This window comes from Brevibacillus brevis, assembly GCF_031583145.1.
GTDB lineage: Bacteria > Bacillota > Bacilli > Brevibacillales > Brevibacillaceae > Brevibacillus > Brevibacillus brevis_E.
In genome coordinates, this window is record NZ_CP134050.1 from 2,821,982 (window position 1) to 2,937,324 (window position 115,343).

Genomic DNA, 115,343 nt, shown 5'->3' on the forward strand with positions numbered 1-115,343 from the left:
AGTCGATTCGCGACCGAATCCGTGAAACGGCAAAAAAGATGCTGTCGCGATATGAAAGCTGAAGAATGTTGACAGATAGCTGTCAAGGTAGGGGCGTTATACTGTTCCTTGCAACCAACTTTTTGGAGGAGCGTGGAACGTATGAAGCCTGTGTTTGTCACAAAGGATGAAATGCACATCGCGGGTATTGGCATCCGCACGAGCAATCGAAAGGGAACAGAAGCCATCGGAGAGCTGTGGCAGCGATTCTACCGCGAAGGGATCCTGGACCGAATCATCGGGCGACTTCATGAAAATATCGTCTACGGGGTGTACTCTCGGTACGAGAGCGACGAGAACGGAGAGTACGACCTTTTGATCGGCTCGGAAATCCAGAACGGCTCCGATGTCCCACAAGGGATCACCCTATTGACGATTCCGGCGGCTACTTACGCTGTTTTCACGAGCAGGCGCGGGCCTGTCGCAGAAGTCGTTCCGGAAGTGTGGGGACAAATTTGGGAGTGGTCGCGAAATAGCGGGTACAAACGTACGTTTGTCGCAGACTTTGAACGGTACGATATGCGCAGCTCCGGTCCAGATGACGTACAGGTCGAATTGTACATCGCCTGCCAGCCGGATTGACAGGACACGGGGCTTAGCTCCATCATTTCTTCACAAGTTTCCGGTACGATTGAAAGAATTGCGATGAGAGGTGGCCAAAAAAACGATGGAGTGGATAACAAACGTAGAGAGTCTGGCAGAATGGATTCGCTCTTGGGGCGTCCTCGGCATCGCCGGAAGCATCCTCCTGAATGTCGTCATCAGCGTGGCGGGAGTGCTTCCGTCCATTTTTTTGTCGGGAGCAAATGCGGTAGTCTATGGGCTCTTGGGAGGCTTCTTCGTCTCGCTGACGGGGGAAGTCCTGGGAGCGGCTGTCGCTTTTCTTTTGTACCGGTATGGATTGCGCAAGTCGAAGGGGCTGCAGAGGCTGGAAAAGTGGCCGTGGATTCACTCCATCAATGGCTCCTCCCGTTTTCGCAAGGGGTTGGCCATCGTCTTGCTGCGAATGAATCCGTTGATCCCGTCCGGTGTGATTAACCTCGGAGCGGCAGTGACGACGATCTCCTTCTCCGATTTTCTCTTGGCCACCCTGCTTGGGAAAGTCCCGGCGATGGTTTTCGAGACATTCGTCGGACACGATCTGGTCTATTTGTCGGAAAACAAATTCCGGCTGATCATTTCCTTGCTGGCAGGCAGTCTGGTCTTCCTGCTGTTTTGGAGAAGGGATAAAAGCCGTTCGCAGAATTGAAAGCAAAGAAGGAGGCACCGGTCATGTCCACGATTCTGCTGGTGGAGGACGAGCCGCAGACGCGGGAAATCTTATCTTCGTATTTGCAAAAGGACGGATACCACGTATGCGAGGCCAAAACCGGCAATGAGGCATTGGAGCTGGCGACAGCCGTGAAGCCAGCGTGCATCATCCTGGATCTGATGCTTCCGGATTTGGGCGGCGAAGAGGTGTGCAGGGAAATTCGCCGCCATTCCCGCGTGCCGATCTTGATGTTGACCGCCAAGAGCGGCGAGTCGGACCGGGTCCATGGCCTCGAGATCGGGGCGGACGACTACCTGGTCAAGCCGTTTAGCCCGCGGGAGCTGGTGGCACGCGTCCGAGCCGTCATGCGACGGGCTGGGGACTATTTGTCGCTCGCGGACGAAGTGCAGATCGGACAGTTGTCCGTGTCCATGAGCGAGAAGCGTATCCGCAAGCAAGGAGTCCTGCTCGATGTGACGCCGAATGAGTTCCGGCTGCTCACGACGCTCATCCGCCATCCGGGAAGGACGTGGAGCAGGGAAGAGCTGGTGACCGAAGTGCTCGGATACGACTTCGACGGGTACGACAGGACGATCGATACCCATGTAAAAAATTTGCGCCAAAAAATCGAGGATGACCCCAAGCACCCGGTGTACATCAAGACCGTGTACGGGTTCGGCTATCGATTGGAAAGTCCGGAGCTGGGCTGACGCATCATGAAGAAAATATGGATGAAGCTCGCATTGGTGTTGATGGCGGTCGGTGGCATGGCGGTTCTGCTCTCGACCGTGCTTTCCATTTCGGAGATGGACTATCATTTTGGCATGTACCAGGAGGAGGTCCGCGGTCAGCACAACCAGGAGCTGTCACAGCTGGCGATTCGAACGTACGGAGAGCGGGACGGTTGGGACGAGCAGGCCCTGCAAAAATTGGAGGCGGTCTCGTCCGTACTGGGGTTGCAGGTAGCCCTGTACGATAACCGGCACGAACTGATTCGCGCATGGGGAGCTGGGGCGAGTGAAAGCAGCACGGTCGACGAAATACCCCTGTCTCGGGAAGGAACGAGCATCGGCTATCTGGCAGTTGCGCATCATGACCGCAGCCAGTACCAATCCATGGAAGCTCATTTCCAGCTGGCACATACGACCGCGATGCAGTGGACCATGTTTGCCCTGATGCTGCTGGTAGTCGTCATCAGCGTTTTTTTGGCGAGGACGTTGGTGCGGCCGATCGTACAGATCAGCGCTGCCGCCGAAAAAGTGGCAAAAGGACGGCTCGATGTCCAGGTGGAGCTTCCTGTGGGACGGGACGAAATTTCTTCACTGGTTGACACGTTCAACAACCTTGTCCACAGCCTCAGATGCCAGGAAGAACTGCGCAAACGTCTGACCTCCGACATCGCTCACGAGCTGCGCACGCCGCTGAATACGCTGCTGGCTCAAGTAGAGGCGATGATCGACGGGGTATGGGCGGCGAGCCCCGAGCATTTGGAGTCTACACGCCGCGAAGTGCTTCGTTTGAGCACGCTGGTACAAGATTTGGATCAAGTGATTCAGGTGGAGGCAGGAGCCCTGCCAATGAACCGCTCGCAGGTACATCTCAGCCGGCTCGCCGGGGAAGTGATCGAGGGGATGAGTGCAGCCTTTTCCCGCACTGGCATCCAGGTGGATCCGCAGCTCGGGGCTGACGTATGGGTGTCGGGAGATCGACAAAGGCTGGCCCAGGTGATGACCAATCTGCTGCACAACGCCTGCAAGCATACGGATGAGGGAGGGCGGGTCATCGTCAAGGTTTGGCGGGCGGGAAAGACGGCAGCCCTGCAAATCGCGGATAATGGCGCAGGAATCCCGGGAGAAGACCTTCCGTTCGTCTTTGAGCGCTTTTACCGTGGAGACCGGGCACGAACCCGGGAAAAGGGCGGGACAGGCCTTGGACTCACCATCGCGAAAGGAATCGTGGAAGCGCATGAGGGTGAGATCACACTGGAAAGTGAAGTGGGGAGAGGGACAACCGTCACCATCACCTTTCCCGCGGCCGAACCGCCTGACCGTGCCTAAGGGAGCCGTCGCCACTTTTTTCGAAATGCAAGCGGGGTCATTTCCACTCGCTGCTTGAACAGGTTGATGAAGTGGCTCACATTGTCCATTCCCGTCTGGGCTGCGATGGCGGCGATCGTCATGTCCGAGTACATGAGCAGCTCTTTGGCGTACGTAATCCGCTGCAAAATGACGTACTCGTTTGGCGTGTAGCCCGTGTACTTTTTCATTTCGCGAAGCAGGTGGTACTTGCTGATGGAGTGCTGGGAAGCGAGTTGGTCCAGGGAGATTTTTTCCCGAAACCGGCGGTCCAGGTCCCCCATGATCTGCTGGATATGGGCGGGTAAAAAGGCCCCCGCATTCTCCGGCGGATGAGTCGCCATGAGCAGCTCGGTCAGCAAATCCACGAGATATTTCGAGGAAAGCGGCTCCGTGCGAACGTCTTTGCGGCGATTGATCTCCAGAAGCTGGCGGATGATTCCGGGAATGGGGCTTCCCTCGTCCAACGTGAGGACGGGCGTGCCGCTTCGAGCGAACTGTTCGTAGTAGCCGCGGCTGCCGCTTCCGTGGAAATGCACCCACACCATTTCCCACAGCTCGCGCTTATCGGTTGTGTAGTGCTGGTATTCTTGGCAATCGATGAAGAACAGTTGGCCCGGACGAAGCTCGTATGCGCGGTCTCGATAGCGCAGGTAGCCTTTTCCCGAGAGCGTAAAGACGATGAGAAACGAATGCAAGTGCTGCCGTTCGGTGAAATACCCGGGCCGCGTGCGAAAATGCCCGATTTCCTGAACGTAGTAATAGGTCGATTTGGCCGTCCAGCTCGGGGTCGCGATGATCCGGACAGAATCGTCTGTCCAGTCATGTGCGGCCTTTTCCACGTAGTTTCCCATGATCTCCCACCTTTGAGCAAGATTCTGTGATAAATGAACAACATGCTTGGATGTATCTACCATTGTAAGCGAATACAATGACTGCATAAAGCTTGTATGTTATACGATGGGGGGATACAAAATGAACATGCAGCAACCTATCAAGCCGGTAAAAAAAGCGAGGATCGGCCTTTATACGATCGGCCTTGCCGCCTATTGGCAGCAGTTTCCCGGGCTGCGGGAAAGGCTTTTGGAATACGGTCGTTTTTTGAAAAGCAAAATGTCCGAATTCGGTGAGATTCATGATTACGGATTGGTGGATTCAGAGGGGGAGGGGAGAAAAGCGGGCGAATGGTTTCAGGAGAGAAACGTCGATCTGATCTTTTGCCACTCCGGGACGTACAGCACGAGCTCGGCCGTTTTGCCCGTCCATCAAATTTGCAAGGCGCCGGTCGTGGTTCTGAATGTGCAGCCTACTGCAAGGATGAACTACGCAGAGACGACGACAGGCGAATGGCTGGCGCACTGCGGAGCGTGTCCCGTGCCGGAAATCTCCAACGCATTTGCCCGGGCAGGCATAGCGTTTCGCGTCGTCAATGGGCTGCTGGGTCTGGATTACACGCCAGCCATTTCGCTTGCCGATGAAAAGACCCACGACCATCCTGCCGCCAAGCGGTCATGGGCGGCCATCCAGGAGTGGATCCGGGCTGCCTCTGTCCCCCGTACCTTGCGACATAGCCGCTTCGGCTTTCTCGGGAACACGTACAGCGGGATGCTCGACATGTACAGCGACTTTACCATGATCCAGGCGCAGACGGGGCTTCATGTAGAGATTCTGGAAATGTGCGATCTGGACCGCCTGTTGCGGGAAGTGACCGACAGCGAGGTGAAGGCAAAGCTTGCGGAAGTGCAGGAGATGTTCACGATCAGCGAAGACGTGCCAGCCGATCCGATCGCCCGGCGCCCGACCGATGAACAGATGGAGTGGTCCTGCCGGGTCGCAGCGGCACAGGAACGCCTGGTGAGGGAATACGACCTGGATGCGTTGACCTATTATTACCACGGAGCGCCGGGAAGTACATACGAAAAGCTGCAAAGCGGATTCATCGTGGGCCACTCGCTGCTGACGGCCCGCGGGATACCTTGCGCTGGCGAGGGGGATCTCAAGACGGCGGTCGCCATGAAAATCTGCGACATATTGGGGACAGGAGGGAGCTTTTCGGAGATCGTCGTGGTCGATTACGAAGACGAAACGATCCTGCTCGGACACGACGGGCCGTTTCATATCGCCATTTCGGAAGGAAAACCCGTCCTGCGTGGCATGGGGCTCTACCACGGCAAACAGGGTACCGGTGTATCTGTGGAGGCGAAAGTAAAAACGGGTCCGGTCACGACGCTAAACGTCACCCAGACGGGCGAGGGCCGATTGAAACTGATCATCAGCGAGGGAGAATCGACGAACGGTACTATCATGAAAATCGGAAATACCCAGACGCCGGTCAAATTCAGGCGGCACCCGGACGAGTACATGGAGCAATGGTTCCACGAAGCGCCAACGCACCACTGCGCCATGGCCATCGGGCATCAGGCGAAGCTCTTCCAGAAAGTAGCCGAGCTCATGGGACTCGCTCAAGTGACATTGTGAACCGAGCTCGACCAAAGAAAACCGCTCCTTATTCAGGGCGGTTTTCTTGTGTTTGGCCGGTTACGGGAACGTCCACATGCTTCGCTTGGACGTAATAGATCCGTCCTGACTCAGAATCATAAAATCCTGCCCGGTAATTGTCCGTGTCAATCAGGTCCCGAAGCAGAGGAGGAAGACTGCATCCCCATTGGACAAAATCGAAAGGCAATGGAAATCTGGTGGCATTCGGATTTGGGGTATGCACGTACACCGCGTCCTGGCCTGTATCTTCTTCGCACAAGCAAATCCACGTTTGATAAGGCTTCGGATAATGTCTCAGCGAATCCAACACGTTGTGATAAAGGCGGAGATGTGCCCGGAAGTGCTCTCTCCGTATTTTTGGGCTGTGGTTCCCTAAAGCCCAAATATCCAGATGCTTATGCCAGAAGTCGTACCAGGCGTCTTCTTGGACATTCAGCTGAAAGTGATCTGCAAAACTCCTGATGTTTTTGAAATAACGCTTCTTGCCCCGAAACTTTTTCATGTTTGCCTCGCCTTCGCAGTTTTTTTAGCGTCAAAAAAGGATGAAACCATGAACTTACTTATTCGGTTGCACGTAACTGTTTCCTTCTGATCTGGTGTTCCCGCTGTTTGAAAAGGGGCGTTCTCTCGTGGGAAACACGATTCGGCAATCAATGGTTCCCCCATAAAACAAACAAAAACAAAAAATAATTCTGCGTACTTGCGGAAAACTGTTATAATCAAAACTATACAAACACTCGCGGTAGTTCACGAAATGTCTGCGATCATTATACAAGGGAAAGAGGATGACCATGCTTGTAGCGGAAAGACATGAAAAGATTGTACGTCTGGTCAACGATAGAGGCAGTATCCGTGTATCGGAGCTCAGCGAAATTTGCCAGGTGACGGAGGAAACCATCCGGCGCGATCTGGACCGGCTGGAAGAGGCGGGACGCTTGCTTCGCAGCCATGGCGGAGCGGTCAGCATCGCGGATCATCAGCCGGAGATTCCGTACATCGAACGGGAAATCACCCAAATGGAGGAGAAGAAGCGCATCGCGAGAAAGGCGGTTTCCTATATTGAGCCAAACGACCGCATTATTCTGGATGCGAGCACGACGGCATGGTACATGGCATCGATCATTCCGGATCTTCCCCTGACCGTGCTGACCAATTCCATCAAGGTGGCGATGGAGCTGAGCAACAAGGAAAAAGTCGAGGTCATTTCGACCGGCGGCAAGCTTGCACCGCGTTCCCTTTCGTTTTTGGGACCTAGCGCGGAAAGGTCGCTGGACCAGTATCACGTCGACAAAGTGTTTCTCTCCTGTAAAGGCATTCACCTGGAGCGCGGCATCAGCGAGTCCAATGAGATGCAAGCGCTGGTCAAGAAAAAGATGATCGGGATTTCCGACAAAGTCTATCTGCTCGCGGATACCAGCAAGTTTGGCGTGCAGGCCTTTACGTATTTCGCTCAGCTCGGGCAGATGGACGAAATCATTACCGATAGCGAGATTGAGGCTGTTCAGATGCGGCAGCTGGAGGAAAAAGGTGTCGTCGTGACGATTGCCCCATAGAACAGAAGCAAAAGGTGTACGGTTCAGGTACACCTTGTTTTTCTATTCTTTTCCGCAACATTCGCATTTTTTGTGTGCGAAAAGAAAATCAGAAATAGTCAACGAGTGAATTCTGTGATAACATAAATAATAAAATAAAAACAAAAACAAAACAAAGTTTGAATTCCTTTATGGTTAGTCCGAGCCATCCTTATCAGGAGTGTCGTAAATCACCGCCAGCTCATCCGACGAGGACATCCTTCCCATAAGAAACAAAACGTGCGGGCACGACAGCGGACGAAATCAAAAATGCTGCTGTATGGATATGAGAGCGCTTACTTTCCGGCTCTCACAGCTGCATGCAAGATCCGATACTCGGCAGTCCTCGAGACTGTTTAGTATACATAAAAGCGAGATAAGGGGAGGAGCACAAAATGAAGAAATTTTTCGCGTCGTGTCTGTCACTGCTGCTCGTAGGCACCTTGCTGGTCGGTTGCAGCACGCAACCACCGAAGCCGGCTGGCAATGCTGGCGGTGATACCGGAGGGAAAAAGCGGTTTGCCATCATTTTTAAAAACACAGGAAACCCGTACGGGGAGAAACAGATGGAAGGATTCAAGACCGCCATTGAGGAGCTTGGCGGAGAGGCGATCTTGAAAGCTCCCGACCAGCCTACGGCAGAAGCGCAAATCCAGATGATCGAGGAGCTCATCTCGCAAAAAGTGGATGCGATCGCAATTGTGGGCAATGATCCGGATGCGCTGCAGCCAGCTCTGAAGAAAGCGATGGATGCGGGCATCAAGGTGCTTTCTTTGGACTCGGCCGTCAATGCGCAAAGCCGGATGGTCCACGTCAACCAGGCGGACCCGGAACGCATCGGTCGCGTACAGATCCAGGCGGTCAGCGAAATGATTGGCGGCAAGGGTGAGATCGCTGTACTGAGCGCCACTTCGCAAGCAACCAACCAAAATACGTGGATCGAATGGATGAAAAAAGAGCTGGAGGATCCGAAATATAAGGACATCAAGCTGGTAAAAGTGGCCTATGGGGATGACCTTCGCGACAAGAGCGTGTCCGAGACTGAAGCGCTCTTGAAATCGTATCCGGATTTGAAGGGGATCATTGCACCGACGACTGTGGGGATTGCAGCTGCAGGCAAGGTGCTGACGGATAAAGGCCTGAAAGGAAAAGTGGCGTTGACAGGTCTGGGTCTGCCTAGCGAGATGGCGGAGTACATCGAAAGCGGCGTGTGCCCGTGGATGTACCTGTGGAATCCGGTCGACGTCGGCTACTTGTCCGGCTATGCCGCAGACGCTCTCGTAAAAGGAACGATCACCGGGAAAGCGGGAGAGAAATTCAGCGCGGGCCGTCTGGGCGAGAAAGAGATCATCCAGGACGGGGACGGCACCCAAATCATGCTGGGCGATCCGTTCAAGTTCGATCCGAGCAACATCGGGGAATGGAAAACCGTTTACTAAAAATGACGACGGCAGTGCGCAGCAGACAAGACTTGCGATGGTCTTGTCTGCTGTTTTTCTATGGAAAAAATCCGTAGCGAAGCGATGCCATTAGGGGAGGGTCGAGCTGCTGCGCAAATTTGATGAAACAGGAGGGGGATGTTCGAACGAAGCCGACCACCATCCTGCCCAAGACGACGAGCAGAAAATGGCGGAGCTTATGTCTTGGATTGGGAGAAGAAGGCTCGCAAAGGATGCGGCGAGCCAAACCATGCCTATCGGCTCATCCAGTCTTCAATTTCATCCACTTGCTTGGGGATCTGGGAAGAAAGAACTTCGTACCCGTTTTCCGTTACCAACACATCATCTTCAATGCGAATACCGATCGCTTCTTCCTCTATGTACAGACCGGGTTCTATCGTAATCACCATACCGGGCTGCAAGGCAGCACTGGAATCCGAGATATCGTGCGTATCCAGTCCGAGGTGATGGGATACGGGATGAAAGTAGTATTTGGACAGCTCACTGCTTTCCTGAATCAGTCCGAGACGCAGCAGGCCGTCTGTAAAGACTTGTTTCGTGACATCATTTAGTTGTTGAAGCGTGACACCAGGCTTGACTGCTTCGATGGTCTTGATTTGTGCTTCAAGCACGAGTTGATAGATTTCTTTCTGACGTTCTGTAAAGCGACCATTCACGGGGAACGTTCGCGAAATATCAGCTGCATAGTAGTTGGAAGCTGCACCGAGGTCGAGGAGGACCAAGTCGCCATCTTCCGCGCGCTGATTATTCGCTTCATAGTGCAAGATTGTGGCATTGATTCCGCTCGCAATAATGGGTGAATAAGGCAGTTCGCGAACGCCATTCGACTTCAACGTGAAATCATAATGCGCCTCCAGCTCATATTCCATGATCCCAGGTCGTGCATGCGACCACATGCGGCGGATTGCTTCATCCGTGATCGCAATCGCACGTCTGATTTCCTCGATCTCCGCCGGACTCTTCACCATTCGCAGTTCTTTCAGCCATGGGCTCGCATCGTGAATCGGCAGGGTCCGGTATTTTTTCTGCGCGACTTCGGCAAAAGTCTCTGCAGGGGTCAGTTCATCGCTCCATTGGTAGCGATACAAGTCAAGATAGAGCGAGCCCTTGCCTTCGCAGCGCCTGATAAAGGTTCCAAATGACTGAGGCCACTCATCGAGATATTCGAACTGTTCGACTCCAGACTGCACCTTCGCCTCTTGGTCAGATAAGACGGCTCCTGTCCATCTCGCTTCCAGTTCATTCGGGCGCTGAAGAAACAGCGTTTCGGTCACAATGCCAGCGCGTTTCGTGATCATGAGAATGAGGTTGCGTCGGGCAATGCCGGTTAGATAATAGAAGTTGCGGTTCGGTGTAAACGGATAGGAATCGTCATGGCTGCGTGTCTTGGCAACTCCTGAAAAAAGCACAAGCGCGCTGTGATCCGGCATGTTTTCCGCGATTTTTTGACGACGAAGAACAAACTCTTTCGCATCGATCCTCATTACGATTTGCCTCCCCATCACATGTCGTTTTCGTTTTCACTCGTCTGTTCAGTTAGCCCAGTCTTCCTGTTTGGTTGAACTTTCTGTTACTTTTTCATAGTAAATCTATCGTATTCTTTTGCTGCATGGGTGTAAAGATCCCCGGGAGGAATTTGACTGCATTTCATACCTGATTTTCCGATTGCAAGAAAAAACGGTACCTGTTCTCCATGGAGAATAGGTACCAAACCGTTTGTTTCGTCAGCCGTTTGACTTCGTGACAAGCTTAGCCTGAGAGGTATTTTGCTTCGCTGCTTGTACGGCTCCATCCGGATTCTTTACACGAATGAGGAGCGCAGTAGCCAAGAGAGCGAGCCCGTTGATGATAAAGACGATGCGGATGGGGATGAGTCCACCCAAGACGCCCCCGATGACAGGGCCCAGCATGGTCGCAATCTGCGTGGACGACTGGTTGAGGCTGAACGCCCTGCCGCGGAACTCCGGTTCGGTGACTTTGACGATCATCGCGTTGATCGATGGGTAGACCGCTGCGAAAAACAGACCGTAGACGAACCGCAGGATACCGAAGCCATACAGGTTCGTGAAGAAAAATTGCAGCAGGTTTCCAATCGCTCCACCCATGAGGCCGATGAACAAAATTTTGGAGTACCCTGCCTTTGTTCCGAGTTTGCCCCAACGGGGAGCGGCGAGGACTGTCGCAATCCCGACTGCGGCGAAAATGATGCCGGCACTGAGCGAGGCGTCCTTTTGGGAGGCGCCCAGCTGCAGCACGTAGACGGTGAGCAGCGGTTCCAGCAGCATGACGGAGAGGGTCACGATCAGGCTGAGGCCCAGGACGGACATAAGCGACTTGTTCGCGATAGCCGCCCGTAAATCTTCACGAACATTGGAACGATTGCCGGAACGGTTCATGTTTGTCTCTCTGACCCAGAAGGTGGCGATGAGAGCAGCTACCAGCACGACCGCTCCGGAAAATAAAAAGGCTTCCCTGTTTCCCCACATATGGCTGACGACACCGCCAACGAGGGGACCGATAATGCCTCCAGTTGCACCGGCTGTCGACATGACGCCCAGTGCGTATCCAACATGTTTTTCAGGTGTATTCGTGGCGACCAGTGCGATCGAGGCGGGCACGAAGCCTGCCAGGAGACCTTGGAATACACGCAAGACGAGAAACAGATACGGGTCGTTGATGAAATACGTGACGAGGTACAGCACAGACAGACTGAAACCAGAGCGGATCAGCATCGGTTTTCGGCCGTATTTGTCTGCCAGCGACCCCCAATACGGAGAAATCAATGCGCTGGCCAGAAAAGTAATGCCGAAAGAAATACCGGACCAAGCTTCCAGATGATCATTGACGCCGAGTGAAGTGTGAAGGAAGATGGGCAAGAACGGTATCGAGATCGAATAGGCTGTGCTGCAAAACAAAACGCCAACCCACAGTACAAACAGGTTTCGCTTCCATGAAAAATCCATCTTTCTGTCACAACCTTTGCAGTGAAAAAGCAGGATACTCGCATTGATTATTCTAGCACTGCATTTTCCCCCTGACCAATAAAGAAATGCGATCATTCTTATGCCAAAGTGAAATAAGCAAATGGCTGCTGTGACTGCGAATGGATGGCAATCTTGTGCGAGAGAGGAGTTGCAAGCGTGCCTGAATGTTTCATTCTAGGCTCTTCCAGGGTATTCTAAAGCGCAGAGACTCTTTTCATCCTTGGCGGCGGAATTTGGTACAGGAAACTGGTACGAATATGGACAAGAGAAGAAGCAAGAAAGACCAAACAGGAGGGATCGTTGATGAAAGCAATCGTTGTGGAACAGCCGGGAGGTCCTGAGGTACTGCAGCTCGCAGACATTCCCGTTCCTACTCCGAGTGAGGGCGAGCTGCTGGTACGGGTGAAGGCGGGCGCGATCAACCGTACCGACATTTTGGCGCGGAAGGGTGCAGTGGCTTATAAAAAAGCGACGTCCCGACTTGGCGTGGAGATGGCGGGATTTGTAGATTCCGTGGGGCCGGGTGTCACCGGCTGGCAAGCAGGGGACCGTGTCATGGGCTTGGTGACGGGCGGGTACGCGGAATATGCCGTCATCCCTGCCAACCGAGCGATGCGGATTCCGGACAACCTCGGCTTCGTCGAGGCAGCCGCGATCCCGGAAGTATTCCTCACCGCTTACCAGACGCTGTACTGGATTGGCAGACTGCAGGAGGGGGAGTCCGTCCTGATCCATGCGGGGGCGAGCGGAGTGGGCACAGCCGCGATCCAGCTAGCCAAACGAGTAAGCAAGGCGACCGTGATCGTGACGGCGGGATCGGAAGAGAAGCTGGCCTTTTGCAAGGAATTGGGGGCGGATCACGGCATCAACTACAAAAAGGCGCCCTTTGAAGAAGAGGTAGCTCGAATCACAGATGGCAGGGGAGTCAATCTGATCCTTGATTTTATCGGGGCGTCCTACTGGAAGCAGAACATCCAAAGCGCATGTGTCGATGGTCGTCTGGTCTTGATAGGTATACTCGGTGGCAGCGAGATCGCGGGTGTCGACTTGTTCGATTTGATGGCGAAAAGGCTGCAGGTCACAGGCACCCTTTTGACACCCCGCAGCGACGAGTACAAGGCGGCGCTTAGTCAAGAGCTGGCGGCCCGCATTCTGCCGCTGTTCGCTGCAGGTGAGATTCGACCCATCGTGGACAAGGCGTATCCCTTGGAGAATATCCGCGAGGCCCATGAACGGATGGAGGCAAACCAAAATATCGGGAAAATCGTCTTTTATGTAGGGGAACAGGAGTGATAGGTAAAAAATCCCACGTTCGGATCAATTTGACGCATGGACCGGTCGCCAATACTCGAATGCCGAATGGGTGGAACCAATATCGTCAATGATGGATCTTGCATGTAGGAAATGGAGCGGAGAGCATGATCCCATGGCGCCCGTGAAGAAGGGGGATGAAACCTTTTCAAATATCGGTTGATTGAGTTTACACAAAAATCTTGACGGACCCGGATAGCTTCATTCTGACGTATAGTCTAGAACTAGTTTTAAATACCTGGTGACTAAGTAGACCGGTACTCCTTGTGCCATAAGGGGTTCCGGTCTAAAGCTTTATTATCTCTGAACAAATAAAGTTGTTTAAAAAAACACACGTTATCGATTGGAATATTCTCGATTATCAAGTTCTTGACAGTAATCACAATAATCAATAAAATACAATGTAGATACATATTATCTGTATTAGGAGGGTTTTCTTTTTGCAATTCAGTATAGGAGTAGAATATGCTCTTCATTGCCTAGTTTATTTTGTTGATCTTCCATCCGGTACAACGATCGGAATAAAAGAACTAGCTGCCTTTCAAGGAGTTTCTGAAACGTATTTATCGAAGATTTTTACTAAATTAAAGAAGAATGGGATTGTACGTTCCATGCCTGGAGTTAAAGGTGGATATGTATTAGCGAAACATCCGGGCGAGATTAATTTTTGGGAAGTAATAGCAGCGATTGAAGGAGCAAAACCATTGTTTCAATGTACAGAAGTAAGACAAAATTGTATCCTCCTTGAGGGTAAACAAATGCCTGATTCTATAAGGTGTGCTCCTTGTACCATCAACACGGTAATGTTAGAAGCGGAAGAAAAAATGAGAGAGCATCTTAAGGACAAAACAATCGCATGGTTAAATGAAACCTTAAAATCCAAATTGAAGGAAAGGCATTCAGAGGGGATTCAATGGTTTAGAGAGGCTTTAGCACGTAGATAATCATATTTTTTTCGATTAAATTACAGATAATGAATATCTGTAATATATACATTTAAAACACAAGGGAGGAATTCAAGTGAAACGGATTATTATTGTTGGTGGTGGTTTTGCTGGTATTTGGAGTGCAGTGGGTGCAGCACGACAGCTACACGAATTGCAAATCAAAGAAAATGAAGTTGAAGCTATTTTAATTAACCGAGATTCATATTTAGGCTTGCGTCCACGTTTTTATGAAAAAGATCCAAAGAATTTTAGGGTCCCTCTCAGTCAAGTTTTGGATCCGATTGGAGTTCGCTTTATCGAAGGAGAAGTAAGACAAATAGACACTCATTTACAAAAAGTGATTGTCCAACAAAAAGATAAGCAGATTGATTTAGCCTATGATCGATTAGTCTTAGCTGCAGGCAGCCGATTGGTTCGCCCTAAAATTACTGGATTACATGAACACGCCTTTTCTACGGATACCTATCAGGATGCGCTAGATCTCGATCAGCATATCAACCGATTATCCGATTTACCTTATATAGATGGTAAGTATACTTCGGTAGTTGTTGGTGGTGGCTTTACCGGGATTGAAACAGCCGCCGAAATGACTTCCCGTTTACAGGAGGTTGCTAAGAAGGAAAATAAAGAATCTGAAGTAAGGGTAATCATAATTGAAAGAGAATCTATCGTAGGTCCTGACTTAGGGCCGAATGCACGACCAATTATAGAACAAGCTTTGGGTGAAATGCATGTAGAGATTCATACAAACGAAACAGTTACATCCATTGATTCAAATGAAGTAACTTTAAGATCCGGGAAACGGATCCCTACTTTGACAACCATTTGGTCAGCAGGAGTAAAGGCTAGTCCTTTAGTGGAAAATTTCCCAGTGGAGAAGGATCAATGGGGACGTTTACCAGTAGATTCATATTTGCGAGTAAAGGGTGTGCGTTCGGTATTTGCTGCTGGAGATACCGCCCGAGCATATACTGATGATAATCATATATCGTTGATGTCTTGTCAGCATGCTATGCCTCAAGGGAAATTTGCTGGACATAACGTTGTTTGTGATTTACTTGATTTGGCTGGAATTCCATACAAACAAGAACGTTATGTTACCTGTCTTGATTTAGGCCCTTGGGGAGCTTTGGTAACTAGTGGTTGGGATCGCATTCCGCAGTATCGAGGCGAAGAAGCAAAAAAAATAAAAATGAACATTAACCAATCAGTTATTTATCCACCCCTGTCAGGGAATCGTGAAGAACTATTTGAAGCAGCTCAACTGATTATAAGAAAACATTATGTGTAGAAATATAAGCGTCCGTCTTCCCACGGATTTCCGAACGTATTTAATACGAACAGTGTAATGAATAAGTAAAAGTCGCCTTTGTGCGGCTTTTTCTTACGATTCCCCCATTATCTTTCAAATTCCATGATTGGACACAATTGTTGAATAAAACTCTCAGTTTTAAACGACGTTATTGTTGTTTATTTGAAGAGTTATTCGATAATTCATCCAAAAATTAAACAACTTTATTGTAATCCAACAAACAATTCAGTTGTATACCGGCAGCAGCGTTAAGCTATCGGGCTGTTAATGGAAAGAGATGGTATAATGCCCGTAAAGAAGTTATTTTGTATGGATTTCAAAATGGGGGGGTTCCGTTTATGCAAAGCAGATTAGAACAAGACATTATATCAACAGCAGAAAGTTTCGCAATAAACTTTTCTGATAAAGGGAATTTTGATTTTACAGTGGAAAGTTTACGTAAAGTAGACGATATTCTTGAAGAGATGGGTGATTTTGTATTTGATGATCAAGAAAAATTGGATTCTGTCGCATCTATGGTTGGATGCTATGTTTTCGAAGTAGCAAGAAGAAATTATGGCGGAGAGTACTTTTGGGTACAAGATAGAGCACAACCAATTTTAGTTACTGGCGAGCCAGAATTTTCGGTTTCAATTTTAGCATTCGATAAGGTTAGAGACAGAATCCAAAATGGAAAAGAAGATGAGATACTGTTTTACATGAAAGGATATATCGAGGCAGTTGAAAAAGGTAAAAAAACGGGATACCGCGCAACTATTGTTTAAGATAAGAGGATGAATGCATTCGAAGAAGTTTGGCAAAGGATAGCTGCCCTTGTGAGCTGCAAGGCTCAGCAGGTACGTAGAGTAGACGTTCGCATACGACACAGCTGATGAGTACATTATCCCAAGCAAGACTAGGAATACGCATTACAAAACGATATTTGAAAAGCATAAGAACGAATCAGCTGGCTGCCCAGTAGAAGCTAATGATCTCATTACACCGTCATGCCACCATTTTGGTTGCGAGGAGCATTTCGTATTCGTTATGGACCAAAACGACGCGATCAAAGTAATTCTTGTGCCCTTAACTTGCGTTGAGAGACATAATGTGATTTCGGAGAAGAGCTCGAAGGAATGGAATACGCGCAAATTTGAATCGGATCCCACGGCACAAGTCTTTGAACTAGCATGGAAGAGGTAGGCAACCGCAGAAATAACAAAAATCGATCAGCGATTTCATGTACAGTACATTCAGAATAAAGGAGGATTTCTGTAAATGAATAAGCGCCAGGAGATCTGCCTGCATACCGGGATTGGGTCAAAGCCAAGTGATGCGGCAAATCCCCTGGGGGCTCGGGTCGCGATGTCGCGTATGAGCTCATTCGGATGGTGTTCCCGGATACCATACGCCAAGCCACTGTTCGGCACCGTAGTCCTCGAACCGCTCCACCTCGGTGAATCCCAGCTTCGCCGCGACGCGCATCGAGGCCTCGTTGGCGGTCTGGGTGGAGAGCACCACCGGCACGCCAGGATGCACGTCGGCGAACCAGTCGAGGGCCGCTGCGCACGCCTCGGTGGCGTATCCGCGTCCCCACGCCTGCGGCAGGAACATGTAGCCGAGCTCGTGCTCACCGCCCTCTGGACGGATGTGACCCTTACGCTCCGGGTCGCGCCGATCGAGCGTAATCATGCCGATCGCTGTTCCGTTGAGCTCGACCACGAAGAAGCCGAAGCGCTGCCCGGGCACCTCGGGCAACGCGCGTTCGAGCTCGTCACGCGGTCGGGACCCGCCGATGTAGGTGCCCACCTCTGGTGAGGCGAACAGGTCGATCAGCGCCGCACGGTCCCGGGCCTCGGACTGGCGGAGTACGAGCCGCTCGGTCATGATCGGGGCAGGTGGCCAGGCGACGGGGTGTACTGTGTTCTCATTCGACATGGACTAATCTCCTTTCACTATTTCTTTCTGTTTGTCTATGTCTAACAACATATATCATTCATGTATTCCTCCTTGAGACCACCGAAGATCACTTCTTTCATAATTGAGGTACCGCCGACAAACCCCGGAAAACGCATGATTAAGCATTCGATATCCTTCGTTTTTTTCCTTTTCTTTCATCCGCCTGTCGCCATGTTAGCATCTCTTGACAAATCCTGTCGCAAGGAGAGGGGAAAACCGACGCCGTACATTTGCAACGCTATTCCTCGCTGAAAGAAAAGGCCGGACGGTTTCGGCCTTTTTCTCGTGGAAAACGGTGTCCAAAACGGCCAGCCTGGTTCAGGACGACCCAGATCATTGCTCGGTCCATCTCTTCGAACCATCGAACACTACGGCTGCATCGAATGCCCAGATTGATTACGATGCAAAAAAATTCCATAAAATCATCGAAATCTCGAACGCTTGCTTATATAATGAAAATGGTTATCAAGGAGGCAGATGATTGCCGGAAAGAGGGGAGTTGCCCGCATGCTTCGCCGGTTTTTTTCCTATTATCGCCCTTATATGGGACTGTTTTTTCTGGACTTCTCATGCGCCATTCTGGCAGCCCTGCTTGAATTGGGGTTTCCGCTCGCCGTCAACCAGGTCGTGGACAAACTGCTGCCAAGCAAGGATTGGCCGCTCATCCTGTGGGCGTGCCTGGGACTGCTCGTGATGTACACATTGAACGCAGGGATGAACTACGTCGTCACCTACTGGGGCCACATGCTCGGGATCAACATCGAGACCGACATGCGCAAAAAGCTGTACGACCACATCCAAAAGCTCTCCTTTCGCTTCTTTGACAATACAAAGACGGGACATCTCCTGTCCAGGCTGACCAATGACCTGATGGAAATCGGGGAAGTCGCACACCACGGCCCGGAGGACTTGTTCATTGCCGTCATGACACTGGTGGGCGCTTTTGTCCTGATGTTTACCATTAATGTAGAGATGGCGATCCTGACGTTTTTGGTCATTCCCGTCATGATCTGGCTCGTCATTCACTTCAATCGAAAGATGACGGCAGCCTTCCATCGGCTGTATGGCGATATGGCTGATTTTAACGCGCGCGTCGAGGACAACGTCGGCGGAATGCGCGTCGTACAGGCTTTCGCCAACGAGGAATTTGAGAACAGCCGCTTTGCCGAGAACAACCTGCGCTTTCGCTTGACCAAGCTTTTGTCCTACAAGATCATGGCGCAAAACGCGTCGGTCAGCTATATAATGATGCGCCTCGTCAACCTGTTTGTCTTGATCTGCGGGAGCTGGTTTGTCCTGCGGAACCAGTTGACCTACGGCGAATTCGTGGCCTTTCTGCTCTTGACCAACGTGTTTTTCCGTCCGATGGAAAAAATCAACGCGATCATTGAAAGCTATCCGAAAGGAATCGCAGGCTTTCGACGGTACATCGAAATCATGGATACCCAGCCGGATATTGCGGATGCCCCCGATGCGATCGAGGTAAAGGAACTCAGAGGAGACATACGATACCAGGGAGTTACGTTTAGCTACGACCGGGAAGCGAATCTCCTGAAGAACATCGATTTGGATATTCGTGCCGGTGAGACGGTTGCTTTCGTCGGTCCTTCCGGGGCGGGAAAAACGACCCTGTGCAGCCTTTTGCCGCGGTTTTACGAAATCGACGGCGGAAGCATTACAATCGATGGCTACGATATCCGCCAGATCCAATTGAAGTCGCTGCGCAGTCAAATCGGGATTGTCCAGCAGGATGTTTTTCTGTTCTCCGGCACGATCCGGGAAAATATCTCGTACGGAAACCGGACAGCCACGGAAGAGCAAATTTGGGAAGCAGCGCGTCGGGCTCGACTGGAAGAATTCATTATGGCTCAGCCGGATGGGCTGGAGACCATCATCGGCGAACGCGGGGTCAAGCTGTCCGGGGGTCAGAAGCAGCGGCTGGCGATTGCTCGCATGTTCCTAAAGAACCCTCCGATCCTCATCCTCGACGAAGCAACGTCCGCGCTGGATACGGAGACGGAGGCAGCCATCCAGCAGTCGCTGACGGAATTGTCCAAAGGCCGCACGACCCTGGTGATCGCCCATCGATTGGCAACCATCAAAAATGCGGACCGCATCGTGGTCGTGACCGAAAACGGCATTACCGAAGAGGGCAGCCATGATCAGCTGCTCGCAAGAAAAGGCATATACAGCAGACTGTACCAGGCGCAGTTTGGATCCTATGGGGAGAGGCATACGGCCTTTTCCAGTTAGACTCCGGCAGAGAATGGCGGCGGCTCGATTTCGATCGAGCCGTTTTTGTGTGGACGAGTCCCAGGTCCGCGCCATCATTGGAAAACTGGACACAGTGCGTATATATCCTTTAAAGTAAAAGAAGAATGTGATTTAAAAAAATTACGAATTTTTAATTGACGATAATTCTCCATGCCTGGACTTTTTTAAAATCAAAAGGAGGGAAGTGGTGTCCATTGCCAATTTGCTACCAAAGAGAGGAAGCCGGAGATTCGGAGGAGGGCGATAGCGATCTCCTCCGTGCGCTTGTCCGCGAAGAGCTCGTGCTCCATTACCAGCCAGTAGTCGATCTGAAATCTGGAAAAATGGTCGGAGCGGAGGCGCTTCTGCGGTGGAATCATCCAACGAGAGGCTTGCTGCGGCCGAAGGAGTTTCTCGCCATCGCCGAAAAAGAGGGGGCTATCTTCGCCATCGAAGAGTGGATCCTGCATGCCGTCTGCAAACAAAACAAGCAGTGGCAGAAAGCGGGTGTTCCGCCGTTCGTGGTATCCGTGAATCTCTCGTCGTTTCCCGTCATCCAGGAAGATTTGCTTCGTTCGGTGGAGAGCGCGTTGCAGGAAAGCGGACTTGATCCGAGGTATCTCGAGCTGGAAATTACGGAAGAGCTGGCGATGGATGCGGAGCGGACCATCGAGATGTTGTTTCAGCTGAAAAGAATCGGTGTAGGGATCAGTATCGACGACTTTGGTCGAGGATACAGCTCGCTTAACTCCCTCAAGCGGTTTCCGATCGACAAGCTGAAAATCGACCACACGTTCATCAAACATTGCATGGAGGACGCGACTGAAAAATCGGTGGTCCAGACCATTATCGGGATGGCGAAAAATTTGCGCCTGGCGGTTGTGGCGGAGGGCGTCGAGGCACCCGAACAGCTCGTCTTTCTCCAGCAAAACCTGTGTGATGCGGCTCAAGGCCATCTGATCAGCATCCCGCTGGATCCGGACGTATTGACGCAGCAGTTTGCATCGGTTCAGCGAGTTGTGCCCCAGCTCGGCTTGCCCAAGGAGCAGATCGAACAGCTGTGGAAACAAGAAGGGCTTTTCGAAGCTCGCGTCGAGCTTGGCGAAGCGATCCGAAACCAGCAAGGAATGACGTTCAAGTTCGCAAAGCAAGAGGAACGGTATGTTCATACCCTGTGTGACGGAGAGCTCCTCTATCGTATGGGCCTTACGCCTGATCAGGTCATCGGCAGTGAATTGTCGCAGTTTATGCCGGAAGAGGCCGCCAAAATCAAGACGACGTATTATGAGCGGGCGTGGGATGGGGAGGAAAACGTCTGCTACGAAGGCTTTGTGAACGGCATCCATTATCTCGCGGCGCTGCGACCCATTTATCAAGCAGGCAAGGTGAAAGAGGTAATCGCCTCCTGTGTGGACATCACCGAGCTGAAAAAAACGGAGGAAGCCCTGCGCAACAGCGAGGCCAAATACCGCTTGATCACGGAAAACATGTCGGACATCATTGTCGTGGTGAACCACAAAGGCATCATTACGTACACCTCGCCTGCCATTTTCCCCGTCTTGGGTGTCAAACCCGAGGAATTGCAGGATCAGCCCTTGATGAGTTTCATCGATTCTCAGGAGAAAGAGAAAGTGGAGCAGGCACTCCGTGAGTTGATGGAAACAAAGCGGCCTCAGCAAGTCTCGTTTACCGATGTGCTGCGGAACGGCACCAAGGTCATTCTGGAGGCGAAGGGGACGCCTGTCCTCGACAGTCAGGGGGAGGTCGAGCAGGTGATCTTTATTCTTCGGAATATTACAGCACAGGTCCAGGCGGAAGAGTTCTTGCGCAAGATGGACAAGCTAGCGGCCATCGGCCATCTCGCTGCGGGCGTAGCCCATGAGATTCGCAATCCGGTCACATCGATCAAAGGATTCGTCCAGCTGTTGAAGCAAGACCAGGGCAAACAGGAATACTTCGACATCATGCTGGCTGAGTTCAAGCAGCTGGAAAACATTTTGCGCGAATTCGTGTCGCTCACGCAGCAGCGGCCAGGCTACTTCGAGTTTGTGGATATTCGGTCCATTATCCATGAAGTTCTCGATAGCATGCAGGAAAAAGTCGTCCGCCACATTCTGAGGCTGAACGTCGCCGCATCCAGCGAGCTGAAATTGTGGTGCGATCCCGGCCAGATCCGACAGCTTTTCATCCATCTGCTCTCCAATGCGGTCGAAGCGATGCCTGACGGGGGCACGGTGTGGATCGAAGTACTTCAAGAGGGGGAGGATGAGGTCAAGATCCGTATCGTGGACGAAGGGTGCGGCATGAGTGAGCAGCGGTTGAAACGTCTGGGCGAACCTTTTTACAGCACCAAGGAAAAAGGGACGGGGCTCGGACTGATGATCAGTTATAAAATCATTCAGTACCACCACGGGTATGTTCACTTTTCCAGCGAGCCGCATAAAGGAACGACGGTCGAAGTCGTTTTTCCCATAAACAACAAGGTCCGATCCTCTACGTGATCGGACCTTGTTTCCTTTCGTCGGTCTGGCCGCCCGATTGATTCCCATAGTGTCGCCGGACAGCATCCAAAAATCGCTGCCACGCTTCCGGGAGCTTTTGCGATGCCTCGGGAACGGGAGAGGCACTCTCGTGTTTATCGTGATTCCCATCCATATCGGTTCATCGGTCCTTTCATCATCCGGCTCCTGTATCGAGCCAATCGTGCCGCAGCGCAAACAGCTCCCGCAGCTCCGAGGTGGACAGCTCGGTGATCCAGCTCTCCCCACTCCCTACGATCTGTTGGCTCAGGGTCTGTTTTCTTTCCATCATTTCGTCTATCCGCTCCTCGATGGTTCCGAGCGAAATAAATTTGTACACCTGCACATTTCGCTGCTGTCCGATGCGATGGGCGCGGTCAGTCGCCTGATTTTCCACGGCAGGATTCCACCAACGGTCAAAATGAATCACGTGGTTGGCTTGTGTCAGATTCAGGCCGGTCCCTCCGGCACGCAGGGAAAGGATGAAGATCGTGCCACGCTGTGAATCCGGCAGGCTCTCGTCTTGGAAACGCGCGATCATTTCGTCCCGCGCCTCCTTCTTCGTGGAGCCGTTCAAAAAGAACACGGGACCGAATCCTTCCCGGTTGAGTATGCGCTGCAGCATGTTGCCCATTTCGATGTACTGGGTAAAGATCAGGCAGCGTTCCCCTTTTTGGCGTATATCTTCCACCAACTCCAGCAGGCGCTCAAGCTTGTGCGAACGGCTGGGTTCATCCCTTCCTGCAGGCTCACCCAGAAACAAGGCCGGATGATCGCAGAGCTGCTTGAGCCGTGACAATGTCGTGAGGATAAGTCCTCGGCGCTCCATCGGACTCGTATTCTCCATGCGGGCAAACATGTCCTGGATCGCTGTTTCATACAGAGCGCCTTGCTCGGCCGTCAAGGGAACGTATTCCTTGCCTTCGTTTTTCTCGGGCAGATCGAGCTGGATGTGAGGGTCGGTCTTCACGCGGCGGAGCAAGAATGGCTGGATCAAGCGCTGAACCTGCCCGATCAGGACCGGATCCTGGTCGCGCTCAATCGGCTGGACGTACCGTCTGGCGAAATCGCCGAGACTGCCCAAATAGCCAGGGTTCAGGAAGTCGAATATCGACCAGAGCTCGCTCAGCCGGTTCTCGATCGGCGTGCCTGTCAGGGCGATGCGGTGCCGTGCCTGAAGGTCCCGTACGGCCGACGCCTGCTTGGTATACGCGTTCTTGATATTCTGGGCCTCGTCGAGACAGATCGCATTCCAGGTGAGCGAAGAAAGCTCGCTCTCATCCAGATGCGACAAGGCATAGGAAGTGATGACCAGATCGGCTCCTTCGATCGCGGCCAAAAAGGCATCTTTTTTGGGGCGATGGTTCCCGTAATGGATAAAGACCTTGAGCGAGGGAGCAAACCGTTCGAGCTCTTTTTGCCAGTTCCCGATGACGGAGGTGGGGCAGATCAGCAGGGACGGGATATCCGCCTGGCCATATTCGCGCAGGTACAGCAAATAGGTGATGAACTGTACGGTCTTGCCCAGTCCCATGTCATCCGCGAGACAGGCACCAAGTCCAAAACGTCGCAAGAACAGCAGCCATGAGCTGCCTTCGAGCTGGTACTTGCGCAGGGTTCCGCAAAAGGAGGCAGGCTGATCCAGGATGGGAATGTGCTTCGTCTCCTGCAGCTGATGCAGCAATTGCAGCAGGTGCTGGTTCAGCTCCACTTCCAAGGACAACGGGTACGATTCCCGCTCATCTTCTTCCTCGATCGCTTCTTCCGCCACAGCAGGCGCTGTCAGGTGCATCTTCATGACATCGCGGAATGTCAGGGCGCTTTTACCTTTCGATTTTTTCAGCGTCTCCTGCAGCTGCTGAAACAAATCAGGTGTCAACTGAACCCAATGCCCCCGTATTTTCAGCAGCCGCTGCTTTTGCCGAATCAGCTGTTCAAACTCTTCCTCGCTCAGTTCCACGGGCCCCAGGGCGAGCTTCCACTCGAAATCCATCACTTGCGAAAGACCTAAATACGAGTGGCGGCCGTATCCGACCGAAGAGGTGACCTTGGCTTTCAGTTTCGGGCGGACACGCCTGACCTGTTCCCACCACGCAGGCAAAAAGACGTGGATGCCAGCTTGCACAAGCAGCAGGCTGCTCGTGGTCAAAAAAGTCCAGGCCTGTTCATTGGAAAGGCGCGATACGAGTCCGGGCCCGGTTGATTCCGGTGTTTCCCACGGCAAAATCTCTCGGCATTTGCGGATGTCGTGCGCGAGTCGTTCCCCGTGCTCCAGCCAATCTGCCGGCAGGCCGACGGGGGAAAAACCATGTGGCGAGGAGGCATCCGGCTCCAGCAGAAACAGGCGATCGGGCACATCCCGGTCTTGCAGATAGACGGTCAAAAGCCAATCCCCGAAGCTGTCCTCGGCTTCGACAAGCCGCAGGCATGTCCGGAACGGAGTGAGGTCCGGGAGCCAGCCGATCGTTTGCAGCCATTCTCGTTCCTCCAAATGCGGGGACAGGTCGCTGCCGGTGACCAGCAGCGCGGGGTACTGCGTCAAGAGCTGGTCCCAGGCCATCCCGAGCTCGTCTTTGGATGAGAGCGCTTCTTCCAGCACGAGCGACAGCCAGCGATTGCCATACGGCGGAAAACCATCGGGCGATTGCGCCAGCTTCCAGCCGTAGCGGCCTTCCTTCCACTGGGAAAAGTCGGGAGCGATTTTGCCTGACGCGAGAGCTTCCCGGATCGCCAACGCAGTATCCCGGTAGCCGGAAAAAACGGAATCCGGCTGATAAGTCACATGCTCCAGCCAGAGGGGAGCGGCAAATAGGGAGAGGGCTTCGGACGGACTCAGGAGCAAACCGGTTTCGGTCTTCTCGAGAAATGTACCGTAAAACGTTCGTTCGTCCCAAGCGAATAGGATGGACGCCAGCCGCTCGGGATCGATGGCTTCCTCGTGGGGACCGGCTCCGGTGATCAAAAAACGCCCGTCTGCCAGAAGTTTTGCTGCGAGACTTAGCGTAGTGACTGTGCTCATCGATTCAGATTTCCTCTCCTTAGCTCCTCCTGGAAAGCGCGCAATCGGTTGTACTTCGCAGCCAATTGATCTACGTAACGTTCCCAATGAGCGTCTTGGTTGGCCTTGCTATACAGCGTCCGGACTTTTTTCAGCAGCTTGATCGCCTCTTTGTACGCAGGGCGGTTGCGTTCTCCAATCAGGCGGTTCACCTCGCGTACGTAAAGCGGAAAGAGAAGACTGGGGGTGCTGTCCTCGATTTCCTTGAACGCGACCCCGTGAATTTCCGACAGAGACACCTGATAGGCCATCTGCAGGTCGATCCATTGCCGATACTGTTTTTGTTCGTACAAATAGCCAGCGTATTCGTGAAAGCTGCTGGGCAAAAATTGTTTCAGCATGGCCCCGCATTCGCCACCTCTGCCGACTCTTTCCATCGCTTCCTGCCAAATGGCGACGACCAGCTGATACGGTTGGGGGTCTGCGCTCCCGATCAGCGATTGCAGTCGCTCTGCCCATGTAAGAAAGCGTGTCCACTCTTCGTTTCGCGCGAACATCTTGAGATAAGGCAAATAAAAAGCGAGGGTCAAACGGGGATTGGGCCGCCATATTTCCATCGCGGCCTCGTCATTCCCTTCCATGACAAAGAAGTGGGCGCGAAGCAGCCTGTACGTATCTTTTGCAGCGTCAGCGGCCTGTCTGTCCCGAATCAGACGGTCCAGCTCCTCGACCTCGCTGTGGATCCAGTCGGGCTCCTGCAGGAGATTCCACCAAAGAGTCTGGTAGGCGAACGTCCAATAAAGATCGGTGAATGGACTATGCTTCATGTTTCGGGCCACCAGCATCGTCTGCTTGAGCAGGTGTGGATGATGCTCCCGGAGTTGGTCTGCATTCGAGTAGTACAGGATCCCTTCCAGTTGTTCAAGCAGCCGTTCCGCCGTCTGCGACAAATCCTGGAACCAGTAAGACTGCCGATGGTCCCGGACGAACTGTTGCAGCTTTCGCAAGTGAAACAGGTTGGCGTGTGCGGAAAAAAGCAGCGCTTGAGCCGGCGGCCAGGCAGAAGCGACCCCCAGCACATTTTGGTAGCTGGACATCAGCTCGGTCGAAGCGCGGTACGATTCCATTGCAGAGGAAAGATTCCGCGTCCAGCTTTCCAGAAAGGTCCACCAATCGCTGACGGAGCTGGTTGGTTTTAGTGGAGATTCGACGGATGCGGCTTCCGAAGAAGAGAGCGGCAATCCGGGTTTGTACGCCGGTACGAGCATGGCGTAAGAAAACCTCGCCCGACGCGGCTGCTTGGTGCGGGTGAGATACGTGCGCGGATTCTCAAACACGCTGTACATTTGAAAGAAGGCCGCGGCTATGTGCTTGCACAGGCGGGTGTACGGACAGGTGCATGTGCTGCTTTGGACGTCTTCCAGGTCCAAAACGACTTGGTACACCTGCGATCCCTGTACGTCACAGGTAAGCAGCCTTTGTTTCTCTACGCGGGTGTTGAAGACAAGGCCATCCGAAAAATAGGTGTATCCCCGTTCGATGATCGGTCCCTCGGCAAACGCGAGAAGCTGTTCTCCCGCTTGGATGGCTTGCTGTCGTGTCAGCTCTCTTTGCAACATCTGGTCAGATCCTCCGCACGAAGTGTCATCCCTCCATTATAACGCAAAGAATGGGGAATGGAAAAAGAAGCGCGCCTATCATTCAGGGATTCCGTTCAAAAAGCGGAAAATCTGGTCGTAGAGAGGGTCGTTAGACTGGTACAGGCTTAGCAGCGCCTGCTTTCTGCCGTTTTTTCCAAAAAACCAGCCGCCGGTGTACCAGGCAAGCGGGGACTCGAACTGATAAGGGGGAAACACTCTGCCTTTGTCGTCTGTGCCACCCGTGGAGCCTGTGTGCAAATAAGCGAGCAGCCTCTCGCGCTTTTCCTGATCGTAGGTGACGCCCAAATCGAACTCGATTTCCAGTCCCATACCGCTGTGGGCGGCGGAGGCTGCCGCTTCGGTGAGGCTCCTAGAAGGGTTGAAATACGTATTCGGCTGCAAAAACGCCAGATCAAAGCCGAGCGTTTGCCATTCATCCCATCCACGGGCTCCCTGATACGGGATCCATATCGATTGCAGACGGCGTCCATCTGTATGGCACGCGTGGATTTGCATGTTTACGTCCCTGATGACAAAGCGATCGTCAAATGCACCGCCGTAATCGTACAGGCTCTCCTGGAGCCAGTAAAAACCTTGCAAGCGAAGACAGCAGCGCAGAGGGCTGGTCGACCATCTTTTCAGGAACAGGCAGATCCAATCGACGACAGCTTGTATCCGAAGCAGGTCATCCGGAAAGACGGCAGGGTTGGGGTAGGGGAGAGCGATCCATACATTTGCATGGGGGAGTGGGGAACGCTGGACTGCCTGGCAAAGAGCATCCAGGTTTCGCTCGCGCAAAAACAGCTCATCGAGATACCTGACCCATTCGTTCCAAGTGGCCGGTGCTTTTTCATTGCGGGTCAGGTACCGTCCTTCGCCGGTTACCGTGAGAATGCCGAGAGCGAGGAAAAGGAAGTCGCTGAACATGGCACCGTCGATGAAGCCCGTGGATGGATTCGTATGTGTCAAAAGCGGGGCAAAATCCGCAGGCTCCCAAAATTGATAGTGTGGCGTGCCATCCGATCCGATGCTGTAGCCGGCATACGCGAGAAACAGCTGATCTACCTGTCCTTTTTCCAAAGCGGGATAAGAAGACAAGTTGCACCACCGCTTTCCCAGAAGTCTGTGTCTGTATCGCCCAAGATCTTGTATGTATATGAAGAAACAGCTTGGGCTATCCCGTGCGAACAAAATCACGAAGACCGCTTCTATGGATCGACCGCTCTTGAAAAACCAAGCAAGCAAGCTCAGCAAGCTGTTCGACAAACGGCGGTCATCCTGAGATCATTTCTTTTCCTACGGAAGGAAGGGGGAGCGATGCAGTCAAGTTGGAAAAATAAGATCCGGATTCGGCATGATCGGGGAAACCTGAATAGAGAGCTTGGCGGCGAATGTGGAGTGGGGGGGGACTTCGCTTAGAAAGGAATCAGATAAAGGTTATTCGTGGAAGGTTTTGAATTGATTTGGCGTATTATGAATGAATTTGACAGAAAATGATTGTTCGTGAAAGGTTTCTGCGTTATAATCGGTTACGACAAGCTGGATTTTTCAATCAAGGAGGCAATCATGCTTACTCCTGAGCGTCATCAGCTTATATTATCCATGCTGAAAGAAAAAGATACGGTTCGCATCACGGAATTGGTCGAAATGACAGGTGCCTCTGAGTCCACGATTCGCCGTGATTTGAGCGAGCTGGAAGAACAGTCGCTGCTCAAACGCGTGCACGGTGGGGCGTCATCGCTGCAAAACAAGATCGAAGAGGCGACCATGCAGGAAAAATCGGTCAAATACGAGCAGGAGAAGACGGCAATCGCCCGGTTTGCGGCGAGCCTGGTCAACGAGCGGGACTCCATCTTCATCGACGCTGGTTCGACTACGTCACGCATGGTACCATTCCTTCTTCACGACAATATCGTCGTGGTGACGAACAGCCCGGATATTGCGATCCAATTGATCAGGCGTAGCATTCGAACGTTTCTGATCGGCGGAGAATTGAAAGCGGCAACATGGTCGCTGGTCGGGCGGGAAGCGGTCCGCTCCATTTCCCAGTACCGATTTGACAAATGCTTTATCGGGACGAACGGGATCGATATCACCAATGGACTGACGACACCCGATCCGGACGAGGCTTATGTAAAACAGCTGGCTTTGCAGTTTTCCGACCGGCGCTTCGTTTTGGCAGATTCTCACAAATTCAACAGGGTCACCTTTGCCAAATTCGGCGATCTCTCCGATGTGACGATTGTTACAGATGAGCGATTGGGTGAAGAAGAGCAAAGCATCTACGGCAAGTGGACCCATTTAAAAGTGGTGAAAGCATGATTTACACAGTTACCCTGAATCCTTCGATCGACTATCACGTATGGGTCGAGGCCATGACAGCGGGCACGATCCATCAAGTGCAAAAAGAGTGGAAGGTCGCCGGAGGAAAAGGAATCAATGTATCCAAGGTGTTGCAGCGGCTCGGCTGTCCGAGTGTCGCTCTGGGATTTGTCGGCGGATTCACGGGCGCCTTTATAAAGCAGCAGCTCGAACAGGATGGGGTCGAACACCGCTTCATCCCCATCTCAGGTGATTCGCGGATCAACATCAAGATCAAGGCTGATCAGGAAACGGACATGAGCGGAGTTTCTCCCGATATTCCTGAGGAAGCGCTGCAGCAACTGCTGGATCAACTGGACAGGCTGAATGCAGGAGATTTTCTCGTGCTCGCGGGAAGCGTCCCGGCAAGCATCCCTTCCGATATTTATCAGCACATCATGGGGCGGATGAATCAGCGCGGGGTCCGAGTCATCGTGGACGCGAAAGGCCAGGCGCTCGGAAATGCGATCGATGAAAAGCCGTTCTTGATCAAGCCGAATCATCATGAGCTGGGCGAGCTTTTCAACACCCAAGTCGAGACGGTTGAAGAGGCTGTACACTTTGGCAGGATGGCTCTGGAGCGAGGCGCTGCCAACGTGATCGTTTCCATGGCGGGGGACGGCGCTGTTTTTGTCAATCGCAGCCGGGCATTCTCGGCCCATTTCCCCAAACAGCAGGCAGTCAATTCAATCGGTGCGGGAGATTCGGTTGTTGCTGGCTTTTTGTATGCGCATTCGCGCGGGATGGACGAGAAAGAGGCGTTTCGATTTGCGGTTGCGGCTGGCAGCACGACTGCCATCTCGGAAGGTTTTTGCACGTTGGAAAAAATCGAAGCGTTTTTACCGCAGATTACCATTACAGAGAGATGAGAGGGGGCATTTCCTATGCAAAGTCAAATTCGTATCGCAGACTTGCTGCGAGCAGACACGATCGTCATTCCGATGGAGTCGACGACCAAAGATGCGGCTCTGGATGAGTTGATCGACCGCCTGGATCAGGCGGGCAGGCTGACCAGCAAGGAAGAAATGAAAGCGGCTATTCTCGCGCGGGAAGCACAAGGCTCGACGGGAATCGGGGAAGGCATCGCTATTCCGCACGCAAAGACGGCCGCCGTGAAACAGCCAAGCATTTGCTTCGGCCTTTCGCGGGAAGGGGTCGATTTCGATTCGCTTGACGGACAGAAAGCCCATCTCTTTTTCATGATTGCGGCGACTGCCGATGCCAACCAGGCCCACCTGGAAACATTGGCGCTCCTCTCCCAAATGCTGATGGATGACGACGTGCGTGCAAAGCTGCTGCAAGCGCAGACGGGGGAAGAAGTATTGGCGCTCCTCTCCCACAAGGAGCGGGAAATGAACGGGGAAGAGGCTGTGGAAGAACCGGCAGGCAATGCCTCTGCCCAAGATTCGGCTGACTCCCGGTCCGCGGTGAAAGTCGTGGCGGTGACGGCGTGTCCGACCGGTATCGCCCATACGTACATGGCAGCAGATTCGCTGGCAAAAAAAGCAGCCGAGCTGGGCATTGCGTTGAAAGTGGAAACCAATGGCTCAGGCGGCGTGAAAAACCGGCTGACCGAGCAGGATATTGCCGAAGCGACAGCCGTCATCGTTGCTGCGGACAAACAGGTCGAGATGGAGCGGTTCGCTGGAAAGAACGTCATCGAAGTGCGTGTAGCCGAAGGGATCCGCAATCCGGAAGGCCTTCTCGAGCGCGCCGTCAAGCAAGACGGACCTGTCTATCAGGCGAAAGCCGGAACGCGTCAGCAATCGTCCGCGAATGAAAGCGCACCCAAACAAAAACGCGAGTCTTATTTCTACAAGCATCTCATGAACGGGGTATCAAACATGCTCCCGTTCGTCGTGGGCGGCGGGATTATCATCGCCTTGAGCTTCATGTTTGGCATCAAAGCATCCGATCCGAACGATCCGTCATTCAACCCGCTGGCAAAGATGTTGATGGACATCGGCGGAGGCAGCGCCTTCGCTCTGATGATTCCGGTGTTGGCCGGCTTTATCGCGATGAGCATCGCGGATCGTCCCGGTTTCGCTCCAGGGATGGTCGGGGGGATGCTAGCGACCTCCGCTGGTGCCGGTTTCCTCGGCGGTCTGATCGCCGGTTTTCTGGCCGGCTACGTTGTTGTGCTGCTGCGCAAAGCGCTGGCGTGGTTGCCGGCTTCGCTGGAAGGCATCAAGCCTATGCTGCTGTATCCGCTCCTGGGCATCCTGATTACCGGGGTCGTCATGATCTACGTCGTATCAGGGCCAGTGGCGGCGATCAATGCGGCTTTGGGTGAATGGCTGAAAAACATGAATTCGGGCAATGCCATCTTGCTCGGACTGGTTCTGGGAGCCATGATGTCCTTTGACATGGGCGGCCCGTTGAACAAAGCGGCGTTTACTTTTGGTATCGCGATGATCGCCGAAGGCACCTACACGCCCCACGCAGCGATCATGGCTGCGGGCATGACCCCGCCGCTCGGCATCGCGCTGGCTACCACATTGTTCAAGAAAAAGTTTACGGCGGAAGAGCGACAGGCAGGGAAAACCGCCTACGTCTTGGGAGCGACATTCATTACGGAAGGGGCTATTCCCTTCGCGGCAGCTGACCCGACCCGCGTCATTCCATCCATCATGGTAGGCTCGGCGGTAGCGGGCGGACTGTCCATGTTCTTTGGATGCACCTTGCCTGCGCCGCACGGAGGATTGTTCGTCCTCCCGGTAGTCGGCCATGCAGGATTGTACGTGGTGTCCATCCTCGTCGGCACGGTCGTCACCGCTTTGATGCTTCGCATGTTGAAGAAAGACGTTTCCGAATAAATCCAACCAACAGGAGTGAGCCAAATGGTAGCAAAAACTTTTGTCATTCAAAATCCGACGGGACTCCATGCACGTCCAGCCTCTTTGTTCGTACAGAAGGCAGCTTCGTTCCCGTGTGACGTTCAAGTCATCAAAGGCAGCAAAAAAGTCAACGGAAAAAGCATCATGGGTCTGATGGCGCTCGGAGCGGCCAAAAACGATGAAATTACGCTGGAGGTCACTGGCGAGCGTGAACAGGAAGCATTGGAAGAACTGGGGAAAGTCTTGACCCACGTTCACGGTTAAGCTGGGGGTAACATCCTCTTTTATGTAGCGACGTTTCATTGACATCCAAGCCGGTCTGGTTTGGGTGTCCTTTTTTATGCGCAGGTACATGCGTTATTACGAACATTTCAACCTTATGAAAACGCGCGATGGTTGTATAGTTTATCGCAAAAGCAAAGGCGGAGGGCCTTCTTTCGGAATAGAAGGAAGCGATCGTTTATCAAAAAAGAATCCGGAAGAAAGGCATTCATACACGCTGAGACATTCAGGGACTTCGGTCCTAAATGCAAGGCGAATAAGTACAAGAAAATTGGATTAAACAAATGTTTAAATGGAATTTCTCCGAATAGGCTACCCGTCAATATGGACGAGGGTTGTGAGAATGGCCTAGCTTGGGCTGATCGAGAAAATCTAGCAAAATGGTAAAGGTTACTAATCATCGATTTTTTGTGATACAATTAAAGTGAATTGAAATATTTGGATTGTTTTTCACTTCCAAAGGAAAGGATATGGCTGTTTATGAGTCATCTCATTGGGATACCCCCAAAGCTTTCCGAACAAAATCAATCGATCGATGGGGGAGGACAAAGATATGAAATACAACCTTTTTACATTGGACAAGCATCCTGAAATGGCAAGCCGTTTTGATGATTTGAATGAAGTCGGTTGGCCGACGTTCATGTTATATGATGAAGTGGCGATCCAATATTATGCCCAGGTGGTAGAATACTTTCCGCAGTTCCAGTTTTGTATTACGGATGAAAGTGGGACCGTAATGGCTTGCTGCAATTCTGTGCCCTTTTATTGGGATGGAACAGAGGAAGGACTACCAGCCGGATGGGATCATGTATTTCTGAAAAGCATCGAAGATTACCAACAGGGAAGAAAGCCCAACACAGTATCTGCTCTTGCTATCGTGATCCATCCCGATTACCGTGGGAAGGGGATCAGCAGCATCATGGTAAAGGCTCTGAAAGATTTGGTTAAGAGCCACTCCATCCAACATCTGTTTGCGCCTGTAAGGCCTTCTTTTAAATCGAAGTATCCGCTGACTCCCATGAGCCAGTACGTCCATTGGAAAACGGATGACGGTGTTCCATTTGATCCCTGGATCCGGACTCATTTGCGAGTAGGGGGGAAAATGATCAAGCATGCTCCGGAATCCATGATCATTAAAGGAACGGTAGCAGAGTGGGAAAGCTGGACAAATATGAAGTTTCCTGAGTCGGGTACATATATTGTTCCAGGGGCCCTTGTTCCTGTTACCGTGGACGTTGAGAAGAATGAAGGACGTTATGTGGAACCCAATATCTGGATCCAACATTTCTAAATGGAGGATGGTTCTATGAACCGTTCACAGAATTGATGCTCGAATGTACGTAAGCAACGTCCTTCAAGATCGCGGGGAGTCTAAGTCGATCGCGATATTTTGAAGATAGAAAGGCCGGAATTCCTTAATGGATAAGGAGTTCCGGCCTTTTGCTTTCACTAGCCAACCGTTTTCCACGTTTCCGTCCCCGAGTCAACAGCTGGGAGAGAAAGAGGCCTTTCATCAAATCCACCTGCTATTTTTTTCCCGCCGTCGGGGAATCATGTAGCTATCAGAAAAAGGGGAAGGATGGTAAAGATGGAAGGCACGGTGCCAAAAACGGTGCACAAAAAGGCCAGAAAACGGCGAATCGTCACGAGGGCGCTCACCATTTTGATCGGAGCCTTGCTCGTCTCCGTCGGTCTGGAAATCTTTCTTGTCCCCAACAAAATCATCGATGGCGGAGTGACGGGCTTGTCCATCATGCTGTCCCATCTGACAGGCGTCAGACTTGGCGTATTTTTGTTTGTCCTCAATCTTCCTTTCCTCATCATCGGTTACAACCAGATCGGCAAGACGTTTGCTATCTCCACCCTGTTCGGCGTAGCGGTCATGTCACTCGGGACATCGCTCCTCATCCCGGTTCCCAGCTTGACCCACGATCTGTTGCTTTCTGCAGTTTTCGGCGGCATCATCGTCGGAATCGGCGTCGGCCTGGTCATCCGGGCCGGCGGGTCATTGGACGGTACGGAAATCGTCGCGATCCTCCTGACGAAAAAAAGCCCGTTTTCCGTAGGCGAAGTCGTCATGTTTTTCAACATCTTCATCCTGGGCAGCGCGGGCTTCATTTTTGGCTGGGACCGGGCCATGTACTCCCTGATCGCGTACTACATCGCCTACAAAATGATCGATCTGACCATGGTCGGTCTCGAGCAATCCCGATCGGTTTACATCATCAGCGACTACCCGGAGATGATCGGCGATACCCTGGCAGCTCGGCTCGGCCGGGGAATCACGTATTTGAGCGGCGAGGGTGGATATTCCGGAGAGGACAAGAAGGTCATTTTTTGTGTCATTACCCGTCTGGAAGAAGCCAAGCTCAAGTCCATCGTAGAGGAAATCGACCCTACCGCCTTCCTGGCGATCGGCCATATCCACGATGTGTCCGGTGGCCGCTTCAAAAAGAAAAAGATCCATTGAACAGCATCCTCACGCAGCTCCTTTGCGGCAGGCAGCACAGACTGCAGGCATGGGAGCTTTGAAAAGCATTATTTTTCAGAACCTTGTAAATCGATTGTTGATTTTTAACCATTTCGAATTTATGATTAATCTATTAAAAATGAAATCAACATTCCGAAATTCGGAACACGAACAAGGCCGATGAAAAGGATGATGACCATGCACGTAAGCACCCTATGGAGCAATCAAGGCCTCTTTTTCTCCCTGAATGGCCAAACGGCCCCAAAAGGCATTCGGACTCGCTTGACCATTCCGTCGCAAATGACGGTCTGGGAAGCGGCGGCGGTCGTAGAATTTGCCGGAAGAATCGGGTATCATCTGCCGGATTTGCCGCTGCCGGTCTATGAAAACATGTTTCAGACGGACCAGCTCGACAAGAACGGGCATATGCTCCTGTCGTCCTCTGAAAAGTTTCACCTCGTCATGGGGCACAACTGGGATTGGCTTGCGAAAGTTATAGGGGAGCCCATCCGAGAGTTGGAATCGGTACGGCAGGAAGGTCGGCAGGAAGGTCGGCAGGAGAGCGGCATCCTTCTGCTCGTTCGGCAGGAATCACGAACGATACTGGTCGTCACGGGGACATCGCCGCAAATGACACTGCACGCTGCACGCGCACTTGTGACGGAGCGAACGGGAGCCGACGCTCTCGAAGCAGCGGTTCCACTTCTCATACCGCCAGTCGTGTCCTTCCATCCATCGGGATCTGCCGAACAGCCAGCAGAAAACAGGCAGCTTTTCTCCCTGCACAACTTGTTTACGACGGAAGGAATTTTCCGACAGCGAGAGGGAGAATTGCCATCCACACTGGACGTCAGCCTGGCGGTAGGCACGCCGCGGCACGAGGAAACAGTCGCCTTGGTCGAGCTTGCCGCGAGAATGGCGCAAGCGGCTGGCTCTGTCTGCTTCCCCATGACGCATACGGCTGGCGAGGAGGGGCGTCGGGATCGTTTCGCCATCGAGATCGACACGGCTGTGCAAAGTGAATCGGAATTGTCTCTCGCCTTGCTGGATGATCGGCATGCGCTCAGACTGATCAGTCACTCATCTCGGCTGGTGCCCTTTGTCCGCGAGCTGATCGCAGAGGGACTGGAACCACTGGACGGCTGGGAGCGGGATACGTGGCGCCATCGCTTCGCTGCCCTGAAGAGCGGCTGTATGGACATTGCGCTTCGAGCGCAGCTCGGAATGCAAGCGTTTACTCGAAACCGCTCGGGACAGCTTCGCGAGCTGCAGCTTCCCGAGCATCTCGCCCAACCGGTGGAGCTGTGGCAGAACTACGTAGCCGTAAATGGGGAAGATGATCCGGTTTCCATCGTGACCGAGCCGGCTGAGCCAATATACACGGCGAAATGGGACGATCCTGGTGAACTGGAGGAGATGGAGAAGTATGTGAGCGATGCGGTCGGTACGCTCCTGGGAACACTCCTGCCGGGCACGGAACTGGATATTGAAGTGACGACGACCTCCAGCGAGCGTACCTTCCGGGAATGGTCCGGGCGGGTTCAATCGCACATCCGCGAAAAATGGGGAGTATCTGCGCGGCTGGTATTCCGGGACGCCAACAAATCCGGTTTGAACTGGGCCATGCAGGAAGTCTTGCCCCAGATCAAAACAATGGCGGACGTACAGCGTGTCGAACTGCGGACCCGGGCATTTCGGCCAAGCGACAAGCATCTCGACCTCGTGCATCGCTTTTTGCAAGAGCTGTATCCGTTTGACGCGATCCTGTCGGCTGAGCTCGGTCTGCCGATCGAACAAATTGCCCTTCGTCTGGATGAGGACGCAGAGGCACCGATGTTCTCGGCAGCAGCCTTTGGCCACGATGGCGTCGAGCTGAAAGTGTGGAGCTGGGAAGGGTGGGCGGAAAGCCTTCTGTACATGCCGGATCAGTCGAAGCGGGGGTATGTGATGGTGCCGTTTGCAGGTGTCCGCCTGCATGAGGCGGCAACGGGCCGCGAGCTCGCGAGCCAATCTTTCCCGACCAACCCGTATCGGTTCTGGAAATGGTATCAGCAGGTCGTGCTGCCCGAGGTATTGGAACGAGTCGGGAAGAATCAGGGTGTGCCCAAGTTTTCACGGCTGGAATGCCATGTAGGGATGGATGCGGTGGAGAAAAAGGTGCCCCATCTGGAAGAGAACAGCTCGGTCATGGAAGCCTTGCACGAAGACATCTACTTCTACACCTTGCACGCCATGCACGATCACGGGAAAAAGGCAGGCGACCCGGAATGGGACGCGCCGGGAGGAATCTTGCCCTTCATGCACGTGGAGCAAGGCGGCAGGCCTTGGGCAAGCGTCGCCCTGTACGCTTTTCCGAACGACCACCGGATACAAGTCGCGGACAGTCAGCAGCAAACAGAAACACTCACACCTATTCCTGCGGCCTTGTTCGAGGGAGCGAGAATCACAGCCTTGTCTCGGGCGGACAAGCAACGGTCTTTCTCCATCGAAGGATTGGCGGAGCGGCAGCTGCAGGAAAGCTGTGCGGATTGGCTGGCTTCCTCCTCCCAAAAAGCGATCGTGGCATCGATGGACAAGAGGGGTTCAGGACATAGAGGAGAGAAATCGATTGGCGAAGACCTTTTCGTAAACGAGGATGTCCACAATTGGCTGGAAAGCAACAGGAAAGCCATTTTGGGCCAGGTAACCCCCATTGATTTCTCCCTGAACGGCCGCTGGCTCTGGATGGTCGAACTGTTTGGGCAAAAAATCGGCGCCGGGATGTCTTCGCGCCCGGAAAAACATGGATTGTACAAGCCGACCTTTTTCATCAATGCCAGACATCACGCCAACGAAGTGTCCAGCACGAACGCCGCTTTGCAGTTCATCGATCAGCTCAATAGGGAACCACAGCTGCTCGAATCCGTCAATCTGGTAATCGTCCCGCTGGAGAATGCGGACGGTGCTGCTTTGCACGCCCGGATGGCGGAGGAAAATCCGTGCTGGAAGCTGCATGCGGCCCGCTACAATGCGTGCGGCCTCGAATTCGCCAAGTATCGGTTCCAGGACGATGTTCCGTTCGGAGAAAGTCGGGTCTACCCCAAAGTGTGGGAGCGCTGGGCACCGGATATTGTTCTCGACGACCACGGAATCCCGTCCCACGAATGGATCCAGCCGTTTAGCGGGTACCATAGCCCTCCGAGATTCCCGGTTTCCTACTGGATCCCGAGTGCGCGCATGTACACCATCTGGCGGGAGCTCACCGAAGCGTCGCCTAGGCAAAAGGAAGCTTACGAATCGCTCCGTACCTTCCTAACGAAAAGGCTGGATGCGGATCAGGCTGTTGCCGCCGACAACAAAGACTGGCTCCGAACGTACGAACGGTGGGGGAATGATTTCGATCCCGTCCACTTCCCGATCGAACTGTCAAACGGCAGCATCGCTTATACGCGCGATAGTCCAATCAATCGCGCATCTCATGATCTTATCGAGCGTTTCCCGGAATGGGTGACTGCGGATCTGATGACGGAGGTCAATGACGAGACCGTCTATGGAAAAGAGCTTTCTGCATGCAGGCACGCCCACCATGTCGTGCATCAGGCGATCGCGGACTGGATGAAGGACAGGCCAATCCAGCTGCGCCAGATCAAGCAGCTCATGCCGAATGGGACGACCCGGATCGGCTTGGAGCGCTCCAGACCCTTGTAGGGTCACGAACACCTATCCATATACACCGCAGATTGAAGGGGGTTTTATCATGGTTCTGATTGGCGTCGCGATTGTTATCATCGGTTTCATCGTCCGGTTAAATCCACTGTTGGTCGTAACCGTAGCAGGTCTCGTCACGGGGCTTGTCGCCCAGCAATCCTTATACGATATCATCGAGCAATTCGGCAAGGCGTTTACGACCAACCGCTACATGGCGATTTTTATCGCCACGCTTCCCGTCATCGGCCTGTTGGAACGATATGGCCTCCGCGAACAGGCCGAAGCCATCGTCTCCAAAATCAAGGCAGCGACGGCGGGCCGCATCATCAATGTCTACTTTTTCATTCGGGAAGTGGCAGCCGTGTTCGGACTGACGTCCATCGGCGGACATGCCCAGATGGTCCGCCCGTTGGTAGCACCGATGGCGGAAGGGGCGGCAGAAGCCAAGTACGGAAAAGACATTCCGGACGACGTTCGCCAAAAAATTCGCGCACACTCCGCAGCAGCCGACAACATCGGAGTATTTTTCGGGGAAGATGTCTTTATTGCCATTGGCGCCATCTTGCTGATGAAAGGCTTCTTCGATCAGAACAACATCCCGTCCGATCCGCTCAAGATGGCCATGTGGGCGATTCCGACCGCGATCGCAGCGCTCATTGTGCACAGCATCCGCTTGTATATGCTCGATCGATCGCTGGATCGCAGACTGGGCCAATCCAACAAGAAAGCCGTAGGAAAGGGGGAATAGCTCCATGTTCATCTCGATGGAGGCCGTATACGTCTATCTCGGTTTGTTCACCGTACTAGGTAGTTTGTTCACTTTCCGCGATCAAAAAAATCCGCGGCGCGTCACGTCCGGATTGTTCTATCTTCTTTACGGAATCACCTTGATGCTCGGCAGCATCATCCCACCGTTTGTCATGGGTCTTCTGGTCATCGTCATGGTCATCATCGTTGGGACAGGCGGCCTCAAGGTAGGCAGCTACGGGGAGGCGAGCAGCGAGGAGCGCCAGCAAAACCGCAAGCGCCTGGGCAACAAGCTGCTGCTGCCTGCGCTGCTCATCCCGATCATCACGATTCTCGGGACGACCGGACTGAAAGATGTGAAGATCGGGGACATGTTTATCCTGGATCAGAAGAACATCACGCTCGTATCTCTGGCGATCGCTACTCTTATTGCTCTCATCGTGGGCATCATGATGACCAAGAGCAATCCGATGACGCCTGTCAAAGAATCTCGGCGCCTGCTGGAGGCAATCGGCTGGGCAGCTGTGCTGCCGCAGATGCTGGCAACGCTCGGTACGATTTTTACCAGCGCAGGTGTCGGGAAAGTCGTTTCGGACCTGGTGAGCACCATCATTCCGACGCATTCCCTGTTCTGGGTGGTCTTCGCGTATTGCGTAGGGATGGCCCTGTTCACCATGATCATGGGCAATGCCTTCGCCGCTTTTCCGGTCATGACGGCGGGGATTGCCGTGCCGCTGCTGATCGGCCAGTTCGGCGTAGATGCCAACCACTTGGCGGCCATCGGGATGTTCGCGGGGTATTGCGGCACCCTGATGACACCGATGGCGGCGAACTTCAATATCGTTCCCGCGGCGCTGCTCGACTTGAAAGACAAGAACCACGTCATTCGAGTCCAGATCCCAACTGCGCTGATTCTCCTTTGCTTCAACATCGCGCTGCTTTATTTTATTTCGCTCTAGACGGTATGATCGGCGGAACTATGTCGCGATTCGGAAACAAATGATAAAATATGGACAAATCGTACCAAACACGGGGGACGTCCATGATTCAGAACAAAAACAAGACCGTGGTGAAGTCGATGGAGCTGCTCAATCTGTTCATTGAGCACTCCCGGCTCAGCCTCAATGAAATGGTAGAGCTGACAGGCATCCCGAAGACGTCGATCCATCGGATGGTAGGCTCCCTGGAGGGCATGGATTTCCTGCAGAAAGGGGAGGACGGAAAGTACTCCCTCGGACTGTTGTTCCTGCAGTTCGGCCAATTGGTTTCGGAGCGGCTGGATATACGCCAGATCGCGCTGCCTGCCATGACGGCCTTGCGAGATCGAGTGGAAGAGGCAGTCAATCTTACCGTTCGGGATGGGAAGGAAGCCATCTACGTCGAAAAGCTCGATACGCCCCACCCAGTGCGGCTCTACACGAAGATCGGGAGAAGGTCTCCGCTGTACGCGGGAGCCTGCTCAAGGATTATCCTGTCGTTCTTGGAGGAAAAAGAGATCGAGCGTTATTTGCAAGAGGTCGAGCTGATCCCGATTGGCCTTGGCACCATCACGGACAAGGAGCAGCTTTGCGGCGAAATCAAAAAGGCGCGCGAAAAAGGATATACGATCAGCTACTCCGAATTGGAAAATGATACGGTATCCATCGCAGCACCCATTTTCGACCATACATCCCGATTGGCAGGCGGTCTGAGCATCGCCGGCCCGCAGGTGAGATTTGGCGAAGACCGGATTCCCGCGCTGGTCCTCGAGCTGCAGAAAGCGGCGGAGGAAATATCGCGGGAGCTCGGCTGGCGCGGCGCACGGCAGCTGGACAAACACCGCTGACCTCATTTATTTTGGAAAGGAGACGTGTCATGAAGACGATACTCGTAACCGGATTTGACCCGTTCGGCGGGGAGCCGATCAATCCCGCCTGGGAATCGGTAAAGCGTCTCTCGGAAGGATCATACGAAAACTATAAAGTGGAAGTACGGCAAATGCCTACCGTCTTTGACAAATCACTGGAATGCCTGTATGCGGCGATCGACGAGACGAGGCCAGACCTCGTGATTTGCGTCGGACAGGCGGGCGGCCGGCCGGACATTACCGTAGAGCGCGTGGCCATCAACGTGAACGATGCCCGCATTCCCGACAACGAAGGAAACCAGCCGATCGATACTCCGATCGTGGAGGGAGGGCCAACCGCATACTGGTCGACGCTGCCGATCAAAGCGATCGTCAAGGAATTGCGCGATCAGGGGGTACCTGCTTCGGTCTCGCAAACAGCCGGAACATTTGTATGCAACCACCTTTTCTATGGTTTGATGCATGTGCTGGCTTTGAAGTATCCCGAAACCCGAGGCGGATTTATCCACATCCCATACCTGCCGCAGCAGGCAGCTAGGTTGGCAGGCCAGCCGAGCATGGCGGTAGAGACGATTGAAAAGGGTCTGCGGATTGCGATAGAAACGGCTCTCTCCCACGAGAATGATATCGTGGCAGTCGGTGGACAAATCAGTTAATCAAGAGGAGGAAATGCTCCTCTTTTCCTTTACCTAAAATTCGGAACAATCGTACCGATAATCGGAACAGGAGGGGTGAAGTTGCAATACCATGAGTTCTTTCCTTTGGGGGATTCGGGTGTGGTCGTCAAACTGGGTACAACCATCGACCAGCATACCCACGAATCCGTAAAAAAGCTCTCCGTTTGCTTGCAGGAGGAGCCCTTTCCCGGAATGGTCGAGATCGTACCGGGCTTTACCACCGTCTCCATCTATTACGATCCCCTTGCCCTATACGACCCGAAAAGCGAACAGACTCCTTATGAGAAGGTCGTCGGATTGCTGGGCGAAATCATCTCCCGCACGCAAAAGGGGAAGGCGCGGGAGCCGAGACTTGTGGAAATACCGGTATGCTACGGTGGAGAATACGGACCGGATCTGGAAGAGGTAGCCAGGCACAATGGGCTCGCACCTGACGAGGTCGTCCGCATCCATTCGGAGCAAAAGTACTTGGTGTACATGATCGGATTCGCGCCGGGGTTTCCCTATTTGGGCGGTCTGGACGAAAGAATCGCGACGCCGCGCCGAACGGCTCCCCGTACGGCCATCCCCAAAGGAAGCGTAGGAATCGGCGGCTCGCAAACCGGGATCTATCCCATCGTGAGCCCAGGCGGCTGGAATATCATCGGACGAACAGCCGTGCCGTTATTTCGCCCAGAGCAGCAGCCGCCGAGTCTGCTGCGTGCAGGAGATTTCGTACGTTTTCTCCCTGTATCGCCGGAAGAGTATGACGCACGAAGGGAGATGGCTCCATGAGCATGGAAGTGATTCAGCCAGGGGTCTGCACCACCGTCCAGGATCTGGGGAGATACGGATTTCAACAGCACGGGGTCATTGTCGGGGGCGCAATGGATCCACTGGCCATGCGCGTGGCGAATATGCTGGTGGGCAACCGGCAAAGGGATGCGGTGCTGGAGCTGACGCTGAAAGGGCCGAGCCTGCTTTTACAAAAGGATTTGCTCCTTGCAGTTTGCGGGGGAGATTTCGCACCCACTGTTGACGGCAAGCGGATCGCACCCAATCGCCCCGTATGGGTGAAACGCGGCAGCACCTTGCAATTTTCCCACGCCAAACAAGGCTGCCGAGCCTACTTGGCGGTCGCGGGCGGCTTCGATGTACCGATGCTCATGGACAGCCGCAGTACGAATTTCCGAAGCGGATTTGGCGGCTTCGAGGGGAGAATGCTGCAAGCCAAGGATGTGCTGTCGACGAGGCCGCCCGGGGAGTACAGCCGCCATCTTGCTTGCAATTACGCAGACGCGGCGGGCGAAAACGCATTTTCCCAGGCAGACTGGCATGTTCCCAGATCGCTGTTTCCGTACATAGCGGAACCGGTTGTGCGGGTCATTCGCGGGGAGCAGTACAGCGGCTTCTCGACCGAGAGCCGGGAACGCTTTTGGAAGGAGCCGTTTCGCGTCACTCCCCAGTCCGATCGCATGGGTTATCGTCTCGACGGCCCCCCACTGACCCTCTCCTCGCCGTTGGAGATGACGAGCGAAGCGGTGACCGCAGGCACAATCCAGGTGCCGCCGAGTGGTCAACCGATCGTCCTGCTGGCAGACCGTCAGACGATCGGCGGGTATCCCAAAATCGGGTATGTAGCCACGGTAGATTTGCCGATTTTTGCCCAGCTGAAACCAGGAGACGTGGTACGGTTCCGTGAGGTTTCTGTCGGGGAGGCGCAGCACGCTCTCTATGCAAGAGAACGTGAGCTAAAACAGCTGCAGGTGGCGATGGAACTCACCACAGGATGGAGGTAAACGGATGAAACACGTAGACATCAATTGCGACATGGGAGAGAGCTTTGGCGCCTACCGATTGGGAAATGACGAAGAGATTCTCTCGTACATCAGCTCTGCGAATATCGCATGCGGCTTTCACGCGGGAGATCCGGCTACGATGAGAAAAACCGTGCGCATGGCGCTGGAAAAGGGAGTAGCCATCGGCGCTCATCCCGGCCTGCCTGATCTCGTCGGTTTTGGCAGAAGAAACATGGACATTGACCCGCAGGAAGCGTATGACATCGTCGTCTATCAAGTCGGGGCCCTGCAGGCGTTCGTTAAGGCGGAGGGAGGCTCGATGCAGCATGTGAAGCCCCATGGAGCGCTGTACAACATGGCGGCGACACGCCCGGCGCTGGCAGAAGCCATCGCCGAAGCCATTTACAAGGTGAACCCGTCGCTCATCCTGTACGGCCTGGCCGGCAGCGAGCTGACCAGAGCGGGAGCGCGGATCGGACTCCGAACCGCTCACGAAGTATTTGCTGACCGAACGTATCAAGAGGATGGCACGCTTACCCCGCGCAGCCAGCCGGATGCGATGATTACGGAACAATCCCAGTCGCTGGCTCAGGTCATCCGGATGGTGACGGAAGGCCGTGTCCTCTCCCTCCAAGGTGTGGACGTGCCGATTCAGGCCGACACGGTTTGCATCCACGGCGATGGGGCTCATGCCCTTGAATTTGCCCGCAGCATTCATGCGGCGTTTGAGGGAGCAGGGATCGTGCCGCGGTCATTTATCTAGGCATTTATCGTTGCCGAAGCCCGATGCTTGCATCAGGCTTCGTTTCATTCTCAAATAGGCATGTTTTTTCAAGGGAAAGGGAACAATCATCGATACAAGGAAGAAATGAAAATCGAGGGGTCGCCATGGAACAAGTGAACTGCGACGTATCACCGTTGAAAGCGGAGATGAAGGAGCAATTGACCGCCATCTCAAGCGCGATCGAACAGAGCATGCTCGTCCTGGAAAACCAAAACGGATGTCTACTCGGAGAGTTCGAGAAGATCCGATCCCGATTCAGTCATTTGGAGACGATCGCCGCTTCCTTTTATTTGCAGTGCTATTTGGGACCGTATACGGACAAATACGCCGACCTGTCTTTGGCTGTGCAAAATCTGGCCGCACGGAGGCAAGGCGCCCTGATCGTCGTGGAACGCGAGGATGCCGTAAGCAGTCTGCTGCAAGCTGGAATTCCGATACGGGCATGGATGACGCATTCCCTGTTGGAATCGATCTTTTTTCCGGGCAGCCCGCTGCATGACGGAGCGGTCGTGATCCGGGAATCCCAGATCATCTCTGCGGCAAATGTGCTGCCGCTGTCACATGTGTCTGTGGGGGAGCAAAAGCTGGGGACGCGGCACCGGGCTGCTTTGGGGCTTAGCGAGCAGTCCGACGCTTTGGTGATCGTCGTCTCCGAGGAAACGGGAAAGGCTTCCTTTGCTTTGCACGGCCACCTGTACCCGATCATCACGCATTGATACGACAACATTGGGAAAGGAAGAAGGGCACCGTCAACCGTTTTGACAGTGCCCTTTTTTTCTGCTCGTTTTCATGAGTTTACTTTTCGCTGGAACCACCAAACGAGAAAGAGGAAGAACAGGTAGACGGCTGTAAATACGACCGACAAAGCGACGTTCGAAGAGGCGGCGCCGGTTTCCAGCCAATCGGTTTTCAGCATGTCCTTCACGAACGAGAGAACGAGCAGGGAGGAAGCCCACAAGGCCGTCCCGATCGCATATGCCATTATCATCCACTCATTTCCGCTCTCTTTTTTTGGATTATCGGAAAGGGGGATGAAAAACTTTACAGACGCTCCATCCGAAAATGCCGAGAATCGAGGGGGAAAAGTGAAATGATCGGATAGACCTAGCTGCGGGTGAATCCATTTTCATGAATTGTGGTTATCTTATCTGAGAACATGGGCCTATTTGTTAGTCAACCCAATTCCCGCTGCGGAATATCGGTTCCCGTTTCCCGTCAGCCGTTTCCCCGTCGATGTCCATTTCGGCAGAACCGATCATGAAATCGACGTGGGTAAGGCTGCTGTTGAGCCCGTACTCCTCGAGCTCTTCCTTGCTCATGTCCGCCCCGTTCTCGATATTGACCGGGTAAGGGTTGCCGATCGCCAGGTGGTTGGAGGCATTCTCATCAAACAGGGTGTTGTAGAAGATGATGTTCGATTGCGAGATGGGAGAGAAGTGAGGAACGAGTGCCACTTCTCCCAGGTAATGGGATCCTTCGTCCGTTTCGATGAGCTTTTCCAGGGCGGACTGCCCTTTTTCCGCCTGTGCGGAGACGATCCGTCCGCGCTCGAAAGTCAAAGTAAAGCCTTCGATCAGGTTGCCTTGATAGCTCAATGGCTTGGTACTGCGTACGGTACCATTCACGCCGGTTTTTAGCGGAGCCGTAAATACTTCTTCCGTCGGCATGTTCGCCATGAAAGAAACGCCCTTTTGATTGACGCTGCCTCCGCCGATCCATACATGGCGAGGAGGAAGCTCGATGGTGAGGTCAGTTCCCGGTGCTGAATAATGCAGGAAGCGGTACTGCTTCGCGTTGAGTGCATCCACTTTTTGGTTGAGCGCTGCGTGATGATCGTGCCATGCCTTTACAGGATCCGCTGTATCGACGCGGGTCGCGCGGAAAATAGCCTCCCACAATGCACTCTCCCGTTTGTCCACAGGCAAGTCGGGGAACACGACCGCCGCCCATTCCGGGGAAGGCACGGCGATGACGCTCCAACTGATCTTGTCGGCCATGGCGTAGCTCCGGTACCTGTTCAAGGCCTGTCCGGCAGCTCGGTTGAAATTGGCGATGCGCTCAGGGTCGATTCCTTTCAAAAGATCCGGATTTGATGCGCTGATTTGGAGGAAGGCGGCTCCGTTTTCAGCCAGTTCTTCCATCCCCTTCGCTTTCCATAGCGGATACTCGCGAAACGCCTCATCCGGGGCCAATTCGTATTTCATTCTCGTCAATTCATCGTCCGTCCATTCGATCTGCACGTGTTTGGCGCCGACTTCATAGGCGACTTTCGCTACCTTCCGTACAAAAGCGGCTGCGGAAATCGGGGCAGTCACTACCAGCGTCTGCATAGGCTGTACATTGACGCCTACTTTTACGGCAAGCTGTGCATATCGATCGATCATGGTCTCAAAATCCATCATAATTCCCTCCTGGCCTTTTGTCATATCTTCCCTCTATTATATCTGCCCAACCGAAGAACTCTGCTACAAATTTTCTCAAGCCATTTCCTAGGAAAGCGCAGAAACAGACAGGATCCCGTGTTATTCGCACCAAACCAGCTTTATTTTCTCAGCAAAGAGGAAAAATGCTTCTTATCATCCAATCTTACTTAATAGAAAACATTTGAATGGAAAATTGAGGAGGCGACAGCGGTGAAAGCGAGACAGACACGCGATCAGGTAGCGGCGGAACAAACCTGGAATCTGAATGACTTATTTCCGAGCCAGGAAGCTTGGGAGAACGAACTGGGGGAATTGGTGGACCAGCTGCCGCTTCTCACCGCTTTTCGAGGGACCCTGCATACCGGCGCCGAAAATTTGCTGGCGTGCCTGGAGGCCAGGGACGCACTTGTCGTACGGGCGCAGCTGGTGGCGACTTATGCCAGCCTGCGCACCTCAGAAAACGGGACGAATCCGCAAAATCAGGCAAATTCTGCGCGAGTCGGCGATGCCATCTCGGCTCTGAACGCCGCCTTGTCCTTTATCCCGTCGGAAATACTGGCTCTTCCAGAGGGGACCATTGAGCGCTACTTGCAGGAGGAGCACGGCCTGGAGGTGTTCCGCAAGAATCTGGAGGATTTGCTGGAGACGAAACCGCACCGACTCACCGCTGAAACGGAATCCGCCCTCGCTTCGCTGGGAGAGGTATTCTCCGCTCCTTACACCATTTATCAGCGCGGCAAGCTGTCGGACATGTCCTTCGAACCGGTTTTGAATGGAGCGGGCGAATTGCTACCGGTATCGTTCGCGTTGTTTGAGACGGATTACGAGATGTCAGCCGATACCCAGCTGCGCCGCGCCGCCTACGAATCCTTTTCCCGTACGCTTGCGTCATACCAGAACTCCTTTGCGGCGGTGTACGCGACGGAAGTAAAAAAACAGACGGTGCTGTCCAGACTGCGCGGCTATGAGTCCGTCACACAGATGCTGCTGCAACCGCAGCAAGTAACGCTTGACATGTACCACAACATCTTGGATATCATCGGTACCGAGCTCGCGCCTCACATGCGGCGTTACGCCCGACTGAAAGCAAAGGAGCTGGGCCTTGAAAAACTGCGTTTCTGCGATTTGAAAGCACCGCTGGATCCTGAATTCAGCCCACCCATCACCATCGAGGAAGCGGGAGCGACCATCAAATCGGCGCTTTCCGTCATGGGCAGCGAGTACGCGCAAATCATGGAGACGGCGCTGGAAAACCGCTGGATCGACTATGTAGACAACGTCGGAAAATCAACCGGCGCTTTCTGCTCGACTCCGTACAGCAATCACTCCTATATCTTGATTACGTGGTCGGGAAATATGAGAAGTGCATTTACGCTGGCGCACGAGCTCGGGCATGCCGGGCATTTCATGCTGGCAGGGCAGAACCAGGCGTATGCCAACTACCGCCCGTCGATGTATTTCATCGAAGCGCCATCGACGCTCAATGAGCTTCTTCTGGCCCAACACATCGTGGAACGATCAGACGATCCGCGACTCAAGCGCTGGGTCATTCTCCAGCTTCTGAACACGTATTATCACAACTTTGTCACCCATCAGCTCGAAGCGCAGCTGCAGCGTAACGTATACGAAGCCGCACAGGCGGATGTGCCGATCACAGCGAAAAAACTGTCCGAGTGGAAAGGGCAAGTGCTCGCCGACTTCTGGGGAGATGCCGTCGAACTGGATGAGGCCGCGAGTCTGACGTGGATGCGCCAGCCGCATTACTACATGGGCCTGTATCCGTACACGTACGCGGCGGGGCTCACCGCTTCGACGGCCGTGGCGGCGAAGATCCGTGAAGAAGGACAGCCGGCTGTAGACCGCTGGCTGGATGTTTTGAAGGCGGGGGGAACCAAAAAACCGCTGGAGCTCATGAAGATGGCCGGCATCGACATGGCTGATCCGCAGCCCATTCGGGAAGCTGTGGCGTATGTCGGCAGTCTGGTGGCCGAGCTGGAGCAGTTGTTTGACGCAAGCGAGCAGTAAAGGCCAGAGAGCTTGTGACGGCGCGATGCCTCACAAGCTCTTGTTTTTCCGAGCTCTCGGGTAGGAAAGGAGAAGAGGATGAAACCATTTACACAACGGGTCGTCGCCATCATTGCGGGGATCCCCCCGGGGCAGGTCATGACCTACGGGCAAATCGCAGCGCTGGCCGGTAGCCCGAGGGGGGCCAGACAAGTGGTGCGCATCCTGCATTCGATGAGCAAAAAATACAAGCTTCCGTGGCATCGGGTGATCAACGGGAAGGGGAAGATTGCCTTGCCCGAGGAAGAGTCGTTTACGGTGCAAAAAATGTTCCTGGAAGCGGAGGGCGTGGCCGTCAGTGAAGCGGGAGAGGTGGATCTGGCGGTGTATCAATACAATGTGGAGCGGACGCTGGAGGAGCACGTATTTGTCGATCCACAAGATGGCGAGTGACGGCTGTCCCGATCCGAAGCTCAAAATTTAGCAAAAAAGGCTTGCCGCAGCAAGCCTTTTTTCGTTAATATCCCACTTCAACCGAAGCAATGACGACGTACGCGAGATCGTTTTTATCTTCCTTTTCCGCGAGGACGACTCCGCTGCTGGTGAGCATGCCGCCGTCAACCACCTCGAAAGAGACTTCTCCATAAGGCAATTCCGCCCGTACGGTGTCCAGGTCGAGCTTGTCCCGATCGGCAGGTACGGCCAGGCGGACGTGGACCTTCATGTTGTGGATGTCGTTGCCTGGCAAAACCATGCGAAGGCCCGGCATCGAGTTGTGGTGAATGGCATTTTGTACAGCGCGGACAGCCGCTTTTGTGACGTTTTGCCCATGCAGGTCGATCCCCATGCCGATTTCTATGAACATGACTTTTTCCATTTCTATTTCACTCCCAGGTAATCATTGGTCACCTTGTTATCTTACCACGAATTCGCCGCTCCTTGCCCGGCAATCACTTTTGTGACAAAGCAGACGAGTGTTGGACAGATTGAATAAAACAATAGTCTAAATTTATTGAATTTTTATACAAATTGTGAAATGACGTCTGGTGAGCAAGAAGGGTACCATTTTGATAATTATTCATTTGGACAGGAGGTGCACGCAACGCCGAAGTTCCATCAATCAGCTTGGAGCGTAGCGACATCCTATCTTTGGAGAGGAGCCTATCATGAAAAATTATTCTCGTTCGGTATTTTTTCTCGTTTTTATTCTGATTATTCTGTCTACATCGGCGATGGCCGGGTGTGGAAAAGGGGCAGGATCTGGTCGGATGCTGACGATCTCCCAGACAAGTGAACCCGGCACAGCGGACGTACAGTTGACGACGGAAGCCTATACGATCCCCCTGAACATCTACGATCGTCTGGTGGAAGCGAAAACGGTATCGCCCGGAAAATCGGAGCTGGTTCCCGGCTTGGCGGAAAGCTGGGAAGTCTCTGAGGATGGTCTTACGTACACCTTTCATCTCCGTAAAAACGTAAAATTCCACAACGGCGAGATCTTCAAGGCAGACGACGTCCTGTTTACATTTGACCGGATGCTGGATCCGAAAACGAAAGCGCTGAATACCGACTTCCTCGACATGATCGCAGGGGCAAAAGAACGCATGGAAGGAAAGGCGGACACCGTAAGCGGCATCAAGGTGGTGGACGACAACACGCTTCAAATCACCCTATCGGAAGCATTCGCGCCATTCATCGCCAACCTCGCTACCCCGCCAGGTTCGATCTACAATCGAAAGGCGACGACAGAAGCGGGCGATCAGTTCGGGCTCGATCCGGCAAAGACGGTCGGAACCGGTCCGTTCAAACTGACCTCCTGGTCGCTGAACGACAGCATCGTCATGCAAGCCAATCCGGATTACTTCCGGGGCGCGCCCAAGTTCGACGGGATCGTGCTCAAGATCGTGCCGGATGCCGAGACGAACCGGATGCTGTTTGAAACGGGCAAGATCGATGTTTTGGACCTCGAGGATTCAGCGTCGCAGATCCCGCAGTTCCGTGACAACGAGAAATGGAAAAACCAGATTGTCAGCGGCCCGATCGTCGGCGTGTATTACTACGCCTTTAACGAAAACATGGAAGCGCTCGGCGATGTGCGGGTGAGGAAAGCGCTGCAAATGGCCATTGACCGGCAGACGCTCCTGGACAAGCTGTACTACGGAGAAGGCAAGCTCGTGAACGGAATTTCGCCGCCAGGGCTTTTGGGGTACAATCCCGATCTTCCCCAAATCGAATACAATCCCGAAAAAGCAAAGGCATTGCTTACAGAGGCTGGTTACCCGAACGGATTCGATATGGAGATCGCGCAGGTGACGGATAGCCCGAGCACGCTGAAAATGAATGAAGCCGTACAAGCTATGCTCGGCAAAGTTGGCGTGCGGGTTAAAATCAACCAAATGGATGAGTCCACGTACTTTGCCACCCGGAAAGAAGGGAAGCTCGCTTCTGCCCACAACAACTGGTCGGCGGACTACAATGATCCCGACAACTTCTTTTACACGTTTTTCTCTGCGAAGAATGCGAAAGTGCGCTCCTTCAATTACACGAACAAGGATGTGCAGGACAAGCTGGAAAAGGCGCGAACCATGGTCGACCAGGGCGAGCGGATCAAACTGTACCAGGAGCTTGAAAAAACGATCGTACAGGAAGACGCGGCCTGGATTCCGCTGTTCGCATTGAATCACCTCTTCGTCGTGCAGCCGAGGGTGAAAAATTTTCACGTGTCCTGGAATGGCTGGACCTCCATGAACTACTACGATATCGAGATCGCAGACGGGAACTAACGCTCTGGGATAGCGAACGGAAAGGACGAAGGTCTGGCGGAAAAGTAACGACTGCTATTCGGTAGTTACTTTTCCATCAGGGCCCGTTACGAAAAGGAGGGACCCGATGGGTTATTACATTGCCAAACGACTGCTTGTCTCCGTTCCCGTCATTTTGGGGATCTCGTTGATTACGTTTCTGCTGCTGAATGTAATCCCCGGTGATCCCATCGCACTCATGATGAAAGAACACATCAGTCCGGATGTGGTGGAAAGAGTGCGGGCGCAAATGCACCTCGACGATCCGGCCTACCTTCGCTTTTTTCGGTTCATCTGGGATGCGCTGCATGGAGATTTCGGCATCTCGTACAAATTGAACCGCTCGGTGACCACGTTGTTGATGGATGCCTTCCCGAATACATTGCTGCTAGCCGTCTCCGGGGCGTTGGTATCGTGGATCATCGGCATACCGGCAGGAGTCCTGTCTGCAGTCAAAAAGCGCTCCCTCCTCGACAATTCCATCATGGGCTTCTCGCTGCTGGGCGTATCCATACCGGTTTTTTGGGCAGGCCTTCTTTTCCAATATATTTTTGCCATGATGCTCGGGGTCCTGCCGGTATCCGGTTTCAGTGGACCGGAATACGTGATCATGCCCGCCATCGTTTTGGGCTGGAGCTCCGCAGGAACCATCGCCCGGCTGACGAGGTCGAGCTTGCTGGAAGTCATGCGCAACGACTACATACGGACGGCGAGGGCAAAGGGCAATGTCGAGCTCCAGGTAATCGTCCAACATGCCTTGAAAAACGCGATGCTCCCTGTCGTTACGGTCATGGCGCTGCAAGTAGCCGGTCTGCTGTCAGGGGCTGTGATCACGGAGAGCGTTTTCGGGATACCGGGTATCGGAAGGCTCGCCGTGAACGCTATCCAAAACAGAGATATGCCGCTCCTCCAAGGAACCGTCATGTTTACGACCGTTTTGGTCATCGTGGGAAACCTCGTTGCAGACGTGATGTATTCCCTGATCGATCCACGGATCAAATATGACTGAGGGAGGACTGGAAGATGAACCTGGCGAGAAATCTCCTGCTAAAGAAAGAAAAAATCGAAGCGAGTGACGAACTGGTCAAGGAGACTTTTTGGCAAGACGTGTTTCGGTCGCTCAGAAAAGACAGGATGGCAATCGTAGGAGGCATCGTCATCCTGCTGTTCGTCCTGATGGCGCTTCTGGCGCCGCTCATTTCTCCCCACGACCCGTATGAAGTAAACCTCGACCGCCAGTTTCTGAAGCCGAGCATGGAAAACTGGCTGGGCACCGATATGTTCGGTAGGGATGTGCTGTCCAGGATCCTATATGGCTCGCAAATCTCGCTTTTGATCGGGATCGTTCCCAGCTTGATTACCATGGGCATCGGAATTGTACTGGGGATCGTCGCCGGCTATTTCGGACGGAGGACCGACTTTGTCATTATGACGATTTCCGATATGGTCCTTTCTTTTCCGTCCCTGCTGCTCGCGATGGTGGTCATGTACACCCTCGGAGCGAGCCTCCTGAATATTTTTATCGCGCTCAGCATTGTGGGGTGGGCAAGCACGGCCAGGGTCGTGCGGGCACAGACGCTTTCGCTCAAGAACAAGGAGTTCGTTGAAGCCGCCCGGGCAGTAGGAGTGAAGCCATACCTCATTATGCTCCGGCACATTTTGCCCAACTGCATCCCCCAGCTCCTCGTGCTTTTCACGTTGGAAATCCCCGGATCCATTTTGTCCGAAGCGAGTCTCAGCTTCCTGGGGGTAGGAGCGCAGCCACCGGCATCGAGCTGGGGACTTATGGTGTCGAACGGAAAGGAATTTTTATTCAATGCCCCTTGGGTCGCCATCGCTCCGGGGATCGCCATTCTCGTCATCGTCCTGGCGTTCAATTTCCTGGGAGACGGTCTGCGCGACGCACTGGATCCATATTTGAAACAATAGGGGGAGAGAGCATGAGCGACGCCAACACCATTTTGAAAATCAACCATTTAAAGACGTATTTTTACACCGAGAAAGGAGTGGTGCCAGCTGTCGACGATGTCAGCCTCCAAGTGAAAAAAGGGCAGATCGTCGGAATCGTCGGAGAGTCAGGCTGCGGGAAAAGCATGACTTCTTTGTCGATCATGCAGCTGGTGGCTTCCCCTGGAAAAATCGCGGGTGGAGAGATTTGGTTCGACGGAAAGAACCTGGTGGGGCGTTCCAAGAAAGAGATGCGCTCGATCCGCGGTAATGAAATCTCCATGATCTTTCAGGAGCCGATGACGTCCCTCAATCCCGTCTATCCTGTCGGCAAACAAGTAGCCGAGGCGCTGCTGTTGCACCATGAAACGATGAGCAAAGCGGAAGCGAAGGAAGCCGTGATCGAGATGTTCCGGATGGTGGGCATACCGGAGCCCCGGAAAAGGTACGGCGTCTACCCCCATCAATTGTCGGGTGGCTTGCGGCAGCGAGTGATGATCGCCATGGCACTCATCTGCAGATCCAAGCTGCTGATCGCCGATGAGCCAACGACTGCACTCGATGTGACGATCGAAGCGCAAATCTTGAAACTGATGAAAAACCTGCAGGCCGAGATCGACACGTCCATCATCATGATCACGCACAACCTGGGAATCGTGGCGGAAATGTGCGATTACGTCTATGTCATGTACGCGGGGAAAATCATGGAGCAAGCGGATGTGTACGAGCTGTTCGACGACCCCAAGCACCCGTATACCGAAGGGCTGCTAAGGTCAATTCCGCGGAAGGACGTGCAGCAAAATAAGGCAAAAGGCTTGTACAGCATTGAAGGAATGGTGCCGAATATGCTTCAGCTCCCGACCGGTTGCCGTTTCCATCCACGCTGCGAATACGCCGTTGATGCATGCAGGCGGGAGGAGCCTGAGCTGGTCGACCTCGGCAACGGACACCTGGTGAGATGTATCAAATACATGCAGTAGCGGAGGCGGTGGAAGGATGCAGCAGGCACTGATGCAAGTCAAGCATCTGAAAAAGTATTTTTCGATAGACGGAGGACTCTTCAGAAAGGGAGATGGTGCCGTACACGCGGTGGATGATATCAGCTTCGATGTGTACGAGCAGGAAACACTGGCGATTGTCGGCGAATCGGGGTGTGGGAAGAGCACATTGGGGCGTACGCTGATCCGCCTGCTGGAAGCAACAGGGGGCACTGCCATGTTTGCGGGGCAGGACATCTTCTCCTTGTCTCAAGCGGAAATGAGGCCATTGCGAAAACAGATGCAAATCGTGTTTCAGGATCCGTTCGCGTCGCTGAATCCGCGGATGAAGGTAGCGGACATCATCGCGGAGCCGATTATCACTCATGAATCGATGGGGCGATCTGAGCGTGATGAGCGCGTCGCAGAGCTGATGGAGCAGGTCGGGCTGAGGAGAGCGTACGGTTCGAGGTATCCGCACATGTTCAGCGGAGGGCAGAGGCAGCGGATTGGCATAGCCCGAGCATTGGCCTTGCAGCCGAAATTCATCGTGTGCGATGAGCCGGTGTCCGCTCTGGATGTGTCGATTCAATCGCAGATCATCAATTTGCTGCAAAGACTTCAGGAGCAAAACGGGCTGACCTATTTGTTCATCTCGCACGATTTGAGCGTCGTCCGTTATTTTTCTGACCGGATCGGAGTCATGTATTTGGGGAAAATGATGGAGCTGGGACCAACGAATGAGGTGTATGAACGGCCTTTCCACCCATACACCAAGTTCTTGATTGCGGCGGCACCGAGCCCGAATCCGCATGCCCGCCATCAGGAAAAGCTGATCTTGGAGGGGGACATCCCAAGTCCGTTGAACCCGCCGTCCGGCTGCCGTTTCCACACGAGATGTCCGTATGTGCAGGACATTTGCAAGAACCTGGAGCCAGCTACCCAACAGATCGAGGGGAGAGCGGTCGCCTGTCATTTTCCACTGGTGTAGGCGACCAAAAGGCCGTTTCTGTCATGGCGGGAGTGCCGATCTTTTTGTGCCAACTGTATTGTATTTACGGTCAAGACGTGTCATGATTACATCTTGGCATGAAATAGCTCGACGCATTTCTCACAAGTGGAGGCACGACAGAAGTGGAACGGTATCCTTTTGCATACGACCCGTCCGAGCCTTTCCTTTCGCAGGTAAGCGACTGGGTGGCGGACGTTTTTTACGAAACATTGCCGGAAGCAGGCTTTGAAGTCCGTGATGAACAGATCTACATGGCTTTCCAGCTCGAGCGGGCATTCGCGGAAAAGCAGACGATTTTTGCGGAAGCAGGGGTAGGTACGGGCAAGACGTTGGCCTATTTGCTCTACGCAGTCTGTTACGCTCGTTATATGAGGAAGCCAGCCATTATCGCCTGTGCGAACGAATCCTTGATCGAACAGCTGGTCAAGCCGCAGGGGGACATCGCCAAGCTCGCCCGCCATCTCGGCTTCACTATCGATGCGCGGTTGAGCAAATCGCCGGACCAATATTTGTGTTTGCGCAAGCTGGATGAGGCCAGGTTTCATCCAGAGGAAGGGGAGGCGTTTCAGACCATTTACACGGAGCTGCCTTCCTTCGTCCATTCCCATGAGGCGATGCAATCGTTTCATCCGTACGGGGATCGCAGCGGCTATCCCGAGCTGGACGACGAAAAATGGGGACAAGTCGCCTGGGATTCGTTTCAGGATTGCTTCTCCTGCGATCGGCAGCACCGCTGCGGCCAGACGTTGTCTCGAAACCACTACCGGCAGTCGGCCGACCTGATTATTTGCTCGCACGATTTTTACATGGAGCATGTCTGGACCTACGAATCCCGGAAACGGGGTGGCCAATTGCCGCTTTTGCCCAGCCACAGCTCGGTCATCTTCGACGAGGGTCATCTGCTGGAGACCGCCGCTCAAAAAGCGTTGACCTACAAGCTGAACCATGGCGTCTTTGAAGAAATCATCACACGCCTTTTGAAGGGCGAGATTCGCGAGTCGCTGGCGGTCGCAATCGAAGACGCCATCACGCAAAGCGAGGAGCTGTTTGCTCGTCTCCGGCAGCAGAGTCTGACTGTAGTCGGATCCACCCGCAAAGAAGTTCGCTTCGATGAGTCATTGGTTGCTCTGATTGCCCGGTTCACTGACCTGATCGACTGGATCGAGGAAGAGTTGGCACTGGAGAGCGGGCTTTACACGCTGGACGAGTTTCAGCTTCGTATTGTCGAGGAGCATTTGGAAATGATGCAGCTCGCTCTCCGCTTGTTCCGGGAGCCGGAGCGCGTCATCTCGTGGGTGACGGAGGAGGCGGCTGGCACGACGCTGGTCGTCATGCCAAGGCTGGTGCAAGAAGTACTGCATGAACGGGTATTCTCGGAACGGATGCCGATCGTCTTTTCCTCGGCGACACTCTCCGTGGACGGCTCGTTCCAGTACATCGCGGACAGCTTGGGAATCAGCGGGTATTTGTCCTTTTCCGTCCCTTCCCCGTACGAGTACGCGGAGCAAATGGAGGCGATCGTCCCGAGGCTGGCGGCTTCGAGTGTGTTTGCCCAGAAGCTGGATGCGGCAGGGAAACTGCTGAAGCGAACAGACGGACGGGCGTTGCTGCTGTTTCCTTCCATGGAGGAGATGGCGCAATTCAAGAAGGCGGCAGCCGATGATCCCGCGCTCGCAGGGCAGCAGTTCTACTTCGAGGGGGACCAGGAAATCAGCCATCTCATCGCGCGCTTCCAAGAGGAAGAAAAAAGCAGCCTGTGCGCCGTGACGCTGTGGGAAGGACTCGATGTACCCGGACCGTCACTGTCCAACGTCATCATTTGGTCGCTTCCGTTTCCTCCGAACGACCCGGTGTTTGCAGCCAAGAGAAAAGGGGCAGCAGATCCGTACGAAGAGGTCGACCTCCCCTACATGCTCTTGCGGCTGCGTCAAGGCATCGGCAGGTTGATCCGCTCGAGAGAGGACCGCGGAATTGTAGCAGTGTTCAGCGAAGAGCTGTCCCGTGACGAAAAGCTGAGAAAACACGTTCGCGATGTATTCCCGACGGGAGTAGCATGGCAAGAGACATGGTAGCTCGCATCGATCGGAAAACAGGAAAAGGGCCGGAACCATCGTGTTCCTGCCCTTGTTTTCTACCTTTTGAGAAGCGTCATTCCGGCATGTTGCCTACCGTCGGATCCGGCGTGAAATCCGGATGGTAGCCTGCGTATTTGACCTCGGCAACCATCCCTTGCGCCGCATGGCCGAGATCGTGGCAGTGAAACATCCAATTGCCGGGATTGTCTGCCTGAAAAGCGACGACGAACGACTCTCCGGGCAAGATGTTCAGGGTGTCCTTGATGAGGGGAGACCCGGATACCGGCTGTCCGTTTTTGCTGAGCACCTGGAAAAAGTGGCCGTGCAAGTGCATCGGATGGACGTCCTTCGGAGAACGGTTGACCATCGTGACCTTGACCAGGTCTCCTTTTTTGACATTCAAAGGCGGGACATCGGGAAAGGTCTTGCCGTTGATCGTGAATGCCATCTTGCCTTTGGCCATCTCTGTATTCAAATCCATCTGGTACGTAATGTCATAGGCCTGCTCCAAAGTAAACCTGCTTTTTGCCGCCTCACCGTACTTGGTGATATCCACGGTCGGCAGATCTTCCGTGCCGGGCGTTGCGGCTTTATCCGCGTAGCCTTCGTAGACGATCGGGACTGCTAGCGATTTGGCCCCCGGATTTTTGCCTTGCTCCTCGAGCAGCCATTTGCCGGGATGATTGGCGATGAACTCGATATCGTACCGCTCACCGGGTGCGATGTTGAGCAGCTGTCCGTTGACGAGAGGCGGATTGTTGATCGGCTGTCCGTCAGTTGCTACGATCTGGAACTCGTGGCCTTGCAGATTCAGCTTGTGGGACAGATAGCCTGCGTTCACGAGGCGGATTCTGACCCGTTCTCCTTCCTTGACGGAAAGGGGAGGGATCGCCGCTCCCGTCTTTCCATTGACCGAGAAAATGGTGTACATCAGCGGCATCATTTCAGCGTCGCTCATTTGTCCATCCATTCCGCTCATGCCTGAATGCGCGTTTTGGTCAGACGACGGCGCTGAGCCGTGATTCATGTTTCCCATGTTTCCATGGTTCATACCGCTCCTATCCATCCCTGTTCCGCCGTGCATCTGGGCCATGCTGTCGTCCGCCAACCATTCATCCAGCACCAGTGTAAAGTCTTGGTCTGCGGGTTTCGCAGGGGGTTCTTTCGGCTCTACGACAATCGAGCCATACAGTCCCTTGTCGACTTGTTCGGAGCTCTTTTGGTGCGAGTGATACCAGTAGGTTCCGACCGTATTGGCCACAAACTCATAGGTAAAGCTTTCATTCGGCCTGACGGCGTTTTGGGTGACCCCTGGTATGCCGTCCATGTTGTTCGGAACAGGCAAGCCGTGCCAATGGATAGTGACCGGCTCTGGCAATTCGTTTTTCAGGACGACTCTCACCGTCTCTCCCTGCTTGACCCGCAGCTGTGGTCCGGGGACTGTCCCATTGTAAGTCCAGACGGTTTTCTTCGTCTTCTCGTCGAGCTGCAAGGTCGTTTCCTTGGCCGTCAATGTAAAGGAGCTGCCTGTCAGCACTTCGAAAGGCTCTGCAGAGACTGGCAGGGTGCTCGTCGGTTGATCGCCTCCTTGGCCTATGGTTGACTGAGCCGCTCCCGTTTGGTGGGCGTCGTGATTCATGGCTGACGGGTCCATGCCCGAATGAGGTCCGCCATCCTCCACCGTGGATCCGGGAGAACATGCAGAAAGTGCCAGAATGGCGGCCATGGAAATGATGAGGAGCGGTCCTGTCTTGTAGCTGGATCGGGTAAACATCGGATTCCTCCTTTGCTGTCGATAGCATGAAAGTAGCAAAACAATGTGGAGAAAGGATGAAGATGCGACAGCTCTCTGTCGACGGCTTGCAAGACGGGAAAGAACACAGACGAAAACCAGTCACATGTATGAAACTTCTGTTACGGGTGAGCGAAAAGCGAAACGCTAGACTCTTTCCCTGTTATAATATAGGTTCAACCATGAAAAAATGGAAAATAGAATCGGTACGGGGTAGGTGTATACGTTGGGTAATGTAGACTTGGCGAGTTTGCCGTGGAGTATGTTCTGGATGGGAATTGCCTATTTTTTGGTAACAGGCGTTTTTTTCTGTTTGGGATTCATGCGACTGGTTTCATCCCGAATTCGCAGCGGCGTGATTTTCATGGCCATCGCAGTCGTCAGTGGTGCCCTTTTCTTGAACTATTTGTTTACCCATCAGCTGTAAGGCAAGGAATCATTTGTTCATGACTGTAGCAGGACCTCATACATAAGGAAGCTGCCGGCAGGTATAATCGGTCGGCAGCTTCCCTTTTTTTGGCTCTGGACAAGGGTGTTTGGAAGACGAGAAAACGGGTGGAAGCCATGTTTGCCCTTGTCGAAATTCGAGGAAAAAAAGTTGCCGAACATTGTAAACAATTTGTAACGTGCTTTCCCTCCGCGCCGTCTTATAATCGTAAGTACGCAAGGTCACCGGAGAAGCTGCGGACATGTCGAAACGTGCCTGAACGAAAGGCGAAACGTGCCTGAACGAAAGGCGAAACGTGCGAGCTTGCCAAGGTGATTTCCTGCAAGTGGTTCGGGGAAAGAGGGGATGAACGGATACATAACAAGAGAAGAGGCTTTTCGCCATATACACATCCTGAATACGGGCAATATGATTGGACATACGCATAATCCTCTTGCGATTATAAACGATACCAACCCCCGTTTTCGAAGGCCGAAAGAAACAGGGGGTTTTGCATTCATACAGCACGCATTTCCCGATGTGAAATGGCTGACCCCGTCATCGTAAGCACAAACAGAATGGAACATAAAGGGGAGAATGCAGATGAGCTGCATGTCGAGCGAGGAACAGGCTCACCACAAACGAAGTTGTTTTATGAATCAAGGAATGGCGAAACGAATGAACGAATCGCAATCCCTCCAGCGTGCAAGCAAGGGAGGCCGTCACCATGCCTGAGCCACTCAAAGGCACCAGCCGGTACATGGCTGGAATCGACGGGCTGAGAGCTGTTGCCGTGCTTGCCGTCATCGTTTATCACCTCAATTTCAACTGGGCGCCGGGAGGTTTGCTTGGCGTCGGCATCTTTTTTGTCCTCTCTGGATATCTCATTACGGATTTGCTCATCGCGCAGTGGAGTCGGCTTGGTCGACTCGATATGAAAGATTTTTGGCTCCGTCGCGCTCGGCGCCTGCTGCCGGCACTGTTGCTGCTGCTAGTGTTCACGATGGTGTGGGTGACCTTTTTCAAGCCTGAACATCTCCCCGCTATGAAAGGCGACGTGCCTGCCGCTTTGCTGTACGTCAGCAACTGGTGGCTCATCTTTCAGGATGTTTCTTATTTCGAAAAGTTCGGCCCTCCCTCGCCGTTCGGACATTTATGGTCGCTTGCGGTCGAGGAGCAGTTTTACTTGGTCTGGCCCCTGCTGCTCGCCCTCGGTCTCCGCTTTGTCAAGCGCCGCGGCCCGCTCGTCGCCATGACACTGACTGTCTCCGCTCTGTCCGCTGTTCTCATGGTCTTGCTGTATGAACCGGGAGCAGACCCAAGCCGCGTCTATTACGGAACGGATACGCGGGTATTCGCTTTGCTGATCGGAGCGGCGCTCGCCATGGTCTGGCCGAGCCGCAAGCTGTCAGAAGACATTACCCGCAGAGCGCGTACTTTGCTCGATTTCAGCGGAGTCGCAGGACTCGCCGTTTTGCTCTTCGCCATCTGGAAGACCAACCAGTACGACGATTTTCTCTACCAGGGCGGCCTCGTCTTCTTCTCGATTGTAAGTGCGGTTGTCGTAGCGGTACTGGCACACCCTGCCAGCCGATTCGCTCGCTGGATGGGCTGCAAGCCGCTGAAATGGCTAGGCGTGAGATCCTATGGCATTTACCTTTGGCATTATCCGGTCATCGTGTTGACCAGCCCGGGGTCGGAGCAAGCCGACGAATTCGCCATACCCCGGGCAATCCTGCAGGTAGCTGCCTGCATCGTGCTTGCCGCTCTGTCTTGGAAATACGTCGAAGAACCAATTCGCCACGGCGCGCTGGGGCGGATCTGGTCCGGACTGCGCTCGAAGAATGTCCGCCAGAAAAGGCGGGATACACGCCTCATCGCCTCCATTTGCGCGTTTATCCTGTGTGTCATCTATTTCGGAGTCACGTCTCTGACGTCAGATGCGACCGAAAGTCCGGTCTCAGCTGCGAGTAAGGCGACAAGCACTGCCGGGCAGGATATGAGCAGTAGCGACAAGCCAAAGAACGACGGATATACGGCTGAAAACGCCGCTTCCACCCCGCAGAAACAGACGGCGCCCCCGGCCAAACCAGCTGCGGCGTCACAAAAGACGAGCGAGGCCGGCTCCAAAGAAAAGGGCACGAAGACAAAACCGACGCAAACCACTCCCCACAAGTCAGCGAAGGACAATGAAAATCCTGCCACGTCGAACGGGAAGCCCCAAGGGAATGCACAAACTCCGCCGGAAGCGCCTGAAGCAACGAACGGGAACCCGACCGATCCACAGACTGGTACCGACCCGAACAGCCAAGGAAATCCATCCGACAAGCCTGACAAACCGGACGGAAAAGAGGAGAAACCCGTCCATTCCGGAAAAGGGATCACGGCCATTGGCGATTCGGTCATGCTGGATATCGCTCCCCATCTGGAGAAGCTCCTGCCCGGCATCGCCGTGGATGCGAAAATCGGCAGACAAATGTCACAAGCCCCTGGCGTCGTTGCGGATTTGAAGGAAAACGGCCAACTCGGAAAGATCGTGATCATCGAGCTTGGCACGAACGGATCCTTCAGCGAAAAGCAGTTGCTCAAGCTGCTTCAGTCAGTGGGCGACGTCGACCACATCATTCTGATCAATGCAAGGGTTCCGAAGCCTTGGGAAAGTGTCGTCAATGAGACGCTGGCGAGCGTAGTCGCCACTTACCCGAACGCGACGCTGATCGACTGGTACACGGCCAGTGCTGGCAAAGATTCTTTCTTTTACAAGGACGGAGTCCATCTCAATCCGGAAGGCTCCCAATTTTATGCCCAGCTCGTGGCGAAAACGATCGCCAAGCTTCTGGCGGGAAAATAGTCCCCCTGCCAGATCGAATGCAAAAGGACAGCGTGATGGCTGTCCTTTTGCTATTTGAAGGGCAATCGTCGTTAAAGTTGTGCAAAAATTCAGTATTTTACCGTACAATAAAAAGGACAGCATCTCAGAAATCGCATACAAACCGTTTCTCATCCCATTTGGCAAATGAGGAGGTTACACCTATGCACATTCGGCAAATGTTTGACCTGAAAGGAAAAGTAGCGCTGGTAACGGGAGGCGGCAGAGGGTTGGGCGAGCAGATCGCGAAAGGCTTGGCGGAAGCTGGCGCGGATGTCGCCGTATGTTCGCGGAAGCTGGAGAACTGTCAGCAAATCGCGCAGGAGCTGCAGGAAATGGGCGTGCGCAGCTTGGCTTTGGCTTGCGATGTCACCAAGCCGGAAGACATCAACCGGACGGTAGCGGAGGTGATGGAACGGTTCGGCACCATCGACATCCTCGTCAACAACAGCGGGGCGACATGGGGCGCCCCCGTCGTCGATATGCCATTGGAAGCCTGGAACAAGGTCATGGATGTCAACGTGACTGGCACGTTTCTGATGAGCCAGGCAGTGGGCCGGCATATGATCGAGAAAGGCTACGGAAAGATCATCAACATCGCTTCCGCTGCAGGACTGCGTGCCGACCCGCCAGAAGGCTTGAATGCGATCGGGTACAGCACCAGCAAGGCGGCGGTCATTCACTTCACCCGTGATCTCGCGAGAAAATGGGCACGGCACGGTATTTACGTCAACGCGATCGCTCCCGGATTTTTCGCCACGAAAATGACCAAAGCGCTGCTCGAAAAACGGGGAGACGCCATCGCCGCGAAAATTCCGCTCGGCAAGATCGGGGACGAAACGATGCTGAAAGGAGCGGCTGTCTATCTCGGCTCCCAGGCGAGCGATTTTGTGACCGGGCAAATTTTGAGCGTGGACGGTGGAAGCACGCTCTAGGGGACTGATTTCCCGGCCTAAAAAGCAGGAACCGAAGAGATGATGTGCGAAAAAGTATAGGATAACCAACGAACGCGCTTTGGTTTGTTGGTTTTTTTGTTCGCAAAGATATTCTCAACTTTCTGGAAAGGGAGGGCTTACGCCATGAAACCGAAAGTGATCATTTATAAAAAAGTGGAGCCAAGCGTGCTGGAGTACGTGCAGGAGGCTTGTGAGGTCGTCTACTTCGAGCAGCTGAACGACGAGGACCTGCCTCGGTTTTACGAGGAGGCAAAGGACGCGAAAGGACTGCTCGGCTCGGGTCTCAAGGTGGATGCAGCACTTCTGGACAAAACACCGAACCTGAAAATCGTCAGCAATATCTCAGTCGGCTATGACAATCTGGATGTCCCCGAACTGACCCGCAGAGGGGTGATGGCGACGAACACTCCGGATGTTTTGAACGAGACGGTCGCCGATACGATGATCGCCTTGATGCTTGCGACTGCACGGCGAATCCCGGAGCTGGACCACATGGTGAAGTCAGGCAAATGGACAGCGAATATTACTCCGGAGCACTTTGGGGTGGACATGCACCACAAGACACTGGGGATCATCGGGATGGGGCGCATCGGGGCAGCCATCGCAAAGCGGGCCCGCTTCGGATTCGGCATGAACATCCTGTATCACAATCGCTCCCGCAGCCAGGAAGTGGAAGAGACCTATGATGCGACCTTCTGTACGCTGGATGAGCTCTGCCAAGAGTCCGACTTCATCTGCCTGATGGTGCCGCTGTCTCCGCAGACGACCAAGCTGATCGGAGAACGGGAGTTTGGGTTGATGAAGAGGTCTGCCATTTTCGTGAATGGCTCCCGCGGGGCCACAGTAGACGAGGACGCGCTGGTTCGGGCCTTGCAAAACGGCGAGATTCTGGCTGCAGGGACGGATGTGTTCGTCCAGGAGCCTGTCCGTCCCGACCATCCGCTCCTGAAGCTGCCCAATGTGGTGACCTTGCCGCACATCGGCTCGGCTACGCTCGAGACACGATTGGCAATGGCTCAGTTCGCCGCGGAAAACTTCGTATTGGGCATCCAGGGCAAACGGCCACCTGCGCTTCTAAACCAGGAAGTCTTTTCGGAATCTGCCGGAAAGTAAGGAAAAAGACAACCGCTGGGGTGAGTGCCTTTGCACACCTCCCGGGCCGTTGTCTTTTTTCTTTTCGTCACGAACCGAGCGCATGGGCGGCACGAGTTTTCCGATAGCGGATGACGGTTGCAAGCGCTCCGAAAAGGACGAGGAGTAGCAGGAAGAATATGTTCTGAAAGGCCGTGTGCACGGGAAGCTCTTTTTGCCAGCCCAAGAGAAGTCCGCACAGGGCGACGGCAAAAGAACCGCCCAAAAACTGGGCCAATTGCAAAAGTCCCATCCCGGCCCCGATCATCTCTTTCGGCAAAATTTGCGACACTTCGTTGGAAAGGGACGATGTCACGGTAGACAGGGAAGGCGCAAACAGGACATACGCAAACAAAATGACGTACGGCGACAGCGGAAGCAGGAGCGTCAACACCAAAAGCGGAAGAATAAACACCAGGTGTCCGCCCAGTAAAAAGCGGATGTTGCCGTATTTGTCGATCATCCGGCCGATGATCGTGATCAGGACGCTGGACAGAATGGCGCCGGGAAAGATGGTCAGCCCGATGACCACAGCGCTTTGATGGAATACCTCCGACAGGACCAGCGGCATGAGAAACAGGTTGGACATGTTCAGGATGAAGGCGCTAAAGGCGACCAGCACGAGCTTGCGGTACCCGGGATGGAGCAGCAAGGACGGATAAATAAACGGCTTTTCCTGCCTGCGCAAGTGCCTGGCGTTGACCAAAATCGCTGCTACACCGATTAAAAGCAGCAGGAGCGACAGCTGAGTCAATGCCAAGAGCAGAGTTGCCGTAGCGATGATGGTCAGGATCGCTCCAACGAAGTCGAAATGCAGCTTTTTCGGAGCCTCCTTGGGGAGAAGGCGCCATAAGACAGGGATGAGCAAAAAGACGAAGCAAATGATGAGAAACAGGCCGTGATACCCCATGATCTGTGTGATCGCACGCCGATGACAGGGCCGAGACCGAAAGCCAGGATGCTCCCGGAGGCGATGATCGAGATGGCGCGACCTCTCCGTTCGGTGGGAACGAATCGGCTGGCAAGTACCATACCCAATGCAGGAACTGCACCGGCACCGCACGCCTGCAGCAGCCGGGCGACGAGAACGAGAAGGAAGCTGTCCGCCATGTAGCCGATGACCGAGGAGACACCCAGAATGCATAGCCCGATGGTAAGCAGCCTGCGGATGGGCAGCGAGTCGGACAGACGGCTGAAAATGATGGTCGAGAGGGCAAATACGATAGAATAGCCGGAGACGATCCAGGATCCCAAACTGGCGTCGATATGCAGAGACGCAATGACGCTGGGCAAGGAGACGTTGAACATCGTCGTATTCATCAGGACGAGAAACGAACAGACGGCCCAGATCGGAATCGTGACGCGGTCGTTCATGGCAGCACCGCCTTTCGGATAGGGAAATGAGGGAGATTCGATCGTCATTAAGAAAGTTCGTCGCTACCTGATTCTATCCTTTCTTCCGCCTAGCAAATGAATAGATAATCATGATCGTCCGGGCCATATGGATGGACCAAATGAATGCCATCAAGCTCACGCACGTGTGTGGGCGTTCTGTACGATCTCGGTGTGTTCTGTGCCCTGCGCCGGCAGCAAGCGGATCGGCAGGCCGACTGCCGAGCGCGCTGCGAGAACCATGTATCAAAACCCCCTGCCGGAGGGAGCATGCCCCATAACAACATGCAGCCTTTTACCGTCCTTCATTTCATCATTTGTTTAAACGGCGAGTATCCGATCCGCAGCTGAAGGGAACTTACGACTGCGATCGTCCGACTGTCGTTCAGCAATCAAAGCTTCCCCAAGCTCAGAGGCGTGCGATATCCCCGCACGCCTTTTCCCATTTCTGGGTGTCCGGATGAGCGATTCTTCGCTTCCTGCAGCCGCAGTGTTCACCCCGAGCAGAAACAATCTCTCCGTTTGCGGAGCTTTCTTGGTACAATATCTTGTACATACTGAATGCACATGGGTTGGATGCAGGAAAGAGAGGAAATGACAAAATGTATGGTTGCCGCGCCAGCGTACTTGATCTGTCCCCGATTTACGAGGGAGTCGATCCGTATACCGCGCTTCAGGAGTCTGTGTTGCTTGCCCAGAAGGCAGAGGAATGGGGATATTCACGCTACTGGGTGTCGGAGCATCACGATATGCCCCAGCTGGCTTCTTCCACGCCGGAGGTGCTGCTGGCCCACATCGGAGCGAAAACCCGAAGCATCCGCATTGGCTCGGGGGCCGTGCTGCTCCCGAATTACAGACCGTACAAAGTGGCGGAAGCATTCGGGCTGCTCGCTACTCTCTATCCAGGACGCGTCGATCTCGGCATTGGACGTGCGCCCGGCGGTTCTGCCCATGCTTCTCTCGCCCTTTGCGGCAACTTCCTGGAGCAGGTCGGGAAAATGAACGAATTGGTCGAGGATCTGTCAGCGCTCTTGCTGCAGGAGTTTACCGTAGAGGGACAGCCGGTCGTCGCGCGCCCCGTGCCGCCGGTTCCCGCACAGCTTTGGCTGCTCGGGACCAATCAGAAAAGCGCCCAGTTCGCGGCAGACCATGGAGCCGGCTACGTCTTCGGCCATTTCATGAGCGAGCAGGACGGAGGAGAGATCGTGTCCCTCTACCGGGAGCGGTTTCAGCCTTCGCGCCACCATCGGGAGCCGAACGTCATCGTGGCAGTCGGAGTCATTTGCGCGGAGACGGATGAAGAGGCCCAGCGCTTGGCGAGCAAACGGGAGAGGCCGCTTGGAAGCACGATCGTCGGCGGGCCCAAGCGTGTGCAGCGCGAATTGGCAGAGGTCGCCGACAAGTGCAGGGCGAATGAGCTGATGATCGTGACCGACCTGCCCGATTACGAAAAACGTCTTCGCTCGTATGAATGGCTGGCCAGGTCCGTGTTTTCCCTTGATGCTTCTATGTAAAATCAAACATCTTTTCCTGTAAAATATGGTGGATCGACTCATGGACTTTTGCCGATCTCTCGTGTACGATAGCGAAGCGAAGATTTGAATGAACCGGGCGAAAGAAGGATGGACCATGATTCGATCATACTTGCTGTTGCTTTTTTGTGTGACGCTTTGGGGGAGCAATTTTGTGTTCGGGAGCATGCTGGTAAAGGAATTTCCTCCCCTGTTTTTGGCAGATATTCGGCTGGTGTTTACCTCCCTGTTTTTGCTCAGTTATGCGTGGATCACGAAAAAATTCGTGAAAATCAAGCCCCGGGAGCTGGGACTGCTGATCCTGCTCGGGCTCATCGGCACGCTGGCCAACCAGACCGCCTATTTCAACGGCTTGCTCACGACAGATGCCACCACCGCCTCCTTGATTCTGTCGATGTCGCCGATTGTGACAGCGATTCTCGCGTCGCTGTTCCTCAAAGAGCAATTCACCCGCCGCATGAAAATCGGTTCCGTACTGGCGCTCATGGGCACTTTTTGCGTGGTGGGAGTAGGGGCGGGACTGTCGATTTCCAAGGGGGTCATGCTGATTGTGATCGCGATGGTGACCTTTTCCTCCTCGATGATTATCATCCGCAAGCTCACGGAGACGCTGCATCCGTTTATCTCGACGGTGTACTCGACGACAGTGGGGACTCTCTTCCTCACACCGGCTGCGATGCTTACTCTCGATCCAGGCTCGCACATCAGTCGAGAGATCTGGGCATGGGCCATGCTCATTCTGACCGCGATCTTTATGCAGGGTATATGCGGACTTGTCTGGAATCAGCAATTGAAAGTGGTAGGTACAGGCAAGGCTGCTGTCTTCCTGAATTTGCAGCCGTTCGTTGCGATGCTGGTTGGCTTCCTGCTCTTGGGCTCGCACGTGACAGCCATTCAAGCGGGAGGCTCCCTGCTCATCGTGACAGGAGTGATCGTAGCGACGGTGAGATCCAAGAAAGCGTCTGTCGATAAACAGCACAAGCTGATGACTGACCGTTCGGAGTCGATGTGAATTTGGACAAAAGCGCAAGCTGACGGGGGAAGGCAAATGTCCCCGCAACCAGTCTTGCGCTTTTTTGTGTCACGAGCACCCCCTGTTGCAGAATGTGCGGACAATCTTTGCCGAATATAGAGGAGAAGCCTCGTTTTCGTGGAACTGGTTCATAAGGGGGAAAAACGAAAGGGGGATTGCGGTTGATAGTGGATTATTTGCAGGTGCACTCCGCGTACCAAATGAAGGTGGTTCCAGGGAGCGAGGAGTGGACATTTCTCAGCAAGCTTTCCGGCAATGCCCAGCTATGGCGCTGGGAGGAGGGACAAACGTCTTCAGAGCAAGTCACCTTCATGCCTGACAGGGTAGTGGACTACGACCATTCTCCTTGCGGCACCAGGACGGTAATCGGAATGGACCATCTGGGGGATGAACGGCAGCAGCTCTATCTGCTGGAGGAGAGAGGAACGGCAGTTCGACCATTGACGGAATCTTTCGACCATTTCCATTACCTCGGAGGCTGGTCGCCCTGCGGGGAAAAGATCGTCTGGTCCAGCAACCGCCGCCATCCGCGCTGTTTTGACCTGTTCGTCCAACGGATAGAAACGGGGGAATACGAGGAAGTGTACCAATACGATGGACGCTGCGTGCCGCTAAGGTGGCTGGCCGATGGAAGCGGGGTCTTGTTCAGCGTCCAGGAGACCAACATCGACAACGCGCTCTATCTTCTCGACCTCGAAACGAAGGAAGCAAAAAGGCTGCCGATCTGCTCGAAGCATGCCCGGTACCTGTCCGTGCAATTGACTCGGGAGGGTAAAGGGGGCTATCTGGTCACGGACCGCGAAGACGATACGATGGCGTTGTTCCGGTTTTCCTTCGACAGTCCAGAATTGGAGCGCCTGGCTTTTATTCCCGGATGGGATATCGAGGAGGCTGTACTGTCTTCCGATGAGCAGAGGATTGCCCTCTCCACCAACGAGGGCGGAATCTCGACCCTGTCTGTCCTCGACTTGCGTGACCTTTCCCTGGTGAAAGCGGAGGGACTCCCCGCCGGAGTCATACAATCTGTCGCCTGGCGAGGGGAGGATCAGCTCACGTTTACGCTCAAAAGTCCGACGATGCCGGGGGATATTTGGACCTACGCCATTCCGACACAGACTTGCGGGCAGATCACGAACATCGGGAGGTCTGAGGCGATCGAGGGTAGCCTGGTTGCTCCCGAGCTGCGGAGCTTTCAATCGTTCGACGGTCTTGAGGTGCCCTACTTTTATTATGCGAAAGGCGAGGGACGAAACCGGCCGGCAGTCGTCTACGTTCACGGCGGACCGGAAAGCCAGATCCGCGCGGAGTACCATCCTGTTTTTCAATATTTGGTGAATCAAGGCTTTATCGTGGTGGCCCCGAATGTCCGTGGCAGCATGGGATACGGCCGCACTTACGTTACGCTTGACGACAGGCGAAAGCGGATGGATTCGGTCGCGGACTTGGCCTGGCTAGCGAAGGCATTGGCCGAACAAGAGGGGGTGGACGGGCAATCGATCGGCATCATGGGGCGCAGCTACGGAGGCTTCATGGTGCTGGCGGCCTTGACCCATTACCCGGACTTGTGGGCGGCAGGGGTGGACATCGTCGGGATCTCACACTTCCGGACCTTCCTGGAAAATACGGGAGAGTGGCGGCGCAGGCTGCGGGAAGCGGAGTACGGATCGCTGGCCGACGACAGCGACTTTTTCGAGGAGATCGCCCCGCTCAACCATTCGGCCAAGATCAAAGCCCCATTGCTTGTTTTCCATGGCCGCAACGATACGCGAGTCCCGGTAGGCGAGGCAGAGCAGCTGGTGGCTGACATGAAGGCGAGAGGGCAGCAGGTCGAGCTGCACATCTTCGAGGATGAAGGACACATGACCGAAAGGCTTGAAAACCACATCACGATGAACAGCAAAATCACCGCGTTTTTCTTGCGTCACCTTGCGCATTCCCAATCGGAAAAGGAGTGAACGTTATGACAGGGCAAAAACGAGGCATTACCGCAGATGATTTTTACCGGATGCGCTATGCGAGCGATCCGCAGCTGTCTCCGGACGGTACCGCAGTTGCGTATGTGCTGACGATGGTGGACGAGGAGCTTGCTTATCGGAGCCATTTGTTCATCCGATCGCTGACCGCGCAGACGTCCACGCCCTTGACCGATGGAGCTGTCCGCGACTCTGCCCCGCGCTGGTCTCCGGACGGGACCCGGATTTGCTTCGTCTCCAAGCGGTCCGGCAAATCCCAGCTCTGGCTGATCGACGTTGACGGAGGGGAGCCAAGGCAGCTGACCCGATGCCGTACGGGAGCCACCAATCCGGTCTGGTCGCCGGATGGCAAGCGAATCGCGTTTTCCTCGCTGCTTTCCCCGGACGACTCGTTTGCGGATACGGAGGGCGATGAGAAAAAGGACGAGCCGAAAAAGGCCATCGTCGTCGGACGAATGAAGTACAAGTCGGACGATCTGGGCTACGTGTACGATGTCAACAGGCAGATCGCAGTCGTGGATGTAGAGACAGGAGCGATCACGCCGCTTACCGAGGGAGATTACCAGCACACCGTCGGCGCCTGGTCCCCCGATGGCAAATGGCTGGCCATCACGGCAAACCGGGTGGATGATCCGGACCTGCAGCACAGCATCGACGTTCACCTCGTGTCGGCAGACGGAGGAGAATGGAAAAAGCTGACGCGCAGCAAAGGAACGTTTTTCTTCCCGACCTGGTCCCCCGATGGCAAAAAGCTCGCGTACATCGGCAGCGAATCACCAACCCAGCTGATTGCGACACAGAAAAAGGTGTGGATGTCCGATCTGGATAGCGGCAGGCAGGATTGCATCACGGAAGGCTGGGACGTTCAGGTGGGGGACGCCACGATCGGGGATGTCCGCTCTCCTGGCCATCCGAATCCGGGAGCGGTCTGGACGGAGGACGGAGAAGGCATGTATTTTCTCGCCAGCGAGCGGGGCAGCTCGGGCATCTATCACACGACTTTGGATGGCGAGGTCACGCAGGTCGTGGGAGGGGAGCGGAATGTGTACGGCTTCACCCTGCACGAGCGCGGCCAGACGGCGGTCATCGCCGTCAGCGATCCGTTTACGCCCGGCGACCTGTACGCGGTGAATCTTGCTACGGGCGAGGAAGTGCGCCTGACGGACGTCAATCGCGATTTGTTCGCAGAGCTCGAGCTGCCGGCTCCCATCGGGCTGGAATACGAAGGCGAAGACGGCTTGCCTCTGCACGGCTGGCTGCTGAAGCCGGTCGGGTACGAGCCCGGCAGAAAATACCCATTGGTGCTGCAGATTCACGGCGGTCCTCACTCCATGTACGGTCATACGTTTTTCCATGAATTCCACCTGCTGGCCGCCAAAGGCTATGCGGTCCTTTATACGAACCCGCGCGGCAGCCTGGGATACGGGGAAAAATTCGTCCAGGCGTGCTGCGGCGATTACGGAGGCAACGACTATCTTGATTTGATGAGCGCGGTCAAATACGCATGCGGCCGCTTCGACTTCATCGATACGGACCGGATGGGTGTCGCCGGGGGCAGCTATGGCGGCTTCATGACGAACTGGATCGTCGGACAGACGAATGTGTTCAAGGCCGCTGTCACAGACCGGAGCATTTGCAACTGGCTCAGCTTTTACGGCGTCAGCGACATTGGCTATTATTTCGCGGAGGAAGAAATTCAGGCAAGCCCGTTTGGCAATCCGGAAAAGCTCTGGCAGCATTCGCCGATTCGCCACGTCGCAAACATCGAGACTCCCTTGTTGATCATGCATGGAGAGCAGGACCATCGCTGCCCGATCGAACAGGCCGAGCAGCTGTACATCGCATTGCAGCGCCAAGGGAAGGCGCCGGTTCGCTTCATTCGCTTCCCGGGCGCGAGCCACGAGCTGTCGCGGAGCGGGGATCCCCAGCAGCGGGTGCTGCGTCTGCAGTACACCTGCGAGTGGTTTGACACGTATTTGCTGCAGCCACAGAAAGTGGTGATGGAATAGGAACGGCATGCCCGTTCCTTTTTTTGCACACTTTATATCCGAGTTTTCCGATTGGTTGACAACGATTCCAATGCGCATTTATGAGGGCTGAAAACGTTTTCATAATAGAATTTCAATTCAGAATAGATAGAAAAATTCAATTGAATCTATATCTGATTATCCGTATACTCAAAATATGGATCCAAAACCACGATTTTGATGATGGGGGAGTGCAGATGTTGAAGGATTGGTTCGTCCAATTGGAGTCGATGTACGAGCAGATGGTGGAGTGGAGAAGGCATTTACACCAATATCCGGAGCTTTCGTTTCAAGAGGTGGAGACGCCCAAGATGATTGCCGGCATTTTGGAGAGCTACGGCGTGGAAGTGAAGACCGGGATCGGCGGAAGAGGCGTGGTCGGCACCATAAGGGGCGCTAAGCCCGGAAAGACGATTGCCTTGCGGGCGGACTTCGATGCGCTCCCGATTCCAGACGAAAAGGACGTCCCCTATAAGTCGAAGGTGCCTGGCGTCATGCACGCTTGCGGACATGACGGACATACGGCCACCTTGCTGGCAGTGGCCAAGGTCCTCTGCGACAATCGGGAGAAGCTCTCAGGCAACGTAGTCCTCTTGCATCAGCACGCGGAAGAGTTGTCCCCAGGCGGTGCGATCGGGATGATTGCCGATGGCTGCCTCGATGGCGTAGATGTCGTATTTGGCACCCACCTGACTTCACAGGCGCCAACAGGGACGTACCTGTATGCCAAAGGCTACGCGATGGCAGCCGCGGATTCGTTTGAGATCAAGATTCAGGGGAAAGGCGGACACGGAGCCTCTCCGCATGAAACCATAGACGCTGTGGCGATCGGGGCACAGCTCGTCAACCAGCTGCAATACATCGTCAGCAGGCAGATCAATCCGCAAAAGGCTGCTGTCCTGTCGGTCGGCTCGTTCCATGCGGGCAATGCGGGAAATGTCATTGCGGACTCCGCCGTTTTGAAAGGGACTGTGCGCTCGTTCGACGAGAACGTCCGACAGCACATGGAGCGTGAAGTGGCCAGCATCGTCAGCGGGATCAGCCAGGCGCTGCATGCGGATTGCCAATTGAACTATCAGGCCGGCTATCCCGCCGTCTACAATCATCCCGCGGAGACCGATACATTCATCGAGATTGTCAAAGGCTTTGCAGAGGACTCGCACGTGGTGGAAATGACGCCGATCATGGGCAGCGAAGACTTCGCCTACTATTTGCAAGAAAAGCCCGGCATGTTCTTTTTCACCGGAGCGCGCAACGAGGAAATCGGAGCGAAATACCCCCATCATCATCCTTTGTTCGATTTCGACGAGCGTGCGATGGTGCATGCAGCGAAAGCACTGGTTGCACTCGTCTACCATTACGCCGTGGAAAAAGAAGCGGAGCCTGCTCTGGAAAAGACGGTCTGACTATTCGGAACAATTCGACAACGATGGAGGTGTGTGGCTTGGAAAACAACTTTCTGGAAGTAGACAAGCTCCAGACGGCGTTCCGAACGGACAAAGGCGAGGTCATCTCCGTCGAGGAAGTGAGCTTTCAGCTGAAGCCCGGCGAGACGATCGGGATCGTAGGCGAATCCGGCTGCGGCAAGAGCGTGACATCCCTGTCCCTCATGCGGCTGCTCGGGAGCTCGGGGTACATCAAGAAGGGCACGATTATGTTTAACGGGAAAGACTTGACGAAGCTGACGGAAGCCGAGATGAGGCAGATTCGGGGAAATGAAATCTCCATGATCTTCCAGGAACCGATGACGTCGCTCAATCCGGTTTTCACGATCGGCAACCAAATGCTGGAGCTGATCAATCTGCACCTCAAGCTCCCGGCCAGAGAGGCGAGAGCCTATGCGATCGAGATGCTGGCGCGGGTGGGAATCCCCCGGGCGTCGGAAATCATTGACGAATACCCGCACAAGCTGTCGGGAGGGATGCGGCAGCGGGTCATGATCGCGATGGCGCTGTCCTGCAAGCCCAAGCTGTTGATCGCGGACGAGCCTACGACCGCGCTCGACGTCACCATTCAGGCGCAAATCCTGGAGCTGATGAAAAAACTGCGCCAGGAGTCGAACACGGCGATTATGATCATCTCCCACGACCTCGGGGTTATTGCGGAAATGGCGGACAAGGTCCTGGTCATGTACGCCGGCCAGGTCGTAGAAGAAGCGGATGTATTCACCTTGTTTGACGACCCGAAGCATCCCTACACCAAAGGGCTCATGGAATCCATTCCCCATCTCGAGCACGACAGCCAGGAGCGGTTGTTTTCCATCCCGGGAACGGTGCCGACGATTCACCAGATGCCAAAGGGGTGCCGTTTCCATACCCGCTGCCAGTTTGCCACAGAAAAATGCGCCCACGAAAAACCAGCCCTGCTCCCTGCGAACCCGCACTCAGGCCACCGCGTACGCTGCTGGCTGCATACGGATGACCAGCGCGAAGCTCCAATGCCGTCCAAGGCGGAGGTGATCGCATGAGTGCCCCTGTCCAGGAAGTAGCGACTCCCTTGTTGGAGGTTCAAAACCTGAAAAAATACTTCCCCATCAAAAAAGGAATTATCTCTCGCACCGTCGGTCAGGTAAAAGCGGTCGACGGGCTCGACTTGAAAATTTTCCAGGGAGAGACGATTTCGTTGGTCGGGGAGTCGGGCTGCGGCAAGTCGACGACGGGTAGAGCCATCGTCCAGCTCGATCCGCAGACGGAAGGCAAGGTCATCTTCGAAGGCAAAGAGCTGTCCAACCTGTCGACAGCGGAGCTGCGCAAAGTGCGGACGGACCTGCAGATTATCTTTCAGGATCCATATTCGTCCCTAAACCCGAGAAAGCGCATCGGGGATCTGCTTGCCGAACCGCTTCTCGCGCACAAACTGGCCGACAAGAGCGAGGTCAGCCGAAAAGTGGATGACATCCTGGAAATTGTCGGACTGGCCAAGTATCACAAAAGCCGCTATCCTCATGAATTTTCCGGAGGACAACGGCAGCGAATCGGAATCGCCCGGGCACTGATCCTGCAGCCCAAGCTGATTGTGTGCGACGAGCCGGTCTCTGCCCTCGACGTCTCGATTCAGGCCCAAGTGCTCAATCTGCTCAAAGACTTGCAAAAGGAATTCCAGCTCACCTACTTGTTCATTGCGCACGGATTGGGGGTCGTCAAGTACATCAGCGATCGCATCGCAGTCATGTACCTCGGCAAGATCGTGGAGCTCGCCAAGACCGAAGACCTCTTTCAAAATCCGCGCCATCCATACACCCAGGCGCTGCTCCATGCCTATCCCATTCCCAATCCGCATCTTCGCAACCGAGAGCGGATCGTCATGGAGGGCGATGTGCCGAATCCGGCCAATCCGCCCAAAGGGTGCAGCTTCCACGCGCGTTGCCCGCTGGCCCAGGACATTTGCCGCCAGCAGGCACCAGTCTTGCAAGGCGACCGTCATACGGTAGCCTGCCACTTTCCATTAGGCTGACAGAAAGGAGAGAGGACCCCATGTTTCCGTATATCATCAGACGGCTGTTGATCGCCATTCCTGTTCTCCTCGGTGTTACCGTGTTCAGCTTTCTCATCGTGAATCTGGCGCCGGGCAATCCCGTGGAAATGTTCGTCAATCCGGATATATCGCAAGCGGATATCGAGTTGAAAAAGGAAGCGCTGGGCCTGAACGATCCCATCTACGTCCAGTACTTCCGCTGGCTGGGCAATTTGGTACAGGGCGACTTTGGATTTTCGTATTCCACCTATGAACCGGTCCTCAGTATGGTCGCCCAGCGCATCGGCCCGACGCTGCTGCTGATGGGAACGGCCTTGATCGTGGCGTATCTTTTTGCCATTCCCATCGGTGTCCTGAGCGCGACCAGGCAGTATTCCTGGCTGGATTACCTGTCGACTTCCGCCTCCTTTCTCGGGATATCCATCCCGCACTTCTTTCTGGGGCTGGGGTTCATCTACATTTTCGCGGTGCAGTTGCACGTGCTTCCGACAGGCGGCATGAATACGCTCGGCAGCGACGAAGGATTCGCCGATACCTTCAAGCATCTGATCTTGCCCGCTCTGGTGCTCGCAGCTGGAATCGCCGGGAGAATGGTGCGCTATGTGCGCTCCAGCATGTTGGATATCCTGGGGCAGGATTACCTGCGAACCGCACGCTCCAAAGGATTGCGCGAATTTTTCGTCATCAACAAGCACGCGTTTCGCAATGCCTTGATTCCCATTATTACCGTCATCGGGATCGACGTTTCCGTGTTGATCGGAGGAGCGGTCGTGACCGAGCAGATTTTCCAATGGCCGGGACTTGGCCAGCTGACGATTCAATCGATTGGCTCCCGGGATTATCCGACTTTGATGGCGATCAATTTCCTGGCGGCGATCGCCGTCCTGACTTCCAATTTGCTCGCCGACATTTTCTATTCGGTAGCGGACCCGCGGATCAAATATGACTAACGTTGGAAGGGGGGAGTATCCTTGTCGATGGTCAATGTAAAGACGGAGCATGACATCCCGCTCGTCAATCAGGAGGTGCAACTCGGAGCAGAGGAAAGCTACATCCGCATGATCGTCAAGCGGTTCCTCAAGCATAGGCTCGCCGTCCTCGGCCTGATCGTGTTTGGCTTGATCATTCTGTCGGCGATCCTCGCGCCGCTGATCTCTCCCAGCGATCCGTATGCCATCTCCGGTGAATTCGCCGCGAAGCCTTCCGATGCCCATTTGCTGGGGACCGATCAGGTCGGACGCGATCTCCTGAGCCGCCTGATCTATGCATCCCGCGTGTCGCTGTCCGTGGGAGTCGGAGCGGTGGCGATCTACGTGGTCATCGGTACAGTCCTGGGCGCGATGGCGGGCTATTTTGGCAAATGGGTGGACATGGTCATCATGCGGATCACAGACGTGTTCATGTCGTTTCCGTACCTCATGGTCATCCTCGTGCTGGTAAGCATCATGGGCCCGAGCCTGTTCAACATCGTCGTTGTTTTGGGACTGTTGGGGTGGCCCTCCATCGCGCGTATCGTCCGGGGCAGCGTCCTGTCCATCAAGGAGATGGACTACATCAAAGCGGGGATCGCGCTTGGCTATTCCACGCCCAAGATCGTCTTCCAGCACATTTTGCCGAACTGCCTGGCTCCGATTTTGGTCAACGCGACGTTCGGAATCGCTCAGGCCATCATCATGGAAGCTTCTCTCAGCTTTCTCGGGATGGGTGTTCAGCCTCCTACGGCGAGCTGGGGAAATATGCTGACCGAGGCGCAATCTCTGACCGTTTTGTCTTCGCAACCTTGGCTCTGGATCCCGCCAGGCCTGATGATCCTGCTCGCAGTCCTCTCCATCAACTTCATGGGGGACGGCTTGCGGGATGCGATGGATCCAAAGAGCCTGAAGTAAATAAGGTTGGTCAGCAACGAAAAAAAGGGGGTCTCTCGATGAAACGTATCAGACGGACAATCGGCATCGCAGCCATCGCATCGCTCCTGCTGCTGGCAGGATGCGGCGGGGGCAGCAACACAGCCTCTAGCGGAGGAGGCAGCAGCTCCGGCAACAGCGGAGGCTCGAGCAGCGCGGGCAAGACCATGTTCCTGGGGATGGTCAATCCGCCCATCATCTTCAACCCGATCAACAGCACGGACGTCGCTTCGCAGTTCGCGGAAAAATTCATGTTCGATACCTTCCTCGAGATGGAGGGCCCGCTGAAATTTGTTCCCAAGCTGGCTGAATCCTTCGAGACGTCGGACAATCAGACGTTCACCATCAAGATCAACAAGGATGCCAAATGGTCGGATGGCAAGCCCGTAACGGCTGAGGACGCGGCATTTACGTTCAAGCTGATCGCCAATCCGAAGGTGGAGACGACAGTAGGCAGCTACCTGTCCATGTTCGATGGCCTGGAGAATACCGGCAAGCTCAAGGAAGGGCAGACAGAGCTTTCTGCTGTCAAGGTGATTGACGAGAAAACCATCCAGTTCAAGACGAAGGCACCCGTCGATCCGAACATGGTCAAGGAACAGCTCGGCACCAAGCTGATGATCTTGCCCAAGCACGCGCTGGAAAATGTCGACCCTGCCGCGCTTTCGCAAAATCCGTTCATGCAGAAGCCGACTGTCACCAACGGACCCTTCAAGTTCGTCCAGTACAAAAAAGACCAGTACATCGAATATGAAAAAAATCCGGATTATTACCTGGGCGCGCCGGAACTCGACAAGCTGTTCATCAAGGTATTGCCGGCACCGAACCTCGTCGCCCAGCTGCAAACAGGCGAAGTCCACATGAACGTCGCCAGCGGAATTGGCAAAATTCCCCCGCAAGATTACGAGACGGTGAAGAAATTTGAAAACGTCAGAACGAAGGACGAACCGCAATTCGGCTTCCAAACGATGATGTTCAACACGGAAAAACTGCCGGATCCGAAAGTCCGCCAGGCGATCGCCTACGCGCTCGACCGTCCGCAAATCGTCGACAAGCTGCTCAAGGGCTACGGCGAAGTGGTCGACGGTCCTTATACGTCCATCAATCCGTACTTGGACAAGAGTCTGGAAAAATACAGCTACAACGTGGAGAAGGCCAAACAGCTGCTGCAGGAAGCAGGCTGGGATTTCAATCGCGAGCTCAACTTCGTCGTTCCGCTTGGAAACAAAGTCCGCGAGCAATCCGCCGACATTTTGACGCAAAACCTGCAAGCAATCGGCTTGAAAGTGAAAGTGACGACCTACGACTTCCCGACCGTCATGCAAAAAGCGAAAGCGGGCGAATTCGAGCTGCTGCTGATGGGCCTTACCTTTACGCTGGATCCGGAAGTGTCTTCGCTGTACAGCTCGATCGGCACCTTCAACTTTATGAAGTACAAGAATCCGAAGGTGGATGAGCTGCTGCTGAAGGGCAAAGCGGAGCCGAATTCGGACAAGCGCAAAGAGATTTACAACGAGCTGCAAAAAATTTGGAATCAGGATGTCCCGTTGATCACTCTTTACTCCGATAACGAATTCTCGGCGATTTCCAAACAGGTGGCAAACGGGGAGCCCAAAGTGTTCGGTTTCCATAACCACCTCGAAAAATGGTCGGTAGGAGGGGCGCAGTAATGGAAAAAGAACAGCTGTTGAGCCGTGTAAAGGAAATGGTGCCGGGTGCCGTTGAGACGTTGAAGCAGTATGTCAGCCTTCCTACCGTTTCTGCGCAGCACAAGGCCATTTTGGAGACCGTCGACTTCGTGGTGAACATGATCCGCGAGGCAGGCGGCGAAGTTCGCGTCCTCGACGATCTGGGCGGGAATCCCGTCGTATACGCCTTCTTTGCGGCTGGCGAGGAAGGGGACGCCACGAAAACGTTGCTGTTCTACAACCATTACGACGTGCAGCCGCCCGAGCCGTTTGACGAATGGCTTTCCGATCCGTTTCAGCCAGTGATCGCGGACGGCAAGCTGTTCGCGAGAGGAGTCGCCGACAACAAGGGGGATCTGGTCGCGAGGCTGACCGCCATTCAGTTGCTGAAAAGCGAGCTGGGCGGCCTGCCGTGCAACATCAAGTTTCTCATTGAGGGCGAAGAGGAGATCGGCAGTCCGAATCTGGAGCCGTACCTTCGTGAGTACAAGGATCTGTTTGCGGCGGATGCGTGCATCTGGGAGTTCGGCGGAAAGGATGAAGCGGAACGGATCAGCATGGTGGCCGGGATCAAGGGGATGGCTTATCTCGAATTGACCTGCGTCGGTGCCAATATCGACATGCATTCCTCCGTCGGTGCCTACGTGGACAATGCGGCCTGGAGGCTGGTACAAGCCTTGGCTACCATGAAAAACAAGGATCATGAAATTTTGGTCAAGGGCTTTTTTGACGGTATCGAAGAGCCGACCGACGGGGAGAAGCAAGTCGTGGCACAGCTGCCGTTCAATGAAGAGGCAGTACGTTCCTTGTACGGGCTGACTCGTCCGCTCATCACGGCGGCAAGAGGGACGGATCCCCGGGAGGCCATGGTGTTTCATCCGACCATGACGATTTGCGGTCTGGAGAGCGGATACACAGGGGAAGGGGCCAAAACGGTTCTGCCAAAGAGCGCAAAGGCGAAAGTCGATTGCCGCCTGGTGCCGGGACAGGATCCTGAGCACATTCTCTCGTGCATCCAGCAGCATTTGTTGGCCCATGGCTTCGACGATGTACAGGCGACGATGATCAACGGACAAAAAGCGTATCGTTCGGATTACCATCACCCGTTTGTGGCTCATGTGCTCGAGACGGCGCGCGTCGTGTACGAGAAAGAGCCGGTGCTCGCGCCGAATTCGGCCGGGACGGGTCCTATGTACGCGTTTGGCGAGCACCTGAGGCTCCCCATCGTCAGCACCGGGGTAGGCTGGGTAGGCTCGAAGGCCCATGCGCCAAATGAATCAATCCGGCTGCAGGACTTCGAGCAAGGAATCGCCCACCTGGTCTTGCTGCTCTCCGGCTTTTCCGCAGCGCTGACTGTGCAAGACAAAGTGCAGGCATAAGGATGGAGAAGGGGGAATGAAAATGCTGCCAGACTTGCTCTCGAAGCTGGAGGACATGTATCCGGAGCTGGTGAAAATTCGCCGCGATCTCCACATGTATCCCGAGCTGTCTCATCAGGAAGTAGATACTCCGCGAAAAGCTGCCGATTACCTGCGCGCGCTCGGCCTGGAAGTCCGTACGGAGGTAGGGGGACGCGGCGTGGTCGGGATTCTGCGCGGCGGAAAGCCGGGGAAGACGATCGCCTTGCGAGCTGATTTCGATGCGCTCCCGATCCGGGACGAAAAAGAAGTCGAGTACAAATCCAGAATTCCCGGCGTCATGCACGCCTGCGGACACGATATTCACACGGCTGCCCTGCTCGGTGTCGCCCGTGTGCTGAGCAACGTACGCGAGGAGCTTGCAGGCAACGTCGTCTTTCTTCATCAGTTTGCGGAGGAAATGCCTCCGGGCGGGGCCAAGGCCATGATCGCAGACGGCTGCCTGGACGGAGTGGACGAAGTGTACGGTGCGCACGTATGGTCTTCAGAGACGTATGGAACCATTGGCGTCACGGACGGCTACGCCATGGCGTCAGGCGACGGCTTCGAGATCGAAGTTTCGGGACGTGGCGGGCACGGCGCCCAGCCCCATCTCACGGTCGATCCGCTCGTCGCTGGCTGCCAGCTGGTCGTCAATCTGCAGCAGATCGTCAGCCGCCAAGTCAATCCCATCGAAGCTGCCGTCTTGTCTGTGGGATCCATCCACAGCGGGCTGGCTGCCAATGTCATTCCCGACACATGCCGGATCAGCGGGACGGTGCGGACCTTCAATCGGGACGTGCGGACGTTCATCGAACAGCAAATCCGGCAGATCACAGCGGCGACGTGCGAAGCGGCCGGAGCCGTCGGTACCGTGCACTATCGGACAGGATACGATGCGGTGTGGAATCATCCACAGCAGACCGGGTACATCCGACGTCTGGCGCAGCAGCTGGTGGGGGAAGAAAACGTCAAGGCGCTGCAACCGAGCATGGCGGGTGAAGATTTTTCCTGCTACCTGCAAAAGGTACCCGGCACCTTCTTCTTCGTAGGGGGAGGAAACCCGCAGATCGGTGCCGTCTATCCACATCACCATCCGATGTTTGACGTCGATGAACGGTCGATGCTGCTGATCGGCAAAGTGTTCCTTTCTGCAGTATGGGGAGGAGGGGCATCCGAAGCTTCTCCTGTGGCAGTAGAGTCTGGCTTGCAAGCGTAAAGACAGGAAAGACGCCAGCTCGGGTTTTCGTTTTCGGATGGATATGGCTCCCTTCATACCTTACGAAAAAACAGACAGTCGGGATGACTGTCTGTTTTCGACTTTGCAACCACATCCGCTTGCTGTTCGCAAAAAAGGCGGTTCACAGATCTTGTCGACTCACCAGGTCCTCTGTTTCCTGGATCAGATCGCCCAGCAGACCAAGAGACTTCTCCAAACCAGCTTGATCTTCTGTGTCGAAGGTCAAGAGGGTATGGATTCGTGACGAGTAGCTGCTTGGCACCAAACGAAAGGAATCTGCGATGGCAACCGCACCTTTTTCGTTCATCCAGTAGGTTTCGTTCAGGGCGAACAGCACCTGGTTCAGGCAGGAGACTGATCGAAAGCAACATCCAGCGATGTAGGACAAGTCTTTTTTGTAGATGCCTTTCTTTCCGATTTCCAGGGAGAAGAGTGCTTCCCATAAAAATCTTTGGATGATCGCTTTCTTGAAAGCGAGCGGGTATGGGGTGATTCTGGACTTCATTTCTCCAACAATGCCGGAAGGGTCCCATAACACCTTGCACAACGCTACCTCCGCTACGTAGATCGAATTCACAAAACCATGAGGATGCCCGGGCTGGTAGTCGATAGTGATGTCCCCTTTGAGGCACTGATCGATGACGCCGGACACTTTCGCAAGATCACGATATAAAAGATCAACCGGTATCTGATTCACCTTCAGCCAACCACCGCCATTGATCCATGGCCCCCAGCCGCCAATTTCGGTTACGGGGTCATCCCGATGTTCGTCATCCAACAAGGAAGCTACCTGCCCGAGTTGGGCAATGTTTAATCCATGATTCGTGTCATAATAGATGCCGATATCAATGTCGGAGGTGGGATTTTCTGTCCCTCTTGCTCTTGATCCGCCTAGAACCAGAGCACGTACACCTTCCACCTGCTTCAGAGCATCCAGCACCTTGGATATGATCAATGGAGCATTCATGCCTGCCCACTCCTTCCCGATGAACTTATGGCTTGAACGTTTGCTTTACACTCCCTTTGCCATCGCTCACCGCTACCTCGGCCCAGGCTCCGTTGATCAACGTGATTTGCGGCGGAACATGGCCAAAGTCCACATCGTAGATGACGGGAACCTGCAACTCCTCTGAAAGTTCATGGTACACATCTTCTGCCGTATAATCGTCAACCGGCTGATTGGCAGCGCTTCGGCCAAACAAAACGCCGCTGCAGTGATCGAACCAACCGGCCAGCTTCATTTGAACCAGCGACCTGCGCAAATCCGTCTTGGATAACTCACAGTTCTCGAAGTACCACAAAACCGGCTTTTGCCGAATCGTTTCCTTTTGAAAGCGCCGGACATCTCCGAATGGGGTGCCCGCCAAATGCCGGATGACGTCGACACACCCTCCGAGAAGGCGCCCTTGAATGCTGACCCGCGAGTGTGGAGCGACACTCCAGTATGTTTGTTCCGTCAAATGAAACACACACGGGGAAGGATTCGCATGCTGCCATTCCTTTTGATAAAGCTGTGAGGAATGCTGGACGATCGACTCACCTGGTTTCGTCGCCAAGACAGAAGTCCACATCACCGTTGTGGGATCGGCGTACTCTCCTCGCAAATCGATGAGATTCGCACCGTGGGCGGTCGCGATGCCCGTTTTCAAGGTAGTGGCCAAGAGTAGAGCACTTACGTCCGAATAGCCGAGAATCCACTTGCACGGCATGTTTTCAAATTCGATGAACTCGAGGATTTCAAGCAGGAGCTCGCCACCCCAAGGCGGGATGATCAGATGGATCCGTTCATCGTGCATCATTTGATTGAATTCGGCTGCTCGCCATGGAGCGGGAGCCGATTTGGCTTTCTTTTGCGTCCAGGCGGTTTCTCCGCAAAGGACGTTGAAGCCCATCGCTTCCATGCGGCTGCTTGCCTGTTCCAGCAAATGATGCAGTTCCTTTCTCACACCGGAAGAGGGCGCGGTCACCCCAATCGTTGCCCCTGCCGCTGCTATCGGATATCGAATCATGCCTATCATTCTCTCTGATTACCAGCATTTTACGGAAAATTGGGCCCGTAAGCAATCCTCTTGTTACGGACTGGACAGTTGCGAGGTGGACTTTCTTTTTCCAAAACAGGTACAATCAACTCGAGAGTCGAAAGCAAGCCGATCTACAGGAGGCGAAACCGTATGAGCGATACGAACATGAATGTTGAATTGGCTACCTTTGCAGGCGGATGCTTCTGGTGCATGGTGAGCCCGTTTGATAAAATGCCGGGCATTCAGAAGGTCGTTTCCGGCTATACAGGAGGCAACGTCGAAAATCCGACGTACGAACAAGTCTGTTCGGGAACGACCGGACACTATGAGGCCGTCCAGATTACCTACCATCCTTCTGTCATCACCTATGCGGAGCTGCTGGAGATGTTTTGGCGGCAGATTGACCCTACGGATGCGGGTGGTCAATTTGCTGACCGTGGACAATCGTATGCACCCGCCATTTTTTATCACGATGAAAACCAGAAGCGTTTGGCGGAGGAGTCCAAGCAGCGTCTCGCAGAAAGCGGACGCTTTTCAAAACCGATCGTGACTCCGATCCTGCCGGCCCAGCCGTTTTACCCGGCGGAAGAATATCATCAGGAATATTACAAAAAAAATCCGCTCCGCTATCAGTACTATCGAGCCGCTTCAGGGCGGGGGAATTTTTTAAAGGAAGCGTGGAAGGATCGGGCGAAGCAAGAAGAGCTGAAGCAACGTCTGACTCCGCTGCAATACGAGGTCACGCAAAACAACGGTACGGAACGGCCTTTTGCCAACGAATTCTGGGATCACAAGGGGGAAGGAATCTACGTCGATATCGTGTCAAACGAACCTCTGTTCAGCTCGTTGGACAAGTTTGATTCCGGCTGCGGTTGGCCTTCCTTTACGAAACCGATCGACCAGCAAGCCGTAACCGAACATATCGATTTGACCCATAACATGATTCGTACGGAGGTGCGCAGCAAGGAAGCGGATTCCCATCTCGGCCACGTATTCGACGATGGCCCGGACGAAACGGGACTCCGCTACTGCATCAACTCGGCTGCCCTCCGGTTCATTCCGAAAGACCGACTGGAAGAGGAAGGGTTTGGGGAATACCTGCGCCTGTTTGAAAAGTGACCGTCTGGCCGTCTGCTCTGAAGATGCGAGCAGGCGGTTTTTTTGTATGTCAAGCAAAATGAAGGATTCGGTAAAAACTATCGCGGCATAGGCAATAAGTATAGAGCGAATTGTGTAATAGTATAGAATAGTAAAAAGATGTGCAGTATAATGAAAAAAATTCAACACAGACAAAATAGAGAGTGGAGAGAGTCGCCATGAGTACTGTTGAAAAAATCAGTAAGTTTGTAGGAGGAACGTTTTCCGTCTGGGTCATCTTATTTGCCATTCTAGGGTTTTTCTTACCGGAAGCGTTCGTAGGGGGGAAAGGGTACATCTCTTTGCTCCTGGGCATCATCATGTTCGGGATGGGACTGACTCTGTCTGCGGATGATTTCCGTGAAGTGTTTCGACGTCCGGTCCATGTGGTGATCGGGGTGGTCGGCCACTACCTGATCATGCCATCGCTCGCCTTTATTCTGGCCGTCGCGCTTCAGCTTCCGCCGGATATTGCGGTAGGGGTCATTTTGGTAGGATGCTGCCCGAGCGGTACCGCATCCAACGTCATGACGTACTTGTCCAAAGGCGATGTGGCGCTCGGCGTATCGATCGCGGCGGTATCGACCTTGATCGCGCCGCTGGCTACACCGGCCCTTATCTCGCTGCTCGCGGGACAATGGATGCATATCGACACCAAGGCGTTGTTCATGGACATCGTGACCGTCGTGATTGTGCCGATCGTGTTGGGGGTCATCGTCAAGGCCCTGTTTAAAAGACAAGCGGCGGCCAGCGCGAAAGCATTGCCGCTCGTTTCGACCATTGCCATCGTCCTGATCGTAGCCATCGTCGTTGCCATCAACAAAGGGAAAATTCTCGAGACAGGTCTGATCATCTTTGCTGTCGTGATTTTGCACAACGTGCTTGGTTACCTCTTGGGCTACGGTTTCGCCAAACTGTTCGGTTTGAATCTGGCGAAAAGAAAGGCCGTGACCCTGGAGACCGGGATGCAAAACTCCGGCCTGGGTGCAGCCCTGGCAGCCGCGCACTTCAACCCGATCGCCGCTGTACCAAGCGCCATTTTCAGCGTTTGGCACAACATTTCCGGGTCAGTCCTGGCGACGTGGTTTGCGAAAAAAGAAGAAAAATAGCACGAAAACCGACCTCGCTTTTCTCCACATGGCTGGAGGGAACCGAGGTTTTTCTTTGTTCGACGGATTGCTGCCGATCATGATACGGTTGGCTTGCCTTTTCGCTGAAAAAGTTAGAAGGAGACGTAACGAAAACGCCCGGATGTATGTCATAATGATTACGTACGCTATGGGTAAACCGCTACGAAACATCCGAAACGGGCAACTTGCATGCCCGCTCGAAAGGAACGACAAGATGAGAAGCCTACATCCCTCCTTGAAAAAGCAATTCCTCCTGTTCTTCTCTGCAGCAGTACTGGTGACCGGCTGCAGCAGTGCAACAGCGCCTGACCAGCCGGAGTCGACTGCTCCGAACGCGCCGACCGGACAGACCGAGCCGAGCCAGCCAACGGGCGAAGCCTCGAAGCCCGCCGAGACGGATTCAAAGCCAGCGGCAGAGGAGAGCAAGACGCCTGTGAAGGCCCCGGAGAAGACGCCATCGGCGAGCAAAGAACCAGCTGCGGAAAAACAGGCTGCCAAGAAGCCGTCCACGCCATCGAAAGAGTCGGAGAAGATGCCGGATCTGGAAGTGGTCGCGGAGCCCCAGAGCATGACCGTGCTTGTAAACAAGCAACGCCAACTTCCGGACAATTATCAGCCGACTGATTTGGTCTATCCGAATGTCCCTTATTTGCTGCCGGCGAAAAGCGAAAAACGGCAAATGCGCAAAGAAGCGGCGGAAGCGCTCGAAAAGCTGTTCGCAGCCGCAAAAGCAGACGGCGTGTCACTGGCCGGCGTCTCTGCGTACAGGTCGCACGCCTATCAAAAGGCGTTGTTCAACCGCTACGTTCAAAAAGATGGGTTGGAGAAGGCACGGACGTACAGCGCTGTGCCGGGGACAAGCGAGCATGAGACGGGGCTGGCTATCGATGTCTCCGGAAGCGATGGAAAATGCGCGGCCACGAGCTGCTTTGCCGGCACCAAAGAAGCGAACTGGCTGGCCCAGCACGCTCAGGAATACGGCTTCATTATCCGCTACCCGGAAGGAAAAGACGAGATCACCGGCTACATGTACGAGCCGTGGCATCTGCGTTACGTAGGCACGGAGGTCGCCCGGGCGATCAGCGAGAAAGGCATTACTTTGGAAGAGTATTTCGGCGTCGCTCCGGTGTCGTCGGAGAAAAAGGAATAGGACCGGCAACCAGCCCTGTTTTGTCATCGTTTGTGACAGAACGGGGCTGGTCTCTGTAAAAGACAGTTTTTTATTTCGTATATTGTTGTAAAATATTGGCAATATCGCAAACAGGAGATTAGGCAAATGATGGTCATCGCTTTAGGGCTTGCTCTCGTACTCGCGACAGTTCAAGATCTTGGTATGCCCGGGCAATGGGCGATATTCCAGCAGAGTGATACGGAAACGAAGCTGACGCGATTCCGGGGGGAGCTTATCATGTTTCATCCGGATGTGCGGGATTTTCTCGTGAATAAAGGGTACGGAACTGTATGGAAGAGAATTGGCCAGACAGATGAAGAACTGATTCGGCAATACAAACTGGATCGACAAGTGCAAAAAGAATACAAGGACGGATTGACCAAAGAAATCGAGGCTGAATTGGTCAAGCGATACGGCTTGGAGGAGCCTCTTTCCCGTATCAAACAGTACGACCAATGGATAAGTGTGGAGCGGTTAGGGGCTGAGATCAGCGAGGTACATATCGTCACATTCATCGCGACGGAAGCGGAGGCCAAGATCGTGACAATCAGGGCGGGAAAGGAGTCTTCCGAAGTAAAGGAGGAAGAGTTCCTTCTATTGGATGAAGAGGGGATGAGTGAACCGTAGGGGATTCAACTGCATGAAATGCAAGCGAAACGGCCGCCCGGAATCAATGCCGGACGGCCGCTGCCACGTTCCATTACTATTGCTCGTTCAATCTTTCTTCCAGTCGGTCCCATGTTTCGGTGATTCCTTGGAGCATGCCCATGTCCATGACGGATTTGAGAGCTTCTGCCGACACGTATTCGGCACGGTTGACCAGTTTGGTCTTGCCACCCAGATCGATGAATTCCAGTGTGATTTCCGTACTAGGCATGGATTCGTTCACATTCCCTTCGGCATCCGAAAAGAAATCGGTGTAAACGATTTTATCCGGCTCGACAATCTCTTTGTATACGCCTTTGCCCCAGGATTCCATTCCGAAAAATTCGCCCTGGTCCTGATCGACGCACTTCATGCAGTAGTGCCAGACGCCCCCCGGACGGAAATCGACCGTGCACACCGGAACCTCCCAGCCTCTAGGCCCCCACCAGCGCTTCAAATGCTCCGGTTCTTTAAACATTTGGAACACGAGATCACGCGGCGCATCGAAAACGCGCTCCAGCACCAGCACACGATCGTTCTCTACTCTCGAAACCATTGCGCTCTTTGACATGGCAATTCCTCCTCAGGATTCTTCATGATTTGTTGATGGTTCCTTGTTCTGCAGCTCCCGCAGATATTCGTCCAGATTGTCAAATCTCTCTTCCATCACGCGCCGGAACGACTGTACCCAGGAATCCAATGCTTGGAAGGGCTGGGGGCGTAGCTTGTAATACCGGCGGTTGGCCTCGGCCGAAACTTCCACAATCCCGCTGTCGCTAAGCACCTTCAAATGCTTCGAGGCTTGTGGCTGTCTCAATCCAAGACGTTCAGCGATTTCCCCCACAGTCAGGGGACCGTCACGCAGGAGCTCGACAATTTTCATACGATTCGGTTCGGCCAATGCACTCAGCGTTGTCGAGTCCATGTCCGGATGTTTTCCTGACATGTCATTCACCTCTTTACGTCATCGTCTTTGGGGGGCGTCTCAACTCCTTTTCCAAAAGGGTCATCTTTTTGTTGCATTAAATATAACTTACAAGGAATATTCCTGTCAAGGAATGTTTTTGCAATCCTGGATAAACAGTTCGGCGGGAAGCGATAATCCGCTCTTCGATCACGAAGGATTGTCAGATCTCTCTTCTTTCCTGAGTGGATGGACAGGTACGATCCGTTACACGCTTAGGAACATTAGGGAGCAGGGGCGGCGGACTGTTGACATAACGGACGAATTCGCCCAGAAATCAAGTAGAGGTAGCCTGTGGAATTTCAAATGAATGAAATCCAGCCCCTTCCCCAAATCGGTTCCGTTAATTTACGTAATATTTATTATGTAATCACTCAGACAAACCATCCCTTTCAAGCTGAGAACGTAACGCGTGCATTGGCAGCGAACGCGTACAGGATGCGAATGTGCAGTCCCATCCCAGGAAGGGGGCTGCTTCCACGTTCGGGCGTGCTCCGTCACCGATAGGCAAGCACTATCCGAAGAAACAGCCTGCTTTCGCATAACGAAAAGTTATCCCTTCTCATTCAAAACCGCTATTTTATTTTTCCGCCTTTTTGACGTACATTTTTACCATATCAAGCAACGGACATCGCAAAAAAGGATGGGGATTCGACATGGCAACGTATCGTATTGGTGTATTGAGGGGAGACGGGATTGGTCCCGAAATCGTAGAGGCTACCGTAGCGATCATCGCGGCAGCCGCAGAGCATGCAGGCACGACCGCCTTTGACTTTGTATCATTGCCGATGGGATGGGAAGCCATCGAAAAGCACGGCGAACCGATTCCGGACGTGACCAAGGAGGCATTGCTGAAATGCCATGGGTGGATCATGGGGCCGCATGATTCCTCCTCGTATCCGGCAGAGCATCGGGAAAAGCGCAATCCGAGCGGAGAACTGCGCCATCACTTCGATTTGTATGCCAATATCCGCCCAAGCAAGACGATGGCCGGGATCAAGAGCGTTGTCGGAGAAGCGGATCTGGTCATTTTTCGGGAGAATACGGAAGGCTTCTACCCTGACCGCAATATGTACGCAGGGCTGGGCGAATACATGATCAACCCGGATATCGCGATCGTCAATGGCGTTTTCACGCGAAAGGCGGCGGAACGAATTGCGCATGCAGCTTTTCGGATGGCGATGCAGCGGCGGCGAAAGGTGACGATTGTCCATAAAGCCAACGTCATCCGGCTCGGGTACGGGCTGTTTCTCGATACATGCCGGGAAGTCGGAAAGCAGTATCCGGAAGTGACGGTCGAAGATTATCACATCGACGCGATGGCAGCCCATCTGGTGCGGCGCGCGAGAGATTTTGACGTCATCGTCACGACGAATATGTTTGGCGACATTCTCTCCGATTTGGCCGGAGAACTCGTCGGAAGTCTGGGACTTGCCCCTTCGATCAACACGAATGATCAGCAGGCGATGGCACAGGCCGCCCATGGCTCGGCCCCGGATATCGCCGGGAGAAACATCGCAAATCCGGTGGGTGAACTGCTCTCTACCGTAATGCTGCTGGATTGGCTCGCAGAGCGGCACGAGGACCGCGAATTGTACCAGGTGGCTCGTCTGGCGGAAAATGCGATGACGGTGACCATGCAAGAAGGGATTTGTACTGCAGATTTGGGAGGAACGGCTTCGACTACGGAATTCACGGAGGCCATTATCCAGCGGATTCGACAATCGCCGCGCAATGGGGAGAAGGGGGTTTGAAGATGACGGAGAACAAAGCGATCCGGATCGGGCTAATTCACGCTACGATGAATTCGGTGCAGCCGATCTGTGAAGCGTTTCGGAAACACGCTCCACAAGTGACTTTGCTGCATTTCATGGACGAGGGACTCATCTTTGAGCTGAACGAGACCGGGATGATTACCACCGCGATGGTCAGGAGGCTCGCTTCGCTGATCGAACGAGCCGAAGAGAGCGGCGTAGACGGCATCCTGCTGACGTGTTCGTCGTTTTCACCGTATGTGCCGCAGATTCGCGGCCTCTTTTCTACCCCGGTGGTTAGCGCTGATACGAGCATGCTCGAGTATGCGGTGCAGGCAGCGGAGCGTATCGGGGTGATCGCTACGGTGGGGACGGCGGGGCCGATTACCACAGAGCAGTTGAAGCAGATGGCGGCCGATGAAGGGAAGACGATCAAGGTTCGGACAGAGATTGTTCCGGAGGCGTTCTTCGCCTTGCAGAACGGGGACGGCGACAGGCACGATGCGTTGATCCGGGAAAAGGTGGCAGAGCTGTCAGCCACCTGCGAGATCGTCCTGCTGGCGCAAATGTCCATGGCGAGAGCTTTAGACAGCTTTGCGGTGCAGCCGTCTGTTCCTGTGCTGACCAGTCCGGACATCAGCATACGGACGATTCTGGAGCGGCTGTCAATGGAAGGCGGCGGCTCAGGCAGGCAAGCGGATCTCACTAGGAAATAGGCAATCCATCCCCGGGGAGCTGGCGGAAGACTCTCCGTCGGGCGGATTGGCATTCCCTTTTTGCATCACTGTCATAAAGGATTGCCATTTCTCATTTCGTCTGAATTTACTTACAATAGGCTGGTACAAATAGAGAGAACCAGGTGATTCGAGAATGATTTTGCGCAATGTGCTTTGCATCACGTTTGGCTTTCAGATTATGATTTTTGCGTCCCGGCCGATCATGACCCTGTTTGCCTCCCATCTGGGGGCGGGGACATTCCAGGTCGGGATTCTGGCCGCGACCTTTGCCTTTTTTCCGCTGCTGTTTGCCATCCACGCCGGGAAAATCGCCGACTACTTCGGAGACCGCATCCCGCTCTTTCTCTCGAATATCGGGTGCGCGGTCGGGCTCGCTCTGCCTTTCTTGTTTCCCAATCTGTGGTCGCTGTTCTTGTCGCAGGCGATCGTAGGCGTGTCGCACGTGTTTATCAACGTCTGCTTGCAGAACGTATTGGGAAAGGCCGCGACAAAAGAAAACCGCGATCACTATTTCAGCGTGTTCAGTACGGTCGTCGCCCTGGCGAGCTTTATCGGTCCCGTCATCGGCGGGTATATGTCCGAGCACATTTCCTACGGGTCCGTGTTTCTCGTATCCGTGGCGATCAGCGTCATTCCGATCGGATTTTCGCTCCTGCTTCCGAAGCTGGCCGTGCAAAAGAAGGAAGCCGCCAAGGAGGCGGGCCATTCCTTCACGCTGCTGAAGATCCCCCTGCTGCGCAAGGCCTTGGCGACAAGCGCGCTGGTGCTGTACTCCCGCGATATTTTCGTCGCCTATTTTCCTTTGTACGGAAGCCATTTGGGAATATCGGACTCGATGATCGGGTGGATCGTGGCCATTCAAGGGTTGGCGATGGTACCCGTCCGACTGTTTTTAGCCCAACTGGCGGAAAAAGCCGGCAGGGACAAAGTACTGCTGTTTTCCATCATCACGGCGGGCTTTTCATTCATGCTGTTTCCCTTTGTCGAGAATGCCTGGATCCTGCTCGTACTCAGTGCCGTGATGGGAGTGGGACTTGGCTGCGGACAGCCGTTGTCGCTGACGACGACCTACAATGCCTCGCCAAAAGCTCGTACAGGTGAAGTGCTCGGCCTGCGCCTGGCATCCAACCGGCTCTCGCAGCTCATTGCCCCACTGTTTTTCGGGGTAGTGGGAAGCTTTGGCGGATTGGTAGCGGTCTTTTACGTCAGTGGAGCGTTTTTGCTGGGAGGGGCTTTCCTGACGAAAGAAAAGGCCCGGAAGGCAGATGAGCCGATCTCCTCGGGGAGCTAAGGCCAGATTTGCGTCCTTACGTAGGCTCCGGATACGGAAACATGTCGATGACGCGGATGCTTTGCCCGCTAGCATTCGTAAACACCACATGCTCGCGGGTGAATTCCCGGGGACTTTCCAGTCCGCAAGCCGCCGCAAGCGAAAACAAGCCTTCCCGTAGCTGAAGAATGTAGTTCATCACGCGCCACTGCTTCTCTTCGGGGGCTAGCGCCTCCTGATATTTCGAGTCTGTCGTCGTGATCCCGGTCGGGCACTTTCCCGTGTGGCATTGCAGCGCCATAATGCACCCGTTGGCCATCATGAATCCTCGTGCGGAACTGACGCAATCCGCCCCTAGCGACAGTGCGATGGCGACTTTGTCAGGTGTCACGAGCTTGCCGGACGCAAAATTTTGAACCGGTCACGCACGCCGAATTTTCGGGCCGCATCATCCAGGATGAGCAGGGCAGCAAACAGCGGCAGACCCATTCCGTCTGCCATCGCTTTGAACGTCGCGCCCGAACCGCCTTCCGAGCCGTCTACTGTGATGAAATCCGGATAGATATCCAGGTCGCGCATGGTCTGGAAAAACGGGTCAAGCCGCCCCGGATCCCCGACGACGATCTTCACGCCGACCGGTTTGCCGCCTTCTTTTTGCAGGGTATCGATAAAGCGCAGCGCTTCCTCGGGGTTGGTCAGAAACTCGAAACGGTTGGGCGAGTTCACCGTTTTTCCTACTGGGACGAGGCGAGCGGCTGCGACTTTTTCGTTTACTTTGATCCCCTCGAGATGCCCCCCGCGGATTTTCGCTCCTTGATGGAATTTCAATTCAAACGCTTTGATGTTTGGATGCTGCGCTTTTTTCTTGTATTCCTCAATGGAGAAGTGGCCCGTATCATCGCGAAAGCCAAACAGCCCTGGTCCAATTTGCGAGATGATATCTGCTCCCGTTTCGAGGTGGACGTCTGCGACCCCGCCTTCCCCCGTATTGATCCACGATCCTCCGGCCATGCGGGCTCCCGTTCCTGTCGACTGAATATAATGCTCGCCGACGGCCCCGAACGAAGTGGCCGATGCCCCGAACATTCCTTTGAGCCGCCATGGATGCTGTCGGTTTTCTCCGATGACGATAACGTCCTGATCGTGCAAGAGCCATGGCTTGACTTGCTCCTCGATGAATCTTTCCCTCCGGGTAAACAGCCCTTCGTGGGTAATCTCGTATCTCTTTCCGAGAGTCGTTTTGTCGTTATCCACCCTCAGCTCGCTCGTCAATTTCGGAAACATGGCATTCGACAGGTAAAAGCCTGGCTTGTCGTAATCCCGCTTTCCCCCAAACGAGATCAGATCCGTCCGGTATTTCGAGGCAAGCACGAGACCGACGAAATCGTCCCGGGAGAACGGCCTTCCTTCCGTATCGCTGTCAAACCAGTACTGGCGAAACTCCGGCCCCAGCTTTTCCAGCAGATAGCGGAGCCATCCCAGGTATGGATGGGAGCGGATGATGGAATGCTTCGGCTTTTTGGACAAGGCGTACATATAGCTGAAGAAGACGATTGGCACCAGAACGATGAGAAGCAATAGGATGAGGAGAATAGTCTGGATCAATCGGTTAACCCCCTTGTGAGATCATTCGAACAAACAGGAAGCCCGATTAGCTTTCCACAAAAAGCCAGTGCTGATTCTGTTTTGGACGCGACTTTTGCTATAATGTGGGGAAAAGCTAGCTCGACTGGAGGAATGAAGGATGAGTACCCAAACCGATGGACCAGCTGGAGCGCCTTTGGAAGAGGAGGGGCAGATCCGTGCGCTGTACGCCAGGCTGATCGCAGGGTGGAATGAGCGAAGTGCAGAGAGGATGGCAGCCCCGTTTGCCTCGGACGGTTCGCTGGTCGGGTTTGACGGCAGTACAGTAGAATCTCGGAAGGGCATCGAGGAACATCTGCAGCCGATCTTCGCCAGCCATCCGACGCCGCCGTATGTGACGAAGGTTCGTTCAGTGCGTTTTATCGGACCGGATGCGGCTTTGCTGCGGGCGATAGCAGGAATGGTGCCGCCGGGAAAGACTGACATCGAACCCGGGCTCAATGCGGTCCAGACCCTCGTCGCGGAGAAGAGCGGGGGAGAATGGCGGGTCGTCCATTTTCAGAATACACCCGCACAATTCCACGGTCGCCCGGAAATGGTCGAGGCGATGACCGAAGAGCTCCAGGCGTTGCTCAAGTGAGTGGAGAGGAGGGATAAGAATTGTGCCGTAACATCAAAACGTTGTTCAACTTCGATCCGCCTGCGACGGATGAGGAGATCCATGCTGCCGCACTCCAATTCGTGCGAAAGCTCTCCGGCTTCCAAAAGCCGTCGAAGGCAAACGAGGCCGCCTTCCGGAAGGCTGTCGATGAGGTAGAAGTCGTCGCCAAACAGTTGCTGGAATCGCTGGTCTCCAATGCCGAGCCTCGCAATCGCGAGACGGAGCTCGAGCGTGCCCGGGCACGAAATGCCAAACGGTTTGGCTCGAGAGCTTGATCGGTTGTGTAGGGGGAGCGGGCAAGATGGAAGGGTCTGCTCGCTTCCTCCTTTTTCTCGTGTGCGGCGGTAGCAGGGTGACGATGCCAAATCTTGTGCTATAATGACTACGGGTGAAGATAATGAGCGAAAAATCAATTCGAGAGAGAATCATCGAGACGTCCATGCGGCTTTTTGAAGCGAACGGCTATCACCGGGTGACGGTGGACCAGATCGTGAAGGAGAGCGGCACGTCCAAAGGCGGGTTTTATCACAATTTCAAATCCAAGGATGAGCTTTTGTACATCATCCACGACCAGTTTATTTCCTATGTCCTGGAAAAGGCGGAAGAGGCCTACGAGCAATGGGACTCGCCGACAGAGCGGCTGCAGGCCATCGTGAAGTCGTTCGTCAAGATGATTGATCTGTACCGTTCGCAGGTGACGATCTTTTATCAGGAAAGCTTGTTCCTCGCCCCCGAATACTTCCGGGATATCGAAATCAAGCGTGACCGCTACAAAAAAATCATGTTTACCGTCATCCAGGATGGCATCGACTCTGGACAATTCCGCCCCGAGCTTCCCGTTCCCATCGTATCCATGGCTATATTCGGGATGGTCAACTGGATCTACAAGTGGTATCAAAAATCAGGCACATACTCCATCGAGCAAATCGCCGATATTTACGCCGATATGGTGCTGCACGCGGTATTGAAGTCTGACGCCATGGGCAAGCCGGACTTTCAGCGTTTTTTCCTGCAATCCTCCGACTTTCCCTTCAAGCCTGTGTAACTTCAAATCGATTCGATCTCGACTGCGCTTGGCCTAGTCACAGAGGCAAAGCGTGGGTCGTTTCTCCAAACTTCTCGTTGTATAGGGGCTGGTGCAACGAGTTTTCAAAAAATAGCGACAGACTGACTGGTTGGTCTGTACTATTATTCAGAAACTTGCTATACTAAAGAAAAAGACCAACTGGTCGGTCTTGCGAAATTCATTCAGACCAACTAGTCGGTTTGGGCGTTTTTCGCATCAGAGAGACAAAGATAACACGGGAGGAATCGTTGTGCTGACGATTTATGAGCTGAGAGAGCTGGTCAAACTGCTGGAGCAGACGGAAGTGGAATCGATCGAGGTCAAGGATGAACATTCCCGCCTCGCAATCAAGAGAAGAATCAATGGGACAGTGCTGCAAACAGCCTTACAGCCTGTTGCGCATACAGCACCTGTGCCTGTCAAGCTCGTGAAAGCTGCGACGGCGACAGTACCTGGAAAACCGGTGCCGGAACCGAGCCGGACTGGTGTGGCCGAGCCGCCGAAAGCAGCGGACAAACCAGTTGAGAAGGTAGAAAATTTGCATAAAATTACGTCTCCGATGGTAGGTACTTTTTATGCGGCACCTGCTGTTGATTCGCCCCCTTACGTATCGGCGGGCAGTCGCGTTGATCCATCTACGATCGTATGCATCGTCGAAGCGATGAAGCTCTTTAACGAGATCGAAGCGGAAGTGGCAGGGGAGATCGTTGAAGTTCTGGTGGAAAACGGCCAACTCGTAGATCTCGGTCAGCCCCTGTTCTTAGTCAAGACAGCAAAATAAAGGAAGTCCACCAAAGCGGGGAGGTCAGGATTCGTGAACAAGGAGACGCTGTTTCAATCATTTCCCGTTCCGACATACGAGCAGTGGCGGGAAGCGGCTGAAAAGTCCCTCAAGGGGGCTGCTTTTGACGCCAAGCTGTTGACCAAGACGTATGAAGGCATCACGCTGCAGCCGATTTACCGGCAGGATGATGTCGAAAAACTCGCACATATTCATGCGACACCGGGAGAGGCTCCCTATTTGCGGGGGACAAAAGCAGCCGAGACGAAGGATGCCCATTCGTGGGAGGTTTGCCAGGAGATCGTGGCAGCCGACGCTGCAGCGTTTAACCGGATGGCAAGATACGATCTGGAGCGCGGACAGACCATGCTGAACATCGTGCTGGATCGGTCGACATGGGCAGGATTGAACCCGGCAGCAGACGCTTTGGGAGCAGTGAATGATCGCGGCCTATCGCTCTTCCGGCGCGAAGATGTGGATACGGCCCTCGCAGAAATCGACCTCGAAATGGTTCCGCTTTACGTAGATGCTGGTCCATTCGCGCTTCCGTTTTTGAGCTTGCTTCTGGCTCATGCTGACGCAAAAGGACGGAAGCGCTCGAAGCTGTGCGGCTGTGTCGGAGCAGACCCGCTGGGTGCGATCGTCACGACAGGGACTCTGCCGTATCCGCTGGCCATTGCTTACGATGGCATGGCAAGCACGGCTCGATGGGCGGCTCGAAATGCGCCAATGCTAAAGACGATCCTGGTGCAAGGCCATCCGTACCACGATGCAGGCGCAAGTGCCGTGCAGGAGCTGGCGTACGCCCTGTCCACAGGGGTAGAGTACGTGCAGGCCATGCTGGAAAGAGGGCTCGACATCGAGGAAATCGCGCCGCAGATTCAATTCGCCTTTTCCGTCGGCTCCAACAGCTTCATGGAAATCGCCAAAATCAGAGCGGCCCGGATGCTTTGGGCTTCGATCATCGATTCGTACGGAGGATCGCCGCTCGCGAAGAAAATGACGATTCACGCGCGCACTTCCGCGTGGACAAAGACCGCGCTCGACCCGCACGTCAATCTGCTGCGCGCGACTACGGAAGCGTTTTCAGCGGTAGTGGGCGGGGCGGACAGCCTGCACGTCTCGGCATTCGACGAAGCGATCCAGCCTGCAGGCGAATTCTCCCGACGAATCGCCCGCAATACGCAATTGATATTGAAACAGGAGGCGCACCTGGGAAAAGTGACGGATCCCGCCGGAGGCTCATGGTACGTCGAATGGCTGACAGATGAAGTCGCGAAGAAGGCATGGGAAATGTTCCTGCAGGTAGAAGAGCAGGGAGGGATGCTGCAAGCGCTTCTTGGAGGCGAGCCGCAGGCGCAGGTAGAAAAAGTCGCCGGGAAAAAAGCGGAAGACATCGTCTCTCGGAAAAAACGCATCGTCGGCACCAACATGTACGCCAATCCACAGGAGCGTCCCGAACAGGCTGCCCCGCTGACGATCGACCCGGAGAGCCGATGGGCAGAACGACAGGCGCACAACGCCACTCATGACCGTGAGGCCGTAGCTGCGGCACTGGAGAATCTGGGGTTTGAGCGAAGCGATTTATTGGAAATGGCGGCAGGTGCTGTTCAGGCAGGGGCGACTCTGGGAGAGCTGACGAGAGCGATGCTGCCGGATAATCAGGTGCCCCTCGCGGTCAAGCCGCTTCGCCGCCACCGAGCAGGGGAATCGTTCGAAATATTGCGCCAGCGGGCGTATGATTACGAGGTCAAGAATGGCCACAAGCCGACCGTTTTTCTCGCCAATATCGGTCCCGTATCCAGGCATAAAGCGCGAGCAGACTTTGCAGCGGAGTTTTTCGCGGTTGGGGGCTTTGAGGTATTGCGCGACCAGCGCTTTGCCCATGCAGAGGAAGCGGCGCGGGCAGCTGCCGCGTCTTTGGCGTCAATCACAGTCATTTGCTCCGATGACGATACCTATCCCGGAATTGTCCCGGCGCTGGCACAGGCGATCAAGGCAGAAAAGCCGGACATGACGCTGCTCCTGGCCGGACTGCCTGAAGCGGAGCAACTCGCCGCATACAAGAGCGCAGGACTCGATGACTGCATTCACGCTCGGTCCAATTGCTACGAAGTGCTTCGCGACCTCCAGGAACGCATAGGGGTGATCTCATGATGAAGAGACCTGATTTTTCCAAAGGCTCGTACTGTTCGGCAACAACAGTGCTCGGCCAACCGGCTCGGCAAATGGACCCAAAACAGCTGGATGAATGGATTTGGCAAACACTGGAGCAGATTCCCGTCAAGCCGCTCTATACCAAAGAGGATCTCAGTGGCATGAGCCATCTCGGTTACATGCCGGGACTTCCTCCCTATTTCCGGGGTCCGTATCCGACGATGTACGTGACGCAGCCATGGACGGTTCGCCAGTATGCGGGTTTTTCCACCGCCGAAGAGAGCAACGCGTTTTACCGGCGCAACCTCGCTGCGGGACAGAAGGGGCTGTCCATCGCGTTTGATCTCGCGACACACCGGGGCTACGATTCCGATCACCCGCGGGTCGTCGGGGACGTAGGGAAAGCGGGGGTGGCAGTCGATTCGATCCTCGACATGAAAATTTTGTTCGACGGGATCCCGCTGGACCAAATGTCGGTATCGATGACCATGAACGGAGCGGTTTTGCCGATCATGGCATTCTACATCGTCGCGGCGGAAGAGCAGGGCGTCTCTCAAGAACAGCTGACCGGAACGATCCAGAACGACATTTTAAAAGAGTACATGGTCCGCAATACGTACATCTACCCGCCGGAAGCGTCCATGAAAATCATCTCGGACATCTTTGCGTATACGTCCAAGCACATGCCCAAATTCAACAGCATCAGCATTTCGGGCTATCACATGCAGGAAGCGGGAGCCACTGCGGATATCGAGCTGGCGTACACGCTTGCGGACGGGCTGGAATACGTGCGGACGGGACTTCGCGCAGGCATCGATATCGACGCGTTTGCTCCGAGACTGTCTTTCTTCTGGGCGATCGGCATGAACTACTTTATGGAAATCGCCAAGATGCGGGCAGCAAGGCTCATCTGGGCCAATCTGATCAAGCAGTTCCACCCGAAAAACGAGAAGTCGATGGCGCTCCGTACCCATTCCCAGACGTCCGGTTGGAGCCTGACGGAGCAGGACCCGTTCAACAATGTCGTGCGGACGTGCGTGGAGGCGATGGCGGCGGCTTTGGGCCATACGCAGTCGCTGCACACCAATGCCCTGGACGAGGCGATCGCGCTGCCGACGGATTTCTCCGCCCGTATCGCGCGCAACACGCAGCTGTACCTGCAGGACGAGACGGAGATCTGCAAGGTCGTAGATCCGTGGGCTGGCTCGTACTACGTCGAGTCGTTGACGGCTCAGCTCGTGGAAAAGGCGTGGGCGCACATCGAGGAGATCGAGGCGCTGGGAGGCATGGCGAAAGCAATCGAGACCGGCTTGCCCAAAATGAAGATCGAAGAAGCGGCAGCACGCCGCCAAGCCCATATCGACTCCGGAAAGGAAGCGATCATCGGGGTAAACAAGTACCGCCTGGACAAAGAGGATCCTCTGGACATTCTCGAGGTAGACAATACAGCAGTCCGGGAGGCGCAAATCAGGCGTCTCAAGGAGCTTCGCGAAAATCGGGATGAGGCGAGGGTGCAGGCAGCCCTGCAGGCGATCACGACCTGCGCGGAGACGGGAGAGGGCAATCTCCTGGCGCTGGCTATCGAAGCGGCTCGCGCCCGAGCATCCTTGGGCGAAATCTCCGATGCCTATGAAAAAGTTGTCGGAAGGCATAAGGCGGTAATCCGTTCGATCAGCGGCGTGTACAGCTCGGAGTACGCGGACGCGGACGAGGTGGCAGCCGTGCGCAAGATGGCGGACGAGTTCGAGCAGTGGGAAGGCAGACGCCCGCGCATCATGATCGCGAAAATGGGGCAGGACGGACACGACAGGGGAGCGAAGGTGATCGCGACGGCATTCGCGGACCTGGGCTTCGACGTCGATATCGGGCCTCTTTTCCAGACGCCGGAAGAAACGGCCAAGCAAGCCGTGGAGAATGATGTGCACGCGATCGGCTTCAGCTCGCTTGCGGCCGGCCACAAGACGCTGCTCCCGCAGTTGGTCGAGGAGCTGAAAAAGCTGGGCCGCGAAGACATCGTCGTCATCGTCGGCGGCGTGATTCCACCGCAGGACTACGCGTACCTGAAAGAGCACGGAGCGGCTGCCATCTTCGGTCCTGGCACCGTCATCCCGGTAGCTGCGCAAAACGTTTTGCAGGAGATCGTTCGCCGCCTGGAGGCTGCGAGCCTATGAGCGGCGGGGCGAACGAGCGACCATCCTTGCACTTTTCTTCGTCCGGCCGCATGCCTCGCCTTTCGGTCGAGCAATACGTGCAGGGCGTCCGGGAAAACAACCGCACCATTCTCGCGCAGGCCATCACCCTGGTCGAGAGCAATTCGACAGCTCACATGGAAATGGCCCAGGAAGTCATCAAACGGCTGCTGCCCCACACCGGCCAATCGATCCGCATCGGCATTACCGGAGTGCCCGGGGCGGGGAAGAGCACGTTTATCGAGGCATTCGGCACGATGCTGTGCGAAAAAGGGCACCGCGTTGCCGTGCTGGCGGTCGATCCAAGCAGCACGGTGACAAGGGGCAGCATTCTCGGAGACAAGACGCGGATGGAGCTTCTTTCCCGCAATCCGAACGCATTCATCCGCCCTTCCGCCACTGGCGGCACGCTGGGCGGGGTGAACCGGAAGACGCGGGAAACGATGCTTCTCTGCGAGGCGGCCGGTTACGATGTGATTTTGATAGAGACAGTCGGCGTAGGGCAAAGCGAGACGACGGTTCGTTCGATGGTCGATTTCTTTTTGCTGCTGATGCTGACAGGAGCGGGAGATGAGCTGCAAGGGATCAAGAAGGGCGTCATCGAAATCGCGGACGCGCTCTTGATCAACAAAGCAGACGGAGAGAACAAACAGAGGGCACTCGTCGCACGCGGCGAGTACAATCGGGTCTTGCACTACCTTCAACCGGCGACAGCGGGTTGGCAAACAAAGGCGTATATGTGCTCAGCGCTGACAGGGGAAGGGATCGAAGATATTTGGGACGTCGTCGGCCAGTTTCGCGAGCAGACGACCCGCACGGGAGGCTTCGAAGCCCGCCGCAAAGCGCAGGCGCTGGATTGGATGCACAGTATGACGCACGATTATTTGCGTTCCACCTTTTACAGCAATCCGAATGTAGCCAGTCTGCTGCCGCAAATCGAGCAGGCGGTGGCCAGCGGAGAAATGTCCGCGACGAGTGCCGTGCAGCAGCTGGTCGCAATCTATGAAAAAACGAGACAGTGATGGGATGGAAAGAGAGGTCGGACTATGAGCAGCATGCACGAAAAAATTGACGAGCTGATGGAACGAAAGTTTAAGGTCCAGCTGGGAGGCGGGGATGCCCGGATCGACGCCCAGCACAATCGGGGCAAGCTCACGGCGAGAGAGCGGATCGAACTGCTCCTCGACCCGGATACGTTTATGGAGCTGAATCCGTTCGTGGAGCATCGCGCTACCCATTTCGGCCTGGACAAAACGGAAGCGCCGGGAGAAGGGGTCGTCACCGGCTACGGCAAGATCAACGGCCGCCCGGTCTACCTGTTTGCCCAGGATTTCACCGTATTCGGCGGGGCTCTCGGTGAAATGCACGCGATGAAAATCGCCAAAGTCATGGACCTCGCGGCGAAAAACGGGGCTCCCTTTATCGGGCTGAACGATTCCGGTGGAGCCCGCATCCAGGAAGGGGTCAGCTCGCTGGACGGCTACGGAACGATCTTCTACCGCAACTCCATTTACTCCGGCGTCATCCCACAAATCTCGGTCATTCTCGGTCCGTGCGCGGGGGGAGCCGTTTATTCACCCGCCATTACGGACTTCGTGTTCATGGTGGAAAAGACGAGCCAGATGTTCATTACGGGTCCGAAAGTGATCGAGACCGTCACCGGTGAAAAAATCTCGGCGGAAGATCTCGGGGGAGCCAGAGTCCACGCTTCCGTGAGCGGCAACGCCCACTTTACGGCGGAGACGGAACAGGAAGTGCTGGAACAGGTGCGCAGGCTCCTGAGCTTTTTGCCGCAAAACAATCGGGAGCAGGCCCCTGTGCGTGAAGCCGAGAAGAACAAAGTCTGGCAGGAAGAGATGCTGGAGCTCGTCCCCGCCGAAAGCACCAAAGTATACGATGTACGCAAAGTGATCGAGCAGGTCGTAGACTTCGGAGACTTCATGGAAGTGCAGCCGAACTTCGCGCGCAATATCGTCGTCGGGCTTGCGCGGATTGACGGGCACAGCGTGGGGATAATCGCCAACCAGCCGAAAGTGATGGCGGGCGGGCTCGACATTCACTCCTCCGACAAGCTGGCCCGCTTCATACGCTTCTGCGACTGCTTCAACATCCCGCTGCTCACCTTCGAGGACGTCTCCGGTTTCTTCCCGGGGATCAATCAGGAGCATGGTGGCATCATCCGCCACGGCGCGAAAATTCTATACGCCTACTCGGAAGCGACCGTGCCCAAAATCACCGTCATCCTGCGCAAGGCGTACGGAGGAGCGTATGTGGCCCTCAACTCGAAGTCGATCGGCGCCGATGTCGTCTATGCCTGGCCCAATGCGGAAATCGCGGTGATGGGGCCGGAAGGGGCTGCCAACATTATCTTCGCCAAGGAGATCGAGCAAAGTGCCGATCCGGTGGCCACTCGCGCGGAAAAGATCGCCGAGTACCGGGAGAAGTTCGCCAATCCGTATGTAGCTGCCAGTCTCGGCATGGTCGACGACGTGATCGACCCGAGAGAAACGCGCTTGAAGGTGGCGCAAGCGCTTGAAATGCTGCGGGGCAAGCAGGAGCAGCGCCCTTATAAAAAGCATGGAAACATCCCTTTGTAGAGAGAGGATCGATAAGAGATGAAACTGCATGACATTCGCGAGTTTATCAAGCTGGTCAATCAGTCGTCCATTGAGGAGCTGGAGTGGCAGCAAGGATCGACGACCATCGTGATCAAAAAGGCTCCGCCGGTGTTGGCTGCTGCCGAGGTGGCTCCCGTGGAACAGGCGGAAGAAGTCCAAACGGGCTACCAGGAAGCGGCCGCGACGGCAGAGGCTGCTACCGAACAGGTGCAGGAAGCGGAAGTCCAGCCATCGATTCATACCATCACGTCGACGGCGGTCGGGGTTTTCAACGCAGCGGCAGCGGTCGGTCAAAAGGTCAAGGCAGGGGAGATCATCGGGCGCTGCTCCGTTGATGCCCTGCAGCTTTCCCAGGACATCGTTGCTTCTGCAGACGGAGAAATCGTGGAGATTTTCGCAGCAGACGGACAGCTCGTCGATTACGGCAAAGCCTTGATGGCTGTCAAACAGAGCTAGGAGGCGCACACGTTATGTTTACAAAAGTATTGGTAGCCAATCGCGGAGAAATCGCGGTCCGGATCATTCGGGCGTGCCGTGAGCTCGGGATCGCCACGGTCGCTGTCTATTCAGAGGCGGATCGCGAAGCCTTGCATGTGGAGCTCGCGGATGAAGCGTACTGCATCGGTCCTACCGCATCCAAAGACAGCTATTTGAACATGCCGCGCATCATGAGCGTCGCTCTTTTGACCGGTGCGGATGCGATACATCCCGGGTACGGCTTTTTGGCGGAGAACGCTTCGTTCGCCCAGCTTTGCCAGGATTGCAAGATTACGTTCATCGGGCCTGACCCGGAGGCCATCAGCAAAATGGGGGACAAATCCGTCGCCAAATCGACCATGAGCCAGGCCAATGTGCCGCTCGTTCCTGGCACGGACGGCCTGATCGACGACATAGACGAAGCACTGGAAGTGGCAGGGCGAATCGGCTACCCGGTCATCGTCAAAGCGACGGCGGGTGGAGGCGGCAGGGGAATGCGCCTGGCCTACGACGAAGAGGAGCTGGCCAAGGCCATCCGCCAAGCGCAGAAAGAAGCGGAGACGGCGTTTGGCAATCCGGGCGTGTACCTGGAAAAGTATGTGGAAGAGCCGCGCCACGTGGAAATTCAGATCATGGGCGACAAGCACGGCAACGCTGTCTACTTGGGAGAGCGGGATTGCTCCATACAGCGGCGCCATCAAAAGCTGGTGGAGGAGGCACCATCGCCCGCCCTGGACAGCGAGCTGCGCGACAGAATGGGGCAAGCTGCGGTAGCGGCCGCCAAAGCGGTGAACTACCACGGAGCCGGTACGGTCGAATTTTTGCTGGATAAGCACGGCCAGTTTTACTTCATGGAAATGAACACACGTATCCAGGTCGAGCACCCGGTGACGGAAATGATTACAGGCATCGACCTGATCAAGGAGCAGATTTCCGTCGCAGCCGGCAACCCCTTGTCGTTTTCGCAGGAGGATGTCACCATCAACGGATGGGCCATCGAATGCCGAATCAATGCGGAGAATCCCGCGAAGAACTTCATGCCGTCACCCGGAAAAGTAGCGAACTACTTGCCGCCAGGCGGATATGGCGTGCGTGTGGACAGTGCAGTCTATCCCGGCTATGAAATCACGCCGTTCTACGATTCGATGGTGGCGAAGCTCATCGTCTGGGGAAATGATCGGGAGGAAGCGATCGCCCGAATGCGCCGTGCCCTCGACGAGTTTGTGATCGAAGGCGTGCACACGACGATTCCATTCCATGAAAAGCTGCTGGAGCATCCCGATTTCGTCTCGGGGAATTTTGCAACGAATTTCCTGGAGAAAAACAAGCTGGAGCTGTAAAGGTAATTGGACGAAGAGTCGGCGAAAGACGCCGGCTCTCATTTTTGCAAGAAATACATTGCGGGTAGAGGTTCCATCCCCACTAGTGGATGAGAGGATGGTTTTCGAGAGTTATAGGCAGCTCATTACCAGTTTTGGAATAAAGAGTTGATCCGATGGAAGGCTCGTGATAAATTGAGAGTATTTATTGACTGAAAGGGTGACCAAGAGCCAATGATCTACGAACCCTATCTTCACGAAAAAACGTAGGGACGATGTTTCCGGATAGGATTCGTATGGCTTTTTATTTGGGCGATGGACGGCTTTCCCTCTAGGAGCCCGTGCGTCTTTCTGCCGCCTGCATACCTCCTGTCCGGACATCGGAATAGGAGGTTTTTTGTATATTCACGACCTGCTTCAGCAAAAGGCAAGTATGAAACAGCACTTTTTGAAAACAGAAAACGGAGGAAAAACGGATGAACATTCAGATACATGAGTTTGCCCTCGCAAAGCGAGATTCCGGGCCGTACGGTATTACGGCAGGGAAAGACGGCGCCATGTGGTTTACGGAACAAAAGGGGAATCGAATCGGCCGAATCACGGATCGTGGCGAGGTGAACTCCTACTCCATTCCGACACCGAACTCCGGAGCGATGTCGATTATTTCGGACCGATCCGGAGACGTATGGTTTACGGAATACCACGCAAACCGGATCGGCAGGATGTCCATGAATGGTCTCTTTACGGAATACGAACTGCCAGAGGACGGGGCAGCACCCTTTGGCATCACGGAAGGTCCGGATGGCACTATCTGGTTTACCGAGATGAACGGCGGCAAGATCGGAAGGATCAACCAAGCAGGGGATATCACCTTGTTTGCCTTGCCCAATCCGAAGTCCTTCCCTTCATTCATTGCGCAAGGGGCGGACGGGGCGCTGTGGTTCACGCAAAATCAGAGCAATGCGATCGGCAGGATCAGCACGGAAGGCGAAATAACCGAATTTGCGATCCCCACTCCCAACTCCGGGCCGGTCGGGATCACGAGCGGATCGGATGGGGCATTGTGGTTCGTCCAAATCATCGGCAATCAAATCGGTAGAATCACGACCGCAGGTGAAATTCGCGAATATGCCATTCCGACGCAGAATGCTCGTCCACATGCCATCATTTCCGGGCAGAATGGGGATCTATGGTTCACGGAGTGGGGCGGCAACCAAATTGGACGGATCACCACCAGTGGTGTGATCGCGGAATATGCCATTCCCACGAAGCAGGCTGAACCACATGGCATCGCGATTGGTCCCGAGGGCGATGTCTGGTTTGCGGAAGAGTGCGGCCAGATCGGACGCTTGACCGTCCTCGCGTAACCATCGCTGGCATTGCGGGTGAAGTATAGCTGCGAGAGGCTCACCCACAATGCGCAGATGGGATCGTATTTCCGGTAGTAAGTCGCTGCTGTTCCGAATGTGCTTGCCCATTCCCCGATTGGTATCACTCATCGTCTGTGGTGTCAGAAAGCCGAGAGTCTCGAACCGGTTGACTGGACGTGTTCAGACCACTTTCCTCCAAAAACGCTTGCCGTGCTTCCTTCACCAGGAAAACGAGCAAACTCAGCACAAAAACATAAACGAGATCCATAAACCAGATCAAAGGCATGGGTTGAGCGAGCATCGCACCGAGCATGGGTGACATCATCCCCCCCATGATTCCGGCCATCACGCCATCGATGGAAGCAGTGAGGGAGACGATTCTGCCAGTTGCAAATCCTGCCGCCATCCCAATCAGTACTGCCAGGATCGTGGAGAGTGCCAGATTGCCAGGAAAATACGGTTGGAGATTCAGTCCCAAACAGATTCCTGACAGAGAGCCGATGGCCATCGCCATCATCATGCCGTCCATGCAGGCCAGCTCGGACCGATTCCGATACGTGTACAGAATACTGCCAAGCGTAAGGAATCCAAGAAAGACCATGTTGAGCAGGAGCATATTCTACCTCCTTGGCAAGCCGTCATTTCGGACATACTGCTGCATGTAACTATTTTCGCTTTCGTCTGCAGCCGCACCGGCAAAAAACCGTGCATCGGCTGCCTCGGCAAAGGCATCTGGAAGCCACGTGGACCACCTCCTGCCATACCATATGTAAGTCCGCTTCTCTTTGTATTGGCAGATGAACGGATGAAATCGAAATGGACGTTCGGCTGCTGGACCTTGACAGTATTCAGGCTTCCGGAGAAAGGAGATGGGTTTTCGCGTCGTCTGTTTCACAGGGAAAATGTGTTAAAATAGAGCCAGACACAGAGACAAAGGAGAAAAACGATGCTGGTTCAGGTAGCCGAAGGAATCTATCAACTATCTGTCGAATTTCCGTTTGGCATGCGCCAAATGAACAGTTACATTTTCAAGGGCGAAAAAGGCTTGACCATTGTGGACACAGGCAGCTACTCCGAACAATCGATCGAGATCTGGAAGCGGGCACTGCCAGCCGAAACCAAAGTGGAGAAGATCGTACTGACTCATTCGCATACGGATCACATCGGTCTAGCTCGCTGGCTGCGGGAACAATTTCAAGCACCTGTCCTCATCTCACGGCTCGGCTTTGATGAGATGCAGAAATATCACCGGAAATTGCAAAACTATACGGGCAGCGATACAGCCTTGTATCCTTTCTTTGCCAGACATGGCGGGCCATTTGTCCAGGAAAAAGCCATGCTGGAGCAGGTGGATGCAGATTACTTTGAGCCGGATGAGCTGCTGGAGAACGGCCAGGAAGTGGAGCTGGGCGACTACGTGTTCCAGTCGCTCTGGACCCCCGGCCATTCGCCGGATCACTTTTGCTTCTACAATCGTTCCAGCCGGATTTTGCTGGCAGGCGACCATGTACTGAACGAGATTTCTCCCCTGATTCCCATCTGGTCCGAAGAGGAAGGCAACCCATTGCGCGATTATTTGGAGTCGCTGGAGAAGGTAGCGGAGTTGCCCGTGGACGTCGCCTTGCCCGGACACGGAAGTCTCATCTACGACCTCCAGACCAGGATCGCAGAGCTGCGGGCAGGACATGAACAGAGAATGCAGCAAATTTTGGAAGGGATATCCCGTCATGGAAATACCGCGGGAGAGGTCAGCCAAGCGGTGTACCGCTTTGACAACATGTCGTTTCGCCACTTGGCGGAATTTTTGATGACGCTCACCCGCATGCTGTACCTGGAATCAGAAGGGAAGCTTCGTGCGGAGCAGCGTGAAGGAAAAATTGTTTTCCGCCTGGTCGGATGACGGATGAACCTAGAGAAGCGCCTTGGGAAGCCAAGGCGCTTTTTTCTCGATCAATGTCGGTTCCAAGGTGAAAGGATGAAGAGTAAACAGCGGGGTTGGCTGGGGATTTGTCTTGCAAGCAATCCGCAAAGGGCGAAGGAGATGGTGGAGGAAGCTTTGAAGTAATTATTTCAGAAAATTCTATCAAAAACGAGGGTTTTACGGACGAAAAGGCGAATAGACTTGATTCAAGGGCATACGCGTATGTTATCTCTAGGATTTTTCGTTCGAACGACCGGGAACGATTGATGCTGTCATCCAAGACGACACAGTCTTTTTCATACAGATAGGAATGGATCCATTTCCTATCCAGCATAAGGGCAACATAGCGAGACTTCGAACACAGTGAGATAGCAAGACTTGTGCCCTTTGGGTACCGCGGCTCGCCAAAAGGAATGGCGCAGCCAGGTTTTCCGAAATATCCGATGATGGGGGGCGTCCTGAAATGAAAGCGCTTGTATTGGAGAGACAAATGAATTGTGTGGTAAAGGAAGTGCCTACGCCGACTCCTGGCGACAACGACATCCTGGTCAGGATCATGGCGAACGGTGTGTGCCGAAGCGACTGGCATGTGTGGGAGGCAGAAACCAACCGGTACCCTTCCAACATATTGGGGCACGAGTTCACCGGCGTGGTGGAGGAAGTCGGGAAAAATGTGACGCGCTTCAAGAAGGGCGACAGAGTGATCGCCCCGTTTTCCGGCAGTGAAGGCACCTGCACGCAATGTCAGCAAGGCCATACCAATATTTGCGACTCGGTGCTCTTGCCCGGATTCATGTACCCGGGCGGATATGCCGAATACGTATCAATTCCCTTCGGGGAGAGGAACCTCGTCCACCTGCCGGAAGAGATCAGCTTCGTCGAAGGGGCTGCACTCGGCTGCCGCTTCATGACTGCCTTCCATGGGGTCGTCGACCAGGCCAAAATCCAGCCGGGCGAATGGGTCGCGGTATACGGATGCGGAGGAGTCGGGCTGTCTGCCATCAATATCTCTGCGGCCATCGGTGCCAATGTGATCGGGGTGGATATCAATGATGCCAACCTGGAGCTGGCGAAGCAAATGGGAGCGGCTCACACCATCAACAGCAAACAGACGGATCCAATCACGGCCATTCAGGAACTGACGAAGGGTGGGGCGCATGTCTCCATCGACGCGCTCGGCTTTTCGCAGACGTGCGTGAGCGGAATCCGCAGCTTGCGCAAAAGGGGCAGACATTTGCAGGTAGGTCTCACGAGCAACCATGAACACGGTCAAATCGCGATCCCCGTCAACGAGATGATTATGAAGGAAATCAGCTTCATCACGACGCTCGGCATGCCGGCCCATCGCTTCGGGGCGATGCTGCCGCTCGTCACGACGGGCCGACTGACACCAGGCAAAATGGTGACGAGAGAGATCGCGCTCTCCGAGGTCAACGACATCTTTACGGGAATGAGCTCGTATTCCAACACCGGCACATTCGTCGTGACCAAGTTTGCTTGAAGAAATAGAGGAAAAATGGAAACAGCGCAGGCGGTTCCGAAGAAATGGAGCCTCTGCGCTGCTTTTCTGTGTCAACCCAGGGAGGATCGGGTGATGACTCCCGGCACTTTCCATCCCTCAGACAAAGGCAAAGCATGAAAATGTGCGGATCGTGTACGGAATAATCAGTATTGTATTAAAATAAGGACAATTCCTTTTTGCCCACGAGACCATTCTCATTTGGCGATCGGCCTTTTTCCCTTCGCTGTAAAACAAGAGAGCAAAGGCTTCTGCCGCTGGCATGACTCTTGCTCGTAAAGTTAGACGGATCTTATTCGGGAGAGAGCGGAACAGCCGGAAGCCAAGGGGGATCCGCCCTTTTGGAAGCGGGGGAATGTCCAAAGCTCGAGGGTATTGTGGGCGGGAAAACAGCTGTGGTACAGAAACGGTTTTTGACAAAGAAAAGAGAAAGCGAGGGAGCGTCCGTGGAATTTCCAACGAGGATCGGCGTATCCGAGCCGGACAAAATATTGGTGCACGGTTACGACTTGACGGAAGAGTTGATCGGAGAAATCACGTTGGCGGACATGGCTTTTCTTGGCGCCGCACACCGCAAGCCCACTATCTACGAATCGAAAATGCTGAATGCCTGTATGGTCGCCATCTGCGAACACGGTTTCACCCCCAGTTCCATCTCGGCCCGGCTGACCTATCTCGGCGCACCGGAGGCTGTCCAGGCCGCTGTCGCAGCAGGATTGCTCGGGGCGGGCTCCGTTTACTTGGGGGCGATGGAGGACGTCGCTCACATGCTGCAAGAAGCCTGGAAAAGGCACCCGGGTGAGGCTGACGCGGCTCTTGTCGCCAAACGCATCATAGAAGAACGGGAAGAGAAGGGATGGCAGCTGCCCGGATTCGGCCATCCCATCCACCGACCGGTCGACCCGCGCACGCCGAAGCTGTTTTCATTGGCGGAAGAACTCGGCTTCTTTGGCAAGCACATCGATTTGATGCAAGAAATTCACAGGCAGTTTTGCGCGAAGAAGGGCAAGACGATCACGTTGAATGTGGCGGGAGCGATCGGCGCGGTGCTGTCGGATATGGGTCTGCACGCTGGCGTAGTGAAGTCATTTGCCGTAGCTGCCAGAGCTGTCGGACTGATCGGACACATCGTGGAAGAAATCGAAGCGGGGCGCAAGGAGTGCATGGCACAAAAGCTGTACGACTGCGTAGAGTCGAATACGCGGTACACAAACCATAAGCCGCAGCCATCCAAGTAAACAGAAAGCATTCACGGAGGGAAAGATATGAATTTTGTACAGATCAGACATAGGGGAGAAGAGGGACATATCGCTGTTGTCGAGCTTCATCGTCCCGAGGCGCGAAATGCGTTCCATACGAAAATGGCAGAGCAGCTTCTGCAGGCCTTTCAGGAAATTGCAAAGTCCGATGCGAGGGCCGTTCTCTTGCAGTCAGCCAGTCCTCAAGCGTTTTGTGCCGGCGCCGACTTGAAGGAGCGCAACGGTATGAGCGAGCAGGAGTGGAGAGAGCAGCACAAATTGTTCGAGCAAATGTTTTACGCGATAGCCGACACCCCGCAGCCGGTGATTGCGGTCGTGGATGGGTATGCACTGGCCGGCGGATTCGAGCTGGTGCTAAACTGCGATTTCATCGTAGCAGCCACGAGTGCGGTGTTCGGGCTGCCGGAGGTGACGAGGGGCATCATGCCGGGCGGCGGCGCGACAAGGCTGCTGCCAAAGCGCGTCGGCTTGCATACAGCAAAGGAATGGGTGTGTACGGGGAGGATGGTCCCGGCAGAGGAAGCGGACCGCGCCGGGCTGTTAAATCGATTGACGACGCCGGAAACCTTGCAGCAGCAAGCGTTGGCTCTCGCCGAAGCACTAGCCCGAAACGCCCCTTTGTCCGTCCATTACAGCAAGCGGGCAGTCGACGCCTTGTTCGGCATGGAGGATGAGCTGGCGAGGGAAAAGGAGCTGGAATACTACAATCGCTGCGTCGATACGGAGGATCGTCTGGAAGGCGTTTTGGCTTTCGTGGAAAAGCGCGTGCCTCGTTTTGTGGGGAGGTAGGGAGCCACATGATTGAATCTGCTTTTCACCAAGAGCTGCGAAACGGAGTGCGGGCGATTTGCAAAAAGTATCCGGACGCGTATTGGCGGGAGCTGGATGAAAGAAGGGCATACCCGGAAGAGTTCGTGAGCGAGCTGTCCCGGGCCGGTTTTCTCGGGGCGTTGATCCCGGAGCAGTACGGAGGCTCTGGACTGTCAGTCACGGAAGCGTCCATCATCATGGAAGAAATCAACCGCTCCGGTGGAAATGCGGGAGCGTGCCATGCCCAGATGTACACGATGGGGACATTGCTGCGCCATGGCACGGAGGAACAAAAACGCAGCTACTTGCCGAAAATCGCGGATGGTACGCTGCGTTTGCAGGCGTTTGGCGTGACTGAGCCAAACACGGGCTCGGATACTACCCAGCTCGCAACGATGGCCGTGCGAAAAGGCGACAAATACGTAGTCAACGGTCAAAAAGTGTTCATCTCCCGAACCGAGTATACCGATCTGATGATCCTGTTGGTACGAACGACACCTCTTGCCGAAGTAAAGAAGCGCACGGAAGGACTGTCCGTTCTGTTGGTCGACATGCGGGAAGCCGTAGGCAACGGGATCACGATTCGACCGATCCGTACCATGATGAATCACGCCACCACCGAGCTGTTCATCGAAAATCTGGAGGTCCCTGTCGAAAACTTGATCGGGGAAGAAGGGAAAGGGTTTTCGTACATTCTGGACGGGATGAATGCAGAGCGCATTCTGATTGCCTCCGAATGCCTGGGGGACGGATACTGGTTCGTCGAGCGGGCTGCCGAATACGCGAAGCAGCGCGTGGTGTTCAAACGGCCGATCGGCCAAAATCAAGGCATTCAGTTCCCCCTCGCACAGTCCTACATTCATCTGGAAGCAGCCAATCTGATGCGGTTTCGGGCGGCGGAGCTGTTTGATGCAGGGCTGCCATGCGGCAAAGAAGCAAACATGGCGAAGCTGCTCGCGGCCGATGCTTCCTGGGAGGCAGCCAATGCAGCCGTCCAGACGCACGGAGGCTTCGGATTTGCGGAAGAGTACGACGTCGAGCGGAAATTTCGGGAGACGAGACTGTATCAGGTCGCTCCGATCTCTACGAACCTGATTTTGTCGTATGTGGCAGAGCATGTGCTGGGACTCCCCAGATCGTACTGACCGTGGCGGGGGGCCGATCGAACAACGGTGAGGGGTGCTTCGCGATTGGCTTGAATGTACCCGAGAAGAGAATCGAAGCTCTCAAAAGCGAAAGGAGTAATCGGGGTTTCAGTGGAACCCAGAAAATCATTTCCCGCAAGGAGTGATGTCGCATGCAAAAGCGGCTGCCGTTCTGGATTCAGGATCATTTGGTTTTGCCCGTCGTTACGGCTCCCATGTTTCTCGTCTCCAACCCTGATTTGGTGGTTGCTGCCTGCCAATCGGGTGTGATCGGGGCGTTTCCTTCGCTGAACGCACGGACCGTAAATACATTGGCCGAGTGGATGTCACGCATTTCCGAGGAGCTGGCTTCCTCCAAAGCTGCCGAGCCGAACCGCAAGATCGCGCCATGGGCAATCAACATCGTCATCCGTCATCTGAACAATCGGCTGGAAGAAGAGCTCGAGCTGATCAAAAAATACGAACCCCCGCTCGTATTCACAGCTTTGGGCAATCCTGCGCCCGTCGTAGAGATCGTTCACGGGTACGGGGGCATTGTCTTCTCCGACGTGACCACCGTCCACCACGCGAAAAAGGCCATTCACTCCGGAGTAGACGGCTTGATCCTCGTCTGCGGAGGCGCCGGGGGACACGCAGGTACGCTCAACAGCTTTGCCTTTGTCAGCGAGATACGGGAGTTCTGGAACGGCATCACGGTCCTTGCGGGCGGGATTGCCAACGGCCAGGAGATTTTGGCTGCTCAGGCACTGGATGTCGATCTGGTGTTCATGGGGACGCGGTTCATTGCATCCACCGAGAGTACTGCGCCGGATGAGTACAAACAGATGCTCGTCGACTCGACGATCGAGGATATCGTCTACACGCCGACGTTCAGCGGGATTCCCGCTAACTATTTGAAGCCGAGCATCCGCAATGAAGGCCTCGATCCTGACAATCTCGGCACACATGCGGATTTTCAGAAAACCGGCAGAAAAGCGTGGAAAAACGTATGGTCTGCCGGACACGGTGTCGGACGGACGAAGAAAATTCAAACGATTGCAGAGATCGTCGGCGAGCTTCGGGCGGAATACGACCAATCGCTGGACGCTATCAAACAGCTTAGCCCTACACAGCGCCATTTGAAATCATCATCGTTGTCGTGAAAGATGGCCCTGGTTGGATGCGGGAAGTCAAGGCGAGCCCTGGCACAAGAATTGCAAAATCGTAAAAGAAGAAACAGTGCCAATCTTGAGGAGGAGCCTCATGAACAACCAAACAATCGGGCCGATTGAAATCGTGATGGGCGAAAAGGGAAGCC

96 protein-coding genes and 2 pseudogenes (2 of these 98 running past the window's edge) are annotated in these 115,343 nt (G+C 54.4%); 79 read left to right on the plus strand and 19 right to left on the minus strand.

Annotated elements, in window-relative coordinates; genetic code table 11:
* The 5 genes from RGB73_RS14125 to RGB73_RS14145 all read left to right on the plus strand — a co-directional run.
* Window positions 1-62 carry the 3' end of a helix-turn-helix transcriptional regulator gene (locus RGB73_RS14125; RefSeq protein ID WP_310774300.1) on the plus strand. 868 nt of this gene lie to the left of the window's left edge, so the window shows 62 of its 930 coding nt (coding positions 869-930); its start codon lies beyond the left edge, outside the window; its stop codon occupies window positions 60-62.
* 79 nt (window positions 63-141) lie between these two features.
* Window positions 142-621: a GyrI-like domain-containing protein gene (locus tag RGB73_RS14130; protein WP_310773105.1), complete on the plus strand. Its 480-nt coding sequence runs from the start codon at window positions 142-144 to the stop codon at window positions 619-621.
* A gap of 85 nt (window positions 622-706) precedes the next feature.
* Window positions 707-1,288 (plus strand): TVP38/TMEM64 family protein, encoded by a 582-nt coding sequence (locus RGB73_RS14135; protein ID WP_310773108.1) that lies wholly within the window; start codon window positions 707-709, stop codon window positions 1,286-1,288.
* A gap of 23 nt (window positions 1,289-1,311) precedes the next feature.
* On the plus strand, window positions 1,312-2,001 hold the full coding sequence (locus RGB73_RS14140; RefSeq protein WP_310773111.1) for a response regulator transcription factor: 690 nt from the start codon (window positions 1,312-1,314) through the stop codon (window positions 1,999-2,001).
* A 6-nt stretch (window positions 2,002-2,007) separates the two neighbouring features.
* The gene (locus RGB73_RS14145; RefSeq protein ID WP_310773114.1) at window positions 2,008-3,348 is read left to right on the plus strand and encodes a sensor histidine kinase; all 1,341 of its coding nucleotides are present in this window, start codon (window positions 2,008-2,010) and stop codon (window positions 3,346-3,348) included.
* Here RGB73_RS14145 and RGB73_RS14150 read toward each other — a convergent pair.
* Window positions 3,345-4,220 (minus strand): helix-turn-helix domain-containing protein, encoded by an 876-nt coding sequence (locus RGB73_RS14150; protein WP_310773117.1) that lies wholly within the window; start codon window positions 4,218-4,220, stop codon window positions 3,345-3,347. The genes RGB73_RS14145 and RGB73_RS14150 overlap by 4 nt on opposite strands.
* Before the next feature lie 121 nt (window positions 4,221-4,341).
* Here RGB73_RS14150 and RGB73_RS14155 point away from each other — a divergent pair, with 121 nt between their 5' ends.
* Window positions 4,342-5,844: an L-arabinose isomerase family protein gene (locus tag RGB73_RS14155; protein WP_310773120.1), complete on the plus strand. Its 1,503-nt coding sequence runs from the start codon at window positions 4,342-4,344 to the stop codon at window positions 5,842-5,844.
* A 28-nt stretch (window positions 5,845-5,872) separates the two neighbouring features.
* Here the strand turns inward: RGB73_RS14155 and RGB73_RS14160 are convergent, their stop codons facing one another.
* Window positions 5,873-6,367, minus strand: a complete 495-nt coding sequence (locus RGB73_RS14160) for a TetR family transcriptional regulator C-terminal domain-containing protein (RefSeq protein ID WP_310773123.1) — start codon at window positions 6,365-6,367, stop codon at window positions 5,873-5,875.
* A gap of 289 nt (window positions 6,368-6,656) precedes the next feature.
* Between RGB73_RS14160 and RGB73_RS14165 the strand changes: the two genes are divergently transcribed.
* Together RGB73_RS14165 and rhaS are read left to right on the plus strand one after the other, a co-directional pair.
* A complete protein-coding gene (locus tag RGB73_RS14165; protein ID WP_310773127.1) occupies window positions 6,657-7,418 on the plus strand; it encodes a DeoR/GlpR family DNA-binding transcription regulator in 762 nt (253 codons plus the stop codon).
* A gap of 413 nt (window positions 7,419-7,831) precedes the next feature.
* On the plus strand, window positions 7,832-8,875 hold the full coding sequence (gene rhaS / locus RGB73_RS14170) for a rhamnose ABC transporter substrate-binding protein (protein WP_310773131.1): 1,044 nt from the start codon (window positions 7,832-7,834) through the stop codon (window positions 8,873-8,875).
* Window positions 8,876-9,129: 254 nt separating this feature from the next.
* Here the strand turns inward: rhaS and RGB73_RS14175 are convergent, their stop codons facing one another.
* The gene (locus RGB73_RS14175) at window positions 9,130-10,380 is read right to left on the minus strand and encodes an aminopeptidase P family protein (protein ID WP_310773135.1); all 1,251 of its coding nucleotides are present in this window, start codon (window positions 10,378-10,380) and stop codon (window positions 9,130-9,132) included.
* Between the two features lie 240 nt (window positions 10,381-10,620).
* Window positions 10,621-11,859: an MFS transporter gene (locus RGB73_RS14180; RefSeq protein WP_396136191.1), complete on the minus strand. Its 1,239-nt coding sequence runs from the start codon at window positions 11,857-11,859 to the stop codon at window positions 10,621-10,623.
* Window positions 11,860-12,183: 324 nt separating this feature from the next.
* On the opposite strand from RGB73_RS14180, the gene RGB73_RS14185 reads away from it, so the two are divergent.
* The 4 genes from RGB73_RS14185 (at window position 12,184) to RGB73_RS14200 (ending at window position 16,214) form a co-directional block, all read left to right on the plus strand.
* The gene (locus RGB73_RS14185) at window positions 12,184-13,173 is read left to right on the plus strand and encodes an NAD(P)H-quinone oxidoreductase (RefSeq protein ID WP_310773139.1); all 990 of its coding nucleotides are present in this window, start codon (window positions 12,184-12,186) and stop codon (window positions 13,171-13,173) included.
* A 458-nt stretch (window positions 13,174-13,631) separates the two neighbouring features.
* Window positions 13,632-14,135 (plus strand): RrF2 family transcriptional regulator, encoded by a 504-nt coding sequence (locus tag RGB73_RS14190; protein WP_310773141.1) that lies wholly within the window; start codon window positions 13,632-13,634, stop codon window positions 14,133-14,135.
* A 76-nt stretch (window positions 14,136-14,211) separates the two neighbouring features.
* Window positions 14,212-15,429, plus strand: a complete 1,218-nt coding sequence (locus tag RGB73_RS14195; protein WP_310773143.1) for an NAD(P)/FAD-dependent oxidoreductase — start codon at window positions 14,212-14,214, stop codon at window positions 15,427-15,429.
* A 359-nt stretch (window positions 15,430-15,788) separates the two neighbouring features.
* On the plus strand, window positions 15,789-16,214 hold the full coding sequence (locus RGB73_RS14200) for a hypothetical protein (RefSeq protein ID WP_310773145.1): 426 nt from the start codon (window positions 15,789-15,791) through the stop codon (window positions 16,212-16,214).
* 595 nt (window positions 16,215-16,809) lie between these two features.
* On the opposite strand, the gene RGB73_RS14205 is transcribed toward RGB73_RS14200, so the two are convergent.
* Window positions 16,810-17,367, minus strand: coding sequence for a GNAT family N-acetyltransferase (locus RGB73_RS14205; protein WP_310773147.1), 558 nt, complete (start codon window positions 17,365-17,367; stop codon window positions 16,810-16,812).
* Window positions 17,368-17,895: 528 nt separating this feature from the next.
* On the opposite strand from RGB73_RS14205, the gene RGB73_RS14210 reads away from it, so the two are divergent.
* Together RGB73_RS14210 and RGB73_RS14215 are read left to right on the plus strand one after the other, a co-directional pair.
* Entirely contained in the window at window positions 17,896-19,641 is a 1,746-nt protein-coding gene (locus RGB73_RS14210; protein WP_310773150.1) for an ABC transporter ATP-binding protein, read from the plus strand.
* A 215-nt stretch (window positions 19,642-19,856) separates the two neighbouring features.
* Entirely contained in the window at window positions 19,857-22,142 is a 2,286-nt protein-coding gene (locus RGB73_RS14215) for an EAL domain-containing protein (RefSeq protein ID WP_310773153.1), read from the plus strand.
* Window positions 22,143-22,317: 175 nt separating this feature from the next.
* On the opposite strand, the gene RGB73_RS14220 is transcribed toward RGB73_RS14215, so the two are convergent.
* The 3 genes from RGB73_RS14220 to RGB73_RS14230 form a co-directional block, all read right to left on the minus strand.
* Window positions 22,318-25,179, minus strand: coding sequence for a DEAD/DEAH box helicase (locus RGB73_RS14220; RefSeq protein WP_310773156.1), 2,862 nt, complete (start codon window positions 25,177-25,179; stop codon window positions 22,318-22,320).
* Window positions 25,176-26,777, minus strand: coding sequence for an SWIM zinc finger family protein (locus RGB73_RS14225; protein ID WP_310773159.1), 1,602 nt, complete (start codon window positions 26,775-26,777; stop codon window positions 25,176-25,178). The genes RGB73_RS14220 and RGB73_RS14225 overlap by 4 nt, the downstream gene beginning before the upstream one ends.
* Before the next feature lie 78 nt (window positions 26,778-26,855).
* The gene (locus tag RGB73_RS14230; protein ID WP_310773162.1) at window positions 26,856-27,896 is read right to left on the minus strand and encodes a DUF4855 domain-containing protein; all 1,041 of its coding nucleotides are present in this window, start codon (window positions 27,894-27,896) and stop codon (window positions 26,856-26,858) included.
* 468 nt (window positions 27,897-28,364) lie between these two features.
* On the opposite strand from RGB73_RS14230, the gene RGB73_RS14235 reads away from it, so the two are divergent.
* The 15 genes from RGB73_RS14235 to cdaS all read left to right on the plus strand — a co-directional run bounded on the left by RGB73_RS14235 (window position 28,365) and on the right by cdaS (window position 44,983).
* On the plus strand, window positions 28,365-29,120 hold the full coding sequence (locus RGB73_RS14235; RefSeq protein ID WP_310773165.1) for a DeoR/GlpR family DNA-binding transcription regulator: 756 nt from the start codon (window positions 28,365-28,367) through the stop codon (window positions 29,118-29,120).
* Window positions 29,117-30,028, plus strand: coding sequence for a 1-phosphofructokinase (gene pfkB / locus RGB73_RS14240; protein WP_310773168.1), 912 nt, complete (start codon window positions 29,117-29,119; stop codon window positions 30,026-30,028). The genes RGB73_RS14235 and pfkB overlap by 4 nt, the downstream gene beginning before the upstream one ends.
* Window positions 30,029-30,043: 15 nt before the next feature.
* Window positions 30,044-31,975, plus strand: coding sequence for a PTS fructose transporter subunit IIABC (locus RGB73_RS14245; RefSeq protein ID WP_310773171.1), 1,932 nt, complete (start codon window positions 30,044-30,046; stop codon window positions 31,973-31,975).
* A gap of 24 nt (window positions 31,976-31,999) precedes the next feature.
* Window positions 32,000-32,260, plus strand: coding sequence for an HPr family phosphocarrier protein (locus RGB73_RS14250; protein ID WP_310773174.1), 261 nt, complete (start codon window positions 32,000-32,002; stop codon window positions 32,258-32,260).
* Window positions 32,261-32,831: 571 nt separating this feature from the next.
* Window positions 32,832-33,569, plus strand: coding sequence for a GNAT family N-acetyltransferase (locus RGB73_RS14255; protein WP_310773177.1), 738 nt, complete (start codon window positions 32,832-32,834; stop codon window positions 33,567-33,569).
* Between the two features lie 297 nt (window positions 33,570-33,866).
* Window positions 33,867-34,748, plus strand: coding sequence for a YitT family protein (locus RGB73_RS14260; RefSeq protein WP_310773180.1), 882 nt, complete (start codon window positions 33,867-33,869; stop codon window positions 34,746-34,748).
* Window positions 34,749-34,946: 198 nt separating this feature from the next.
* Window positions 34,947-38,435 carry a M14 family metallopeptidase gene (locus RGB73_RS14265; protein ID WP_310773186.1) on the plus strand — a complete coding sequence of 1,163 codons (3,489 nt, stop codon included), beginning with the start codon at window positions 34,947-34,949 and terminating at the stop codon, window positions 38,433-38,435.
* 49 nt (window positions 38,436-38,484) lie between these two features.
* Window positions 38,485-39,183 carry a DUF969 domain-containing protein gene (locus RGB73_RS14270; RefSeq protein WP_310773192.1) on the plus strand — a complete coding sequence of 233 codons (699 nt, stop codon included), beginning with the start codon at window positions 38,485-38,487 and terminating at the stop codon, window positions 39,181-39,183.
* Window positions 39,184-39,187: 4 nt separating this feature from the next.
* Window positions 39,188-40,141, plus strand: a complete 954-nt coding sequence (locus tag RGB73_RS14275; protein WP_310773198.1) for a DUF979 domain-containing protein — start codon at window positions 39,188-39,190, stop codon at window positions 40,139-40,141.
* 83 nt (window positions 40,142-40,224) lie between these two features.
* Window positions 40,225-41,007, plus strand: a complete 783-nt coding sequence (locus tag RGB73_RS14280) for an IclR family transcriptional regulator (protein WP_310773205.1) — start codon at window positions 40,225-40,227, stop codon at window positions 41,005-41,007.
* A gap of 29 nt (window positions 41,008-41,036) precedes the next feature.
* Window positions 41,037-41,684, plus strand: coding sequence for a pyroglutamyl-peptidase I (pcp, locus tag RGB73_RS14285; protein ID WP_310773213.1), 648 nt, complete (start codon window positions 41,037-41,039; stop codon window positions 41,682-41,684).
* 81 nt (window positions 41,685-41,765) lie between these two features.
* Entirely contained in the window at window positions 41,766-42,479 is a 714-nt protein-coding gene (gene pxpB, locus RGB73_RS14290; protein WP_310773219.1) for a 5-oxoprolinase subunit PxpB, read from the plus strand.
* Window positions 42,476-43,483 (plus strand): 5-oxoprolinase subunit C family protein, encoded by a 1,008-nt coding sequence (locus RGB73_RS14295; RefSeq protein WP_310773225.1) that lies wholly within the window; start codon window positions 42,476-42,478, stop codon window positions 43,481-43,483. The genes pxpB and RGB73_RS14295 overlap by 4 nt, the downstream gene beginning before the upstream one ends.
* A gap of 4 nt (window positions 43,484-43,487) precedes the next feature.
* Complete coding sequence (locus RGB73_RS14300; RefSeq protein ID WP_310773231.1) at window positions 43,488-44,246, plus strand: LamB/YcsF family protein; 759 nt, start codon at window positions 43,488-43,490, stop codon at window positions 44,244-44,246.
* 125 nt (window positions 44,247-44,371) lie between these two features.
* Window positions 44,372-44,983: a sporulation-specific diadenylate cyclase CdaS gene (cdaS, locus tag RGB73_RS14305; RefSeq protein WP_310773236.1), complete on the plus strand. Its 612-nt coding sequence runs from the start codon at window positions 44,372-44,374 to the stop codon at window positions 44,981-44,983.
* A gap of 71 nt (window positions 44,984-45,054) precedes the next feature.
* Here cdaS and RGB73_RS14310 read toward each other — a convergent pair whose 3' ends face one another.
* Both RGB73_RS14310 and RGB73_RS14315 read right to left on the minus strand, forming a co-directional pair.
* A complete protein-coding gene (locus tag RGB73_RS14310; protein ID WP_310773242.1) occupies window positions 45,055-45,249 on the minus strand; it encodes a hypothetical protein in 195 nt (64 codons plus the stop codon).
* Window positions 45,250-45,436: 187 nt separating this feature from the next.
* On the minus strand, window positions 45,437-46,666 hold the full coding sequence (locus RGB73_RS14315) for an aminopeptidase (protein ID WP_310774302.1): 1,230 nt from the start codon (window positions 46,664-46,666) through the stop codon (window positions 45,437-45,439).
* Window positions 46,667-46,900: 234 nt separating this feature from the next.
* Between RGB73_RS14315 and pepF the strand changes: the two genes are divergently transcribed.
* On the plus strand, window positions 46,901-48,715 hold the full coding sequence (gene pepF / locus RGB73_RS14320; protein ID WP_310773253.1) for an oligoendopeptidase F: 1,815 nt from the start codon (window positions 46,901-46,903) through the stop codon (window positions 48,713-48,715).
* A 78-nt stretch (window positions 48,716-48,793) separates the two neighbouring features.
* Window positions 48,794-49,147 carry an MGMT family protein gene (locus tag RGB73_RS14325; protein WP_310773267.1) on the plus strand — a complete coding sequence of 118 codons (354 nt, stop codon included), beginning with the start codon at window positions 48,794-48,796 and terminating at the stop codon, window positions 49,145-49,147.
* Window positions 49,148-49,211: 64 nt separating this feature from the next.
* Here the strand turns inward: RGB73_RS14325 and RGB73_RS14330 are convergent, their stop codons facing one another.
* Window positions 49,212-49,571 carry a Lin0512 family protein gene (locus tag RGB73_RS14330; RefSeq protein ID WP_310773270.1) on the minus strand — a complete coding sequence of 120 codons (360 nt, stop codon included), beginning with the start codon at window positions 49,569-49,571 and terminating at the stop codon, window positions 49,212-49,214.
* Window positions 49,572-49,860: 289 nt separating this feature from the next.
* Between RGB73_RS14330 and RGB73_RS14335 the strand changes: the two genes are divergently transcribed.
* From RGB73_RS14335 to RGB73_RS14360, 6 genes are all read left to right on the plus strand, one after another.
* Window positions 49,861-51,477 (plus strand): ABC transporter substrate-binding protein, encoded by a 1,617-nt coding sequence (locus RGB73_RS14335; RefSeq protein ID WP_310773275.1) that lies wholly within the window; start codon window positions 49,861-49,863, stop codon window positions 51,475-51,477.
* Between the two features lie 106 nt (window positions 51,478-51,583).
* Window positions 51,584-52,504 carry an ABC transporter permease gene (locus RGB73_RS14340; protein ID WP_310773281.1) on the plus strand — a complete coding sequence of 307 codons (921 nt, stop codon included), beginning with the start codon at window positions 51,584-51,586 and terminating at the stop codon, window positions 52,502-52,504.
* 14 nt (window positions 52,505-52,518) lie between these two features.
* Window positions 52,519-53,424, plus strand: coding sequence for an ABC transporter permease (locus RGB73_RS14345; protein WP_310773290.1), 906 nt, complete (start codon window positions 52,519-52,521; stop codon window positions 53,422-53,424).
* Window positions 53,425-53,435: 11 nt separating this feature from the next.
* The gene (locus RGB73_RS14350) at window positions 53,436-54,422 is read left to right on the plus strand and encodes an ABC transporter ATP-binding protein (protein WP_310773305.1); all 987 of its coding nucleotides are present in this window, start codon (window positions 53,436-53,438) and stop codon (window positions 54,420-54,422) included.
* Between the two features lie 16 nt (window positions 54,423-54,438).
* Window positions 54,439-55,410, plus strand: a complete 972-nt coding sequence (locus RGB73_RS14355) for an ABC transporter ATP-binding protein (RefSeq protein ID WP_310773311.1) — start codon at window positions 54,439-54,441, stop codon at window positions 55,408-55,410.
* Window positions 55,411-55,553: 143 nt separating this feature from the next.
* Window positions 55,554-57,503, plus strand: a complete 1,950-nt coding sequence (locus tag RGB73_RS14360) for an ATP-dependent DNA helicase (protein WP_310773320.1) — start codon at window positions 55,554-55,556, stop codon at window positions 57,501-57,503.
* Between the two features lie 76 nt (window positions 57,504-57,579).
* Here the strand turns inward: RGB73_RS14360 and RGB73_RS14365 are convergent, their stop codons facing one another.
* A complete protein-coding gene (locus RGB73_RS14365) occupies window positions 57,580-59,232 on the minus strand; it encodes a multicopper oxidase family protein (RefSeq protein ID WP_396136216.1) in 1,653 nt (550 codons plus the stop codon).
* Between the two features lie 337 nt (window positions 59,233-59,569).
* Here RGB73_RS14365 and RGB73_RS14370 point away from each other — a divergent pair, with 337 nt between their 5' ends.
* The 4 genes from RGB73_RS14370 to RGB73_RS14385 all read left to right on the plus strand — a co-directional run bounded on the left by RGB73_RS14370 (window position 59,570) and on the right by RGB73_RS14385 (window position 64,663).
* Window positions 59,570-59,725, plus strand: a complete 156-nt coding sequence (locus RGB73_RS14370) for a hypothetical protein (protein ID WP_310773336.1) — start codon at window positions 59,570-59,572, stop codon at window positions 59,723-59,725.
* A gap of 727 nt (window positions 59,726-60,452) precedes the next feature.
* The gene (locus RGB73_RS14375) at window positions 60,453-62,576 is read left to right on the plus strand and encodes an acyltransferase family protein (RefSeq protein ID WP_310773343.1); all 2,124 of its coding nucleotides are present in this window, start codon (window positions 60,453-60,455) and stop codon (window positions 62,574-62,576) included.
* 182 nt (window positions 62,577-62,758) lie between these two features.
* A complete protein-coding gene (locus RGB73_RS14380) occupies window positions 62,759-63,529 on the plus strand; it encodes an SDR family oxidoreductase (RefSeq protein ID WP_310773351.1) in 771 nt (256 codons plus the stop codon).
* A gap of 144 nt (window positions 63,530-63,673) precedes the next feature.
* The gene (locus RGB73_RS14385; protein ID WP_310773356.1) at window positions 63,674-64,663 is read left to right on the plus strand and encodes a 2-hydroxyacid dehydrogenase; all 990 of its coding nucleotides are present in this window, start codon (window positions 63,674-63,676) and stop codon (window positions 64,661-64,663) included.
* 67 nt (window positions 64,664-64,730) lie between these two features.
* On the opposite strand, the pseudogene RGB73_RS30615 reads toward RGB73_RS14385, so the two are convergent.
* Window positions 64,731-66,103, minus strand: a pseudogene (locus RGB73_RS30615) (MFS transporter).
* 96 nt (window positions 66,104-66,199) lie between these two features.
* Between RGB73_RS30615 and RGB73_RS14400 the strand changes: the two are divergent.
* The 13 genes from RGB73_RS14400 to RGB73_RS14460 all read left to right on the plus strand — a co-directional run bounded on the left by RGB73_RS14400 (window position 66,200) and on the right by RGB73_RS14460 (window position 82,320).
* Window positions 66,200-66,424, plus strand: a complete 225-nt coding sequence (locus tag RGB73_RS14400) for a hypothetical protein (protein WP_310773368.1) — start codon at window positions 66,200-66,202, stop codon at window positions 66,422-66,424.
* Between the two features lie 251 nt (window positions 66,425-66,675).
* A complete protein-coding gene (locus tag RGB73_RS14405) occupies window positions 66,676-67,587 on the plus strand; it encodes an LLM class flavin-dependent oxidoreductase (protein ID WP_310773377.1) in 912 nt (303 codons plus the stop codon).
* Window positions 67,588-67,702: 115 nt separating this feature from the next.
* On the plus strand, window positions 67,703-68,617 hold the full coding sequence (locus RGB73_RS14410) for a DMT family transporter (protein ID WP_310773384.1): 915 nt from the start codon (window positions 67,703-67,705) through the stop codon (window positions 68,615-68,617).
* Window positions 68,618-68,799: 182 nt separating this feature from the next.
* Window positions 68,800-70,593, plus strand: a complete 1,794-nt coding sequence (locus tag RGB73_RS14415) for a S9 family peptidase (protein ID WP_310773390.1) — start codon at window positions 68,800-68,802, stop codon at window positions 70,591-70,593.
* Window positions 70,594-70,598: 5 nt separating this feature from the next.
* Window positions 70,599-72,620 (plus strand): S9 family peptidase, encoded by a 2,022-nt coding sequence (locus RGB73_RS14420; protein WP_310773396.1) that lies wholly within the window; start codon window positions 70,599-70,601, stop codon window positions 72,618-72,620.
* Window positions 72,621-72,835: 215 nt separating this feature from the next.
* The gene (locus tag RGB73_RS14425) at window positions 72,836-74,044 is read left to right on the plus strand and encodes a M20 family metallopeptidase (protein WP_310773401.1); all 1,209 of its coding nucleotides are present in this window, start codon (window positions 72,836-72,838) and stop codon (window positions 74,042-74,044) included.
* Between the two features lie 38 nt (window positions 74,045-74,082).
* Window positions 74,083-75,105, plus strand: a complete 1,023-nt coding sequence (locus RGB73_RS14430) for an ABC transporter ATP-binding protein (RefSeq protein WP_310773411.1) — start codon at window positions 74,083-74,085, stop codon at window positions 75,103-75,105.
* The gene (locus tag RGB73_RS14435; RefSeq protein WP_310773417.1) at window positions 75,102-76,091 is read left to right on the plus strand and encodes an ABC transporter ATP-binding protein; all 990 of its coding nucleotides are present in this window, start codon (window positions 75,102-75,104) and stop codon (window positions 76,089-76,091) included. Before RGB73_RS14430 ends, RGB73_RS14435 begins: the two co-directional genes overlap by 4 nt.
* A gap of 20 nt (window positions 76,092-76,111) precedes the next feature.
* On the plus strand, window positions 76,112-77,062 hold the full coding sequence (locus RGB73_RS14440) for an ABC transporter permease (RefSeq protein WP_310773421.1): 951 nt from the start codon (window positions 76,112-76,114) through the stop codon (window positions 77,060-77,062).
* A 27-nt stretch (window positions 77,063-77,089) separates the two neighbouring features.
* The gene (gene opp4C / locus RGB73_RS14445; protein WP_310774306.1) at window positions 77,090-77,998 is read left to right on the plus strand and encodes an oligopeptide ABC transporter permease; all 909 of its coding nucleotides are present in this window, start codon (window positions 77,090-77,092) and stop codon (window positions 77,996-77,998) included.
* Window positions 77,999-78,036: 38 nt separating this feature from the next.
* A complete protein-coding gene (locus RGB73_RS14450; protein WP_310773429.1) occupies window positions 78,037-79,686 on the plus strand; it encodes an ABC transporter substrate-binding protein in 1,650 nt (549 codons plus the stop codon).
* Window positions 79,686-81,083 (plus strand): M20/M25/M40 family metallo-hydrolase, encoded by a 1,398-nt coding sequence (locus tag RGB73_RS14455; protein WP_310773437.1) that lies wholly within the window; start codon window positions 79,686-79,688, stop codon window positions 81,081-81,083. Before RGB73_RS14450 ends, RGB73_RS14455 begins: the two co-directional genes overlap by 1 nt.
* A 22-nt stretch (window positions 81,084-81,105) precedes the next feature.
* Window positions 81,106-82,320: a M20 metallopeptidase family protein gene (locus RGB73_RS14460; RefSeq protein ID WP_310774308.1), complete on the plus strand. Its 1,215-nt coding sequence runs from the start codon at window positions 81,106-81,108 to the stop codon at window positions 82,318-82,320.
* Window positions 82,321-82,462: 142 nt separating this feature from the next.
* Here RGB73_RS14460 and RGB73_RS14465 read toward each other — a convergent pair whose 3' ends face one another.
* Entirely contained in the window at window positions 82,463-83,308 is an 846-nt protein-coding gene (locus RGB73_RS14465) for a nucleotidyltransferase domain-containing protein (protein ID WP_310773442.1), read from the minus strand.
* Between the two features lie 25 nt (window positions 83,309-83,333).
* On the minus strand, window positions 83,334-84,350 hold the full coding sequence (locus tag RGB73_RS14470) for a S66 family peptidase (RefSeq protein WP_310773447.1): 1,017 nt from the start codon (window positions 84,348-84,350) through the stop codon (window positions 83,334-83,336).
* Between the two features lie 162 nt (window positions 84,351-84,512).
* Here RGB73_RS14470 and msrA point away from each other — a divergent pair, with 162 nt between their 5' ends.
* From msrA to RGB73_RS14490, 4 genes are all read left to right on the plus strand, one after another.
* Complete coding sequence (msrA, locus tag RGB73_RS14475) at window positions 84,513-85,481, plus strand: peptide-methionine (S)-S-oxide reductase MsrA (RefSeq protein ID WP_310773460.1); 969 nt, start codon at window positions 84,513-84,515, stop codon at window positions 85,479-85,481.
* A gap of 197 nt (window positions 85,482-85,678) precedes the next feature.
* Window positions 85,679-86,608 carry a bile acid:sodium symporter family protein gene (locus RGB73_RS14480; RefSeq protein ID WP_310773469.1) on the plus strand — a complete coding sequence of 310 codons (930 nt, stop codon included), beginning with the start codon at window positions 85,679-85,681 and terminating at the stop codon, window positions 86,606-86,608.
* A gap of 235 nt (window positions 86,609-86,843) precedes the next feature.
* The gene (locus tag RGB73_RS14485; RefSeq protein WP_310773486.1) at window positions 86,844-87,779 is read left to right on the plus strand and encodes a M15 family metallopeptidase; all 936 of its coding nucleotides are present in this window, start codon (window positions 86,844-86,846) and stop codon (window positions 87,777-87,779) included.
* 126 nt (window positions 87,780-87,905) lie between these two features.
* Window positions 87,906-88,427, plus strand: a complete 522-nt coding sequence (locus RGB73_RS14490; RefSeq protein WP_310773492.1) for a hypothetical protein — start codon at window positions 87,906-87,908, stop codon at window positions 88,425-88,427.
* 76 nt (window positions 88,428-88,503) lie between these two features.
* On the opposite strand, the gene RGB73_RS14495 is transcribed toward RGB73_RS14490, so the two are convergent.
* Both RGB73_RS14495 and RGB73_RS14500 read right to left on the minus strand, forming a co-directional pair.
* Window positions 88,504-89,016 carry an SRPBCC domain-containing protein gene (locus RGB73_RS14495; protein WP_310773497.1) on the minus strand — a complete coding sequence of 171 codons (513 nt, stop codon included), beginning with the start codon at window positions 89,014-89,016 and terminating at the stop codon, window positions 88,504-88,506.
* A 12-nt stretch (window positions 89,017-89,028) separates the two neighbouring features.
* Entirely contained in the window at window positions 89,029-89,391 is a 363-nt protein-coding gene (locus tag RGB73_RS14500) for an ArsR/SmtB family transcription factor (protein ID WP_310773510.1), read from the minus strand.
* Between the two features lie 674 nt (window positions 89,392-90,065).
* Between RGB73_RS14500 and RGB73_RS14505 the strand changes: the two genes are divergently transcribed.
* From RGB73_RS14505 to RGB73_RS14515, 3 genes are all read left to right on the plus strand, one after another.
* Window positions 90,066-91,163: an isocitrate/isopropylmalate dehydrogenase family protein gene (locus tag RGB73_RS14505; protein ID WP_310773515.1), complete on the plus strand. Its 1,098-nt coding sequence runs from the start codon at window positions 90,066-90,068 to the stop codon at window positions 91,161-91,163.
* Between the two features lie 2 nt (window positions 91,164-91,165).
* Window positions 91,166-91,879, plus strand: a complete 714-nt coding sequence (locus RGB73_RS14510) for an aspartate/glutamate racemase family protein (protein ID WP_310773530.1) — start codon at window positions 91,166-91,168, stop codon at window positions 91,877-91,879.
* Window positions 91,880-92,033: 154 nt separating this feature from the next.
* Entirely contained in the window at window positions 92,034-93,191 is a 1,158-nt protein-coding gene (locus RGB73_RS14515) for an MFS transporter (RefSeq protein WP_310773546.1), read from the plus strand.
* Window positions 93,192-93,207: 16 nt separating this feature from the next.
* On the opposite strand, the pseudogene RGB73_RS14520 reads toward RGB73_RS14515, so the two are convergent.
* Window positions 93,208-94,775: pseudogene (locus RGB73_RS14520) on the minus strand (glutamate synthase-related protein).
* 139 nt (window positions 94,776-94,914) lie between these two features.
* Between RGB73_RS14520 and RGB73_RS14525 the strand changes: the two are divergent.
* The 11 genes from RGB73_RS14525 (at window position 94,915) to RGB73_RS14575 (ending at window position 107,389) form a co-directional block, all read left to right on the plus strand.
* Window positions 94,915-95,394 carry an SgcJ/EcaC family oxidoreductase gene (locus tag RGB73_RS14525; protein WP_310773555.1) on the plus strand — a complete coding sequence of 160 codons (480 nt, stop codon included), beginning with the start codon at window positions 94,915-94,917 and terminating at the stop codon, window positions 95,392-95,394.
* 20 nt (window positions 95,395-95,414) lie between these two features.
* Entirely contained in the window at window positions 95,415-95,690 is a 276-nt protein-coding gene (locus RGB73_RS14530) for a DUF2277 domain-containing protein (RefSeq protein ID WP_310773560.1), read from the plus strand.
* Window positions 95,691-95,812: 122 nt separating this feature from the next.
* Entirely contained in the window at window positions 95,813-96,460 is a 648-nt protein-coding gene (locus RGB73_RS14535; RefSeq protein WP_310773568.1) for a TetR/AcrR family transcriptional regulator, read from the plus strand.
* Window positions 96,461-96,731: 271 nt separating this feature from the next.
* On the plus strand, window positions 96,732-97,262 hold the full coding sequence (accB, locus tag RGB73_RS14540; RefSeq protein WP_310773575.1) for an acetyl-CoA carboxylase biotin carboxyl carrier protein: 531 nt from the start codon (window positions 96,732-96,734) through the stop codon (window positions 97,260-97,262).
* 33 nt (window positions 97,263-97,295) lie between these two features.
* Entirely contained in the window at window positions 97,296-99,419 is a 2,124-nt protein-coding gene (locus tag RGB73_RS14545; protein ID WP_310773583.1) for a methylmalonyl-CoA mutase family protein, read from the plus strand.
* Between the two features lie 71 nt (window positions 99,420-99,490).
* Window positions 99,491-101,590, plus strand: a complete 2,100-nt coding sequence (gene scpA, locus RGB73_RS14550) for a methylmalonyl-CoA mutase (RefSeq protein WP_396136217.1) — start codon at window positions 99,491-99,493, stop codon at window positions 101,588-101,590.
* A 50-nt stretch (window positions 101,591-101,640) separates the two neighbouring features.
* Window positions 101,641-102,630, plus strand: a complete 990-nt coding sequence (gene meaB, locus RGB73_RS14555; RefSeq protein WP_396136218.1) for a methylmalonyl Co-A mutase-associated GTPase MeaB — start codon at window positions 101,641-101,643, stop codon at window positions 102,628-102,630.
* Window positions 102,631-102,654: 24 nt separating this feature from the next.
* Window positions 102,655-104,205 carry an acyl-CoA carboxylase subunit beta gene (locus tag RGB73_RS14560; RefSeq protein WP_310773604.1) on the plus strand — a complete coding sequence of 517 codons (1,551 nt, stop codon included), beginning with the start codon at window positions 102,655-102,657 and terminating at the stop codon, window positions 104,203-104,205.
* A gap of 18 nt (window positions 104,206-104,223) precedes the next feature.
* Entirely contained in the window at window positions 104,224-104,682 is a 459-nt protein-coding gene (locus tag RGB73_RS14565) for an acetyl-CoA carboxylase biotin carboxyl carrier protein (protein WP_310773610.1), read from the plus strand.
* 14 nt (window positions 104,683-104,696) lie between these two features.
* Window positions 104,697-106,043, plus strand: a complete 1,347-nt coding sequence (accC, locus tag RGB73_RS14570; protein WP_310773614.1) for an acetyl-CoA carboxylase biotin carboxylase subunit — start codon at window positions 104,697-104,699, stop codon at window positions 106,041-106,043.
* Between the two features lie 455 nt (window positions 106,044-106,498).
* The gene (locus RGB73_RS14575) at window positions 106,499-107,389 is read left to right on the plus strand and encodes a Vgb family protein (protein ID WP_310773620.1); all 891 of its coding nucleotides are present in this window, start codon (window positions 106,499-106,501) and stop codon (window positions 107,387-107,389) included.
* Between the two features lie 124 nt (window positions 107,390-107,513).
* Here the strand turns inward: RGB73_RS14575 and RGB73_RS14580 are convergent, their stop codons facing one another.
* A complete protein-coding gene (locus tag RGB73_RS14580) occupies window positions 107,514-108,008 on the minus strand; it encodes a hypothetical protein (RefSeq protein WP_310773626.1) in 495 nt (164 codons plus the stop codon).
* A gap of 330 nt (window positions 108,009-108,338) precedes the next feature.
* Between RGB73_RS14580 and RGB73_RS14585 the strand changes: the two genes are divergently transcribed.
* From RGB73_RS14585 to RGB73_RS14615, 7 genes are all read left to right on the plus strand, one after another.
* The gene (locus tag RGB73_RS14585) at window positions 108,339-109,292 is read left to right on the plus strand and encodes an MBL fold metallo-hydrolase (protein ID WP_310773629.1); all 954 of its coding nucleotides are present in this window, start codon (window positions 108,339-108,341) and stop codon (window positions 109,290-109,292) included.
* Between the two features lie 484 nt (window positions 109,293-109,776).
* The gene (locus RGB73_RS14590) at window positions 109,777-110,814 is read left to right on the plus strand and encodes a zinc-dependent alcohol dehydrogenase family protein (protein ID WP_310773633.1); all 1,038 of its coding nucleotides are present in this window, start codon (window positions 109,777-109,779) and stop codon (window positions 110,812-110,814) included.
* 464 nt (window positions 110,815-111,278) lie between these two features.
* Window positions 111,279-112,070, plus strand: a complete 792-nt coding sequence (locus RGB73_RS14595) for a citryl-CoA lyase (protein ID WP_310773638.1) — start codon at window positions 111,279-111,281, stop codon at window positions 112,068-112,070.
* A gap of 27 nt (window positions 112,071-112,097) precedes the next feature.
* Complete coding sequence (locus tag RGB73_RS14600; RefSeq protein WP_310773645.1) at window positions 112,098-112,880, plus strand: enoyl-CoA hydratase/isomerase family protein; 783 nt, start codon at window positions 112,098-112,100, stop codon at window positions 112,878-112,880.
* An 8-nt stretch (window positions 112,881-112,888) separates the two neighbouring features.
* Window positions 112,889-114,046: an acyl-CoA dehydrogenase family protein gene (locus RGB73_RS14605; protein WP_310773652.1), complete on the plus strand. Its 1,158-nt coding sequence runs from the start codon at window positions 112,889-112,891 to the stop codon at window positions 114,044-114,046.
* A gap of 152 nt (window positions 114,047-114,198) precedes the next feature.
* Window positions 114,199-115,188: an NAD(P)H-dependent flavin oxidoreductase gene (locus RGB73_RS14610; protein WP_310773657.1), complete on the plus strand. Its 990-nt coding sequence runs from the start codon at window positions 114,199-114,201 to the stop codon at window positions 115,186-115,188.
* Between the two features lie 100 nt (window positions 115,189-115,288).
* Window positions 115,289-115,343 carry the 5' end (the start) of an MBL fold metallo-hydrolase gene (locus tag RGB73_RS14615; protein WP_310773663.1) on the plus strand. 902 nt of this gene lie beyond the right edge of the window, so only the first 55 of its 957 coding nucleotides appear in the window; its start codon is at window positions 115,289-115,291; the stop codon falls past the right edge of the window.

What these genes read in the sequence shown, in the direction of transcription:
- RGB73_RS14565 (WP_310773610.1), top strand. Translation starts at nt 104,224, where the DNA reads ATGAAACTGCATGACATTCGCGAGTTTATCAAGCTGGTCAATCAGTCG.
- RGB73_RS14450 (WP_310773429.1), top strand. Translation starts at nt 78,037, where the DNA reads ATGAAACGTATCAGACGGACAATCGGCATCGCAGCCATCGCATCGCTC.
- RGB73_RS14405 (WP_310773377.1), top strand. Translation starts at nt 66,676, where the DNA reads ATGTATGGTTGCCGCGCCAGCGTACTTGATCTGTCCCCGATTTACGAG.
- RGB73_RS14465 (WP_310773442.1), bottom strand. Translation starts at nt 83,308, where the DNA reads ATGAATGCTCCATTGATCATATCCAAGGTGCTGGATGCTCTGAAGCAG.
- RGB73_RS14535 (WP_310773568.1), top strand. Translation starts at nt 95,813, where the DNA reads ATGAGCGAAAAATCAATTCGAGAGAGAATCATCGAGACGTCCATGCGG.
- RGB73_RS14510 (WP_310773530.1), top strand. Translation starts at nt 91,166, where the DNA reads ATGACGGAGAACAAAGCGATCCGGATCGGGCTAATTCACGCTACGATG.
- scpA (WP_396136217.1), top strand. Translation starts at nt 99,491, where the DNA reads ATGGACCCAAAACAGCTGGATGAATGGATTTGGCAAACACTGGAGCAG.
- RGB73_RS14610 (WP_310773657.1), top strand. Translation starts at nt 114,199, where the DNA reads ATGCAAAAGCGGCTGCCGTTCTGGATTCAGGATCATTTGGTTTTGCCC.
- RGB73_RS14470 (WP_310773447.1), bottom strand. Translation starts at nt 84,350, where the DNA reads ATGATTCGATATCCGATAGCAGCGGCAGGGGCAACGATTGGGGTGACC.
- RGB73_RS14420 (WP_310773396.1), top strand. Translation starts at nt 70,599, where the DNA reads ATGACAGGGCAAAAACGAGGCATTACCGCAGATGATTTTTACCGGATG.
- RGB73_RS14505 (WP_310773515.1), top strand. Translation starts at nt 90,066, where the DNA reads ATGGCAACGTATCGTATTGGTGTATTGAGGGGAGACGGGATTGGTCCC.
- RGB73_RS14235 (WP_310773165.1), top strand. Translation starts at nt 28,365, where the DNA reads ATGCTTACTCCTGAGCGTCATCAGCTTATATTATCCATGCTGAAAGAA.
- opp4C (WP_310774306.1), top strand. Translation starts at nt 77,090, where the DNA reads ATGGTCAATGTAAAGACGGAGCATGACATCCCGCTCGTCAATCAGGAG.
- RGB73_RS14560 (WP_310773604.1), top strand. Translation starts at nt 102,655, where the DNA reads ATGAGCAGCATGCACGAAAAAATTGACGAGCTGATGGAACGAAAGTTT.
- RGB73_RS14455 (WP_310773437.1), top strand. Translation starts at nt 79,686, where the DNA reads ATGGAAAAAGAACAGCTGTTGAGCCGTGTAAAGGAAATGGTGCCGGGT.
- RGB73_RS14600 (WP_310773645.1), top strand. Translation starts at nt 112,098, where the DNA reads ATGAATTTTGTACAGATCAGACATAGGGGAGAAGAGGGACATATCGCT.
- RGB73_RS14375 (WP_310773343.1), top strand. Translation starts at nt 60,453, where the DNA reads ATGCCTGAGCCACTCAAAGGCACCAGCCGGTACATGGCTGGAATCGAC.
- RGB73_RS14580 (WP_310773626.1), bottom strand. Translation starts at nt 108,008, where the DNA reads ATGCTCCTGCTCAACATGGTCTTTCTTGGATTCCTTACGCTTGGCAGT.
- RGB73_RS14380 (WP_310773351.1), top strand. Translation starts at nt 62,759, where the DNA reads ATGCACATTCGGCAAATGTTTGACCTGAAAGGAAAAGTAGCGCTGGTA.
- RGB73_RS14500 (WP_310773510.1), bottom strand. Translation starts at nt 89,391, where the DNA reads ATGTCAGGAAAACATCCGGACATGGACTCGACAACGCTGAGTGCATTG.
- meaB (WP_396136218.1), top strand. Translation starts at nt 101,641, where the DNA reads ATGCCTCGCCTTTCGGTCGAGCAATACGTGCAGGGCGTCCGGGAAAAC.
- RGB73_RS14590 (WP_310773633.1), top strand. Translation starts at nt 109,777, where the DNA reads ATGAAAGCGCTTGTATTGGAGAGACAAATGAATTGTGTGGTAAAGGAA.
- RGB73_RS14575 (WP_310773620.1), top strand. Translation starts at nt 106,499, where the DNA reads ATGAACATTCAGATACATGAGTTTGCCCTCGCAAAGCGAGATTCCGGG.
- RGB73_RS14335 (WP_310773275.1), top strand. Translation starts at nt 49,861, where the DNA reads ATGAAAAATTATTCTCGTTCGGTATTTTTTCTCGTTTTTATTCTGATT.
- RGB73_RS14200 (WP_310773145.1), top strand. Translation starts at nt 15,789, where the DNA reads ATGCAAAGCAGATTAGAACAAGACATTATATCAACAGCAGAAAGTTTC.
- RGB73_RS14425 (WP_310773401.1), top strand. Translation starts at nt 72,836, where the DNA reads ATGTTGAAGGATTGGTTCGTCCAATTGGAGTCGATGTACGAGCAGATG.
- RGB73_RS14525 (WP_310773555.1), top strand. Translation starts at nt 94,915, where the DNA reads ATGAGTACCCAAACCGATGGACCAGCTGGAGCGCCTTTGGAAGAGGAG.
- RGB73_RS14205 (WP_310773147.1), bottom strand. Translation starts at nt 17,367, where the DNA reads ATGTCGAATGAGAACACAGTACACCCCGTCGCCTGGCCACCTGCCCCG.
- RGB73_RS14330 (WP_310773270.1), bottom strand. Translation starts at nt 49,571, where the DNA reads ATGGAAAAAGTCATGTTCATAGAAATCGGCATGGGGATCGACCTGCAT.
- RGB73_RS14325 (WP_310773267.1), top strand. Translation starts at nt 48,794, where the DNA reads ATGAAACCATTTACACAACGGGTCGTCGCCATCATTGCGGGGATCCCC.
- RGB73_RS14440 (WP_310773421.1), top strand. Translation starts at nt 76,112, where the DNA reads ATGTTTCCGTATATCATCAGACGGCTGTTGATCGCCATTCCTGTTCTC.
- RGB73_RS14280 (WP_310773205.1), top strand. Translation starts at nt 40,225, where the DNA reads ATGATTCAGAACAAAAACAAGACCGTGGTGAAGTCGATGGAGCTGCTC.
- RGB73_RS14315 (WP_310774302.1), bottom strand. Translation starts at nt 46,666, where the DNA reads ATGGATTTTGAGACCATGATCGATCGATATGCACAGCTTGCCGTAAAA.
- RGB73_RS14490 (WP_310773492.1), top strand. Translation starts at nt 87,906, where the DNA reads ATGATGGTCATCGCTTTAGGGCTTGCTCTCGTACTCGCGACAGTTCAA.
- RGB73_RS14270 (WP_310773192.1), top strand. Translation starts at nt 38,485, where the DNA reads ATGGTTCTGATTGGCGTCGCGATTGTTATCATCGGTTTCATCGTCCGG.
- RGB73_RS14255 (WP_310773177.1), top strand. Translation starts at nt 32,832, where the DNA reads ATGAAATACAACCTTTTTACATTGGACAAGCATCCTGAAATGGCAAGC.
- RGB73_RS14220 (WP_310773156.1), bottom strand. Translation starts at nt 25,179, where the DNA reads ATGAGCACAGTCACTACGCTAAGTCTCGCAGCAAAACTTCTGGCAGAC.
- RGB73_RS14175 (WP_310773135.1), bottom strand. Translation starts at nt 10,380, where the DNA reads ATGAGGATCGATGCGAAAGAGTTTGTTCTTCGTCGTCAAAAAATCGCG.
- RGB73_RS14165 (WP_310773127.1), top strand. Translation starts at nt 6,657, where the DNA reads ATGCTTGTAGCGGAAAGACATGAAAAGATTGTACGTCTGGTCAACGAT.
- RGB73_RS14460 (WP_310774308.1), top strand. Translation starts at nt 81,106, where the DNA reads ATGCTGCCAGACTTGCTCTCGAAGCTGGAGGACATGTATCCGGAGCTG.
- RGB73_RS14350 (WP_310773305.1), top strand. Translation starts at nt 53,436, where the DNA reads ATGAGCGACGCCAACACCATTTTGAAAATCAACCATTTAAAGACGTAT.
- pcp (WP_310773213.1), top strand. Translation starts at nt 41,037, where the DNA reads ATGAAGACGATACTCGTAACCGGATTTGACCCGTTCGGCGGGGAGCCG.
- RGB73_RS14150 (WP_310773117.1), bottom strand. Translation starts at nt 4,220, where the DNA reads ATGGGAAACTACGTGGAAAAGGCCGCACATGACTGGACAGACGATTCT.
- RGB73_RS14400 (WP_310773368.1), top strand. Translation starts at nt 66,200, where the DNA reads ATGCCATCAAGCTCACGCACGTGTGTGGGCGTTCTGTACGATCTCGGT.
- RGB73_RS14250 (WP_310773174.1), top strand. Translation starts at nt 32,000, where the DNA reads ATGGTAGCAAAAACTTTTGTCATTCAAAATCCGACGGGACTCCATGCA.
- RGB73_RS14160 (WP_310773123.1), bottom strand. Translation starts at nt 6,367, where the DNA reads ATGAAAAAGTTTCGGGGCAAGAAGCGTTATTTCAAAAACATCAGGAGT.
- msrA (WP_310773460.1), top strand. Translation starts at nt 84,513, where the DNA reads ATGAGCGATACGAACATGAATGTTGAATTGGCTACCTTTGCAGGCGGA.
- RGB73_RS14135 (WP_310773108.1), top strand. Translation starts at nt 707, where the DNA reads ATGGAGTGGATAACAAACGTAGAGAGTCTGGCAGAATGGATTCGCTCT.
- pfkB (WP_310773168.1), top strand. Translation starts at nt 29,117, where the DNA reads ATGATTTACACAGTTACCCTGAATCCTTCGATCGACTATCACGTATGG.
- RGB73_RS14480 (WP_310773469.1), top strand. Translation starts at nt 85,679, where the DNA reads ATGAGTACTGTTGAAAAAATCAGTAAGTTTGTAGGAGGAACGTTTTCC.
- RGB73_RS14515 (WP_310773546.1), top strand. Translation starts at nt 92,034, where the DNA reads ATGATTTTGCGCAATGTGCTTTGCATCACGTTTGGCTTTCAGATTATG.
- RGB73_RS14180 (WP_396136191.1), bottom strand. Translation starts at nt 11,859, where the DNA reads ATGGATTTTTCATGGAAGCGAAACCTGTTTGTACTGTGGGTTGGCGTT.
- RGB73_RS14310 (WP_310773242.1), bottom strand. Translation starts at nt 45,249, where the DNA reads ATGGCATATGCGATCGGGACGGCCTTGTGGGCTTCCTCCCTGCTCGTT.
- RGB73_RS14275 (WP_310773198.1), top strand. Translation starts at nt 39,188, where the DNA reads ATGTTCATCTCGATGGAGGCCGTATACGTCTATCTCGGTTTGTTCACC.
- RGB73_RS14435 (WP_310773417.1), top strand. Translation starts at nt 75,102, where the DNA reads ATGAGTGCCCCTGTCCAGGAAGTAGCGACTCCCTTGTTGGAGGTTCAA.
- RGB73_RS14130 (WP_310773105.1), top strand. Translation starts at nt 142, where the DNA reads ATGAAGCCTGTGTTTGTCACAAAGGATGAAATGCACATCGCGGGTATT.
- RGB73_RS14145 (WP_310773114.1), top strand. Translation starts at nt 2,008, where the DNA reads ATGAAGAAAATATGGATGAAGCTCGCATTGGTGTTGATGGCGGTCGGT.
- RGB73_RS14365 (WP_396136216.1), bottom strand. Translation starts at nt 59,232, where the DNA reads ATGGCCGCCATTCTGGCACTTTCTGCATGTTCTCCCGGATCCACGGTG.
- RGB73_RS14225 (WP_310773159.1), bottom strand. Translation starts at nt 26,777, where the DNA reads ATGTTGCAAAGAGAGCTGACACGACAGCAAGCCATCCAAGCGGGAGAA.
- RGB73_RS14295 (WP_310773225.1), top strand. Translation starts at nt 42,476, where the DNA reads ATGAGCATGGAAGTGATTCAGCCAGGGGTCTGCACCACCGTCCAGGAT.
- RGB73_RS14385 (WP_310773356.1), top strand. Translation starts at nt 63,674, where the DNA reads ATGAAACCGAAAGTGATCATTTATAAAAAAGTGGAGCCAAGCGTGCTG.
- RGB73_RS14210 (WP_310773150.1), top strand. Translation starts at nt 17,896, where the DNA reads ATGCTTCGCCGGTTTTTTTCCTATTATCGCCCTTATATGGGACTGTTT.
- rhaS (WP_310773131.1), top strand. Translation starts at nt 7,832, where the DNA reads ATGAAGAAATTTTTCGCGTCGTGTCTGTCACTGCTGCTCGTAGGCACC.
- RGB73_RS14260 (WP_310773180.1), top strand. Translation starts at nt 33,867, where the DNA reads ATGGAAGGCACGGTGCCAAAAACGGTGCACAAAAAGGCCAGAAAACGG.
- RGB73_RS14485 (WP_310773486.1), top strand. Translation starts at nt 86,844, where the DNA reads ATGAGAAGCCTACATCCCTCCTTGAAAAAGCAATTCCTCCTGTTCTTC.
- RGB73_RS14265 (WP_310773186.1), top strand. Translation starts at nt 34,947, where the DNA reads ATGCACGTAAGCACCCTATGGAGCAATCAAGGCCTCTTTTTCTCCCTG.
- RGB73_RS14140 (WP_310773111.1), top strand. Translation starts at nt 1,312, where the DNA reads ATGTCCACGATTCTGCTGGTGGAGGACGAGCCGCAGACGCGGGAAATC.
- RGB73_RS14340 (WP_310773281.1), top strand. Translation starts at nt 51,584, where the DNA reads ATGGGTTATTACATTGCCAAACGACTGCTTGTCTCCGTTCCCGTCATT.
- RGB73_RS14355 (WP_310773311.1), top strand. Translation starts at nt 54,439, where the DNA reads ATGCAGCAGGCACTGATGCAAGTCAAGCATCTGAAAAAGTATTTTTCG.
- RGB73_RS14495 (WP_310773497.1), bottom strand. Translation starts at nt 89,016, where the DNA reads ATGTCAAAGAGCGCAATGGTTTCGAGAGTAGAGAACGATCGTGTGCTG.
- RGB73_RS14155 (WP_310773120.1), top strand. Translation starts at nt 4,342, where the DNA reads ATGAACATGCAGCAACCTATCAAGCCGGTAAAAAAAGCGAGGATCGGC.
- RGB73_RS14585 (WP_310773629.1), top strand. Translation starts at nt 108,339, where the DNA reads ATGCTGGTTCAGGTAGCCGAAGGAATCTATCAACTATCTGTCGAATTT.
- cdaS (WP_310773236.1), top strand. Translation starts at nt 44,372, where the DNA reads ATGGAACAAGTGAACTGCGACGTATCACCGTTGAAAGCGGAGATGAAG.
- RGB73_RS14410 (WP_310773384.1), top strand. Translation starts at nt 67,703, where the DNA reads ATGATTCGATCATACTTGCTGTTGCTTTTTTGTGTGACGCTTTGGGGG.
- accC (WP_310773614.1), top strand. Translation starts at nt 104,697, where the DNA reads ATGTTTACAAAAGTATTGGTAGCCAATCGCGGAGAAATCGCGGTCCGG.
- RGB73_RS14300 (WP_310773231.1), top strand. Translation starts at nt 43,488, where the DNA reads ATGAAACACGTAGACATCAATTGCGACATGGGAGAGAGCTTTGGCGCC.
- RGB73_RS14605 (WP_310773652.1), top strand. Translation starts at nt 112,889, where the DNA reads ATGATTGAATCTGCTTTTCACCAAGAGCTGCGAAACGGAGTGCGGGCG.
- RGB73_RS14245 (WP_310773171.1), top strand. Translation starts at nt 30,044, where the DNA reads ATGCAAAGTCAAATTCGTATCGCAGACTTGCTGCGAGCAGACACGATC.
- RGB73_RS14370 (WP_310773336.1), top strand. Translation starts at nt 59,570, where the DNA reads ATGGGAATTGCCTATTTTTTGGTAACAGGCGTTTTTTTCTGTTTGGGA.
- RGB73_RS14185 (WP_310773139.1), top strand. Translation starts at nt 12,184, where the DNA reads ATGAAAGCAATCGTTGTGGAACAGCCGGGAGGTCCTGAGGTACTGCAG.
- RGB73_RS14345 (WP_310773290.1), top strand. Translation starts at nt 52,519, where the DNA reads ATGAACCTGGCGAGAAATCTCCTGCTAAAGAAAGAAAAAATCGAAGCG.